We start from the raw sequence: 84299 nt of genomic DNA, 5'->3' as shown, positions 1-84299 counted from the left end.
TTTGTCCGAAGCTTCTTCAAGCTTCGCAAGTGCCTCATCAACTTCTTGCTGAGTGGCATCCGGTTTGTTCAGCACCGCTTGAGCTGCCGTAAGCTCCTCTTGCATCACTTGCCAGCTCTCCGAAGTGTATTCTTTCTCGGTGAGTGCTTGCGCTTCGGTTACTTTTGTTTCGAGTTTCGACTTATCTACTGGTGTCACTCGAACCAATTTGTCCAAAGCTTCTTCAAGCTTCGCAAGTGCCTCATCAACTTCTTGCTGAGTGGCATCCGGTTTGTTCAGCACCGCTTGAGCTGCCGTAAGCTCCTCTTGCATCACTTGCCAGCTCTCCGAAGTGTATTCTTTCTCGTTGTGAGCTTGGGCTTCTGAGACTTTCGCTTCAAGGACGGTTTTGTCGACCGGAGCGTTTACCTTTACAACCCTTTTCACCACTTCCGATGTCTTGCCGTCTTTTGTCGCTGTCGCTTCTACAGTGTAATCGCCATTCGGTAAATCTTGCTTCGGCGTTACACTCCAGTTGCCGTTCTCGTCCGCTAAAGTTGTCAATGTTACTCCATCAGTTACTTTGACCGTCACTGTTGATCCTGGTGTTGCTGTACCTGCAAACTTCGGTTTGCTCGTGTTCACTGTGCTCTCCGGCTCAGTCAAAGTTACGGTTGGAAGTGGGTGAATCTCATTGGCTGTCAATGTAATTAGCTTGAAGCCAACAATTTTCCCGCTTGGGTCAATCTCATAGACACCAACATATTTATTCGTGTCTACATCCACACCCGCAATGTTAGCTCCCGGAACATAGTCTTCGGCTCCCACTGGAACATCCTCTCCCCGAAGTGGAAATGAGAGCAATTGATCCGAAACAAAGACTTTGAAAGAATTCCCATTCGCCGGCTCGCCTGTTATTTTGGTCGTACCTGCTTCAGTTCCCTTTGCTGCTGTAACTGCCAGCACATCGGCAGGCGTGATGGGGCCGTCCCAAAATTTGATGGAATACACTTTGCCACCTGTCGTTTTCTCGTCTCCTCCGGAAGCATAATCATCATGGAAGAAACCGAAACGAATCTTCTCATCAACCACATCAGGTATTGCATCTCCCGTAGGATCAGAAACTTCAAGTTCTTTATAAAACTCTCCGTCGACGATCATGTAAGCTTTAAATGTATTCGTGCTGGCATCTCTCGTCGCAAAAATGTCCACAATTTGCCCTACTCCAACTGGTGTGCTTCCAGAAGGACCAATATTATAAAACTTCAACTTCTTGTTGCCATCAAAATAAAACCCTTGATCAGCCGTCTTATTCTTATAATCAATAATTTTCGTCCATCTGCTATTAAACGAATCGTAAGAAAAACGCACACCTATAGAATAGCTTTTACTAATCTCTTTCCCAGCGACTGGATCTATGTCGAGAGTAAAACCTCCACCCCTTTGGGCGGTAGTGGTCCATCTCCAATAATTCCCTGCGCTATCGTTATCATATTGAGTGGAATCATTGCCATACGTTTTCCCACCATATGTACCGGAGACTTTTTTTAATACAGAACTACCCTTTTTATCCAGCGGCAACCCACTGTCTGGATTCCCCGGTTCGGGATCCTTAAATTCATAATCCACGATAAGATTAGCTATAGATTCCGCTTTCACTACCTGTGGTGCGAACACACCAGGAAAAGCCCCTGCTATAATAACGAACGAGAGCAAAATCATAAGCTGTTTCTTCCAATAATACTTGCTGCTTCGTTTAGACACGCTTCTTATCCTCCTATTCGTTTCGTACCACCTGACCTTTGTAGAACCAGTTGGAGATCATATGGACAGGTTTCATTGTGCAGAAATCCACCCGCCGGTTTCTTACATTTGCAGGAGTATTCGAATTCTTGCATACACATATCGGGTGTCTTGTCCTATGGCTCAACCGTTTTGTTCCTGAACGTAATGTTCCGGCAATGCATCTCAATTAACGGTTTGCTCAGGCTAGGTTTACGCATACCCTCCTCTCTCCATGAAACATATAATTTCAACGAAAATGACATCATACAACTAATTTCAACACCCTAATACATCAGATTAGCAGCCCTATCTATACAAAAACTATACATGCTGGACTGGGGCCTTGATGGCGGTTTTATGACGGGCCCCGACGATATGGACAATCAAAAAAAGAGCGTTCCCCACTTAAGGGAAACGCTCTTTCCAGTCATCCAAATTATTTCAGGCCCAGCACTTCAAAATCATAAATCCGCGTTGCCGTATCCCCGCCTTGTGTCGCCTTCTCTACTTGAAGACGCACGTACTGTGCGGAGGTAAGTTCGATGGCATGGTTGCTGACCGCTTTCGTATTGTCTTTGACCGATACCGCATCCTTCCATTCCTTGCCGTCCGAGCTTACCTGAATGGAGAATGCCCGCGTATTGAACGCGGCCGGCTCGCCTCCGGCTTCCGCATGCTTGATCACAAATTCGCTGATCTTATGCTCGGCTCCCAAGTCCACCGTCATCGAATGAGGCCCGTCTCCGACAGCACACCATTTGGTAGCCGTATTACCGTCCACCGCAAATTGAGGTGCTTCCTTCTCATTCACGAAGCTGGATGCTGACGTTTTCTTGCCAAGGGCAAGGTTACCAACGCCATTCTCCGCTTCCCGTGTAACCGTAATGAGCTTCTTCCGTACCAAGTCCTCGCCAACGCTATTTTTAGCGGTCAGCGTCACTTCGTACGTACCTTCCTCCGGATATGTCACTTTAGGATTCTGCTCCGTGCTGGACGCTGGCTGTCCACCCGGGAAGCTCCAGCTCCAGGACTCCGTCACTTCCGAGGAAAGATCCGTGAATTGTACCGTTTCTCCCGGTGCGATCAGTGTTTTATCCGCCTCGAAGGCTGCAACCGGCTTCGGATATTCCGGCCAGTCAAAGCTTATCGACGATGCTTTTCCTTGTTCGTAATGACGGTTTACCGGAATCACGACCATTTTGGTTGACTGCTCTTTCAGCTTCCGCTTCATTTCCGGCACGTAATACACGGTATTCCCCGTCATGCCCATCAACTCGTACTTGCCGTCCGGATGAACACGGTATACCTGGTAGTACATCACGTCCTCAGCCTGTTTCGGTGCCTTCCAAGACAACCGCGCATCCCCATATATTCCGTCGCGGAAGTCGTTCTCGATCACCAGAAGATCGGTCACCTGGTGCGGTTTCTTCGCCTTATCATTCACCTGGGCAACGGCCAGTTTGCCGATATTGGCCCGATAATCCGCTATGTCCGCGGCAGATTCGAATTGAAGCGAGATTCCCACGATCGTGCGGTCTTTATACTTGTTCAGCTTGACGCTTCCCTGCTTCCAATCCTGATCCGCGCCCGTGGCGGTCCACTTGCCAGGCTCGAAAAATTCATACTTATCCGGCGCATCGGAGAATGCCAATCCGATCTTCACCTTGGCGTCCTTCGCATTGTCCGCATAGACGAGTGATACTTCCGTCGTCGCTTCAACCGGGATATTTGCCTTATACAGCTTGACATGGGTGGAGGAGCCTTTGCTTACGGCACCCGTCACCTGAAGCGAGCTGCCTCCGTAGTAAGATTTGCTGAAATCAAATCCAGGCTTGAGGGCCTCGCCTGTGCCGCTTAGCTCGGTGATCCAGCGCCAGGTCGGCAAAATATCCTGCAGGCTCCGATTGCTCCAGTCGCGGTTTCGCATCACTTTGCCGTCCACCGCAAACAAATGGCCGTTACCCGTATTGAAATGGGTGACAAATTCGGAGTCAGTGAGCACGGTTTGGGCAACCACATCATTCGCAATCCCTCTCCAGGCAAGCGGATCGGTCCCTTCAGGCTGCGAGGTCTTGGCCGGATTCATTCCAGGTCCCACCCAGAAAACCTGTTCCTTTTTCATATACTCCTCATGGGTTTCAGAGCTGTTGAACGCCCAATCGGGACGGTAAATGCCGAGGGAGGTCGTTGCTTTCTTGCCGTCCGGGAACACAACTGGCCAATTGAACTTGCCTTCGTAGCCGTTCGCCTCGACATCGATGCCAGCGTAAAGATCATACGGGCTGCGGCCAAGCTCCGCCGCTTTGGCCGGGGAATTTAAGAACGGCGTGATGTAATCGTATTTGCCGTTCTTCTCATCCTTGTACTGCCAGCGGAAATCGATAAACATATTGTCGGAAATCCGCTGATTTCCCGCCTGGAAGAACATCTCGTTCTTATCCGTCAAGGCTCCCTGCCACTTCACCGGTCCCTCCTTGATCATGGAATCGTACCAGATCACTTCCATGCCTGGCGCTTTTTTCTGCTGAAGGTACGTTAAAAACTCAGCCATCTTGGCGGCATCCTCAGGCGTTCCGCCCTGAGTTTCCTGATTGATAAACCAGCCGTCAAATCCGTAATACGTAGCAACCTCAATCAGTCTGTCTGCCACCGGGAAGGATCCGTCCTCCCGCTGCTTAAACAGATCATGCAGCCATTGGATCTTGCCTCCATGCTCGGTTTGCGGTAAGAAAACGGTTCCAAAAACAGGTACGCCATTCTTGTGAGCCGCATCGATCACATCGGCGCTTGGCGGAACGATCAATCCTTCGCCTGCCGAGCCGCCCCACATCACCAGCTTGTCGATATACTGCCAATTACTGAATGTATAGGTATGGAACTTCTCCGAGCCTTGGGAAGGAGCTCCGCTTGTGCTTGGATACATGGAAGCAATCGATAAAACCTTCACTTCCTCCTTGGCATTGCGGTTTACCTTATTGCCCTGGATACGCTGATCCTCCAGCTTAACCATTCCCCGGTTAAAAAGCGCATCCTTATCCGTGGACGGCGACCACTCCAGCAGCGTGTTCGGATACCAATATGACGAGTGAGGCTGTGCTGCTTCGGCTTCTCCAGCAAAACCCGTCAGGGACGCAGCCAGCACCGCCGTGCTCATCCATACGGTCATTCTGCGCTTCCACTGGGCTTTCGTTAAATAATCCGGTTTGATTCGTTTCAATGGAACAACCTCCTATATGTTTATAATTTCAAGGAATGACAGAGAGAAACGGCCGTTAATCAGCCGTTTCTACCCTTCATACACTTTTTACGAATTACTTGTTTTGAGCCTTCCACTCATCAAACTGCTTTTGAGCTTCAACGATAACTTTGTCAATGCCAGCATCCTGGAACTTTTGTTTTGCTTTTGGCAGGTATTCGTCAGGATCGATGGAGCCGGTATACAATGCAGGAATAAATTCCTTCGCTACGTTCGTGATGGCCGCAACCTCCGTTTTCACCGGAGCCGTGTCAAAGTTAAAGCCGAACGTAGGAGCTACCACAGCGGAGCTGTTAAATTTCTCGAATGCTTCCCACTTGTCCTTAGGCTCGCCCTCATGAAGGTAAGTTAAGAACATATTGCCGAGCGCAAATCCAGGCATGGCATAGCTCTCTTGCATAGCAGGCATATCCTCGATGTACGGCTCTTCAAGCTTCTTGTAGTGCGTTCCTTCCAAACCGTATTGAATCATATTCCGGAGTTTCACATCTGTGTTAAGCAGGTTCAAGAACATCATCGCCCGCTCCGGATTTTTGGAGTAAGAAGAAATCGCCATCATTGAGCCTGCTGCGGAGCTGGTGTAAATGACAGGGTCATGCATCGGTCTTGTCACAATGTCATATTTTGCGTTTCTGGACCAGCCGAGCTCTGCGTATGGCTGGGTAATCTCGCGGTCCACGAGCCATTTGCCGGTTTTGATGTTATCAATGCCATCCAACGTCGCTACGTCCTCGCGCACATAACCCGCTTTATAGTATTTGCGCATCGTGGTCAGAGCCGATTTCAGTTCAGGTGAATCCAGCAAATTCTCAAATTTAAAGTCTTTGGTGTCAAGGTACATACCGATCGGAATTTCATCGCCAAGCGGGAAATCAACCGGCAAGTACGGCTTAAAGCCTTTCGGCACGGCAAGCGGTGTAATATCCGCAGGCTCGCTCTCTTTAATCGTTTTCAGAAGCGGCTCGAGATCCTCAAGCGTCGTTACATTGGAAATGTCCAGGTTGTACTTATCCAGATACTTCTTATTGAAGCGCCATACAAACTGTTGTGCCAATTCCTTGTTGGCCGGGATGCCATAGTTCACGCCGTTGACCTTCGTTCCTTCCAAGAAACGAGGATCCAGCGTTTCCTTAATGCCTTTTCCATATTGATCAAGCAGGTCATTCAGCGGTTTAAACGCGCCCTTCGCTGCATTTGGAAGATAATCGAACGCCCATGAGCTAGTGAAGGCAATGTCATAATTCTCGCCGGAGCTTGTAATAACCTGCATCCGCTGGCTGTAATCGCCCCAGTCGATCATACTGATCTCGATCGTTGCATTGATTTTTTCTGTCAAATATTTATTGATTTCCTCTTGAACCACGGGAAGATCCTTCTGGTTAGGCCCGATCATGTACATTTTTAGTTTGACCGGATCCAGCTTGGATACATCGACCGTGCCGTCGCTTTGAACGGCTGACCCTTCTTTCGAAGGTTCGCCAGGCTTAGCGCCTTCCTTACTGCCGCAAGCCGACAATACGACCGTCAGCAGAAGCACGAGAGCAAGGGACAGTATAGAGACCTTTTTCTTAAACATGTGTTTTTCCCCCTGTATCACTTAATGGTTAATGCTATATTGACACCGCTTACACACTTGAGACATCAAAGCCGGATTTCTCCGGCAGTGTGCGATGCGGGTACAACCTTATGAAATTATGCTTGAAATTATCCTTTGACCGAGCCTACGGTCAGGCCCTGGACAAAATATCGTTGGAAGAACGGATACGCCATCACAATCGGCAATGTCGCCAATACGACCATCGCCATCCTCACCGTCTCTGTCGGCAGGCCAGCTGCTGCATCGAATGAACCGATATTTTGCGCATTCTGCGTCAGAAAGTCCATGTTCTTCTCGATCTTCATGAGCATGAACTGCAGCGGAGGCGTTGCCTGCGGATTGTTATAATACAGCAAGGCGTTAAACCAGTCGTTCCAGTACCCTAAAGAGCTGAACAAACCAATTGTGGCAATCCCCGGTAGCGAGACCGGCATCACAATTCGGATAAAGGTCAGAAATTCGCCGGCGCCATCGATTTTGGCGGACTCAATAATTTCATCCGGAATCGTCGTTTGGAAAAAGGTCCTCATGACAATGATGGAGAACGCGCTCAAGGATAAAGGAAATATCAACGCCCAGATTGTGTTTTGCAGATGCAGAAACTGGGTCATCACGATATAACCAGGTACCATACCGCCTGAGAACAGCATGGTAAAGAATGCAAGGAAGCTGAAAAAGCCTCTGAATTCAAAGTTTCGACGGGACAATGCATAGGCATAAGTCGTAACCAGAGCCAGACTCACCAGCGTCCCCAGTACCGTGACCAGGAGCGTTAAGCTGAATGAGGATAGCAATTCGCCTCCCGTTTCGAAAATATATTCATACGCTGCCGTACTGAACTGACTCGGCAGCAGCCTGAAGCCTTCCAAGACCAGGGTCTGTTCATCCGTCAAGGAAATAATAATAACAAATAGAAACGGAAAGATACAGGAGAACGAGAAGATGCCGATCACGATATTGAAAATCGTATTCCACAAAGGGGAGATGGCGTTATAGTCTCTCTTCTTTGAACGCTTTGCCGGCTGACTGGCGGTTTGTGTTGATAGCTGCGGCATTATAGGTACACCTCCCTCGGATTAGAAGATCGCATGATCTTTTTCAATTTTACGAACGATATAGTTAGCGACCAGGATCAGAATCAATCCTACAAGCGATTGGTACAAGCCCGCCGCCGTACTCATTCCGATATCTCCCATATTGATGAGTCCACGGTAAACGAAGGTATCGATAACATTCGTGACCGGATACAAGGCGCCCGAATCCTTCGGAAGCTGATAGAACAATCCGAAATCGGAACGGAAGATGCCCCCGATTGCCAATATGGTCAGTATGATCATCAGCGGTTTCAACAGCGGAATCGTTATGTATCGTACCTGCTTCCACTTGGTGGCTCCGTCGATGACAGCCGCTTCATAATAAGACTTGTCGATCCCTGTAATAGCGGCCAGGTAAATCACGCTGTTGTAGCCCACGCCTTTCCAGATGCCGACAAAAACGAGAATGTAGGGCCAATACTTCGCTTCCGAATACCAACTGATCGGATCTCCTCCGAAATAGGTAATGATTTGATTCAGCGTCCCTTTGTCCACACTCAGGAAGGTGAACGCAAAATAACTGATAATAACCCACGACAAAAAATGCGGCAAAAACATGCCGGTCTGATATACCTTGGCCGTCCGCTTGTTGACAAGCTCGCTTAGCATGATCGCAAAGCCCACTGCAAAGACCAGACCCAGGATGATAAAAGCCAGGTTGTATAGGATTGTATTCCTCGTAATGATATAGGCATCATTGGTTGTAAACAGATACTCGAAGTTTTTGAACCCTACCCATTCGCTGTTGAACACGCTGGCGAAAAAGCCGTCCGGACTTATACGGAAGTCCTTAAAAGCGAGAACGGTGCCGAACATAGGCAAGTAAGCAAAGATAAGAAACCAGATGGTTCCGGGCAGTATCATCAGCAGCATAAACCGGTTGCGTATTACCTTTTTGATGAACCCCGACATGAGCACTCCTCCTCTTCCCTGTTAAATACAAGTGATGCGACTGTTGTAGAAGATCCCCCATGATCTTTGTCGATGCGGCTATTCTATCACTCGCCCTTTAACTACTATTATTGTGCCAAGTAAGCGCTATCGCGCTCAAGTTGAAAAATACTAGAACGGGATGGATAAATTAAAGAATCCCCAAAAAACAGCAAAGAACAGGCCAAAAGGTTATCCACCCTGAGCCTGTCGCAAATGGTTTACTGTTAATTCAGATCCGATACATGGACCTCATTTCGGTTGGAGATACGCCTGTATATTTTTTGAACTGCCTGTAAAAGTACGAGCTGTCCGTATAACCTACGCTAAACGCAATATCCGCCGTCTTCTGATCCGTATGTAATAGAAGCTGCGTTGCTTTCTCGATGCGGTACTGGTTCAAATAATCCGAGAAGCTTGCGCCGACCTCCTGTTGAAAAAGCTGCCCCAAATAATTCGGATGCATCTGCAGCCGCTGACTCAGCGTCTTCAGAGAAAGCTCTTCCGGATAATGATGCTGCACCTGTTCCACAAGGAACGAGACATGCAGGCTATAGCCCTGATCCGCTTCCTGCAGGCGCGCGAGACTGCGCTCGACGATACGCCATACATGATTTCGGAGCCCATGGAGCGTATTAATCTGGTGCATTGGTGTAAATACCTCGCTGTAATCGGGGTTTTTCTCCATATCCTTCGCCGTGATCATCAGTTGGACTGCCGCATTTAAGCAGGTTCCCCGGGGTACCGTCTGCTCCCCGCTGCCACCGCCGAGAACGGACTCGATATAAGCCTGCAAGGAGGGAACGTCTCCCTCGATCAACAGCTTTGCGAATGTGTCGGGACGAGCGGACGGCGAGGTAGCCTGAACGGACTTCGGTTCCGCAGGCGGACTGTAAAGGGTCATGTCATCTCCGGCAATCAGACAGGCGTTGAAATAGCCCTTCGCCTTCCTGTAGCTCTCCTGAATATCTTTGAAATCATTGAGTCCCGCATTGCCTTCAGAGCACCACATGCGCAAGCCAGTCAGCTCTCGCAGCTTGGCCATGACATTTTTCATGCCTTCCCGCGCGGCATCCCTCCGCTCATTCATCGTGACCGACATCACAACGATGTCGTCATCCGCATCGGGGAAGCAGATCACCTCATGATCTCCCCCCAGCTCTTCCGAAAAAGCCCGGCAATATTCATCGGCTAGGCTGGTTAAGCGATAAAGCTGGGATACCGGGCGTTCGTCGGATATAAGCCGCAAAACATAAACCTGGTAAGACACATAATTCAGCGGAATGCCGAGAAGTTCGGCTCTTTGTTTTAATTCCGAGCTTTTGATTTCGCCGTTGACCCATCGCTGCAAAATATTGCTGCGGAGGATCTTCCAATCCTCCTCGGAGCGAAACCGTTTCAATTCCTCGCGCTCCCAATCCCCTCGGATATGCTTAATGGTCGCTTCCAACTCCTCGATGTTGATCGGCTTCAAAATGTAATTCTGAATACCGAGCGTGATCCCCACCTTCACATACTCAAACTCTTCGTACCCGCTCAGCACAATAAATTTGGTACGGGGGTGCATTTCTTTAACCTTCTTGATAAGCTCGAGCCCATTCATTCTTGGCATCATAATATCCGTAATCAGCAGATCCACCGGCTCTTCCCTCAACCGCTCAAGTGCCTGTAACCCATCGTTGGCCGAACCTGTTACGTGCAAGTCGTAGTTCTGCCAATCCACAATGGTGGCTAAGCCCTGAGCAATCAAAGGCTCGTCATCAACAAAAAATACCTTCCTCATGTCGTCTCCCCCTTGCGAAGCATCGGTATTTCCATACGGACCTCGGTTCCCTGTCCCTCCGTGCTGTTTATGGACACCCCATAATCATTTCCGTAATTCAGCACGATTCGTTCATGCACGTTCATCAGCCCGATCGAACGGTAACCCTTGTCGGGAGGCTGGAGGACCTTGTCCAGCATGCCGCGGATTTGGGTCAGCTTTTCCTCCGGTATGCCCGTTCCATTGTCCGATACGATGATCACAACCCGGTCATCTGCCCGACGGGCACGGACTGAAATTTTATTGTTGTCTTCCAGCGGGCGAAATCCGTGAACGATATAGTTCTCCACGATCGGCTGGACCAGCAGCTTGATAATGCTGACATTTTGGATTTCCGGATCCACCTCGATTTCCGTCTCCAGCCGTCCGTCATAGCGAATGCGGAACAAGTCGAGATAAACGGAACACATGTCCATTTCCTCTTCAACGGTAACCACCGTGCTTTTTTTCACCATGTTCTTGAACATGACCGACAAGCTGTATATCATTTGACCCACTTCCTTCGCCCCCACGAAATACGCCTTCATGCGAATGGATTCGAGCGTATTGTATAGAAAATGGGGGTTGATCTGGGATTGCAGGGCAACCAGCTCCGCGTTTTTTTGCTTGATTTCCGAGGTATACATTTTATCGATATATTGCTCCAAACGGTCGCCCATGTCGTTAAACCGGCGGGAAATCTGCTGAAGTTCGTCTTCGCCGGACATCTGAATGCGCGTCGACAGATCCCCTTCGCCGATCCGGTTCATCGAGCGGATAATCCACTGAACTTTTTTGGAGAACTTGCGGACGATCGTAAACGTAATCGCAAAACTGGCCGCCATAAACACAAGGGTGACCAGGATCAGTCCGGTTCTTAAACTCTCCGTGCTCTCTTCGATCAGGGATTGCGACACAATCCCTACCACCGATAGGCCCGCATTGCCGACATTCAAGATGTTCACCTTGGAGGGTTCATCCAACTCCACCCAGTCCCCGGCTTTTTCCTGCTCCAGGTGGTAGGGATAGGTTTGGCCGTAGTACTCATCCTCCGAATCGTAAATCACGGTTCCCTGTGCGTTCAATACCAAAATCCGGCCTTTTACCGAAGCACGGCTCTCCAGCCAGGAAGAAATTTGCCGAGCGTCGAACTCCACATTCATCATTCCCACCCGATGCAGCGTCCACGGATCCTTCAGCTCTCTCGAATAGGAATACGATCTTGGACTGGAGCCTCCTGAACGCGAGGACTCGTTTTGAGGCATGGTATCCCAGCTGTGCTGCTCCCGGCGGGCGAACCAGGTCTCCCACTTGTTCTTGGAACCCGCTTCATTATTCAACTGCTGGTTGGTCCGGCTGATATGCATGTAAAAATTGTTCGGATAGCTGTAGATCGACACACTTCTGGCGCTTGTTTCCTGCTCCAGATAATTTTTCAGCAGGGTATTGAAAGACCGTAAACGCTGCTCCCCTGTCTTGGTGTACAAATCCAGTCGGTATTTCAGGTAACTCTCATATTCATGGTTCAAAAAATAGATCAACTCATCGCTCAGCGTGGCATCTCCGTAAATCTGCTGAAATATATTCTGTATGCCCTCATACTGCCGACTCAAATAAATATTAAGAACATGCGCGGATTTGAGATTCGCATCGGTCTGCTCGCGGAGTATGCGCTGCGTTTGGTATTGATAAACCAGAGTTGCCGCAATCGCAAACAGCACGATCATGACGGTCGAGTACAGCACGACGATTTTGTTGAACATTTTTCGCTTTAGATGATTTAAATAGAATTGGCGCAGTCTAAAAATATGAAACACACCCTGTTCTATAATGGTCACTTCGGCACCCAGTGTACACCCTTTCCGTAAACCCGGCAATTGAAATTTGCATCGTTATGAAGCTCAAAGAAATACATCGCCCCCTTTTCGAAGCCCTCCAATCCTGAACTCCGTCCATACAACCGGACGGTGCATCATCGTTTTCCTAGCGCGGCATGTCAGACGGTCCAGGGAACGGGAAATGGCATCCGTTCGTCCTAACCGAACGCATAAACGGAAATGCTAAACTACAATTTGAAATGGAATGGGACAAGTCAGCACAATGCATTTATGACATCGAAGAGCAAGGAAGCTGGATTGGAGATTGGAGATGAATGCCTGAAAGATCGAGCCACTGGACTCGATCTTTCTAAGCCAATAGGATATAAATCCGAAATAATGGGGCACAACCAAAAAAATGGTACCTATCCTTCTGATTATGAAATTCGATAGAATTAAGATGTTCCTCGCTGTAAGCGGTTTCCTTTATACGCATATGCTGGGGAATCCATTTATCTTAAGGGAGGGTATTTATGAAGCGATCACAAACTTCGGAAAGGCGGTATAGGCAAAAGGTATTGAGCTTATTCTTAGCGGTCCTGATGCTGGCTAGCATCGGCCTATTGCCGACTTCGAAGGTTCAGGCTGCTGGAACCACCATTACCTCGATGTCTTACTTTTCAGCTGCAGACGGGCCTGTCATCACCAAATCAGGGGTTGGCCAGGCCAGCTACGGCTTTGTCATGCCGATATTCAACGGAGGCTCTGCCACCTGGAATGATGTTGCCCAGGACCTGGGAGTAAAGGTAAAAGTAAATGGCAGCTGGGTCGATATCGACAGTGTCAGCAGCTTTGTCTATAACCAGAACTGGGGTCACTGGAACGACGGCGGCTTTACCGGCTATTGGTTCACGCTCTCCACAACGACAGATATTCAGCTGTACTCCAAAGCCAATGAGGTCAAGCTTGAATATTCACTAGTCTTTCAAAACATCAACAAAACAACCATCACCGCGATGACCCCGACCCAAGGACCGCAAATTACAGCAGGGTTTACGGGCGGTGCCGGCTTTACCTATCCTATTTTCAACCATGATCCGGCCATAACCTATGCGGCCGTAGCAGATGATTTGAAAGTGTATGTGAAGCCTGTAAACAGCAGCCAGTGGATCGATATCGACAACAATGCAGCCAGCGGCTGGATCTATGATCAAAATTTTGGCCAATTCACTGACGGAGGCGGCGGCTACTGGTTTAACGTAACGGAATCGATTAACGTCAAATTAGAATCAAAGACCTCTTCGGCTAACATCGTCTATACCATCACCTTTAATGAGCCCGTAAGAAACTCTTATGTCCTTACGCCTTATGAAGGAACGACCTTTACAGCCGATGCGAGCGGCGCTATCGGCATCCCGCTGCCTAAGATTGATGGGGGTGCGCCAATCGGCACGGAGCTTGGTAATTTCGTATACCAGATTAACATCAACGGGCAATGGGTGGATCTGGATAACTCAAGTCAGAGTGGATTCGTTTATTCCGCTAATGGCTACAATAACATGTCCGCTGCCAACCAGTGGGGATATTGGGCGGACCATATCTATGGCCTGTGGTTCCAGCCGATCCAGGTGGATATGCAGATCCGTATCGGCTATCCACTAAATGGACAGGCAGGTGGAAGTGTGGGCAGCAATTTCGTCAACTATACTCTGATTGGAAACCCGGATGCTCCTCGTCCGGATGTAACCGATCAGGAGGATATTCCGATCGGAACGCCAAACGACTCAGCCATCGAGGGCATGAATCTCATCTGGCAGGATGAATTTAACGGAGCCGCGCTCGATCAGAGCAAATGGAATTATGAAACAGGTTATTATCTCAATGACGATCCTAATACCTGGGGTTGGGGCAATTCGGAGCTGCAGCATTATACCGATCATGCACAAAATGTTTTTGTACAGGACGGAAAACTTAATATCAAGGCTTTGAACGAGCCAAAATCCTTCCCGCAGGATCCAAGTCGGTATGCACAATACTCTTCTGGCAAGATTAACACCAAAGATCATTTTTCCCTCAAGTACGGCCGAGTGGACCTCCGTGCAAAGCTGCCTACAGGCAACGGCATCTGGCCTGCGCTCTGGATGCTTCCCCAGGATAATGTGTATGGAACATGGGCATCATCCGGTGAAATCGATGTGATGGAAGCAAGAGGACGCTTGCCAGGCTCGACGAGCGGCGCCGTACACTTTGGGGGACAATGGCCGACGAACCGGTATCTTTCCGGTGAATATCACTTCCCTGAAGGGCAAACCTTTGCCAATGACTATCATGTTTATTCCGTAGTCTGGGAAGAGGACAACATTAAATGGTATGTGGATGGCAAGTTCTTCTTTAAAGTGACCCGGGATCAATGGTATTCCGCAGCGGCGCCAAACAATCCGAATGCTCCTTTCGATGAGCCGTTCTACCTCATTATGAATCTGGCGATCGGCGGGACCTTTGATGGCGGCCGGACCCCGGATCCGTCCGATATCCCTGCAACGATGCAGGTAGACTATGTGCGTGTGTATAAAGAAGGGGAAGGCGGCGGCCAGAATCCAGGAAACGTGCCAGTTACCGGCGTAACGGTGAATCCAACCACGGCACAGGTGGAAGTCGGGCAGCGTGTTCAATTAAATGCCAGCGTGGCACCGTCCAATGCAACGAATAAGCAGGTCACCTGGTCCGTTTCCGGTTCCAGCATCGCTTCCGTGAGTCCGAACGGTCTTGTGACCGGACTCGCTCAGGGTACAACAACCGTCACAGCGACGACCGCTGACGGCAATAAAGCAGCCAGCGCCACCATCACCGTTGTGCCGGCACCATCCACCGTGATCGTCATCGGCGATGAGGTGAAGGGCCTGAAGAAAATCGGCGATGACTTGCTGTTCTATGTCAATGGCGCAACCTTTGCCGATTTACACTATAAGATCAATAATGGCGGGCAACTGAATGTAGCCATGGCCCCAACAGGGAACGGTAACTATACCTACCCTGTCCGTAACCTGAAGCATGGGGATACCGTCGAGTACTTCTTTACCTATAACCCGGGGCAAGGAGCACTAGACACGCCTTGGCAGACGTATGTTCATGGGGTAACGCAAGGAACACCGGAGTAAACCGCCCGGACGATCATGAACGTGGTTGAACAACCGGTGCCTACTCCGGGCTGCGAGAACGCAATGGGAAATAAATCAAGGCAAACAGAAGGCCGTCGACATCATCGACGGCCTTGCTTCAGTGGATCAGCTATCGTTGATTCTCCGTTAGCTGAATCAATGGTCTTAATATTTTTTGCATGTCGCTTCAATATTACGACTGTACACTCGCCGCTTTACTCGCCTGTCTGGAATGCAAGATTTTCATGGCGTATCTTGCTATTGGCTGTGCGACCAACATTTCAATCCAGAACGCTACGCCAAAGTTCCGAGGCCAGGTATGGAGGAAATTTTTTAACGGATCCAGACTTATGTGTTTGGTGCCAACCATAGGGCCAATAATGGAGAGTAACAGAGATAATACCGTTACATTTAGAACGATATTTAATAATACTCTTGCATTGAATCCATCGGTCTGTCCCACAAATTTGGGCATCACCTTACCAACGAGCGGGCTTGCGATCAGCTTTACGCATAACACGACGATGACCCACATCACAGGGATCACTTTTAGACTATCCATGTAAACTTCTTTACTGAAACCGCGTTCCAATCCTATAATAATCGGCGCGATCGTGTTTACTGAAATAATCGATATGATCAACAAAAATAATATACCCTCTTTTCCGTTTCTAGGCAGTCTTGTCTCTACGTACTTCTGGGTTGCCATTCCCTATCATCGCCCCTTCATATAAATGGTTCACCGTGTTATTTTAGCGATTTCGGGGCTTCTTCATAAGTGAACGTTTTGTGAACATTCTCGCCTCACTGATCATTCGGTCATCAAGCGTTTTACACCAACACGTCGTTAAATTTTCTGATATACCAATTGATTAAAACCCAAAAGCCCATTACGATTACTTATAAGATACTTGTCCTGAGAGTCATAGCTATCCTCAAAATAGAAAGAGCACATGGACTATATGCCGCGTAAAACGGGAAGCCTTCTGAACGTTTGACGCGGCTGTTTATAAATACGTACATTACGTCCCATACTTAGGTCTATCAACGGGTGAGAGGATTGACATCTAACCGACTCGTTCAGCAAGGGAGAGAACAGACGCATGGAAAAGGAATTCATACTGACACACAAGCTGTTGACCCTGCTCGATTCCGAATATCGCTGGTTCACCCTTGCCGAGATTGAAGAGCAGCTTGGCGTATCGGACAAAACGATCCGTAAAATTATCGATGAAACCAAGCAGGAGCTTCCTCCTTCGATTCATTTTGAAATTTCACGGGGAAAAGGCGTCATTCTCCATTACGATAAACGAAATGTCGCGATTGGCGAGGTCATCTCTTCCATGTACAGGCAGAGAACCTTCTACCAGCTGCTCGATGTGCTTTTTGCCGAGGGAGGGCGCTACTCGCTGGATGAGCTGGCCGACAAGCTGTATATGAGCTCTTCCTCGCTGAAAAAGCTGATCATCCGGCTGAACAACCATGAATTGAAGCGATACCATTTGCGCATTGCGTATTCCATGCCAGAGGTCAAAGGCAGTGAAATCAGCATCCGTTATTTTTATTGGAAACTGTTTTACGATGCCTATGAATTCTCCGGCTGGCCATTTGGCGACATAGACCAAGCCCAGATCCATGAGTACATTACGGCAATCGAGTCGGAGAATGACATCGTGTATTTCCTCAACGCCAAGCGGAGCTTGTCGTTTCTGGCGGCGATCATGATTACCCGAGTGCTGCAGGGCAAATATGCGGATGTTCCCAACGGGCCATATGACTGGGAGAACCGCAAGCTTCACGCCTCTGTTGCCGCATTGGCCAGAGCGCTGGAGCAGCGATACGCCATTCATTTGCCGCTGGACGAAATCCGGTTTCTGCAGGCCATGTTCAGCTTGGGCCAATACAATTATTATGATGAAGCGAAAGTCAGCGCGATGATATCGAGGGAGAAAGCGAATCTCGTGCAAATTGGGGAGGAAAAATATCAAATTATCAATCATTTTCTCATGCTGGCGCTTGCCGCGTTCCCTGCGATTGATATGAACGACCGGTTTATCTGGGAAATCGGGGATTTCTTCGAGAAGCTCCGACTGGAAAATGCGCTTCCCGATCTGATCGCCATCTGGGCAAGCAGCCTGACGGAATACGTCCAAAGTGATTGCCGGCCCATGTACCAGAGCGTAAAGAGCTGCATGCTCGAATGGAGCCAGCGCTACCCGGGCATTCAGTATAACGATTATCATCTGACGAAGCTGACGCTGTTGATCAGCTCCAGCTTGCGCTATAACAGCAAAAAAGCTTTCCTGCTGATCGGAGAGGAATTCTCCATCCGCCATTACGTCGCCAAGCTCATTAAGAATGAAATCGGTGATGAGCTAATCATCAACACCTCCATTATGGAGGGGCTTACCGATGAAATGATTCAGAAGCACGGCATCGATTTCGTGATCAGCACGTTTCCCGTCGAGCTGCATACGGTGCCCGTGGTCATAATTTCAACGATACCGACCAAACGGGATTTGGAAAATATTCGCAAGGAATTAATGCAACCATGAGGCTCATGGTTGCATTTTTCCGTTAAGCTCCGTAACTTTCTGGTCTTGGTTATGCCTCCGATTCTGGCTATGATGAAGGCAGATCAAGAATAAAGCGCTTTCTTAAGAGGGAGGCCAGTAAGCAGGAGGAGCAAGATGAGCATACATTTAGGAGCAAATCAGGGAGACATCGCAGAACGCGTGCTGCTGCCCGGCGATCCGCTGCGGGCCAAGTTTGTGGCAGAGCACTTTTTGGAGGAGGTATATTGTTACAACGAAGTGAGAGGCATGTACGGATACACCGGCCTTTATCAAGGGGTTCCCGTTTCTGTCCAAGGTACGGGAATGGGCAACCCGACCATGAGCATATATGCGACGGAGCTGATTCAGGATTACGGGGTCAAAAAGCTGATCCGCATCGGTACTTGCGGCGCCATGCAAAAAGAGCTTCAGGTCCGCGACATCGTACTGGCCCAGGCCGTATCCTCAGACAGCAATCTGATGGAAAAAATATTTTATGGCTGCAACTTCGCTCCAACTGCCGATTACGGCATGTTAAGCAAAGCGCATCAACTGGCTCAGGAGAAGCAGGTGAATGTTTTTGTCGGCAACATCTATAATTCAGATGAATTCTATAGGGAAACTTTGGACCGTCTTCATAAATTCATGGACTTTGGTGTGCTCGCGGTCGAGATGGAAAGTGCCGCCCTGTACACGCTGGCTGCGAAATACGGCGTCAGGGCCCTGTCCATATTGACGGTAGGCAGTCATCTGCTGACCAATGAACGCTTGTCTCATCAAGACAGCGAGAAGTCCTTCCACGACATGGTAGAGGTCGCGCTCCATACCATCTTAGCGGACGAATAGTCTTCCGTATCTGATATCTTTACAAACTATGCTCTAGGGGGAAAAATCAATGGGAATCAAACGCGGATTTAAATATGATTTTTCGTTGTTGGCCATTTTGTTGATCCCGATCGGGATCGCAATCAACTTTGTCGGTGCACAAATCATACTGCTGCTCAAGCTGCCGATTTACCTGAACACCATCGGGACGATTCTGACGGCCATGATCGCCGGTCCTTGGGTCGGTATGATTACGGGGGCCAGCACCAATCTTGTTGTCGGCATAACGAATCCGGTCTCGTTCGCATTTACGCCTGTTCAAATGGCCGTCGGTCTGGTGGTCGGCCTGCTCTCTATGAGAGGCATGTATACGAAGCTGTGGAAAGTGATCTTGTCTTCATTCGCTGTCGTACTGGCCGTTCTTATCGTGGCCTCTCCGATCCAGGTGCTGATGTTTGGCGGAGCCACTGGCAACTCTTCGGATGCTGTGGTTGCTACATTCCTGGCCTCCGGTCAACAGATCTGGACAGCGGTATTCTCAACCAAAATCCTGGTAGAAAGCGTCGACAAAATCATCAGCAACGTCATTGCCTTTGTCATTGTGATGAAGATGTCCCCAAGATACTTGTCCAAGCTCAATTACGGTGCAGCTTTTATCAAAAAGAAATGACGTGTAGTCCATAATGGATACGCTTTCATAAAGGAGGGGTTCTTGTGAATAACGAACGGTCCTTGTTGAGCCGTCTTTATCCAACAACCAAGTTTATGGTTACCATCGCTTTATGTTTGGCCGCATTTATCGTGCCCGGCTACGGGTTCAGCTACGCCGTTCTACCGATTTGCATGCTGCTGGCCTACTTTGCCGGCAGCTTTAAGGAGTTTTCCAATCTGGCGATCAAGGCTCTGCTGATGATAGTTGTGTTCATCTTTATTCTGCAGAGCTTCTTCTATCCAGGCAACGACATTCTGTGGAGCTGGAGCATCTTCTCCATCAAGCGGGAAGGACTTGAGTTCGCCCTGTTCCTAACATCCAAAATCGTGGCGGTGGCATCGGCCTTCATTCTGTTCTTCCGCATCACCAAGGTCAAGGATTTGGTCCATTCCCTGGAACAGATCGGCCTGCCATCCAAAGTAACCTATGTCATCTTGTCCACCTTACAGCTCATTCCGGAGATGAAAAAACTGACTCACGTCATCATGGATGCCCAAAAAACAAGAGGCGTTGAAACCGAAGGCAAGCTGCTTGTCCGCATGAAGGCCTTCCTGCCGACCCTTAGTCCGCTAATTCTCGGATCCGTGGCAAGCACGGAAGAACGGGTACTGACGCTGGAATCTAGAGCCTTCTCGGCCAATGTCAAAAAAAGCAGCATCTACAAACTGGAGAAAACAAAGCATGACCGGCTGGTTCAAATTCTGCTGGTCGTACTGCTTGCTATCTTAATCGTCTGGAGAGTTGTGCTATGAGTATCATTACGATCAAGAATCTATCCTACCAATATCCGATCAGTGAGTCCAATGCACTCAAGAACGTAAATATAACGATCGAAAGAGGCAAGCTATATGCGCTGATCGGGGCCAACGGAGGCGGAAAAACGACCCTGTGCAACGTCATTCGCGGGTTTATCCCCCACTTCTATAAGGGAGATCTGCACGGCGAGGTGCTGATCGAAGGCAAGGATATCCGCGAATGGGAAATGGGCGAGCTCTCCCAAAAAATCGGCTATGTGTTCCAGAATCCTTTTACACAGATCAGCGGCGTGAAGGATAACGTGTTTGAAGAGATTGCATTTGGCCTTGAAAATCTGGGCATGGAGCCCGCACTTATCCGGGAGAAGGTGGATCAGGTCATCAACATGCTGGAGATCGATTATTTGCGGGACAAAAACCCGTTCGAGCTCTCCGGCGGCCAGAAGCAGCGGGTTGCGCTCGCCTCCATCATCGTCATGGAGCCGGATGTGCTGGTCATTGACGAGCCGACCTCGCAGCTTGATCCGAAGGGAACGGAAGAAGTGTTCAAGATTATCGAGCTGATGAAGAAAAAGGGGAAAACCATCATACTCGTCGAACATAAAATTGAGCTGATTGCCGAATATGCCGACGATGTCATCCTGCTGAGCGAGGGTGAAGTAGCTATGCAAGGCAGCTCGCAGGAGATTCTTACCGATGAGCGTGCCCTGGCATTCGGAGCCGCGCTTCCCCAATATTCGCTGTTCGGCCTGGACATGCGCAAACGGGGGATGGATCTCGGGAGCATACCCTTAACGGAAAAAGAAGCCCTCGAGGCCGTGAAGACATGGATGAAGAAGGGGGTTAACGCATGAGCTTTCTGACTTTGACGAATGTTTCCTATGCCTATCCGAACGGCTACAAAGCGGTGGATGGCGTCAACATGTCCTTTCAAAAGGGGGAATCCGTTGCCATTGTCGGCCAGAACGGGGCAGGTAAAACGACCACCGTCAAGATGATGAACGGGCTGCTCAAGCCTTCCGAGGGGGATGTCGTCATTGACGGCTGGAATACGCGGGATTATACCACCGCGCAAATATCGCGGAAGGTCGGCTATGTGTTCCAGAACCCGGACGACCAGATCTTTCATAACGATGTGTACAGCGAGATTGAATTCGGCCCCCGCAAGCTCGGCCTTCCGGAGGAACAGGTCAAAGCGAATGTCATGAAAGCGGCGGAGCTGGCAGGCGTCGTTCCGTTTCTTAAGGACAATCCGTACAATTTGCCCTATTCCATGCGTAAATTCGTAACCATTGCCTCCGTCATTGCGATGGATTCCAGCGTCATCATTCTGGATGAGCCGACGGCAGGTCAGGATCTTCCGGCCATGGCGCGGCTCGCCCATCTGATCGAGGCTTTAAACCAGGAAGGAAAAACCATCATCACCATCACGCATGATATGGAATTTGTCGTGAACAACTTCGAGCGGGTTATCGTCATGGCGAACCGTCAGGTCATTGCGGATGATGATAAGCGGGCCATCTTCTGGAATCTGGATGTGCTGGAGCAGGCGATGCTGAAGCAGCCGCATATCAGCAGGCTCAGCCACTCCCTGGATATCGGCCATAACATCCTGGCGATACCGGAGCTTGCGGACGAGCTTGCCAAGCATAAGTGAGGGAACAAGGGAGTGACAACGATATGGAGCAAGAGCAGGTTAAACACATCCTCTTGGATGTGGATACCGGCGTGGATGATGCCCTGGCGCTCATCTTTGCCGTAAAGTCCAATAAGCTGCATATAGAAGGCATTACAACGGTATTCGGCAATGTGGACGTGAAGCAGGCGACGAAGAATACGCTCCGGGTGCTGGAATTGGCGCAGCCCCGGTACGAAATTCCCGTTGCCATGGGAGCGGATGCCCCTTTATTTCGCCCTCGCCGGGAGAACGTAACCGCCATTCATGGAGTAAACGGCCTGGCCGGATATGAACTGCCGGAGGCGCGCCAATCGCCGGTGAACGAGAGGGCATCCGATTTCATCGTGCGGAAGGTGCGGGAACAGGCGCATGACATTACGCTGGTCTTCACCGGCAGGCTGACCAATTTGGCGGTGGCGCTCGCCAAGGACCCGTCGATCGCGCAGAAAGCCAAGCTTGTGCTGATGGGAGGCGCCATCAAGGTGCCGGGCAATATAACGCCCGTATCCGAAGCCAACATTCACGGCGATCCCGAAGCGGCGCACCGGGTGTTCGAGTCCGGGATTCCGATTACGATGGTGGGCCTGGACGTGACCGGAAAGGCCAAGTTCGGCGAGGCTCATTATCAACAGCTTATGAGCGGCTTCACGGATGAACAGGCAGAGTTAAAAGCTTTCATGCAGCATATATTCACCTTCAGCTTTGAGGCAAGCGACCGTTTGAACGAGGGCAGATACCGGCTGATGCATGATCCGCTGGCACTGGCTGTCGTTGAGGATGCTTCCCTTGTGGAGACGGAGGATTATTACATCTATATTGAGACAAAAGGACAGCTATCTTCCGGCGCAACGCTGGTCGACTTCAGACGTCCACAATCACGGACCAATGCCACTGTCTGCATGCAGGTCCGTGAAGAGGCATTCCTGGAGCATTATATCCGAACGGTGCTGTCATAACCGTCAGAGAAAGGAGGAACATGATTGATGCATCGAATCGTATTGGATGTGGATACGGGCGTTGACGACGCGTTGGCGATTGCCTACGCTGTCCGGTCTTCGGCTCTCGATATCCTAGGAATAACGACCTGCTTCGGAAACGTTCCGGTAGAGTACGCCACTCGCAATACGCTCCATGTGCTGGATCGACTTGGTGCAGCCGGAATCCCTGTCGCCATGGGGGAAGCCGCCCCCTTGTTCCATCCCTCGATGAAGTCGTATCCCGTCCAGTTTCATGGCGAGAATGGACTCGGCAACCTGGCATTCCCCGATCCGGCAGGCAAGCCGGTCTCAACGTCTGCGGCTGCCTTTATGGTGGATCAGATCCGGCGATATCCGAAGCAGGTAACGCTGATCTGCGTCGGTCCGTTGACCAATCTGGCTGCGGCCATTCTGCAGGCGCCGGAGATATCGTCGTTGGTCCGTCAGATTATCGTGATGGGCGGAGCCGTGGGCGTGGCGGGTAACCGCCGGATGCATGCGGAAGCGAATGTATACTCCGACCCGGAAGCGGCCCAGCTCGTCTTCCAATCCGGAGCTCCGATTACGCTGGTCGGACTGGATGTGACCATGCAGACCGAGCTCAGTCTAAAGGATATTCAGCGCTGGAGAGACCTGGATTCGGACCTGACCCGTTTCTTGGCCGACATGACTTCCTACTATATCGGAGGCTACCGGGAAGCCTATGGCGACCGGACAGGCTGTGCCCTGCATGATCCGCTGGCGGTAGCTGTCGCGATCGACCCAAGCCTGGTCGAAGTTCAGCCGATGGTGCTCCAGGTGGATCTGGAAGGCATCCACTCCTATGGCAGAACCATTGCCGATCTGCGGCCGCGTTGTACCGACCGGCCGAACGTTAACGTCTGCATCGGTGTCGACGCCAAGCGGTTCCAAGAGCATTTTATGGAGACATTGATGAGATAAGCTGCAGCATTAGGAGTGAACGCCGGGTGCGTTCGCTCCTCTTTATGTTCCCCTCGCTGCTCTTTCCTCCCACTTCTCCTTCAATCCTTTCAAATCCTCGACAAAGAACCTTAGCAAATTGGGTCTTCTTCTTACTGCCAGCGGGTGATAGGTGAAGCCGATCGGGATACCCTCAAACTCGTGCCAGCTCCCTCGCAACTCCTTGACGGCGGCGTTCTCCCTCTGCGGGAACAATCCTTCAGCCACGACATTGCCAAATCCGAATAGTACAAGCGGCTTCTTCTGAAGGAGCTGCCCCTGCAGATGCGGCAGGCATGCTGCTCGGGTTGCAGGCTTATCGTAAGCACGGGTTGGCCTTCGTTTCAACAAATAGGTGACGTAAACCGAGTGGATATCGATACCCGCTTCCCTCATACCGAGTTGGAGGGTTTCTCGGGTCCCGCACAAGAACGGATTACCCTCCCGGTCTTCCCGGGCTCCCGGATTATCCAGAATCATCATCAGCGAGCCTTGCGGATTGCCTTCCCCCCAGATGACACGATTCCGCTGTTTGCACAATTCGCAGCGTTCACAATGCTGCATATCTTCGGGCGCTTGCTCTTCTGGCAAGATGACGCAGGGGTGATCCAATTCCAAAGACATGCCACTCCTTCCTTTCCGTTATAAGCAATGGTTCCATTATGCCCACCTACCACCTAATGTAAAAACTTCCCTCGCGTATATCCGGTCACCCGTATTGTTGTTTGGGCCATCCCCCACCCATCACATTTATTTCCTTCACCGACGGATGGCCCAGTTATGTTCCGGCCTATCGGCAAAAAAAGCGAAAGGAGCTAGCGGTAACCAGCCCATTTCGCTTTTTGCACTTATGTATGAAATGCTTATACCCTACACTTGACCCATTCTCGCCCAATCCCTGCGGTCTTTTCGATCAATCGTTGTTGACTGAATGATACAAGGGACGATTATCCGAGAACAAATCCGGATTGTCCTTAAGCATTTCAGTTATGATGTTCGCCACCTTAGCGGCATCACAGACTCTTACAACGGCATCGCCAAGCCGCCCTTTATGCATCGCACCTTGACCTTCAAGCACCTCATCGACTTTCCAAAAATGCTCTGACCACGACAACCCGCAATGTCTGCGGGAAGGTACAGAAATTTCTCTTCCGTCAGGTAACACCGTGTACAGCATCTCGTGGTCATCCGTTAACCTGCCCGGTATGTCCACCCACTCTTCGACTCCATGAATAAAGGTGTTGCGCTTTAAATCGACCCCAACTAACAAGATAGTCGTCCTTCGGTCAAGCAGCTTCCCCCAGGCAGAACCTCTAGCGCATGGTGTATCGAAACGATGATCGTCATTTGTAAACGCTATGGCATCTTGGCCTAATGCCGCCACCGAATGAGTAGGGTGCAGCGAACGCACCACGCCAGGCCGTTTTCGAAAAAGTTCGGGCAATATCCCGACACAGGAAGATGACTGTTCCACGTAAAATTTCGGATTATCCGCATTGATGTAAGACCACGTATGAGTGGGTAACACCAGCAGCCCATCTTTCATATAGGCTGTCAATGCATCCAGAACTGTGTCCGCACCACCCTCGACCGGTCCCATACTCTTCATCGAAGAATGGACCAACAACGTCCCTTTGCTGTCAATACCCCGCTGCTCTAATTGCTTCATTAAGCTTTCCATTGTGTGCATGTTCCTTCCCCTCCTCCGGCCCATTATATCAAAACTTGCTTTACTTATGGTAAGGTTCACCGCGCTGTCTGTATCGGCAAGTTTTTAATTACTTTCATGGCGTTAGACCATACACACTTCCCCCTCAATGAATAACCTAGCGAATAGATCTACTCTCGATATTCTACTTTCTCTCATCTTGAATGAATCGAGGTTGCCATGGTAAATTCCTATACTAAAACCCAAATCCGCAAAATTACCCGCCGCTTTGGCCTGATCCCGTTGAGTTCAGACTCAATTGGGTCCCTTTACCGAAAAAACGCTGTCATCCAGGTACAAACGGAAAGTGGAACCTATGCTCTAAAGCCCTTTTTTCGAAGTTTACTCCTCCGTTCGAATACAATTCAGCAAATAAAAACAACTGCAGACTATATGCAACTCTTGATAAATAGCGGCTTTAGCTATATGCCTAAGTGGCTGACGAGCAATTCCGGAACGTTATGGACTTTAAACCAAGGAAGGTCCTTTTATATGTCCCCATGGATAAAAGGAAGGAAATTGGAAAATAAGAAGATTTTGAAGAACTTGACCGGGCCCTTGCCACCCTGCATCAAATATCCAGTCATTTCCCTCACGCTAAAGGGCCTTTCACTTTTAAACAAATCCAACTATGGCAAAGCCAAGACCGCCTCTTTCGTAAGCGAATGGCAAAAGCAATACAAACGAATGAACCGAACCGCAAATGGTACAAAAAATACGGAAAATCCTGTATCCGACTTTCGGAGCGGGTCTGGACCGACTTAAGGAGTCCGGAGATTGTAGACCTCTTGGAGAAGGAACGGGCCCGTACCGCTTTGATACACAACGATATTACTTCGCCTAATGTCATTATTTCTGATGACGGCCAGCTTTTCATCACGATTGGGACCACATGAAGGTTGGCTCCATCTATGTTGATGTAGCCAAATCCCTCATGAACACGACTCAATATCATCCCGATTTCATACTATCGTTGTTAAAAGGGTATGAAGAAATCTATCCTTTAGATGGGATCGAGCGCAAATTGATTTCTTCCTTGTATGGATTGCCTTATGAAGCTTGGCACGCCACTCGATTCCCTAATCGCCCGAGAAGCCGTGAAATGTTAGACATTATGGAACAAACATGGCTTCTCCGATTGAAAGCAATGGATTTATTAGCTGAACGGACAAATCAATAAAGGGAAGGAGGATTAGAACGTCCAACAGCACTGACTCGATCCCACGGTACCTTCGCTGATGCTCTTCCCAACCCGGAACGATTCCCTTATCCAAATCGCTGCGTTTTGTACCACTTGGCTTTTCTCCCTGTCACTTTGTCTATGACGAAAGAATAGACCGCGCGCAGGGAAATCAGCAGAAATAGCTGGGCATACGTGAAATACGATAGGCAGGACAGAATAAAGTTTTGGACCGTGCTCTGCCCGACATCGGTTGCCAGCGCCAGATTGATCTGCAGCACAAATAGGTAATACATCAATCCCCAGGCCACCATCAGATAGACGTATACATCATCGGTAAACTGGAACGGTGACACCACATCCGGCTTGAACAGCGCAATCACCCAGTAAGCCAAGTTGACAACGATGATGATATCCGACACGATAATGGATAGCAAAAACCAAAAATAACTCGCCGCATAATACAGCACTTGCAGCTTAATCCGCCAGCTTGACCGATTAAACAAATGATGGATGTTCTCAATCACGACCGAAAAATTCCCCTTGGCCCATCGTTCCCGCTGCTTCAAGTACACACTGAGCTGCTCCGGCTCCTGCTGATAAGCTTCCGCTTGGGGAGCCAGAGCGATCAACTGTCCTCTTGTCATAATCTCGAACGAGATCGCCGTATCCTCCGTAATGGCCTCCGTATCCCAGCCGCCGATCTCGCGCATCAGTTCCGTTTTCACAATAAAATTCGTTCCCGGAATCGTCCCCAGCTTAAACAGCTCCCACAATCCGGTATGATAGATCCGCTGCGCGGTAACCAACTCGAGATTAATGCATTGGGAGAGGAAATTCTGCCCGCGGTTTCGGGCCTTATTCCGTCCAAATACCGCTCCATAGGTTTCAGGGTCTTCCATTGCTTTTTCGATCAAGAAGTACAATGCGTTCCGCTCCGGTGCCGCATCCGCGTCAAAAATACAAATCCACTCGTTCTTCGCATACTCCAGCGCATCATTAAGCGCTCCAGACTTGCCACCCGTTCCCGCGCGTTCAAAGATCATAAAATCCCGGTCGCGATACGCCTCCTTGCTCTTTAAAGCTTTCAATTTCCGGGCGGTATCATCACTACAATTGTCGGCAATGACAATGAGCTGCACCTTATCCTTCGGGTAATTCAGCCGTAATATATTTTCCGCCGTTGCCGCGATAACCAATTCTTCATTGTGCGCGGGCACCATGACGGTTACCTTGGGGAAATGTTCCATCTCATCCACCCCGGGAATGTTCCATTCCCTGCGGCTCTGCCTGAAAATAAACCGAACGGCTCCCCCCATAATCAGGATCGACTCGAACACGGCAGCCCAAATGCTAATAATACAAAATATTAATAATAAGTCAGCCACGGATCTTCCTCCGGTCGTATTTTCGCTGTACACGAACTCGAAGGGCCATCGTTGCAATAAACAGACCCAGCGCCGCAAGGGTAAACATCAGGCTGACGATTTTGCATAGCGGGACAAACCATTCCGTATAAGACATCTCTTCCTCCTCCTGCCGCTAACTAAATAAATTGGCAATGATTTATATATATTCTCCGATCAAATCGGTCTCCGTATTGCGTTCGAGTGCGGCAATGACCGCATCCGCATCTTCATATTTACTGAACTGCTCCTTAGCAAACACCAGCGCTCCTGCACGGATCACCAGCTTCAGCTCCCCGCCTTTCCGGTCCAGAAACGGCATGTCCATCAGTGCGTGCTTGATCCGGTCCGACAATGCTTTTAAATACTCCTGGTTCGTCATGGGGAGCAGCACGATAAAACGCCCCTCGTCAAGGCCGAACTTGTAATCCTCGTACCGAATATGATTCCGTATCCCTTCCGATAAGGAAGCGAGCAGCTGAGCGTAGCCTTGGGAACCAAGGGATTCCCTCACCATCGGCAGAAATTCAATTTTAAACATGGCCAGACAAAAGGTATACGCATCCGCATAACGATTGGCCAGATTCGACTGCTTGACCAGCGTTTCCTTAAAGGCTTCTTTATTACCCAGCGAGGTAGCAAAATCTACTTCCGGATTCCTTTGCAGCATCTCATCCAGCCGCTCCATCAGCCGTTTATTGCGAATCAGCCCGGATTTGATAAATGTGGCCACGGCCACATTGGCTGGCAGCAGCCAGAGCCATGAGATGGACAGCACATCGACCTCAGCATACGTTGTAAGCCATACAAAATAAGCAACGATATAAACGAAAATACAAACAACCGAGACCCCGGGAGGGACCAAGAAACCTAGCAGCAGAGCCGCAAGGCATCCGATGCTGAATCCCAGTTCAAGCAGCGTAAATGATGAGTCTCTAAAAACATTAATATAGACCAACAACTCCTGCAGGACCGCTATACCGATCAGCAGTACGTACCCCCAGACCATGCGCTGGATCAATCTTTTATTTTCCATGTCCACCTCGATCAAAAGCATATTCCCCTAATAAAGGAAGCAAGTTATCAAAAATATGCGTGTTTTTTCCGAATACATACCCTCCGGGATAACGGGCATCTTTTCCCTTGAAAGTCTGCATGCGTTTGTACAGCTTTGCTGCAAATGGCCTGTCATCCCTTTGAAGAGCAAACATAATCGCAAGCCCATAAACCGAAGAAGACTCGTAATTCACCACGGCCGTTCGATCGGCGCGTCGATACTGTCCGGCTACCTTCCCCGTCCGCTTAAACTCTTGTTTCAGAAATTTCAGCAGCGGCTCTTGGTCCCTTTCCGTTTCCCCGGCATGCAAAGCGACTAGCAGCTGATCAATTAAATTCGCAGTTGCATCATATGTATATTCCCCGGTCACTACATTAAAGGACTTGGGGTAGAACACACCGTCATCCGGCATTTCCTGCAGAAGGGAATGATATCGATTGTACGTTTCCACATCCAGTAGCCCTTCTTCCAGGAGCGCTTTTAGTGCCGGGAGATCCACATAAGCAAGACTCAATGTATCGGGTAAATCCTGACTGTAGAAATCGAAGAAATCCACCAGATACCCGTTTTTCTGTGACCGGCTTAACAAGGTTTCCGCGAGATCCCTGGCCGTCGTCTTCCATTCGGAGTGGCCCTTCCATATCCGGGCACCCTCGAGCAGAGCCCCGATAATCCGCAAATCGTCGCCAAGCGCGTTCGTGCTAACGTCCGCCCCTCCCTCGGGATTTAGTATCCACACAATATAATGGCCATCCGCTGTAAAATAACGGGTTAATATGTCATAACTCTTCTCAAATGCAACAAGGTCACGACTGTCCAGCGCCGCCTGCATCCAAAACCCGAGGGACTCGGAGAGTGCCTCTCGTCCTGCTGCCAATTCAGGATGGATCGACGGGGCTTCCTGCAAATAGGTAGCCAGTGTGCCATTCGGGTTGGTCATATTCATCGTAATAAAACGTTTCGTTGAAATATCCCCCTTGGCTTGGATCAAACACCCCCCGATCCCCAAAGCTGCGCTTAACAATATACTGAGGCCTATCCACAAGACTTTACGTCCGCTTCGCCATTCCAAACCGCCCATCCTCCATTCACTCAGGAGTAACAACTTTATGCCAAAAAGCATCTGCACCCGAGGGGTCTCACCCCCTTGCGAATTGTATCATTCCATTCTGTACAAAAACTGTACAGGTCGGGGCTTGAAGATGAAACAGTGTAATTGGAAAAAAATAAGAAAGGAGCATGCCGCAGCAGCTCCTTTCTTACTCATCACATTTTATTTTTCAACTTGATGCTTAGTTTGATTAATATACAAGCCCGTCCCTAACCCAAATTTAATTGTGCTGATGATTCTCCCGTTCAATTCAACTGATCGTCCAACATAGCGTCAATGACTTTCAATATCCTCTTTTGCTCGCTTTCACTTCTGTTTCGGAGTCTGTTCACAATTTCTTCGAGTGTGGACTCGCTCACTTCCCCTCTAACAGGCTGGATATAACTAAAAAACTCCACCATCGAAAGGTTGAATATACGTTTCGTGTACCTCAGCCTTACTTGCAAGTTCCTCCTGGCTTAGCCCACGTAGTTTTCGGAAGTGCCGAATGCCTTTCCCTACCATCTTCATCAAATCACTCACAACGATCACCCTAAGCAAACCATAGACCAGCCATATCATTACTCCAAGATACTATAGGATTTAATTTAACAAAATACACCCTAAAGAGATTTATGTTTGATATAATAAGATTTCCCTATTTTCCCAAAAATAAAACTCAATGGCTCGACAAGGGGGCCTCATGGAGCTTTAAGAAATAATAACAATGGAAGGTACCAATTACAGTGTGGCCCATACAGAACTTATTGTTGAAAAAGAACTTTCTATATTTCAATGTTATTGAAGCATAGGCCTGTGAAATAAACCGTGATTTTAGAAAACCTATGCTAAGCAGCAAAAAGGAGAAAGCCATAGTGGCCCGCTCTATAAACCAAAAAAAGCTCTTCGAAGCCCGCCTGCATGCGAGAATCGAAGAGCTTTTCTTAGTGGCTTCTCAAGGCGTGCTCGATTCGCTTATCCGGCATGAACCAGATCACAGCAACAAGTACGAAAAAGAAGCCGGATATCCAAACACTCACATAGGCGGTCAAGGCCGCAGTCAAGTAGAGTAAAGGAGACAGTTTTCCCTTCCAATCTTTACTCATCGCTCCCACGAATGAGGAATCGCCGGAATGCTGGTTCATAATCATGCGCTGAAGCAGCCAATACGAGAACGCTGCTAGCAATAGTATAATCCCGTACAGCGCCGTTGGAGTAGGTGCAAAATGGCTTTCCCCCATCCAAGCTGTCGTGAACGGCACAAGGGATAGCCAGAATAAGAGCAGCAAGTTGAGCCACATCAACCGTCCATTCATCGTTCGAACCATATGCAGCAGATGATGATGATTGTTCCAGTAGATGCCGACATATACGAAACTGAAAATATAACTAATAATTTTTGGTCCAAGTTCAACTAGCGCATGCCAGTCATGGCCTTCCGGCACTTTGAATTCCAGCACCATGATCGTAATAATAATGGCCAACACGCCATCGCTGAATGCTTCCATCCGATTCGCTTTCAAAGCACCTTTTCCCCTCGCTTCATATTATCCCAGGCGTCCTCTGCCATTCCTGGTTCGCTACCACTCTTTATAATTTCCATCTAAAGCGGGGAGCCATACCTATACAGTTCTTGTGTTTTCAAAATGAAATTCAAATCATCATGAACCCGCTCTTCTTGGAGTCCGTATTCACTTCTCGTCCACGGTTCACAAAAGATTCTTTCGGCTTGAATGTCTCCCTCCTCGAAAATCGACAGCTCGAATATTTCATCATTGATAAATCCAGCCGTCATCACTGGCTCTTCAATAAGCCCGGACAACGCTTTCGAAGTTTTTCGACTTGATATTCAAATTTGCGAAATTTCTCCCCACAGGTTGGCCTCCCCGAATTATTACTTACTAAGGCTTATCCCCTGCTTCCTCCATAGCTTTAAAAATTCCATCATCTACGTTCATCTTGGAAAGATGCTCGGACATCTCAATGTACGTCTCTTATTTCCATTATAGAGATCGTTTGTCCAGAGTCTACCTACTTTTCACCTGAATTTCGGAAATGACCTTGAACGACTCCACATCCCTCTGCAACACGCTCCAACTTTCCACAACATTATTTTTCGCCGTCACTTATGATAAGGTCCCAGATTCATTCCCTGAACGATCTACTCCGTATAGCGCATTCATGTGCTCAATATGGGCCGCACCCCAATCGTTCAATGCCTGTAACACCGTATTTAAACCTTTGCCGTAATCCGAAATCGAGTATTCTACTTTCGGAGGGATTTGATTATAAACCTCACGATGTACGATATCGTTATACTCAAGTTCTCTTAATTGTTGAGTAAGCATCTTTTTATTTATATCTGGTATTGCTTTTTGAAGTTCGCTGAATCTCATGGTGCCGTTCGAAATAAGCTGAAGCAGAATGACTGATTTCCATTTTCCCACTAAGATATCCAAGGCTGATTCAAATTTACAATACTCTTTCATTGAACTTCCCCATTTCCCTTTGCCTGGTTAGGTAACTTTTTGTTTACTATGTTTAGATAAAGTGCCTACTTCCTTAAATCGAATACCAAAGTCTATTATACCTTTAGAGGATGTTGATAAAATAGTCAGGAGGTTGGCACCATTCATGAATATCGCAATATGGATCATTCAAGGGCTTGCAGCACTAGGTTTTGTCTACTCAGGGTGGTTGAAGGCATTTCAGTATGAAAAAGCCAAAGCGTCTTGGGTTTGGGTAAAAGACGTTTCAAAAGAGTTCGTCGTCTTTATCGGCCTAGCAGAATTGTTCGGGGCACTTGGCATCATTCTGCCCCAAGCGTTGAATATTGCACCTGTATTGACGCCAATTGCTGCAACCGGACTTGCCGCAGTCGTTCTTTTCGGCGCCCTATACCATGTTTCACGTAAAGAATATAAAGAAATCGGCGTGAACATTGTCTTCTTCGCGTTAACTGTATTTGTTGCGATCAGTCGTTTTTAAGCGGAAACAACATGTATAGAAGGCCATCGATGTTTCAAAATAACTAAACGCTTCTACCAATTGGCAGGTTTAAAGGTATTTCAGCAGGTTGTTTAAAATGACGGCATATCCGTTAGCAAACATATGGATCCCATCGATGGTGTATTCCTTTTTTAAGTTACCCTCGCTATCCGTCAGTCCTTCGTTTAGGTCAATAAATGTATATCCGTGCTTCACCGCAAGCTGCTCAACCGCTTGGTTGGCTTTCCGGATGGCCTCATTTATCCGATTCTGGAACACCTCATCCATCGAAGCTCTGGGCACGAAAGGAAATTCAGCCTCGGCATTTACGGGATAATACGCCATGACGTACACCTTGCAATCCGGCAGCCCTTCGGCAATTCGAGTCAAAATTTCGTCATAGTTTGCCATTGTTTTATAAAAAAGTCTGCCACGGTTAAGGATACATGTTCTTGTCCCTCGACAACTAATGACACAAATCTGCCTACATAAATGACACAACCCCCCTGGAGAAGTGAAAAATAAAAAAGGAAGGGCGCTAATGGCCCTTCTCTTCAACAGTCAGCGATGTGTATCTGATAAGCAGAATATATCTTAAGTGAAATCCAACAGCTCCAAACATCGTTCTGAGATGTTAAAAATGGTGCTTACTTTATAATATACGTTCTAGAAAATGCTTTAAAAATCGATCTGATTGTACTTGCGTACAGACTTGAATTTTTGGCTCGCCACTATGCTCACCTATGGTTCTACCAGTTTCTTCCCCTTCTGTACCAACCCTAACATTCAATTTTTTTGTCTTTACAAAACTAGAATCAATGGCAACTCCTACAGCAAGCGGATCATGAAGCGCACAACCACCAATATCAGGATGTGATGATGCATATGCACTCATGTAAAATTCAGTCATATCAGCAAAAAATGGGGCAACTTCCTTGCCTGACGCACGCCAGTCAGCAAGTTTTTCTTCTGGCAGTAACGTTTCAAGCGTTACATCAAGTCCGACAAGAGTTACAGGTAATCCTGATTGGAACACACAATCTGCTGCCTCTGGATCGCTTACTATATTCGCTTCACCATATGGAGTCACATTACCGGGTACATAAACGGCACCCCCCATTATCACAACCTCTTTTACAAGAGAAACAATTTCAGGGAACTTATTTACAGCGAGAGCCAAATTCGTGAGTGGCCCAACAGCAATAATCGTAATCTCATTTGGAAGTTTTTTCACCTGATCGATGATAAAATCGGTTGCAGATTCAGCTTCAACAGTTCTCATCGGGTCCTCGTCTAATGTGTTACCCAATCCATCTTCACCATGGATATGCTTTGGATAGTGTTCTTTCATACCACGTGTTAATGGTTTTTCTGCTCCCAAAAATACAGGTACATGTTTACCCAATTTCTCTACAACTGCTAAAGTATTGCGAGCTGCTTCTTCAACTGGCACATTCCCAAAACACGTTGTGAAACCAAGTATCTCTAACTCTGGAGAATTTAATGCGTAAGCCATTGCCAATGCATCATCAATACCGGTATCAACGTCAAATATAATTGGCTTCAATATACCCACTCCATTCCTAACAACGCCCTTTTAGATTCCCATTCAGAATAGACGTTACGAATTCATTCGATTTATTCTAGCCTTTCTCAACTAATCGCTCCATTAATAACTGTATAAACCTTTCCTGATCAACATCTAAGCACACCTCTACATTTCCATCATCTGCAAGCATGGCCAATGTTTGTCCTGTTTGTGGTCTATTGTCATACTCTACATAAACCTTCATTTTCCTTGTTTTTACTAAGCTTCTATCAATTAGTAGGGCAACTGTTAGCGGATCGTGCATGTACGTATGCTGTTCGTTATTATATTCAAACCATCTTTTCATCATAGTAGACAAGGCTATATTAAGTAAGTTACCTGTGTCATGAAGTTTTCTTCTTTCTTCTTCTGTGATGATAACTTTTAGTGTAACATCCAAGCCAACCATCACAATAGGAGCATTGCTTCTAAACACAACAGATGCCGCTTCAGGGTCGCAAACAATATTATGCTCTACAAGTCTCATTTCAGGTCCACTTTCTCCAAAACGTGTGACCCCACCCATCAACACAATTTCCTTTACATTTTCAACGATTCTGGGTTCACGAATGATGCTAGCTGCTATATTCGTTAAGGGACCAATCGGTACTAAGGTAATCTCACCGGGATTATTCATAACGGTTTCAATGATAAAATCAACCGCATGTTTACTATCATATTCTAGAGCATCTTCCTCAGTTAATAGACCTTCTCCCTCATGTCCGGCCATCCAAATTTCGCGATTATTCAGCAACGGATTGTTAATACCTGCGTAGACATGTACATCTTCTCTATTTCCAAATTGAAGCAATTTCTTTACCATCTTTGCCCGAAGATCAACATCACCGTACACAGTAGTAACACCCTCCACGATGATCTCCGGTGATCTCATTGCCAATGCCAAAGCCATGGCATCATCGATATCGCTTCCTATATCTGTATCAATAATAACTCGCTTTAAAGTCATGAAGAAATTCCCCTTTCAATTTACAAAAAGCCATTATGCATTATATTCATTTATCCAATATAAGGAATTCAAATCCTTTGCATTTGCTGAACCATTTCCTTAATATTTAGTATTCTCCCATTCATGCCCAGATCATGGCTTAAAGAACTTATAGCTGGTTGCTTTAAACTACTTCTTTCTAGAACATCAAAATCCCAGAATATATCCCTTTTGTCAGAATCCTCAATTTTTTTCTTATTTGCCATAACTATTACCCGTTGAAAATTATCCACTACAAACTCCATATCATGAGTAATGGTTATAATAATCTTATTTTCTTTTTGCAAAGTCGAAATAATCGACGATAGTCTCTTCAATGATGGTAAATCTTGTCCAGCTGTTGGTTCGTCAAGAATAATAACATCAGGATTCATTGAAATAATCGATGCAATTGTAACAAACTTTCTCATCGAGTAAGCCAAATTATATGGGTGTTCCTTCAAAAAGGGCTCTAGGCCGGTTAGTTCTATTGCTTTTTGAGTGTTTTCTTTCACAACTTTTGCAGGTAATTTTAAATTTTTGGGTCCAAACTCTATTTCACTGTATACATCACTATGAAAAATTTGATCGTCTGGATTTTGAAACACATATCCTACCCTTTTAGAAAGTTGTGCAGTAGTATAATCTTTTGTATTCCACTCTCCTACATATATCTCTCCCTCTGTTGGTCGCAACAAACCATTAATTAGCTTTACCGTTGTCGTTTTTCCCGCCCCGTTCTGCCCGACAATAGCTACTGCCTCTCCTTGTTTGAAAGACATAGAGATATTTTCCACAGCAGTGTGCCCATTAGGATATCTATAAGTTATATTTTCTAACCTAACACCATTCATTTTTTATCCTCCCTTAACTTATTCCATTCGCGAATTGTTGAAATTGCATTTTTTCTTGTATATGGAATTTGATCTATAGAGAGTCCTTGCTTTTCCATCTCAATTCCCAATAGAGCATATTGTGGCAGAGCTCCTTTATGAGAGAGAACACGTTCATCCGTGAAAATTTCATGGGTCTCTCCTTGCATAACAATCTCCCCATCCTTTAACAAAACAACCACATCCGCATATTCTGCTAATAAATCTATCTTATGTTCTACTAAAATAATTGTTTTTCCCTTTTTCTTCATTATCTCGATAATTTTAAAGACTTCCTCTGTACCTTGCGGGTCTAATTGTGATGTTGGTTCATCAATTACAAGAATTTCAGGTTCCATGACAATAATGGACGCAAGGGCAACCCTTTGTTTTTGTCCTCCTGACAGTTCAAATGGGTTTTTATCTACTAGTCCCTCAATATGAAATAAAGATAACACCTCATCAACTTTTTTGTGAATTTCCTTTGTTGGTAACCCAAGGTTTTCCAAACCGTAGGCAATTTCTTCGTATACTGTATCTTTTGTGCCACTAATTTGAGTAAATGGATTTTGAAACACATATCCCACTTTTTGTGATAATTCACTAAGTGTCCATTCGCGAATATCTTTGCCCTCAAGAATGACATCACCACGAAGATGTCCTTGATAAAAATGTGGTATAAATCCACGAATAGTATTGCATAAGGTTGTTTTTCCAGCACCATTATGTCCAATTAGTGCGTAAAGCTTGCCCTTTTCAATATTCAAACTTATATCACGTAAAACTTCCTTGTTTTCAATGGGATATTTATATGATAGATTCTTAATCTCTACTACGTTCATAATAAAAATCTCCTCATAATTAAAATAATAAACAACAGCATAATAGCTATTCTGACGATCATATCTTTTGATGTTTTTTCAATACGATACACATGTGTCTTTTTTACTTTAGAGGAAAAAGCTCTTGATTCTAATGTTAGTACCCTTTCCTCGGTTCCTTGTATTGATGAAAGAATAAGGGGGCCAATTAAGGGAACAAACGCCTTTACACGAACTAAGAACTTTCCTTCAGTCTCAATTCCTCTTGATCGCTGTGCATCGGCAATCGTATTAGACAGAGCCTTCATTTGTGGAATTATCTGTAAAGTCGATAGTATTACAAAACTTACTTTTTTCGATACGCCCATTTTTTCAAGAGAGTACATGAAATCCTTGATCTGTGTAATTTGAAAAAACAAAATGAGGGATGCACTTATGGCTATAAGTTTAGAGGTAAGCAGTAAGCTATTCATAATGCCTTCTTTACTAATAGACAAGAAACGCCACTCATATAAAACCGTTTCCCCAGGTATTAAAAACACTTGGAAAATGAAAATAAACAGTACGATAACGATGATTGTTTTGCAAAATACACTTATAAATAACTTGAATCTCCCAGCAAGTAAAGCGATGATTATAATTATTGGTAATATAGAATACTGGTATATATAACCTGGCAACATTAATGCTGAAATAATAACAAAGAAAACAGCTAACATTTTTGTGGTAGGGTACAGATCTAAAATAAACCTATTAATAGTATTCATCTATTACACTCCCCCAATCATTTACGATAATCTCTTTTTGAAATATGGGTATCCATAATTCATTTTCGACAAATATCTTTGTGGAATTTTCTTTACAGTCAACAAACTAACTCCAACGGTAACACTTGATGTAAGGATTCCACTTATAATAGAAGATGAAAATACAGAATAAAAAACGGTTTGTCCCGAAGCTATTATGGCACCCGTGAGAAGGTCGAGACCTGAACCAGTAACACCACCAAATACAAAAATGGAAGTAAGCGTTCCAACAAATGAAGATGAAATAACATGTATAAAAATAGCAACAATGACACCGAAAATATTTGTTAAAAATCCCCATCTGGATAAATATCCCGTTACTAAACCTATTACCATGGACACAGTTGCAAATGGAATGGCAACCGGATTTAACATGCCACTAACCAAATTACTTAATCCTCCAGTAACAAGCCCAACCCAAGGACCGGCTATGATTGCAACTAAAGTAGTACCAATCTGATCCAGAAAAAGAGGTAATTTAAGAATGGTAGATAATTGATAGCCTACAACATTAATTGCAACTCCTACTGGAATTAATAAAATCGCTAGCAACGAAAAATCATACTTAACTCCTCGTTTCATTAAAATTCCTCGTTTCTTTTAAATTTTCTTTAATAATCTGTTCATTGTTAGCTCATCGTATACTTTGCAGTAATTTCTACATCCATGTCTTTAGTAGATCAATCATAGATCCGCCCCCTTCAGTTTTTAGATAAGTTTTAAATAAGAAACCACATATTGGATCCGCTTTCAAAACCAAACTAAATGTTTCTATTTCAATTTACGATTTGGGTATTAAGATGTTATGATTATAACAATTACTAGCTCAATAGTTTATCTTTATTCGGTCGTATTATTATACGATTCGGCTAAGTAGGAATGGGGTATTACCATGAACCATTTAGATTTCTTGTTTTTTTCAAAAAGGAATCAAGACCAATATATACCGCTTCACATTCATCAATGCTACGAACTCGTCTATTATTTTGGTACTGGGGAAACAACAATAGGTTCAACTACTTATTCCTTCAAACCGAGTACATTTGCACTCATATCGCCACATGTTGAGCATGATGAAAGGCAAGATACGGAAGCAGACGTTTTGTATATAGGATTTTTTTGTGATAATAAGAGTATTGAAGGATTAAACGGAATATTTGAGGATCATAAAAACCAAATCATTTATCAGCATATTCTACGCATGAAACATGAATTTCTCCAGCAGCAAGATCTTTTTTCAAAGATGCTCGATTTACTTGTTGAGGAATTAGCCATTCATCTTGAACGATTAATCGGAAGTAAGAAGAGTCAAAAACCGATGGAAGATCGACTGCACTATATACTCAGATATATGGACGAGCATTTCCGCCAAAAAATCACAATAGAGTCATTAGCCAATATGGCTGGTTATAGCTATGACCGCTTCCGCCATTTATTCAAAGAGAAATATGGAATAGCCCCTTTGCAGTACCTTTATACAAATAGAATAGAATATGCAAAAACATGTCTTCTAAAAAATCGGAAAGCACTGATCTCTGAAATTGCCCTAGACTCTGGGTTTGTCAACGATGCACAATTTTGCAGTATGTTCAAGCGGGCAACTGGTATGACCCCGACAAAATATCGTGAACAGGTTAGCGCTAATACCTCGTATAATAATAAGATTAAGAAGACCCCAACCTAAACTGGTTGGGGTCTTCTTTCACCTTAATGTAACTATGTGGAGCAAGAAATAAGGAGGCGTGCTCAGCGGCTGGATAAGGAAAGGATCGGCTGAAAAATAAGGACGTTAAGAGCAACTCGCCGCCGATCACGAATAGCCCCCTTGGGCCTTCCAAAAGGGCTGTTCCTTTCTTCTTCGGTTACGGTGATTCGCCTTCTGCCGCAGCAGCTCCGGGTGGCCTCATCAAGCCTTGAACGGCGCCGAGAAACGGGCGTATGGACTTGATCATGCCGTATCCCATCCTCACGACCGGGACAAATCTTTGGATCATGCCGAACAGGCGCATGCCGCCGCCCAACGCACCGCCGAGCGATCCCGCAGCAGCGCCGCCAAGCCCACCGATGCCGCCTAATCCCCCGAACAGCGAGCCTATCATCGGCAGAAAGGCCGATACCTGGACGTCGGGCTTGCGGGAGCGGGAACGGACGGAAGGCTTGCGTGCGCCGCTTCGCCGGTTCCCGGAACGGCTGCCCGAAGCATGGGAGCCCGCTCTGCGCTGCTTAGGCCGGGAGCCTTGCTTCCCGAATGAGGTGCGCGGCTGAGCTCCGGTGCTGGCCAGCGTCAAGCCACTGCTGTTGGCGTCGGTAATGTAGCCGACGTAGGTCTTTCCGCTGTGCAGGGTGATACATACCGGCCGACCCTGCAGCCGCTTGACCCGTGCGAGCACCTCTTTGGATTGTTCCATGGAAGTTCACCTCGCTCACTGGTTATGGTTCATTGTACGCTAGGGGCGGACTGCCTGCTTGTGCGAATGCAGCATGCACATAAGCCCTCCTCGCTGCGCCAACGCCTTTTTCCCCTTGTCGCCTTCATTCTCACCCAAGGATGGGTTGCTTTTATTAATTGATATATTGATGAATCATAAGTAATATTGAGATTATGCTTAAATCAATGATGAAGGAGTTAACCATCACTTACGGTACAACTTCATGGCTGGTTACTGTTTAGTAATTTCATTGCAGCAAAGTACACACTTAACCGGAGGTATACATGTATGAGTAAACATGATGCAGAGTATTATATATCCAGGCTTGGGCTTGAACCCCATCCAGAGGGCGGATATTACAAAAGAACGTTTGAATCTGAGGAAAAAACTTCAGATCAAGAATTGTCCGTTTCCTTTGAGGGAACAAGATTGCTTTATACAAGCATCTACTTTTTATTGGGCTCAAATGACCTCTCCCATTTCCATCGTTTGAAATCCGATGAACTATGGTATTATCACGCTGGAGGTCCATTAACAGTACATGTTATTGATGAGAATGGAGAATATAAGGAGTTTAAATTAGGAATAAACTTGGATAAAGGAGAAGTCCCGCAAGTGTTAGTCCCAAAAAATTGTATCTTTGGTTCATCTGTTAAGGATCAAGATACCTTCTCATTAGTAGGGTGCATGGTTTCACCTGGTTTTGAGTTTCGGGACTTTGAGTTATTTACACAGGACGAGCTCTTTGCTAAATACCCACAGCATAAAGATGTCATCAAGAAGTTAGCCTATGAAGTGATTCCAGTTTAGTTTTAAATAGCCAGTCGGTGATATTCTATCGGCGACTGGCTATTTAGTTTCGCATGAATATATAGAATCCGTCCTACAATATTTAATCCTACATCAACTATTTATATAGATCATCATCGTTATTTGTACGATTGTCTGACAATTATACGAGAGTGTTAGTATTGTCCTAGAAGACCTTTCTTCATGGCAGTTTTTTCGCAGCGATAAAATACAACGAGCCCAGCAATTAGATATACCAGCGAATTTAGTCCCCACCCCACGCCCAACAAAACGTCTTTTCAAGCCTGCTGAGGGATCTTCTGAAAAAACCTGCCGCTACTTGTGGTACGGTTCATCTTAACGGCACTATCGGCTAAAATTGCGAGAGGAGCTGCCGCGGCAGCTCCTTCGTTATTTTCATTGAAATATTGAGCTAACCTATCTGGTAATGGCTTCCTTATGCCAACATGTTAAATTCGCTTGCAGTTTAACTTAATGCGTTGGCTTCAGCCCATTTACTACCCCCATCGCTCTAATGGATTTCAGCAGCAAGAGCCCGATCTATCGCAAAGTATCCGACATTCCCCCTACATCAACGAGCATTACGTGTTGCCGGGTCGACACCGCCAGTCAGGCCTTTACTTGGACTCAATACGACCCAGCGGGATGGCGCTATTTTCCAGAGCCGCACGAGCTGCCGGCCAGCTGGAATCGTCGAGGTCGAGCGCATTTCGAAGGTAGGCCAACGTGAGCTGCTGAATGAGGGCGACTCGTTCGGGGCTCTCGTCCGTCGTCTCCGCGACGCTGTAACCGGGAATCCCGCCGAGCGAGTGCTCTGCCCCGAAGAGAGTGAGCAGGCTCTTGCTGCCCGAGCTAAGGAAGTATGGGTCGGTGAACCAGTCCGGCCCCCGAGTGGACAGTTGAGACTGGTCATGGTCCCCCGCTACCACGAGGGTCGGCGTGCTCATGTCCGCGAAGCTCGGGTTCATAAAGGGGAAGTGCTCCGCCGCGAACGGACTCAAGTCAGCTCCACCCTTACCAGTCGTAGCCAGCAACACGCCCGCCTTGATTCGCGAGTCGGACATGTCCTCTCCCGGTTCGCCATGCGCATCGAGGACTCGTGCCCCTAGCAGCATGCTCACCGTCTGGCCTCCCCAGGAGTGCCCGGCTGCGCCGATGCGGCTTCGATCGAGGCGCCCGTTGAGGCCGGGAACGGAAGCCTCAATACGATCAAGCTGGTCGAGGATGCGCTTCATGTCCTCGACTCGGAAACGCCAGATCCGTGGTGTACGGGGATCATCAGGAGGAAGGTTCAGTGTCCTCGAGTCGAGATGGGTGGGTTGAATGACGACGAAGCCGTGAGCAGCCCAGAAGTCGGCCAACGGGCTGTAGCCGTCCAACGACCAGCCATAGCCGTGCGAGAAAACAATAATAGGCAATTCACTCCCAATCGTGGGCGCAGACACTCGTACTTGCAGATCCTCACCACGGCCCGGGGCTGGTAGCACTACCGGCTTCACCGAGACAACTGGAGTAGGCGCACTAACGTTGATTTTCATAATAAATGTTCCTTTCTTGGAAAAAGATTAGCCCAACCGTTTCTGGGAGGAAGCGGTCAAGCAGGTTCCTGAAATACGGGTACTCTTCGATAACACGTTCGAGATAAATCACCAGGGGAGCGGGCCGTCCTCTTTCGAGAACTTGCACATCGGACCGTTCGCTTCGAGGAGCACGAGGCGCACGGGCGGCTAGTAACACTCTCCCTTTTTACTTCGATGTGCGGTCTTTGCAATATAGTCTTAGGTTGATGTGTCAACCTTTATTGACGATAACACATTGTGGTTGATACGTCAACCATGCTATTATGTTCCTATGGATAAGAACGAACTAAACAAAGAGGAAATGCGAATATGGCATATGTGGAAAGGCTCCTTTCAGAGCATCTTCGGTCGCGTAATAAAAGAGATGTCGGAGCACACGGGACTATCAGAGGGTGATTATGGGGTATTGGATCGGTTAGACCTTTTGGGGAACGGTAGCCTTCGCCAACAGGAATTGGCCGATTCGATGGACTGGGATAAGAGTCGATTATCACATCATCTGACGCGGATGGAAAAACGCAGACTTGTAATGAGGAAACCATTAGACACTGATCGGGGTGTTCAAGTCGTCATCACTTCCGCTGGAAAATCAGCATTGGATGATGCCCGTCCCATAGTCTCGATGGCAATACGCAAACATTTCCTTGATCAATTAACGGATCAAGACATTGAGTCGATTACTAGGCTGGCGGAAAGGACAAAAACAGGGTCTTCAGCGTCTTGTGAAGCCCCGCCAACGTGACTGCGTTTTTTGATGTTATTCATGAAGAGAATGTGGACCGGTACTCCATGAAAAGAACTCTCCAGATTCGGAGGGTTCTTTTTTTATCCATATATTTCGCCCTTATCGACAGTTATTTTTTTACTTATTTGTTCATTTTATTTATATTAAATGTATATGTTTTAAGGCCATCCTTTGCGGGATGGCCCTATCTTTTAGTCACGTTTACTTAAACTATTCCTTTGCTTAGCTCTTCGGAATCAGATTGGATAATTGCTTGCGTAGCTTCTTTTTGTCCACCTTATCCACGACCGTTCGAGGCAAAGTATCTAGGATGAACAGTTGAGTTGGCCATTTATGCCTTGCGAGACTCGGTTCGCAAAACGCCTGCAGCTGTGCCAGGTCCAAGCTACCACCGTCCCGCAGAACAACGCAAGCGACGAGCTTCTCACCTTCGCAAGGAAGTGAGAGTCCGATCACCGCCGAATCACTAACCATCTCATGAGTTGAGATCACCTGCTCCACTTCCGCACAGTACACGTTGGAACCACCAACGATAACCATGTCCTTTAGTCGATCCAATACATAAAGATAACCATCTGCATCCAAGCGGCCGATGTCTCCGGTCCGGACCCAGCCCTCGGGCATCACTTCGTAAGACGTCTCAGGTTGGCGCCAATACCCAATCATAGTCTGGGAACCACGAACAACGATTTCACCGGGCTCGTTTATTTCAACCTCCCGACCGTCCCCGCCGATAATCTGAACCTGAAAGGCCTGTTCCCCCTGGGCGGCGAGATCGGCTGGACGACCTACGGATCGAAGACGAATCGGATCGTTTAGATGATGGATGGGAAATGATCGGCTGATCGACATTCCGCACTCTGCTTGCGAATAGTTGTTGACAATCATCGCTCCGGGGAATTGAGCTACCGCTTCCCGCAGCGTTTCCGGTGCAATGATGGACCCTCCACAACCGATCCCCTTCAGGCTTCGCGTCTCTATACCGGTTGCGGACGCCTCGAGGGTAAGGTCACGAAGCAGTTGGCCGACCGTGCTGAGATGCGTAATTCGGTCGCGTTCCACTGCCTCAAGTATGCGGTGCACGTTTGCCGGATACTCGTCCAGAAACACCAAACATCCTCCAGCAGCCATGGTCGCCCACAGCTGGAATTGCCCAACAAGATGCGATATGTTGAGTACCAGCACACGACGTCCGATATCATAACCGAAACCGGCGGAAGGAGTAAATTGATTCCAGGCTGCCATGCCACGATGCGAATGCATGACCCCCTTCGGTCTGCCCGTTGTTCCTCCTGTATAGATCAGAACGGCTGTATCATCTGCATTTCGGTTGCAAGCACCGGCTGAAGGTAATGTAAGATCCTTCTCCAGAAGAGAACTGAGTGATGACGAAGTCGTAGAACCTTCTTCAATTGTGAACAGGCTCGGAGGATTCGAGAGAAGCTGTACCGTGGAGTTAGCGGTATCGGCATAACGTTTGTCATGGATCAAGATGTGCGGTTCTGCATCCTCAAGAATGGCTGCGATCTCACTTGCAGTTAGCAAAGGGGACGGAACTAGCGGGATGACACCGATTTCAACCGCGGCATAGAGCACTAGAACAAGTTGGGGATCAGGATCCCCGAGAAGAGCAAGTCGATCACCGGGCCGGAGACCCTCAGAATACAGGGCATGACTAAGCTGTTTAGCAAGGCGATAAAGTTCCCCATAATTCATAATCTGACCATGACGCAAAAGCGCTGGCGTCTCAGGGTACAAACTTGCTGCCAATGGCAATCGTTCAGATAAAAGCATGTAATCGCCCCCAATATATGAATTTATATTATTCAGGTGTTAAAACTTGGATTAATAAGAGAATACCACTTATTATGAATGATTGGCACTAATATTCCCAATAAAATACACCAATCCTACTAATCTACCAGGAAATCAATTGCCACCTATGGTGAGCTAATTCAGCAAGTCCGGCAGGCTCTATTCGTGTTGAATGCCTTGAATACGGTGCCTCATTTTGTTTTCAACGCCGCGAAAAATGCGTTTGTTTTAAAATTTTCCTTGTTCAATAATCCTTATCCTGATATTATGAAATAGCGTGATTTTTGGAAAGCGAATATTCAATATTTTTTTAGGATCTTTCCAAGCAGATAATCTTTGACCACTTCCATTTAAGAAGTTAAGGCCATACGGACAGCCGGGTCAAATGCCGATTGGCAACTTTCGTTGCCTTATTGATTGAGTTAAAAGCTCAAATTTTATAAGTTGGTTACTTTACAACCAGTGCATATGCACACAACTTGTGAAACGGTCAATAAGAGTGGTAAAAGTAATTATTTGCTATATAGACTCTGATCCTAACATGATATATTCGAATATTAAGCGCCTTTCCATGAAACGGTGAGTTTTCCGGCTGACTGACGAGCAACGCAAGAGGTTTGTCAGGTCATGCTTATTGGGACTATCTTATTATTTGACTATATCAAAGCAAGTGTGATGCGCATGGTGCGTGTTTCGCTTGCTTTTTTTGTTGCCGTTTTACATTAAAAAAATTTATTTGGGATAGGAGATCGAAAAATGGGAAAAGCACTAATCATTGGCGCCGGCGGCGTAGCATCTGTAGCCATTCATAAATGCGTTCAAAACAGCGAGGTTTTCGAAGAAATCTGTATCGCCAGCCGTACGAAATCCAAATGCGATGAGCTGAAAGCAAAATTGGAGGGTGGCAAAACCAAAATTACGACCGCACAGGTCGATGCAAACAACGTAGATGAGCTGATCGCTCTGATTAACGAAGTCAAACCGGATATCGTCATGAACCTGGCTCTGCCTTACCAAGATTTGACGATCATGGATGCTTGCCTGGCCACCAAAACGCACTATATGGATACGGCAAACTATGAGCCGGAAGATACGGCGAAATTCGAATACAAATGGCAATGGGATTACCGCGAACGCTTTGAAAAAGCAGGAATCACAGCTCTTTTAGGCAGCGGATTCGATCCAGGCGTAACCGGCGTATTCTCCGCTTATGCGCTGAAACATTATTTTGACGAAATCGAGTATATCGACATTCTGGATTGCAACGGCGGGGATCACGGCTATCCTTTCGCAACCAACTTCAACCCTGAAATCAACATCCGTGAAGTGTCCGCTAACGGACGCTACTGGGAAAACGGGAAATGGATCGAAACGAAGCCGATGGAAATTAAGCGTGAATATAACTTCGCTGAAGTCGGCCAAAAGGATATGTATCTGCTCTACCATGAAGAGCTTGAATCCCTTGCGCAAAACATGCCTGGACTGAAACGCATCCGTTTCTTCATGACTTTCGGTCAAAGCTATCTCATGCACTTAAAGGCGCTTGAGAACGTAGGAATGACTTCCATTGAACCGATCGAATACGAAGGAAAACAAATCATTCCGCTTCAATTCCTGAAAGCCGTACTCCCGGACCCAGCTTCCCTGGGACCTCGGACAGTGGGCAAGACGAACATCGGCTGTATCTTTAAAGGAAAAAAAGACGGCCAAGACAAGACTTACTATGTCTACAATGTTTGCGACCATCAAGAGTGCTATAAAGAAGTGGGCTCCCAAGCCATCTCCTATACAACTGGCGTGCCTGCCATGATCGGCGCGGCTATGGTCATGACGGGCAAATGGAATAAACCGGGCGTATTCAATATCGAAGAGTTCGATCCGGATCCATTCATGGAAGAGCTGAACAAATGGGGACTTCCATGGGTCGAAGACTTCAATCCGGTGCTTGTTGACGCATTGCCTGAGGAAGCGAAACAGCCGGAGCTCGTTCGCTAATATGCGATTCGGGGAATTACCGACACCCTGTTTCGTCGTCGATGAAGCACTCATCGAAAAAAACCTGAATATTTTGAACGGCGTTATGCAGCGTACGGGAGCCAAGATTGTGCTGGCGCAAAAAGCTTTTTCCATGACCGCCATGTATCCCCTCATCGGACAATACTTAAGCGGCACGACTGCGAGCGGTTTATTCGAAGCGCGGCTGGGTCACGAGGAAATGGGTAAAGAAAATCACGTCTTTGCGCCTGCCTATCGTGAAGATGAAATCGAGGAAATCATTTCCATTTGCGATCATATTATCTTCAATTCCTTCTCCCAGTTGGAAAAGTATAAAACGAAAGCTCTTGCTGCGGGTAGAAAAGTAGGCCTTCGCATCAATCCGGAATGCTCGACGCAAGAGGGACATGAAATCTATGACCCCTGTTCGCCGGGGTCCAGATTTGGCGTGAAACAGGAGGATTTCCGGCCGGAACTGCTCGAAGGCGTTTCAGGACTGCACTTCCATACCCTGTGCCAACAGAACTCGGATGATTTGGAGACCACGCTGAATGCGGTCGAAGAAAAGTTTGGGCCCTGGCTGCCGCAGATGGAATGGATCAATTTCGGTGGCGGTCACCATATCACGAGAGACGACTATGATATCCCGAGACTCGAAGCTTGCATTTCACGCATGCAGAATAAATACGGCTTGGAAGTCTATCTTGAGCCCGGAGAAGCCATCGCACTCAATGCGGGCTACATGGTCACCTCCGTGCTGGATATCCATCGAAACGGCATTGAAATCGCGATCGTGGACACGTCGGCTACTTGTCATATGCCCGATGTTCTGGAAATGCCTTATCGTCCGCCGCTTGTCGGTTCGGGCGTAGCCGGGGAGAAGCCATACACCTATCGGCTTGGCGGTCCGACCTGCCTGACGGGCGATGTCATCGGAGACTATTCCTTCGATCAGCCCCTAAAGAACGGTGACAGATTAGTGTTTGAAGATATGGCGATCTACTCCATGGTCAAAACCAACACCTTCAACGGCATGCCGCTGCCGGCCATCGCCGTGCAGGAGAAAGACGGCAACTGCCGCATCGTTCGCGAGTTCGGCTATCAGGATTTTAAGATGAGACTAGCGTAATGAATAACCAAAGCCTTAGGCCCTGCAATAAGGGTTAAGGCTTTTTGGTCTAACGTCTAGTTCGGTTTAACGGGGCTTCGGCGAAAAATCCGTTAAGATATTCCTCATAGGACTTCTTGGGTCGAAAGCAAGATTGGCAATCACGACAAAAAAAGCAGCAAGCCAACGGGCAAGGATACGAGCAACTTATGGTACGGTTTACCTTTCTTCCTCATCGGTAAAGTACCCAAAGGTGATATCAATTTGCAAAGCTAGTCGGCTAATTCCGCCAGCACCTTGCCAAGTCGGTCAAGCTGCTGTTCATTAGCTTCTATGCAGATGGGCTTAGCTTGTTCAAACTCCTCTTTTTTCTTGAAAAGTTGACGGAAGGTGACCCTGGTGCGGCCATCGAAGCCCTCGAAGGTAGCCGTTACCCGAAATTCATGAACGTTTAGATGATCAATCACGACCAGTTCCGTCGGCACAATCTCAACAAAGACGTTATGGTTAGGATAATCCACGCCATCCGGTCCGTGCATGGTGAACTTCCACGTACCTCCCGTCCTCATATCGCACTCGTGAAACGTATTCGTGAAGCCTTGCGGTCCCCACCACTTGGCCAATAAACCAGGGGTTGTCCATGCCTGAAACACAAGCTCCCGCGGGACATCGTACTCGCGCGAAGCAATAAGTTCATTCTCACCTATAGTCATGTTCCTACCTCACCTTCTACTACCTTGCCGAGTGTGTCCAACATGATGTTTGTACCGTGTTCTCGTATTTCTGGCGTATCATGTCCGTCAAAGAATGCACCTTGCTCTGTGAAAATCAACTTCGTACCACCCTCCACCTTGATAAGCTCAACCGTTGTGATCGAGACGGAGATGCGTACGCCGCCCGAATCCAGTGTGTACGTATAGACAATGCGCTGCTCTGGAACAAGCTCCTGGTAGCTGGCGTCGAAGGTAAAGATCGGCCCTTCGGGCGGCCCGCCGCTGCTGTACTCGCGCCCTCCAACCTGGAAATCAAAGATGTCTGGCTTCGAAAACCACTTGGCTTTGGCAATCGGATCAGCCCATGCGTGATAAACCCTCTCCGGCGAAGCGGCATACGTCCGCTCCACGACAAAGGTTCCATGCTTGACGAATCGTTCGTTCATTGATTTTCCTCCTTATGTTCCGGATTTCTGCTCTCTTCGGCAAGAAAGTCTCCCAAAAGGTCCAAATGTCGCCCCCAACTGGTTTGCCGCTCAATGACCGGTTTCTCAAATCCGATCTTCATCGCTTGCAGAAGGCTCGTGAAATCTTCAACCGTTAATTCAGACTTGCCCTGCATAAGCTTGGATACATGTCTGAGCTGCTCCAGTAGTTTCTGCTGCATCTTGATCTGTTCTTTGATTTGGTTTATCTGCAGGCCCACGATCTCAAGCGGACTGATCTGCCCGCCAGTTAAGGCCGACTTAATCTCCACGAGAGATAACCCCAGCTCCTTAAGCGATAATATCTGGTGTAATCGTGACAGGTCCAATTCATTGTAAAGCCTGTGGCCGGATTCCGTTTGTCCTGACGGAGAGAACAACCCGATTTGATCATAAAACCGCAAGGTTCGTACGGTAAGCCCCGTCAGCTTGGCAAGATCGCCAACCTTCCAATGTCTCTTCATGAACCATCTCCACTCTTTGGCGCTAGCTATGTACCGGTAGCTCTATTGTAAAACATTACGTTACGTAAGGTGCAAGCGAAATCGTGACGCTCTGCCGGGATTTTTTTGCTCCTTAATTTTGAATACAAATGAAAAACACACCGATGGCTAAAAATGACCCGTGGTTATGGTTTGGCCGCAACCTGTCAATAATGATAAGGACCACTAAAGCGGAAATCCAACATATAAAAGGAGGGCAAAGAAATTGCAGGAATACATGGAGATTATCATACGAACTGCTTCGGCTTTCCTTCTCCTTCTAATCATATCGAGGATACTCGGGAAACAGACGATTTCCAATATGACCTTTCACGATTTTGTTAGCGGTATTACGCTGGGAGGCATTACCGCAAATCTGGCATTTAACAAAAATATCTCTCACTGGGCCTTGATTGTTTCCTTATTGGTTTTCTTCGGCATTGCCTACCTTATGTCTGTACTTGCTTTAAAAAACAGAGCACTAAGCAGGTTGATTTCCGGTACTCCCACCGTGATTATTGAGAATGGAAAAATTCTTGAGAATAACATGAGAAAGATTCGATACACGTTGGATTCCTTAAACCAATCCTTACGGGAGAAAAATATTTTTAATATCGAGGAAATCGAATACGCCATCATGGAGGATCACGGGAAACTCACCATCAAGAAGAAAAGCGAGTACGAATGGGTAACCCGAAAAGATTTAAAACTGCATCCGGCTGCCGTCAATTCGTTTCCGGTTGAACTGATTATAGACGGGAAAATAATCGAAGACAATCTCACGGAAAATGGGTTGACTCCCCAATGGCTGGAGAGCGAACTAAAAAAGAGAAATAAGGCTGTCTCGGATGTTTTTTATGCAGTAAAGGGTACCCAGAACAAACTATTTTTTGATTACTATCAAGATAACATCCAAAAACCGATAGACTAATGATAAAAATCTATAAATCCCGAGTCACCCTACTTATGATACGGCTCAGCTTAATAGGTCTATCGGCGAAAAATGCGAAAGGAGCTGCCGCGGCATAGGATTGCCTACATTCTTTGCATGAAGGCAGGAGGGTGCGGCACCTAGTTCGCGATCCACCACCCCCCCCGTTCCGACAAAGGCCGAAGAAGTGAACTGAAGCGTGACTTCAGAATCCATGCCCAGGTTGACTCTCTCCATATCTAACTGGCTCTTCTTCGTTGCCTTCTGATACCGATTGTAAAACAGGTCGTTTAGCAATACCGTCCCATCTCCAAACAGCGTTAAAGTCCCACCCTAACCTGTCTGTATAGGTGGATGGAGTCTCTATTTCAGTTTCAGATAGACCTAATCCTTTAAGGGTTGTTAATGCCCCTTCATCAAACGCATAATTATTCTCAAGCGTTGCGGTATGCCCGGCAAGAACTCGCCCCACCACACGGTTCGCCATCGTCGGCGTCACGACGGAAGGGTTAAGAGCAATAACGTTTCTGACAACCGTTTCATTATAGCCGTATCCAGTCACTCCGCCTGCATTGCTTCTAAGCGCCTGGACGGCTCCAGAAGCATACACGTTTTCCGTTAAACTGCCTGAGTTTGTAATTCCGATCAGGCCGCCAGCTTGGTTCAGCTGGGCCGTTACATCTGCAGTAGAATAGCTGTTTCTCACAATGCCATTGGAATAGCCCGCTAGACCGCCCACTGTGCTGGAGCCTTCGATTGTGCCCGTTACATAGCTATTCTCTACCGTTCCGTTGTTCGTGTTAACGAGTATGCCTATATTACTCCCGCCAGTGACGCTCGCATCTACCATAGCTATGTTTTTAATCGTTCCACCATTAAGATGGAATAAGCCGCCGTTTTCTGATTTAAAATGCTTTAACGATTTATGATTTCCATCAAATGTGCCGAGGAAAGGCGTCCCCTTAAATAAAGGATCAAAAAGCTTCCCTTCAAAATCAAGATCGTTTTCCAATATATAATTTTCATTTGGAAATTCTGAAATGGTCTTTAATTCGCTAATCGAACGGATGATGTAGTATCCATTTTTGTTCTGATCAAGCTTCGGCTTTGGAATATGATCTTCGTTAATTTGCTCCAAATTACTTTGCAGTAATGGACGTTTGGCATCTTCATTCCAGATCCAGATCGAATCAAGATCCCAACCGAGGGTCTCAATGAAAAAAGATGGCTTCGTGAATGCTTCTGCACCGACCCCCTGTCCTTTTTCATTGTTTGGATCAGCAACCGTAACGTTCTCACTGCTAACAAACATATTTTCATCGGCATAATTATTTATTAAAGTTGCCGTCTCCCCAGCTAAGACTCTGCCAACAATTCTATTCGATGCAGTACCTGTAATAATAGATGGGTTTAATGCCATACTATTTTGAATGACCGTATTGTTATATCCGTATCCGCTGATGCCGCCAGCATTTGATTCTTCTGCTATTACGGCTCCCATGGCATAGACCTGTTCTGTTATACTCCCCCGATTCGTAATCCCGATCATACCGCCGGCTTGCTTGCCTCGTGCATGGACTCGAGCTGTTGAATAACTGTTTCTAACGATACCGTTCGAGTAGCCCACAAGTCCGCCAACGGTAGAATTGCCTCTAATAGATCCGGTACTGTAGGCATATTCCACGATTCCATCATTCTGATCAACCAGGATCCCAATATTACTTCGGCGTACATCAATGTCAGCATGGATTATTCCTACATTTCGAATCGTCCCTTCATTAATGGCAAAGAGACCCGCGCCGCCTGAGGAGACAATAACGCCTGATATCGTATGTCCTTGCCCATCAAACGTACCCGTAAATGGAGTGCCATTCGCGCCAATGGCTTCAAAAAACACGCCATTACCATCAATGTCCCGGGTTAAAATAAAATGTTTATCCGGGAATTCATGCATTTTATAAAGTCCACTGGCACTTTTGATTTGATATGGGTTGCCTTCCGAACCATCGCCCAGCATTCCTTCTTTAGCTATTAACGGGTCTGTTAACGGCTCTTGATCGATTGGATTATTAACCAATCTTACGACGATCGTATGTTCATCGCCAAATGCAAGAGGGTTATCAAATGAGATGATTTGTTCACGTCCGAGATGTTCTAGCGTTGCTTCTTGAATCACCGTTTCCAACAGCTGTTCACCTGTATGATCACGCTTTTCCCCGATAACGGTGACACGTTCAAGTGAGCTCGGGTAATTCAAAACCCCAACGCCCTTCAAGACGTTATTTTCTACAATTGCGCTCGTTAAGTTCATATAATTTTCAGGTTGGTTAATCGTAAATGAATCCATTTCAACACCGTCGCTGTTGTAAGCTTTCAACGTGAGAGATTGATCGTTTGATTCTAAAATAACACCCGTCTGCTTATTTTCATCATACACGATATGATCCCAGTCAAATGATTTGTTATCAAAGAACGTTGGACCTGATGACCCAACTGTCACAAAAGTTGTTCCTAAATTCATCGCTGCTTCCGATATATCTTTTACACCGTTTCGTATGGTTGTCCGTTTATACACATGATCATGACCGCCAATATACAAACTAACGCCAAGTCGTTCAAATGCTTGAGACAATTTTACTCTCATCATGTCCATACCGGTCTCATCGCCAGATTGACCGCCATAATAAGGATAATGCCCCATAACGATTTTCCACTTCTTGTCGGTTGCCCGCAAATCTTTTTCCAGCCATGACAGCTGCTTGTCGAAATCCAGCACAGAATTCAGAACAGCAATGTGCATATCGCCATAATCAAACGAATAATTCGTTTCCCGGTAACTGCCTTCACCGTTCTTCGGCAGGTTGAAAAACCCGGAGAATGGCCCGATTTTCCGCTCCGTCGCACGTTCACGGTCCCCGACAATGTGAGCAGAAACGAGACCCATATCATTGTTGTAAATGTTGCTAAACACATCATCCCATGCATACATATTGCCGCCATTCTCGACCAAGTCTCCGACTTGAATCACAATCTGTCCGTTTGAATTTTTCTCCTGCAGAACGTCCAGCATATTTTTAAACAGTCGGAAGTTTTCCGGATTTCGATCTGGAACTTCAAGATCTCCCATCACATACAATACGTCTTCCTCTGAAGCTGGCGCGGTCCTAAAGCTATAACTGTCGCTCCAAGGTCCAGTCGGTGACATTCCATACCGATAGTCATACTTAGTCCCTAAGCCGAGATCTGTTAAATTCGCTTCATGAGTTGCAAGCACCCGATAGTTACTCTTGGCAAATGTATCGCCATACGCGACTTGAAAATAAGAGACTCCCGCCTGTACTACTTCAGCATTGTCCCACAACGCCTCTGATTCAGGTTTATACTGAATATACGTTGTTTCTAATGCCTTATCGGTCACTACATTTATTCCTACTTCATGTTCGCTTGCACCTACATTAACAATGGGTTGAAATTCATTTAAAATTTTATCGGCATCTAGCTTTTGTTGATCAACAAGTAATCGAATAAGTTCAACACGCGTATTTCCTTGAGCGTCGGTTGCTACATACTTAATGAAGTATTCTCCATACATGTCGACCTTGAAATGCTGATTTGCTACGGCTACTTCTCCTTTATCATTTAAAACGATGGCTTCCACCGATAAAGATTGACCGCGATTATCCGTCGCCGAAGCGCCCAGCACCTCCACTTGATCCCCAAGCTTAATAGTGTCCGGATATTGTCCACGTACCGTAATTTCAGGCGCGTGCACCGTGCCCCTCGTTTCATCACCAATCCAAATTGGAGCACTTATAGCTTCTTCACCGTCTGCTTGGAAAGCTCTAACGATGAAATAATCCCCATCTTTACTTGCTAAGCTTACTTCCTTTTTAAATTGATTACTGGCAATATTGCGGTACTCCTTGGCGATTTCACCGCTGTTTTTGTAAACAACGACTTTATCCAAATCATCGTTAGCATCAGGATCATTTATCCGTACTTTAAGTTCAATTTCTTTTGTTTTGGCTGGAAGGATCGCCCCCATCATCTGACCTTTTGCTGAAACCGCCATTTCTAAGTCACGATCAAATGATACATAGGTGCGGTGGTTTCGCATCGCCTCGTAAAGACCTTCTCTTGTTAGATTATCCCCCCACATACCAGTCACATGGGGTTGAACCATTCCCCAATTTCCTTTGTGCTCGTCTCCGCCAAACACAGGTGAAACATGCCAGCCTTGATCTAACGCCTTGGTATAGATTGCAAAATCATTGGAGGATTTGTATTCCATCAGATTAAGGTTTCTGTCAACATCCCGGTTATAATGTTTAAATTCATTGAAACTCCAATTTCCTGACGAGCGTGGATGATTAAATTGAGCAATCGCATTAGGATCTTGGGCAAGTCTTGCGTAAAAGGTTGGCAAATCATATTTGATGTCGCTCCAGCCCCAAGTGCCATCCGCACCTACTCCATGTGTTCTTGTAAACCATGGGGCATTAAATAAGTTGATATGGCCCGCTTCATCATACCAAGTCACTTCCGTACCAGGCAGCGTAATAAATTCGTGATCACGATTGTGAGCATCTGATTGCTCATGCAGCAACTTGTATTCTTCTGAATAAGAGTCTTGAACATCCGTAATAAAATCACTGCCCGTACTGATGTCATAAGTCACGTCGTGTTCAGTCACTGCATAAAAATCAAAGTCTGTATTAGCTTTCACAAAATTGTAAGCATCATTAGGCAACAATATCCCATCACTGAGAGATGTGTGGGTATGCATGTGACCTTTGAACAGTGAAGCTCCTAAGTACTTAGCTCTATCTTTTTTAGAAACACCATCTTCTGAAGACGCCGCGAATACATTAATGCCGTAACAAAGACTAACAACCCCCGCAATGAAACAAGCCATCACAATAAAAGGCAGATTTCTTCTTTGGGACTTCAATTAAAATCCTCTCCTTTTTCAGCTAAAAGTACGTGTTCAAAAAGTCGGATTTTCAGCACCGAGAAGGTTGGATGAAGCTAGGGACTGAGGAGCGGAGCGTACGTTTGAGTACGTGAGCACCCGAAAGCCCTGCTGAATTCAAGATTCGATGCCGAGTTACTTCTTGACTCACTTCGTGATCAAAAGACGACTTTTTGAACAACCTCTTAAATGGTAATACAGGTGTCTGATAAACAAACAGCCCTTAAACCAAAAAAGCAGTCTGAAGGCTGTTCATATCATCTATCTTGTTAATCACAGTCGCAACAATCGCTTTATGATAGGTGCTAGCGATTTTGCCATGCGCAAAAATCCGAGGTCCGTTGGATGTGTCCCGTCAACCGTACAATCATTGACGAAATCATCGCCTAGCAGCTTAAAGCCGTCAACGAAATGGATATTACGGTCTCCTTCTGTCCGCCTCTGTTCAACGTTCTCTATCTGAATCAGCCTGCGGCGATCATTAAGCTCCCTTCTCTCCATATAGAACTGGTCTTCGGCAGTACTAATCCTAGAGACTACTAATATAGGAACTTCGGGATGTCGCTCTCTCAAAATTTCGATGAAGGCAGGCAGCGTTCGTGCGATGTTTCCGGCCTCGCCCGTATTCCCTTCATAATCAAGAATGAATAGCCTCGGATCATCGATTTCCGACATGATATGCGCGAGCTCCGGCTCGCCCTTTCCATTCCCTGAGAAGCCAAGATTTACGAACTCCACCGGAATCATACGGCTGAGAATATTAGAATAAGCCATACCCGGCCGGGAGGCGCATCCCCCTTGCGTAATCGAAGTTCCATATATAATGACGGGTCTACTGCTTGCATAGGCAGGTGCCTCGCTTATGACAGCATCCTTATCTACACCGATCCACACCTCCTCTACCCCTTGGTAGAGAGGCATGTTTAAGGTGACGGCCACATCTTTTTTTGTATCCCACTGATAAAGCTGTGATTCATATTCACTTTCCGTTGGCTTGAATTTAGCCGTGGTGATAAAGCTCTGCTCTCCCGGCTCTCCAAGATAGCAGTCAACCCCGCACTGCCCGGTAGGCGGCATATGATACATATTGGCCGGTCCGGCAAGACGCATCCTTATGACAAGCCTTGAGGAATTGGTGCGAAAGCGAATTTGCCCGCCTGCCGTACAATAAGCAAGCGTATCAACTGCGGGCGGCAAGACAGCCCCGGAAGCCAAGGGCAGGCGTCTGTAAATTCCATCCTGCGCAAGCCAAGGGAAGCCCGCGATGTGAAAGGGCGCCTCAAGCGGAGAATGCCATCTCAACTGTTCGCCATTTGTTGTCTCCGGGTATATAGTTCCGCCCAGTTGATCTAAGTTTATCTCTTTCGATTGAACGGCCATCTATTTCCACTCCCTCACTATATTTACTAGAATACGTTTACTGCGTTTACTCCATTTGGAATACATATTTCCGAATCGCCTGAGCAACGCCGTCCTCGTTGTTGGTAGCCGTGATTACGTCCGCTATGGATTTGATATGCTCTTCGCCGTTGGCCATCGCCACACCGAGACCTGCTGCCTTCAGCAGCTTCGCGTCATTATCACTGTCTCCCATAGCAATTACATCGGACATAGACAAGCCCAGCATCTGGCAAATCTCGCGCACTCCGCTTTCCTTTGTAATGCCTTTAACTGAAATCTCCATATTAATAGGGGCCGAACGGGTAACTTCGAGCGTACCCCAACTGAGCAGCTCTTCCTTAATTTCCGCGAGCCTCTGTTGATCATTGCTGCCGATCCCGAATTTCATCCAATCCCGTTCAAGCATCTCAGGCGTCCAATCCTTGTCGCCCGTCAGGCTTTCCACGCTGTAGCCCCAATACCACTCGCCCTGTTCAGCAGCAATGGCGTGAATGCGGCGGATCGTGTCCCGAGGAATAAAGACGCGTTTACTAAGCCTGCCCGGTCCCTCCCAAACTTCTGCACCATTGAGCAGCACCATCGGGGAATTGAGCCCAAGCTCGTCCCAGAAGCCCTTTGCAGTTTGCAAGCCTCTTCCGGTGGAAAACATCACCTTAACACCGTGATCTATTGCATATTGAAGCCACTTTTTGGTCTCTTCCGTAATGTGCTTTTCATCCGTCAGAAGAGTTCCGTCGAGATCCAATGCAATCAGCTTATATTTCGACTTCACTTGCTGCACAGTATTCATCCCTTCACCGCTCCCATTGTCGCGCCTTCCATAAGAAGTTTTTGGAATAAGATATAAATAATAATGGACGGTACCATCGCAATGGTTACACCGGCAAACAAAGTTACCCAATCCGCAGTATACTCCATTTGCTTATTTGCAGAATACATTTGCACCGCAATGGGGTATTTCTTTGGGTCGCTCAAATAGATGAACGGCGCTAAGAAATTGTTATAGAACCCTAGGAACTTGAATACGCCAACGGTTACAATTCCCGGTGTAGACAAAGGGACAATAACTCGCCAAAACTTTTGGAATAATGTAGCCCCATCCATCGTTGCGCTCTCCTCAAGCTCCATCGGCAGAGAGCTCATAAACCCTCCGAGCAGCATAAGGTAGAACACGCTTTCACCCAAACTAGACAGGAGAATTAATCCCGTCAAGCTATTCGTCAAACTCAGTTCCCGCATAATGACATACTGGGGAACAAGCGCATTGATGCCAGGCAGGAACAGGGACAACATAATCAAACCCCAAATCAATTTTCTTCCTTTGAACTGCATTCGAGTAAGCGCATAGGCGTTAAGTGTCGTGAAGAACAGTCCAAGCACCAGACTTCCGCCAACATAATAAAGGGTATTCAAGAGTGATTGCCCAAAACCATATTGATTCCAAGCCTTCGAATAATTCTGCAACCTTAGTTCAGAAGGCAGCGCCCATATATCTTTAAAAAACTCAGGATTGCTTTTTAACGATTCATAGATAACCCAGATTAAAGGAAATATTATAGTCAGCGACCAGGCATACAGCACCAGACGCCACACAATGTCCATTAACGTTCGTTTTTCCTTCAAACATATCCCTCCGAACCTTCATATGGAAACTAATACTCGTAGCCTTTGTTCGGCACAAATTTATCGATTAACAGCTTTGCCGTTACTAATATGACGAATAGAATCATACCGACTGCGGAAGCGTAGCCGTAATTCCGATATTCTACGCCAAAAGCTAAGTTAAACATGTAGAGGCCAACGACGTCCGTCGACCCGAATGGCCCCCCATTCGTCATAATGAGGATGATTTCGAAGCCCTTCATTGTGCCGACGACAAGGAACAAAGCGCTAACGCGGATAATTGGCGTAACGAGCGGCATTGTAATTCTAAACAAGCGTGTCATATGTCCGGCGCCTTCAAGAATCGCCGCCTCGTACAATGACTTTGGAATCCCCAGCATCGCATTGGCAAAGATAATGACGTACAAGCCGACGCCGCCCCAAACCCATGCCGGGATAATGGATGCAAGCGCCGTGCTTTCATTGCCCAGCCAATAGAAATTTCCGGTATCAATTCCAACAAACTTTAGAATCCCATTCAGCAAACCGTAAGATCCGTCATAAATGAAAGCCCAGAGGAGAGCAACTACGACCGTAGATAAAACGTTCGGGAAGAAAAACAATACCTTCAAAAATTTATTTTCTTTATACGTTTTATTGGTAATTAAATAGGCAAGCATCAAAGAGATGATAATAACAAAGAAAGGCACTGTTATCATAAGAATCAAGTTGTGGGTAAGCGCACGCCACACATATTTATCTTGGAATGCGGTGACGAAATTGGACAGCCCGACAAACGTTGCATCCGTAAACCCGTCCCAATTGAGCAGCGCATAATAAACGGATAGAATGTTCGGAAACAACGTAAACAGCAAATAGCCGCCAAAGGGAGGCACGATGGCTATGAACAGAAATATCCACTTCTGCGTATTCGCTTTATCTAGACCCATAAGCTTGCGCATAGGGGTCTTTAGTGTCGTCACAACGGTTGAATCAGACACAAGAGGTCAACTCCTATCTTACTGGACGTTTATAAGTCGCTTTCAGTGTGAAGCCTATAGGATCTCAGAAGTTAAAACGGAAGAGCGGAGATGAATCTTCCCCGCTCCAACACGTCTTATTATTTCTTTTCAGCCTCTAGAGCTTTCTTCAGCAGCTCTTCAGCTTGCTCCAGAATCGGTTTCGGATCCTGCATACCCATAGCAAATTTCACAATATTCTCATTCATTAATTTTTCTGCTTGAGCAAGATTCGGATCGGAAATGTTGATAGACCGGCTTGCTTTAAAAGTCTGAGCATTATTATCTGCAATGTACTTCAGAACAGATTGAGCAGAGCTGGAAAGGTTAGCCGCTCTGGCAGAATCTTCTGTCAAATCCTTGCGCATTGGCAAAGCGCCTGCTTTTTCGGCAGCAAATTGTTGATTTTCAAGCGTAACCAGCCATGCGATCAATTCTTTGGCCCACTTTTTGTTCAGTTCCGGCTTAGCTGCCCAGATATAGTTGAAGTTTGAAGTTCCGCTTCGAATCCAAAGCGTTTGCTTGGTGTTATCTCTGAAAGGAACAGCCATGAAGCCCCAATCGAAATCCTCAGGCGTTGCTTCCTTCATCTCATTCTCAACATGTGTCCCAGTCGATACCATAGCAGCTTGCCCCTGAATAACCTGCATTTGCGATTGCGTATGGTTCAATGCCGGAAGTCCTTCTGCAAAATATCCTAGCTTGCCAAGCTCATAGAAGCGCATCCAGGTTTCAACCGTCTCTGGATTTGTGTATTGCGGCAGACCATAAGTTCTGTAATTGTCGATAAATTCATCGACATGGCCATTGATATCAGCCAGTTCAAAATTTTTGGCTGTTCCGAAAGCCCAGTTATGGTAGCTTGGATGAATGCCCGGGAACGTAATTGGAGCAATGCCGTCCGCTTTAATGTCTGCTAGAAGTGCTTTAAATTCGTCCCATGTGTTCGGGTTTTGGTTCCAGCCATGCTCTTCGAATAGCTTTTTGTTAAAAAACAACCCGCCAAAGCTGCTCGCCGTAGTAAATTCATACCTTTTCCCATTGATCAGCGGCGTTGACTCGTACATACCAGGCATCATAAGATCCTTGACCTTTTTATCCGGTACGTCTGGAAGAGGGAATTCCCAAATGTCATCCATGGGTTCAAGCTTACCGGCTTCAGCGAGCCCAATAATACCTCCAGACGGCTCTGTATTGAATAGATCAAACATGTCATTATCATTGCCTGCCGAGATTTTTGTAGAAAGAATCGTCTTCATATCAGCTGAAGCCGTGATGTCTATTTTGACATTGGGATACTTGGCTGTGAACGATTCAACTGCATAATCGAACCACTCCCGGCCATATCCTCCTACAAAGAAGCCTACCTTTAGCGTTACTTCCTCATTCTTCGGCAATCCATTCTCATAAACATCTACTTCAGCAGATACACCCGCCTTATCCGAACCAGCAGGAGTTGTACTTGGGCTAGCCTCGTTCTTTCCGCTGTTTCCACCGCAACCAGCCAGCATTGTTAAAGATAATAGCGCTGCAACACCCGTGCTCATGAATCGTTTCATTTTTCCATTAAACATTATTTCGCTCCCCCGTTAATTAATAAATAAATTGGATTAACTATTTAAGGATAACTATGTTTTGTTAATCAGCAATCAAATCAGGGTAAATAATTTGTAAATAGATACTGGCTATATCCTCTGGAGCCTCACCTCCTATATGCACTGTAAACGCTTACATATTAATTACTAATTGGCCCGTTGTCAACCCTTTTATCAATTGTTTTGATCATTAATCACTCTCTTAATAATGGGAAGAGTTAATCGAAATGCCCGAATTTCCAAAAATGATAATTTCATCTGAAATCCCACAATGCTTCTAAGGCTTCGATTAGCGCAGAAACCGCCTTTTATGCCAAGACGATGCATAATATACTTCGTGCGGCGGATATGAAATAAATTTGTTATGATAATAAAAGATTTTAGCTGGTATTGCTCCATCAATTGCTTACTAAAGATTAAATTTTGAACGGTGTTGTATGACTTGTCTTCTTTTAATAGTCTTTTTGCCGGAACACCCTTCTCAACCAGGTACTTCTTCATCAGCTCCGCTTCCGAGTGACGTGAACCAACCGCTCCCCCCGATACAATGATATATTTGTACCCATACTGCCGAAATAGTTTGTAAGCCTCATCCAGTCTTTCCTTAAGCAAAGGGTGTATTCGACCGTCTTTAGATACATAGCCAAGTACAATAAGTGCATCTGCCTTACCAGGTTTCAACATAACTGCATGCAACCAGCATATGTAAGTCAGCACCGCCATCGTCGCTATTGCAATTATCCATCCAATCCATGCCATTATTTGCTCCTCTAGGCGTCAATTTGTTATGTTTAATCAAATCAGTTTACAAATATAATATCTTTTTTTATCATAATGTCAATACAATCGGTTTTGTTTTTTTAGTATTTTTGGATTAAGAGTTTTCGTATGGACTGCATCATACTGCATAAAACCGCCATTTATCGTCGTTTTTTTGAAAATTCATAAGGAATGTTAGTTGAATTTAACTAACTTGCAACTTTTATTCGCCTTGTATTAATGCTACACTTGAAGCAAAGTATGTTCCTAATTTATCAAATGTTTTGAATCTATATTATATAAAAACGTTGTTGGAAAGAGGATGCATATCGTGAGTGATTCGGTCAAACCAACTAGTCATATGTTATTAAAATCAATTAATCAGCAGAAGGTTCTTTTTCTCATTTATTCAGAAGGGCCGATCTCTCGCGTAGAGCTTGCGGAAAAGACTGGACTAAGCAGACAAACGGTAACCAATATCGTTAATCGCCTGTTGAAGGAAAAAATAATCGTGACAGGGGAGCTTATCGACCTGGAGGCAGGCAGCGGAAGGAAACGAGTCGGCCTTCATATCAACAGCGGCCACTTTTATGCCATCGGGCTTGAGCTCGCCAGCAAATACATTCGCGGAAAAGTGTACAACCTGCGTCAAGAGGCTGTCGCATCAGCAGAACGCACGAGCAACAAATATGGTTCTATAGATGTGCTGATGCAGCTGTTACATGAAGTTATTGATGAGCTGCTCACCCAGGTGCCCAACACCTCCAAAGTAAAAGGGATCGGAATCAGTATGCAGGGCCTGGTAGATTCTCCGCATGGCATCGTTCTGCGAACACCCGGCATAGGCGTTCATCGCCTGCCACTCAAGCAGCTGCTTGAAGACAAATATAACATCCCCGTGTATATCGAGAACGATGTCAATCTTCTCTCTGTCAACGAGAATATGAACGGCTCCTTGAAGGAATCCAATAACAATATCACCATTAAGTTTGATTATGGTACAGGCGGCGCAATCGTCCATAATAAACAAATTATAGCAGGATCAAGCTTTGTTGCAGGTGAATTCGGGCATTATAAAGGCTTCTATGGAGAAGATGCCTATCCATGCCATTGCGGCAGATCCGGATGCTTAACGACGCTGGCTTCCAGCAGCGGACTTAGTGTTTCCATCAAATGCACACTAGAGGAGTTCGCAGAAGGCATAAGAACTGGAGATCCTAAGTTCCTTAGTTTATACGAAAAAATTGTTGATGGCATCGCGACCGCCGTTACCAATATCATTACATTTATAAATCCAGACAGTCTGCTTATGACTGGCCGAGTCATTCCTACCATCAGTCCCGAAATGTTCAACGAGATTAAAGCTAGAGTGATGCACCAGTTGCCTGTGACAGTTAACAACGTACAATTGATCCACCTTCATAACAAACCGGATGAAACAAAGCTTGCTGCCGGGTTAGTTATTAAACGTGCATTTGAAATACCTCTGGATACTTTATCTCTTTAATACGACGGATTAAACCATACTGGAACGGTTCATCTCTGACTTAGAATGAGCCGTTTTACTTTTTACAATCGGCATAACTTTAGACGTACATTTCGCATGAAAGTGAAATGACCAATGTCAGTGGGAAATGGGAGGCTCGTTGAATCTTAATTTGTACGGTTCAGTTTAACAGGGATATCGGCGAAAAAAGAAGGAGCATGCCGCGGCAGCTCCTTCTTTCTCAATTACGTTCGCTATGCATCAAATTCCACTCCGTATTTATCGAAGATGGCCTTGTATTTATTTTTGAATATGGTCCATCGATTTTCTGCTCCGTACTTTTCCTGCAAAGCTTTCAAATAATGTCTGGCGGCTGCTATATCATTAGAACGTAATAGCAAATGAAAGCTCTCTTCGCCCAGATGTAAAAATGGACCTGAAATGTAATAATCAACGATGAATCTGGCACTGGTCATCGTATCATAGAAATGAATAACCTCTTCTAATCCTCTTAGCAACGTCTCTCTTAAATCATCCATATTCGTATCGGGAGTGATTGAAAATCGATCTGGAACAGACTCAACAATTTGCTCCATTCTTGCTCTGAAGTGACATTCCGTTTCTTTGGGCGCCGTCAGAATCTCTCTCGATTGGATCCGTACCAACTCCGCTGCATAAATACCGCAGTTCACGTAAAACATGACATTATCCGCTGAACTACCAGAGGATTTTTGGAAATTGAACATGTAAATGAGGCTATCTGCTATTTTATTGAAATTCAAACTCTTCTTTGCGAAGCCATGTTTGGAAAGTAACGACTTTACATCCTGCTTAATTAGAGCATTAAAGAGTTGCTGCAACATGATCCCTCCTAAAAGATTGCAAATTCATGATGCTTTTGTCAAAGGCGCTTATTTTACTCCGCCGCTTCCGCCAGCCATGCTTGCATAGCCGGGGATTCCGCCCGATTCAGGCGCAGGGCGATATCGGTATTGATCTCATCCGGCGGCATGACTTCGACAAGGACGCATACAGACTCTCGCGGTTGATTCAGGGCAAACACGCCTTCATTGTCGAGCATTTTCATCGCCAGTTCCATGGCCATCAGTCTAGCATCAAACTTCCAATCGCTTTCGTCATCCCCTAGTTCCGCAATGGAAGGGCGCTCGAAAAACCGTTGTTTCACGCGATCAAAATTCTCGTCTCCGTAACAACTATAGGGCGAATCGGCATAGGACCATTTGATGAGTTCCGCCATCGTCGATCCCGGCGTGCCGCTTTCTTCTCCTTGCCTGGCCACTTCCGCCTCCAAAGCCTCCCACGACCAGGCCGAGATGCTTGGCGCATGTCCCTCGCCGGTCGTATATAGCGTGCAGTAATAGTAACGTTCGCCATTTTCAAAAAGAGCGCGAAAAGACGCTCTGGCCGCATCGGCGATCTCTGTCGCCAGTGCCTCTATTTCTTTCGTCGGTTTCATGACCACGGCCCTCCGTTTTCGTTCGTTGATCAGCCCATAAACAAAGTAGAGATCCTCAAACGCAATAACGCCGTCATCCAATTAAAATCGGTTGGCTTGGAACCTCTGTAATATTTCATTTGAGAACTCTTCGAATGAGTCCGCAATAACCTCTTGATAACTCATGCCGGAGTGATATTTAAAGATTTGTCCCGAAATGCCGTTTCTCCCCGGATTTAAATCCAGAATTAAATGCGAGGATGCTTCGATCGGGATATCCGGGAATCGACAAAAAGGAATTGTAACCGAGAAACGGCACACGCTCCTGTTGTCCATTCCATGTAGACAGATAATCGCGAAAATGACTCGGTAGCTGTACGTTTAATGTGCTTTCCAAGAGGTTGATGTCTTCCTCTGTGGCAGGAGGGTTCACCGTAGAAAAAATCGGTTGCGATATCGTAAACACCTGAATGTGCCTGTTGTCAGCATTTCACGTGAAGAGGCAGACGCCTACTTCGGCTTCCTCAGCACACTTACAGCACTCGATATCCCGAGATCAAGCGTTACAACTCAGGAACTTCTGGGGTGGCAGCCTGTGTAACCTGCACTGATCCCCGACCTCAAACATTCTCACTACTTCAATAACTGATTCGAATGCTCCCGTAAATCCTAGTCAAAGGTACGGGAGCATGTTTCATAAGGGGCAAAAGACAGGCGTAAGATTTAAACTCACTAAAAATTTTAGTGTAAACTGTAAGCCTCATTTAAACCGCCATTCGATAACCGGATGAGCGTTTTTTACATACTATTTCTCCTGCTCCTTTATCACCTGCTCAATCCCCAACAGAATCAGCTTCAAGCCGAACTCAAACGCCCCGTCGGTCCCCATCAGCTCAAACAGACGGCTTTTGTACATCCGCCGGAAAAGTCCCGCTTCTGTCTCGCTCATAGAGTCTAGAAGACGGATCATTTCTTCGCTACGAAGCATTCCCTGGTCCTTAAGGATAGCGGAGATATTGCGCTCATGCTGATAATCGTCCAGAACGAAGTAGTAGACATAGTTAACAAACGTAGTAATGACTTGCATTTTCTGCTCTTGCTCAAGCGGCGTCGATTCCACGCAGAGCATCATCCGGTTGGTAAACCGGATGATGTCCGGTTCATGGGGTAGCGTCATCATCATGAGCTGTGTAGAGCAGGGATACCGGCTGAGCACGCTCCGTACCGTTCCCGCAAGCCCCGTCAGCTGCTCCTTCCAGTCTCCCTCGGAGTGAAACTCCTCCAGAATGATTTTCGATACCTGATTGGCCAGACGCTGGTAGAGATTCTGCTTGCTCTGGAAGTACCAGTACAGAGAGGGAGCCTGAATTCCCAGCCGGTTGGCCAGTCGTCTCATGCTGAATTTCTCGATCCCCCCCTCCCCCAGAAGCTCCCAAGAAGCTTCCAAAATCTTATCCTCCGAAATCTGTGACTGCTGTTTTTGTTTTTTCATAAATATCCGCCCTTTTATCTAACAGTGTAAGTTTATGCTTTACAGGTTCATAGGTCCATGTTATCATCTAACACTGTAAGGTACAACCTAACACTGTTAGATTGTTATAAGGGAAGGATTCTTCATGAAGCAACCAACAAGATTTTGATCTTTATTACCCCTCATGATCGGTGATCTTTTCGGCAATGAGACGGTGATTTCGACAACAATGCCTACTATTATCAGGTAGCTGCCTGAAAAGATGCTGTACAGCTGGGTACCGGCCCCTGTGATGGAAAGAAGGGTTGAATGTTTAGTTCGTGTTCTAGGTAATTTTGAAGACCAAAATAAATGAAGAAAGTGGTGACCCGCATGGATACAGAAAACCTCCATTACTTTGAAAAAGCACCGGTCGCAAAAGCCGTAGCTCACTTCGCTGTACCGATGATGCTAGGCACGTCAATGAGTGTCATATATTCCATCTTGAATGCCTATTTCCTTGGTACACTCCACAATACTGCCATGTTAACCGCACTCGCACTAACCTTGCCGTTATTCGCGGTCATTATGGCGCTAGGCAACTTGATTGGCATGGGTAGCGGTACATTCATCTCCCGGCTGCTAGGAGAGAAAAAAAATGACGATGTTAAGCATGTGTCTTCATTCGCCTTTTACAGCAGTTTAGTTCTCGGTTTAATCGTGATGGCCATCGGCCTCCCGTTGATCGATCCAATCGTGCATGGCCTGGGGGCAACGCCAGACTCTTTCGGATTCACGAAGGACTATGTCACGATTATGCTTATTGGTTCACCTATCGTCGTATTATTTTTCTCGCTGGAGAATATCGTGCGCTCAGAAGGCGCAGCAATCACGTCGATGATTGGTATGATTCTCAGTGTTGTCGTAAATATTATTCTTGATGCACTAGCCATCTTCGTCTTCCATTTGGGCGTGATCGGCGTTGCGTCTGCCACGGTCATCTCTAACCTGGTTGCAAGTGCATTTTATGCCTTCCATATGGGATATAAGAGCCAATTCCTAACTGTCTCCGTAAAATGGTTCAAGGCTACCAAGGACATTCTGAGCAATGTATTTAAAATCGGAGTTCCCGTCTTTGTTATGAGTATCTTCTTGGGTGCAATGTCCCTCATCGTGAACCATTTTCTTGTCGAATATGGGGAGCAGGCTATAGCGGGGTACGGAATTTCATCACGTTTATTGCAATTTCCTGAGTTTATTCTGATGGGCTTATGTGAGGGAGTCGTACCGTTGATTGCCTTCTCTTTTACAGCGAATAAATTACGCATGAAGCAAACTATTGGGTTTACGATTAAAGCGATTGTGGCGTTAGCAGTCGTGTTCGGCGTCATCGTCTATCTGATTTCCGACCATTTAATTGGTTTATTTACGAAGGACCCGCAATTAATTCAAATGGGAAGCTACATTCTACATGTGACATTCGTATCCCTGTTCATTTCAGGAATGACCACGTTGTTTACGGGGATCTTTCAAGCAACAGCGCAAGGAACCGCCGCGTTTATTATGTCAGTAATTCAAGGAATTACTCTAATTCCTGTGCTATTTATCGCCAATCGAATGAACGGCTTCCACGGGGTGGTCTGGTCGCTCGTCATTGCGGATGTCGTCGCGTTCCTTGTTGGAGCCATCATGTTGTACGTTCTGCGGAATAAATTGCAACCGGATTTGGGAGAAGTTAGTACAGTAGAAAACATATAACACGCAAAAAGGCAGGATAAGGGCACTCCCCGATCCTGCCTTCTTTAGGTACATGGACTGGGAATAGGCAATTCATGTGATTTTCCATATAGGATTCATTATAGAAATCGGTGTGGATTTTACAGTTTTGTGCCGGATGACTACATTCGACAAAATAGCGCCCAAAATGTCCGTTAATTCCTTGCCTGGTGAGTGTTCACGGGGGTTTGCGGATGCATGGCGAGGGCTTGGTGAATGCTTGCGCATGATATTGACCGGCTGGAGAGAAGTAACGTGGAAAAACCGCAGAAAAGGGAATGCATAGGGGGCAGAGCTCCTCCCATATGCATTCCCTTCATCGTCATACATTAAGATTTACCTCGTCAAAAGACTTCGCAAGGCGTTTTTCTTGTTTACCACATACTCCTACTTCTACTCATCTGCGCCGATGTTCACAGCGGCCCCTTGCACTCTTGGCTGCCCGTCAATGTCCTGGGTTCCGATGATGGCGGTATCCGTCGATCCGGCATCGATGCGAATTGGTGGTTATCTTCTTTTAAAAATATGCTCTCTATGTGTTTGCTCCAACATTTTCTTTATTTTTTCATCGACAAGTTTAGCAATAGATTTGGAATCCATTCTGCATATTCGATAAAAGTCTACAATATAGCTCCCTAGACCTTATAACCGTCAGCCCTCTTTCTCTACAAAATGCCGCCCCACGGAGTAATATTCATCCTTATTCACGGCATCGTCCAGCCACTTCATCAGCTTTACCCCGTCCTGTTCGGCTGTGTAAAAATGATTTAATGGGGAGAGTGTATGTGGTGTCCTGCCCGTCTTCTCGTTAAGACCGTAATCCGTGATGTAATAATAGTAGCCTGGCAATCCTTCAGTTAGCTCTCCGGCAGATTGCAGCATGCGGGCCGACCAGCGATGCACATATTCGCCATCATCCAAAACGTCACCATTCGCCTGGGGAGCCATGCCGATTAAATAAACTTGTTGAACCGGCCCCGTCGACCAAGCGAAAAAGGACCATAACATAAGCAGAGGTAACACAATCATGGACGAATGGGAGAACGCCGTCAGTAAAAACAATACTCCGGAATGAAAGAGCAAGCCTCCAATCATCGTTCGAGGGATACCCCATCTATCTGCACCGTAGCCGCCAACTTGGGAGCCTATGAGACTGGCCAGCCCAAACGCAAACAACCCGACGTTTACCATCCCTTCGCTCATCCCCGTAATGTCCAAAAGAAACGGCGTTATATAGGTGTACAGCATCGTATAGCCCAATATCCAGAAAAAACTGATGGAAAGCGCGACAGTGATTCGGGGGCTCTTTAATAAGGCGAGCTGTTCCCGAATAGGAACGGGAGCCTCTCCTTCCGATTTCGGAATTGTCACCAAAAGGACCAACATCGCGACCAAACTCAGGGCTCCGACTCCCGTGAAGATGATTTTCCAATCATGTGAGCCCGCAATGATCCTCCCAAGCGGGACCCCTAGAATAAGTGCGAGGTTAAAGCCCACTAGAACCGTGGCGATAGCGCTACCCTGTTTTCCAGGATGAGATATTTTGGCGGCAACCGTCAGGGCGACGACCATAAATACCCCCGTGCTGATCGCCAAAATAATTCTTGCTCCGAGCAGCATGCCGTAGCCTGTAGTTGTGACAGTGATCAAATTCCCAACGAAAAATAATCCCAAAGCCGACAGCATAAGCTTTCTTCGATCCATTTTTGCCGTGAGTGCAATAAGAATAGGGGTGCCGATGGCATAAGCAAGCGAGTAGACCGTAATCAACTGCCCGGCCGCCGCTACCGACACTCCAATATCACTTGCAAGCATAACCAAAATGCCAGCAATCACAAACTCCGAAGTTCCGACTAAAAAGCTGACAATGGCCAGAATATAAATTTTCCATGAATTCCCCATCTATTTCTCCTCTTCCCATTTCAACAGATCTAAATCTATAGAAGTCATATTTAAAAAATAATGCTCGATTCGCCGACTTCATTTCTCGGCTCAATCAAGCCTCCTCGTTCCAAGCGTTCGTACTCTGCTTTAAGCGTTATGGCCTTACGTCTGACGGGCGAGCTCCTTACGGACAATCGGCGCTACTTTGGTGCCGAGAAGCTCAATCGTCCGCAGCAAGTCGCGATGCGGTAATGAACTGAAATCGTTGTACATCATGAATTGAGTCAAGCCTAGGTTCTTATGCAGCAGCACGATCTTCTCTGCGACATATTCGGGATCTCCGACATAAAGAGCGCCGTTAAGGCTGCGGGCTGAATCGTACGAGTCACGTGTATAAGGAGACCCGCCTCGTTCCCGGCCAATTTGGTTCATTTGCTCGGCCATGACAGGATAATACCGCTTAGCTGCCTCTTTTGTCGTATCCAAAATAAAGCCATGCGAATGCGTAGCAATTTGCAGCTTATTCGGATCGTGACCGGCTTTCACGGCGGCCTCTTTATAAAGCTCCACCAAGGGTGCAAATCTTTGCGGCTCCCCTCCCAGGATAGAGAAGGCAATCGGAAATCCCAGCAAACCGGCCCGAACAGCTGATTCCGGGTTGCCGCCCGTACCGATCCAGACAGGCAAAGGCTTCTGCTGTGCACGAGGATAGATTCCCATGTTGTCAATCGCCGGGCGATGACCGCCGCGCCAGGTCACCTTTTCGGAGGCCCGAATCTTTAACAGCAGTTCCAGTTTATCTTCAAACAATTCCTCGTAATCTCTTAGGTCATAGCCGAATAGCGGAAACGATTCGATGAGCGATCCCCGTCCAGCCATGATCTCCGCTCGCCCGTTCGATAGACCGTCCAGCGTTGCAAAGTCCTGGTACACCCGCACCGGATCATCCGAAGATAGCACCGTCACTGCGCTCGAGAGCCGGATCCGCTTCGTTGTAGCGGCAGCGGCGGCCAGAATGACAGCTGGCGACGAGCTAGTATAGTCAATTCGATGGTGCTCGCCGACGGCATAGACGTCGAGGCCAACTTGATCTGCTAATTGCATCTCTTCGACCGCTTGGCGCAGCCTCTCGGCATGTGAGACACCGCCATTTCGGGGATTTGCATGGAGGAATGTACTCATTCCAATCTCCATCGTATTCGTTTGATCGCTCATAGTCATTCTCTCCTTCTTAATCGACTCGTTCGCTAAAACTTCATAAGTATAAGTCCTATCATTTCCATTGTTCTAAATATATCGAAGTGATTTTCAAAAAAATTACGCCAACAAAAAGGGCGCAAATTTTTCTGCTATTTCTCGATTGACGTTATAGTGAATATACGATCCATTCTTGCGAGAATCAATCAAGCCAGAGTCCGTCAATTGCTTCAAATGATGCGATAGCGTCGAGCCTGCAACCGACTCAAGCCTTTCACCGACAGCGGTGAAGCATAAATTGCTCTCTTTCGCGAGCAGTAGAGCGATTTTCAGCCGGGTTGGTTCCCCCAAAGCTTTATACACTTTAACCGCTTGCCCGATATCTTCTTGATTTTCTCCCATTATAATCACCTCCCCGTATCCCTTCATCAGTTCTATAACTATCGAAATCAATATTAGCACCAAGCCATTCAAAAGTAAAGGGGAGCATTACTTTAGTAGCACAGGTAAGAATGGCTATGACTACGCCTACGTGTACCCCGTGAACAAAGTACTGCAAGCAGGCGTGTTAATTTAAGATTTATATTGCACTAAAAAGCAAAAAGAGGATTTACGAATAATTTAACGATTTGAAGTGACCATAACTCCATTAACTTATCTCTTAGGGGGGATATTGTTCTATGCAATGGTTTTAATCATTTATATTATTATTTCACTACTTGACATGTGAATATGTTATCGGTATGATGTGAATGAATTCACACTTCACATTAAGGAGTAATCTATGCCAAAAAATTCGTTCTTTCGTTTAGATGAAGCAAGGCGCGAGGAAATATCTAATAGCGCTATGCATCTTTTTGTTGATAATCTTTACGAGGATATAACTATGAAGATGGTTTTGGATCGTTTGTCCATGCACCCCGGAACATTTTATCGGTATTTTGAAGACAAAGATGACCTTTATTGTCTCTTAGTACGTAATGTCACCCAGAAAAGAGCTGCGTATTTTAATAACAGTAATGAAGATTCCCTTTACCGGTTTTTTCTTGCAGGTTTATTTAGTAATGTTAATGGCACTGTGACCGAGCCGCTGAATGAGTTGGAAATCAAACTCACTAAAACATTTTTAAACATTCCTGAGAACACTTTGCTTAAAGTATATCTGAATGTGCTAAAGGGCGAGTCATTCCCCTTGATCAAGGACATTTTACGCCGAATGAGGGTTGATGGATATCTCCGACCTGATATTGACGACGACCTGATTTCTTTTATGTTTGAGTCAATGCAGTTTAATTTAGTCATGTTTTTTAGGGAATTCGATATTAAGGACTCTACGCTGCAACATAAGCTTAGCAAGTACTTTGCTGACTTTATGAGTCATGGGCTGCTTGAAGATCATAAATATTCTGAAATGGTTAGCGATCTCAAGAAAGCCAAGGAGTAGGTATGATTTCTGAAGATAGGATGTAATCGTTTCACCGTTTTGAAAAGCGCTCATAGCGCAATGTATGTATTTCACATTCGCCACTTTTAAGGGGGAACAAGAAAATGAAAACTTATGACGCATTTCCAGAACCAATTGGCGGCTATACTGTCGGTCGAACCCAGATGGATTTTGAGTACACGGCATCAGATCACTCAAAAAGAGAACTGACGGCGTTTGTGTACTATCCGTCCGACAGTAGCGAAGGTAAGACTACATCAACGTACATGTTTCCTGAGGTCTACGAAATGTTTAATGAGCAGCCACTTATCACTGCGTTGAAGGATGTTTTCTCTATAGATATCAAGACCCAGTGTTACGACGACCTTGCTCTCTCCGGGAAGGAAAAGCGCTATCCGGTGTTATTCTATGTTTGCGGCGGGGGCGGTTCTCCAGAATGGGGTACAGTGATCTGTACAGACTTGGCAAGCATGGGATATGTTGTGGTAAGCATCGGCCATCAGAATAGCACGATGTATAAGCGTAAAGATGGGCGCCTGTTTAATGTATCAAAGGATTTTTCGGATGTCATTATGGCGTTTTCTGAAGATCCGGAGATGCTGGCGTTGGCTGGTAAGATGGAGATGCGGCCTGACGATGAAACTGCCATTGAGATGTGCCGTAACGTGCTTACACTGCCGATACTTGCCAAGGTAACAGAGTATAGTGAATTACAGGCAGAAGATGTAAGGTATGTAGCCGATTATCTTTACAAACTGGACTCTGGAGAACTGAATTCCATCTTTAAGGGCAGGTTGTTGCTTGACATCGGCATGGGCATAGTCGGACATTCTTATGGAGGGCTTACGACGGCGATTGTTTGCCGGGACGACGACCGGTTCGCCTGCGGGATTGGCTTGGATAGCGGTGCGTTCGGCCTTCTCGACAGCGACCTTAAGAAACCCTTCTTGCTACTGTTTTGTGAACCTAACTATAACATGAATGCGATAATTGGCGCTAACAATAGCATGGAAACCTATTATTTCTCTGTTGATCGTGTTGCGCATTTAGATTACTGCGACATCGTGTTTACCAGTGTGAATGAGGAACTCAGAGGCGAACGGGATGCTATGGAGATGCGAAATCTTGTTACAGACTATACGAAGAACTTTTTTGATCATTACTTACTGCAGAAGGCTGCAAGTGTGGAAAGTCTGGCATACGATGGCGTGGACTTGATCAAGAAGACCAGCAACAAGTGACATAACCGAGTTTGCTGATAAACGCATATCAAAGAGCTAGCCGTACAGACATTAAGCCGATAACCCTATTACGAGGTTATCGGCTCTCTCATATTTCAGGCATTGTTTTCTATTTGAAGTATCTATTTCTGTCTTAGCTTGACATCATCCCACCTAAAAAATTGAAAATGCTATTTTTAAAAATATTCATATTGAAACCTGCCATGACTATGTCCTTTCATACTTCGCTACCTGATTGCCGTCAGCCGAAATATTATGAAAATTTCTGTTCGATAAAAGTTTTAAAATACCACTGCTCACGGTACAGATGTCCTTGCAGTGCTGTTCAATATAGTACACTACTCGGCGCAGGGATAGGTTGTAATCGTTGACAGAATAAATGTCGCTTATGACTGTTTCCCCTTTATTTTGCTGAATGAGGCACTCCAACAAAAAAACACCGCTTATCATCTCTTTGCAGTTTGCAATAAGTTCTTCCTGCGATTCGCCCAAGGTAGGTGCGTCTATTTTAAATGGCGCAATGCCCTCCTTTGATGCAGGCTGTGAAAGTATTTGTGAATAAGGTTCCCTCTGCTTGTTTGAAAACTCCATATAAATGGAGCCGCATCTGTAGATAATGGAAAGGCATTAAGCGAGGGAAGAGAAAATGTATTCGTACGAAGGAGTAGGACTAGCAGATGCGTCATTGGTATTATTTTACCAGCCCTCTATACATAATCTGCCACATTATCCGATAATTATTGGTATCTCATTAGAGACAGCAATTAATTTAAAGGAGCGAGACGATGATTAGCAAAAAGTTTAAGCGGTTAAACCGAAATGGAGAGGTAAGGAATAATTCTTGGAGGAAAAAGGTGCTGCAAGTAGCACCGCTGCTCGTATGTGGAGTCATTGGATCAATTATATTTTCGGATCAAGTATCTGCTCATGGTTATATTCACTCTAGTCGTGCTGCTCTGTGCAAGGATCTAACGAACAAAAACTGCGGTCCCGTGCAATACGAGCCGCAAAGCGTGGAAGGATTAGGGACTTTCCCGGCTAAAGGGCCTGCTGATGGCCAAATTGCTGGTGCTGGTGTATTCCCACAGCTTGACGAGCAGACAGCTAGTCGCTGGAGTAAAGTAACGATGAATGGCGGCAAGAATACCATTAAGTGGACATTAACTGCACCACACGCTACGAGAGAATGGAAATATTACATCACCAAGAAAGATTGGAACCCCGACAAGCCGTTAGCTCGTGCTGATTTGGAGCTTATCGAGACGTTTAACGATGGTGGAGCCAAGCCGTCAACAACGGTTGTACACCAAATTAACGTGCCGACAGATCGCAGCGGCTATCATGTGATTCTGGGTGTATGGGAAATTGCAGATACGGTGAATGCTTTTTATCAGGTAATGGATGTGAATTTGATTAACGATGATAACGGGAATCCAAACCCAGAGGACACAACGGCACCAACGGCTCCTACTGCTGTGACATCTCCTGTACAAACGACGAACACTGTTGAATTGCGCTGGAATGCTGCTTCCGATAACGTAGGGGTTAGTCATTATGACTTATATCGTAATGGTGTGAAGGTACAGACGGTAACAGGCACATCGGTTGTCGATACAGGTTTGGAAGCAAATACATCCTACACCTATACAGTAATGGCTGTGGATGCGGCAGGCAATGTTTCCAAGGAAAGTGCTGCGATTACAGTGACAACGAAGCCAGTTCCGGTTGATGATACAACTGCTCCAACGGCACCGACATCTTTGCACACTATGGGACAGACGACCTCGACGATCAATCTAATGTGGGGCGCATCTACAGATAACGTAGGGGTGAAGCATTATGAAGTCTATCGTAATGGCGTTAAAGTACAGACGGTAACAGGTACAATGGCAACAGACAGCGGCTTGAAGCCAAACACAGAGTACACGTACTTTGTGAAGGCGGTTGATGCAGCAGGCAATGTATCGGATGGAAGCAACTCTATTACAGTGAAAACAAAAGAACAGCCAACCGGACAATTACCAGAGTGGGATTCAGCCACGGTGTATACAAGCGGAAACCGCGTTCTGTTCCAAGGCATAGAATATGAAGCGAAGTGGTGGACGCAAGGCGATCAGCCGGATACTTCTGATGCATGGAAGCTATTGAGCAGCAGCAAAACGCCAGTATGGAATGCGAACAAAGCTTACAATGGCGGAGATCGCGTCTTATATGAAGGAGTTACGTACCAAGCCAAGTGGTGGACGCAAGGCAATGTGCCTAGTAAATTAGATGTTTGGCAGGTTGTACAATAAAGAATGAAGTCCACTTTTGCAGCATAAAGAAAACGGCTTTGCCGTCCTATTGGGACAGTGAAGCCGTTTTTGTTTATTTGGACCATCCCCCTACAGAACGTCCTGATACTTCATGAGATGCGCTTCACGGAAACGATAATAGCCGCCATGACAATGATGATCCCATACAAAAATCTTGGATAATAAAGCCATCCCTTTCTTTGATACGTCTAATTAGATATATGAACTAATAAGTAGGTGAGGAGAATCGAAAATCTCGTACATAAAGCACGATCAGGTGATCACCATGCGTACATCACGCTATTTCAGCAATATGAGCAGCAATTGTATCGAACAGCCTTCGTGTACGTGAACAATCAACAGGACGCTTTGGATGTCATCCAGGAAACTGCCTATCGCTCATTCAAGCTAATTGCGACCCTGAGGGAACCAAAATATTTTAAAACGTGGTTAATCCGAATTTGTATAACTTGTGCAATCGATCTGCTTCGTAAGCGGAAAAAAGTCGTTCATCTAAAGCCCGAACACATGGATTTCGCTGTCAGTAATGAGGATTACGATGTGCCGCTCTCGATTTCATTGAAGCAATTAATTGAACAATTAGATGAGGATGAACGGAGCGTAGTCCTGCTGAGATTTTATCATGACTTCACGATCAAGGAGATCGCCGAAGTCTTGCAAATCCCTCTCGGTACCAGCAAAACGATACTATACCGCGCCTTGCATAAACTAAGGAAGGTAGTTAAGGAGGAGTCTGTATATGAGCAATAATATAAAACAAGCCATTGAGGAAATCCCTATTCCTGCAATGCTTCATGAACGAAGTTTAATGGGCATTCACCAAGCGAAAGAAGAATGGGATGCGGCATTAGCTGCTCCAAAAAAGAGGAAGCGCGTTATGAATCGAGTTGTTGCTGCTTCCTTGATCGGCGTACTCTCCATTAGCGCAGCAGTTACATTCAATCCGCATCTTTCAGCGGCAATTCAAAGGGCTCTGCAATTCATTCCAGGAATCAGTGTGGTTCGAGAGAGTAGCACAGATTCTTATATGCTGACAGAACCAGTTGATATTAAACTTAGCAATCATGACGTTACCATAACTTCTATGTTGGTTCAAAAGGATATGACGACAATTGAATTGAACGCATATACAGAGAGTTCTTTTAAGATTAATATCATAAGCGAGTCTGGTGAGGTGTACGAAAGCTCATCTGTTTCAACATATGGTAGCGGTGGCTTTTCAAAAATCACACATAAGTTCTATGGTCATGTTGATATTAAAGATTATGCACAGTTGTCTTTTGATGATTACAAGAAGGAGTTATTTACCATTCCACTTAGCAAGGTGGATAGCATTGACAGCCTAAACGCTATCGGTGATTCCATGGAAATCCATGATCTCGAGATTACGGCTATTCCAACTCCTGCAGGTCATAAGGGCAGGATATTTTTAAGTACGGAACACTCGAATGCATTCAGATATTTTAATCATTTTCCCGAGAAAGGCGATCTTATACTGAATGATAATATCAGCATTACAGATGAATTTAGTAATGACTATCCAATTGATAACAAGGGTATACAGACGCCTTTTAAAGACATTTATTTCAACTTGGGAAGCTCAGATGTTAAGAAATACACGTTAACCATCCCGCAATTGATGAGTGTCGGTCATGAGGAAGCCAATTTCTCGATCAACGTTCCGGACGGACAAGAAGGTCAATTAAACCAATCCTTCGACATAGCTGGTTACTCAGTAGAACTGACTAAATTCAAAAAATTCAAGTCACCAGATAACAGAGACCTGATAGAGATATATGTAGAGATGCCAAACACGCAACAGCTGAATCGTTCTTTAAAGGATTTCGATGTTTCCATAGATACTACACTTGGATCGTACAAGGCACGTGATGCAACAACTGGCGTGTTGAAATCTTTCTCGGTTAGTTATGATCCTAACGACTCGGGAAAACTGGATGTTACTGTATCCAAATCGATTATTGATATGAAGGGGCCATGGAAAATTGAAATAGCAGCAGATAAATTTAAGAGCAAACAGGTCGTCGAACACGAATAAGAGCAGAGATCTCTGGTCTAAATGATCATGGCGACTGCATGTACTAAAATGGAAGTTTGAATTCCCGTCGTTAAGAAGCCTAGTATTTAGAAAAGAGAGCAACACGAGTGACTGCCACTCCCGGGCGGCAGCATATCCGGGGAAATAAAAGCATTAAAAATGAGCTGGCGGGGACATACCGCCAGCTTATTTTCGTGCCGTATCATATTGCAGGCATGTTAGTATAAAGATGCCGGTTCCGTCGGCTGGATCGGGACACCTCACGCGACTCCCGGCGCGAGGTGCTCGGTCATACGTCGGCCGGATTTATTCTCGTTCTCCTGCCGCATATTCACCTGGACTGACGTCCATCACTTCTCTGGAAGGCTGGATCAGCGACATTTCGAACCTGCAAGGCCAATGCACGTCCGGCGCCATCTCCCCATTCAGCAAGCCGGCGATCGTTTCGCCGTCGCTCACCGGTACATCCGCTTCAAACAAGTAGGCTGCGACATTGAATGCATGCCGTGACACGTCATTCGGATCCAATGTATGAAAGTGGTACTGGACATCCGGAAGGCCGAGTGCAAAGAGACCGAGTGAATCGATCAAGCTGTCTTCGGTCCCATGAATGGTAAAATAGCGGATATTCATGCCGAACTGCAAGAACCGCGCAGCTCCTTCGTACGGATTATCCACAATTTCGGCCGTATGCAGCAATTTCCCGCTTGATGGAATCCAGATCGCTTTGCAGGTCGGGAACAGGCTTACGGCAGCCTCCAGCCAATCCGCCAATAAGGCGCTGCGCGATTTATAGTCCAGCCCCGCCGCCATAAAGTCGCTGATCAGCAGCTTATAGCGGCATTTTTCCAGAACGTCCTCGGCATCCGGCATCGTCCAAAACTGGGTGCGCTCCAAGTCGGTAATCGTCTCCGGTTGAAAAGGAGTAACGTCTGCCATCATCACCTGAGCTGGCAAGTTCCCTTCCTGGTAAGCTACTTTATAAGCCTCTACGGCAAACGACGACAATGCGCCATCTGCCGACACGGTTTCCGTTTTCCCGCATCGGGTTTCTAACGCGTTCCGAACGGCTTCCGCATTCGGCCGTTCCACTTTCTCCTCAAACAGCAGATACATTTGAAATAACCGCTGAAACTCACTTTGTTCATCCAAATCTTGCTGAAGCACGCGTCCGCTCTCCATTCTACCCTACCACTCCGTTCGTATGTCGTTCCCTTCTACTATAGAGATTGCCGCACGGTTCACGCAAGTCCGACCAGGAAATTGATTCCAAAGTCGGATCTATGGGGGTTACAGCCTTTCCCAAATCCGAAATCCCATCTCCGCCTTACGCCTATCAAAGCAGTCGGGTGAAACTGGACCTTCTGTAGCCCCGTCAACAAATAGCGAAAAACATGGGAGAGGACGAACACCATTTTTTACAATGCGGAATATACAAATGAATAGGCACTTATCCCAACCATGCTTATTCAGTAAACTTTGCGAATCTGAATAGGCACAAAGGAGTGTTTCAAGTTGGTAGTAAAATCATCTCACTATTTTGCCCATGGCAACACTGCGCACGGAGCTCATTTCTTGTATACGTCCGCATTTGATGGGCTGAACAAGATATTTGTCCTTACGGGGCCCCAAGGTACGGGGAAATCGACGGTCATTCAAAGCTTGGCGGATAGCCTGCTGGATAAAGGCTTGCATGTGCAATGCTTCCACTCTCCTCTCCGTCCCGACCAACTGGATGGCATCATTTTAACGGAATTGAAGGTTGGTATTGTTGACGGGCGAGTCTGTAGGGGGACTTCGGATAGCGGGGCCGGTGAAATCGTCTTTATTCATTTCGAGGAAGCGTTTGATAACAGCCTTATTTTACCGGAACACTTCATAACGATAGAAGATCTTAGAGGAAAGCTTGAGAGCGCCTATTCAAAAGCGTATGAAACGTTCGCAATGGCATTGCAGATTCATGACGAGTGGGAAAAATATTATATCGAAAATATGGATTTCTCGAAGGCCGACCAGGTTTCGCAGGATTTGATTCAAGAATTATATGCCGGTCATGAAAGCGATACGCCAACCGCTTCGCGCCACTTATTTTTCGGAGCTGCGACTCCGAGGGGGGCATTCGATTTTATTCAAAGCTTGACCGCTCAGCTGGAAAGACGGATTTTCATCAAAGGAAGGGCGGGATCTGGTAAATCGACTCTGCTGAAAAAGCTTGCCTCCGTTGCCGAAAAGAAAGGAATCGATGTGCAAGTGTTTCATTGCGGCTTTGATCCGAACAGTTTGGATATGTTGATATTCCCGAAGCTTCAAACAGCTATCTTCGACAGCACCGCTCCACATGAATACTTTCCAGATCGGGACGGGGATGAGATCCTGGATATGTATACACGGACTATAGCTCCTGGAACAGATGAAGCTCACGCTGCTGAAATAGCCGGTATCAAAGCACGCTATTCGGCAAAAATGAAAGAGGCCACCTCCCATCTGGCGGAAGCCGAAGCCATCGATTCTCATATGAAGGCCTACTATGTTGCAGCCACAGATTTTTCGATCGTAGAGAAACTCCATCTGCAATTACAGTCCGAATTGAATGAACTGATCAGCTCAATTCAGCTTTCAAAATAAAGATACAACCCAAAAGCGTTCTATTTCTGACGGGGCTCAGCAGTCTAATGCAAACTGATCCCCGTTTGAAATTGAATCTGCTTCCACTTCTCCTATGGCCTTCTCCAAAACGACTGCGCGTGCGGGACTGCAACGGAGTGCTCTCCCTTTATTCATGAATACATCTCTATTATATGCGTGTACATTCGCCGTTTTCTCGTAGATGCGAGACACACTTTAACGTGTGTCGTATGTAGAGATATTTTTATTATGGTTACCGATTTGCATCCAAATTTCGCCTTTACTTATGATAAGACTCTCCCCGATTAATCTTCACCGCACGTACACCTGCTCCACCAACACCAGTCGCCGTTTCAGGGAAATTTCGGTACATATATCATATGCTAATGGGATGGACTGCAAGCATCTCGGCAACGGCGTCGTCCAACTGTGTTATGCGACCGAAAGAATATTTATGGGAAAATATCCCTATTTACTAAGCGGTAGAATAGAAGTACTATAAATCTAGATGTTTCCATAATTAAACAAATTAAAGTTTTTTTGGATGAATATCAAAATAAATAGAAAAGAGGATCGAACAAATGAATCTATTCAGAGTCATATCAGGAATGGCATTATCCTCCGTAATTTTACTAGCTCTTTCTTCCAGTGCATTTGCTCAACCAGTGAGTCAGGGAACGGAGGGAACGTCCGATGTCTCAGTAACATTGGACGGAAAGACAACTCGATTTACCAGTTCAGAAATTACAAAACTGGCGGAATTGAACAATGTCGATCCTAATGAACTGAGGAAGGCGATTGAAAGTGGACCGGATGCAGAAGGAAGATTTTCTCCATTTTCACAGCTTGCTATCAAAAACGTAATTACGACAGAACAGGCAAATAAATCTGATGCGAGTAAGCTATCCTCTACGGGGGTACCTCTCGTTGAGCCTATAACTGCAAGTGAAACGTCAATGGTGAGTCCTCTAGCCACCTCATATTCCAAGACGAACCAAGACTCCACGGCATACAATTGGACAGGTAACAATACAGCGAATGGTAACGTGCCGGTGCTAGGGATTTGTGCCGTCCATAGGAATAAAGATCTCGGTGGCAGCGACTACAAACCCGTTATTCCTTTTGGTACACAGTTAACTACAAACAAGAGCATTTGGTTGCCTGACGGTGTCAGCTACACAAGCACATTTAAAGTAGATGATACAGGCTCTGGTCCGAAAAGGACAGATTATTGGATCGATATCTACTATCATAAGGATACCGCCTCCGCAATTAAATATGGCATCATCAAACTTGATTATACTTATTCGTTGTAAAACTAAAATTACTTGAGCCTTGCAGAAATATCGCCGTCCACTAATGGACGGTTAACGCGGAAATTTAGAAATTTCATCGAGAAATTAAAAGGGAGAAGGGACATCGCCTTTGGAGTGAGAACTTGTCGGTTACCACGCCCACAATTCCCTACAAAAGGAGATGACCCGCTCCCTTTTCCGAGTTTCTTAAACCGCGCTCCATAAAATACAACCTAGGAGAAGAAACCTTGTTAAAGAATAAGTACATCGGCATAGGCCTTACTATATTGATCGCGAGTATGGTCTTCCTATTATACGCTCTCAAGATCGGTCCGCTTAACGGTCCTGCCCAAAAACCAGTGGAGCGGGCACTGTCAACAACCAGTGAGAAGACCGATGAAAAGAAATACTTAACCGCAATGGAAGCGTGGCGCCTTGGATACGAGGAGGCAAAGAAGCATACGGAAGAAGAACCATTGCTTATTGACTTGACAAGCACGGATAGTGTTGTTGTACCCCAAGAGAGAAACGATGGTATGGACGGAAAAAGGAATGCGTGGAACGTTCTTTTTGGCAGCAGAAATGGAAGTATTAGTATTCTGATATCGATCCGAAATGGAAAAGCCACTGCTGATAATGTAAAAAAGAACAAGACCAATTTACTTATGAAAGGGCAGTATGCTATTTCTGATGTGAAAATTGATTCTCCCGAGGTAGTCAAAAAAGCTATTGAAGTACTGGGTATGCAGCCAGGGAATCCTCAAATAGAGGATGACTGGATTAAGGGTTATCATTTTAATATCGCCGGATTTATTACTGACCCCAAATCCTCCAAATCGCGTTTACTTCTAAGAGTTACGGGCATCTCACCGAATTCTCCCAACAATGAGAATGACAGCTTAAGGATGAACGTATTCTTTGATGTCATCACAGGCAAGATATTGAGCGCCAGCGAAATGACTGGCTACGACAAGGATGGCCGTACTAACTGGAGGGATATTAAGCTAAAACATTGAGGACTTCTGGCGATCGACAAGGACAACTATCCTAATTGATCCGGCATCAAGACCCCTTTCAAGGGGTCTTTTTTGAATCACAAAGGGGTAAGTGATCCACTCCCCCAATCCAGCTAAAAAAGCGTCAAGGACATTGAAATGTTCTTTGACGCTTCCCTTAGTGAAGATTTCGCCCTACTTATGATAAGGTTCACCATATCATCTATAAAGCGAACTTTGGACTGTCAACAGTAAATC

76 protein-coding genes are annotated in these 84299 nt (G+C 46.3%); 30 read left to right on the top strand and 46 right to left on the bottom strand.

From position 1 onward, the window contains the following. The 7 genes from J7E85_RS12610 to J7E85_RS12580 all read right to left on the bottom strand — a co-directional run. The coding region (locus J7E85_RS12610; RefSeq protein WP_215158253.1) for an Ig-like domain-containing protein at window positions 1-1743 on the bottom strand (1743 nt) is incomplete at its 3' end. A gap of 457 nt (window positions 1744-2200) precedes the next feature. Then, on the bottom strand, window positions 2201-4981 hold the full coding sequence (locus J7E85_RS12605; RefSeq protein WP_215158251.1) for an endo-beta-N-acetylglucosaminidase: 2781 nt from the start codon (window positions 4979-4981) through the stop codon (window positions 2201-2203). A gap of 94 nt (window positions 4982-5075) precedes the next feature. After that, window positions 5076-6596, bottom strand: coding sequence for an ABC transporter substrate-binding protein (locus J7E85_RS12600; RefSeq protein ID WP_215158249.1), 1521 nt, complete (start codon window positions 6594-6596; stop codon window positions 5076-5078). Between the two features lie 128 nt (window positions 6597-6724). Then, entirely contained in the window at window positions 6725-7672 is a 948-nt protein-coding gene (locus J7E85_RS12595; RefSeq protein ID WP_098749517.1) for a carbohydrate ABC transporter permease, read from the bottom strand. A gap of 21 nt (window positions 7673-7693) precedes the next feature. Next, window positions 7694-8623, bottom strand: coding sequence for an ABC transporter permease (locus J7E85_RS12590; RefSeq protein ID WP_215158247.1), 930 nt, complete (start codon window positions 8621-8623; stop codon window positions 7694-7696). 250 nt (window positions 8624-8873) lie between these two features. Then, the gene (locus J7E85_RS12585) at window positions 8874-10424 is read right to left on the bottom strand and encodes a response regulator (protein ID WP_215158245.1); all 1551 of its coding nucleotides are present in this window, start codon (window positions 10422-10424) and stop codon (window positions 8874-8876) included. Beyond that, window positions 10421-12205, bottom strand: a complete 1785-nt coding sequence (locus tag J7E85_RS12580) for a sensor histidine kinase (RefSeq protein WP_251035673.1) — start codon at window positions 12203-12205, stop codon at window positions 10421-10423. The genes J7E85_RS12585 and J7E85_RS12580 overlap by 4 nt, the downstream gene beginning before the upstream one ends. A gap of 294 nt (window positions 12206-12499) precedes the next feature. Between J7E85_RS12580 and J7E85_RS12575 the strand changes: the two genes are divergently transcribed. Further along, window positions 12500-12712, top strand: coding sequence for a hypothetical protein (locus J7E85_RS12575; protein ID WP_215158241.1), 213 nt, complete (start codon window positions 12500-12502; stop codon window positions 12710-12712). A gap of 80 nt (window positions 12713-12792) precedes the next feature. Beyond that, the gene (locus J7E85_RS12570; RefSeq protein WP_215158239.1) at window positions 12793-15417 is read left to right on the top strand and encodes a family 16 glycosylhydrolase; all 2625 of its coding nucleotides are present in this window, start codon (window positions 12793-12795) and stop codon (window positions 15415-15417) included. 193 nt (window positions 15418-15610) lie between these two features. On the opposite strand, the gene J7E85_RS12565 is transcribed toward J7E85_RS12570, so the two are convergent. Continuing rightward, window positions 15611-16126 (bottom strand): hypothetical protein, encoded by a 516-nt coding sequence (locus tag J7E85_RS12565; RefSeq protein WP_215158237.1) that lies wholly within the window; start codon window positions 16124-16126, stop codon window positions 15611-15613. Between the two features lie 394 nt (window positions 16127-16520). Between J7E85_RS12565 and J7E85_RS12560 the strand changes: the two genes are divergently transcribed. The 8 genes from J7E85_RS12560 (at window position 16521) to J7E85_RS12525 (ending at window position 23861) form a co-directional block, all read left to right on the top strand. After that, a complete protein-coding gene (locus J7E85_RS12560) occupies window positions 16521-17972 on the top strand; it encodes an AcpB/EbpR/MafR family transcriptional regulator (protein ID WP_215158235.1) in 1452 nt (483 codons plus the stop codon). Window positions 17973-18107: 135 nt separating this feature from the next. Next, window positions 18108-18818 (top strand): purine-nucleoside phosphorylase, encoded by a 711-nt coding sequence (gene deoD, locus J7E85_RS12555; protein ID WP_215158233.1) that lies wholly within the window; start codon window positions 18108-18110, stop codon window positions 18816-18818. A gap of 49 nt (window positions 18819-18867) precedes the next feature. Continuing rightward, complete coding sequence (locus tag J7E85_RS12550; RefSeq protein WP_215158231.1) at window positions 18868-19467, top strand: ECF transporter S component; 600 nt, start codon at window positions 18868-18870, stop codon at window positions 19465-19467. A gap of 44 nt (window positions 19468-19511) precedes the next feature. Then, window positions 19512-20261 carry an energy-coupling factor transporter transmembrane component T gene (locus J7E85_RS12545; protein ID WP_215158229.1) on the top strand — a complete coding sequence of 250 codons (750 nt, stop codon included), beginning with the start codon at window positions 19512-19514 and terminating at the stop codon, window positions 20259-20261. After that, window positions 20258-21118, top strand: a complete 861-nt coding sequence (locus J7E85_RS12540; RefSeq protein WP_215158227.1) for an energy-coupling factor ABC transporter ATP-binding protein — start codon at window positions 20258-20260, stop codon at window positions 21116-21118. The genes J7E85_RS12545 and J7E85_RS12540 overlap by 4 nt, the downstream gene beginning before the upstream one ends. Next, a complete protein-coding gene (locus tag J7E85_RS12535) occupies window positions 21115-21921 on the top strand; it encodes an energy-coupling factor ABC transporter ATP-binding protein (RefSeq protein ID WP_215158225.1) in 807 nt (268 codons plus the stop codon). Before J7E85_RS12540 ends, J7E85_RS12535 begins: the two co-directional genes overlap by 4 nt. Window positions 21922-21944: 23 nt before the next feature. Next, the gene (locus tag J7E85_RS12530; RefSeq protein WP_215158223.1) at window positions 21945-22898 is read left to right on the top strand and encodes a nucleoside hydrolase; all 954 of its coding nucleotides are present in this window, start codon (window positions 21945-21947) and stop codon (window positions 22896-22898) included. 27 nt (window positions 22899-22925) lie between these two features. Beyond that, window positions 22926-23861 carry a nucleoside hydrolase gene (locus J7E85_RS12525; RefSeq protein WP_215158221.1) on the top strand — a complete coding sequence of 312 codons (936 nt, stop codon included), beginning with the start codon at window positions 22926-22928 and terminating at the stop codon, window positions 23859-23861. Between the two features lie 42 nt (window positions 23862-23903). Here the strand turns inward: J7E85_RS12525 and J7E85_RS12520 are convergent, their stop codons facing one another. Both J7E85_RS12520 and J7E85_RS12515 read right to left on the bottom strand, forming a co-directional pair. Further along, window positions 23904-24503: a uracil-DNA glycosylase gene (locus J7E85_RS12520; RefSeq protein WP_215158220.1), complete on the bottom strand. Its 600-nt coding sequence runs from the start codon at window positions 24501-24503 to the stop codon at window positions 23904-23906. 289 nt (window positions 24504-24792) lie between these two features. After that, window positions 24793-25569, bottom strand: coding sequence for an AAC(3) family N-acetyltransferase (locus tag J7E85_RS12515; RefSeq protein WP_215158217.1), 777 nt, complete (start codon window positions 25567-25569; stop codon window positions 24793-24795). 683 nt (window positions 25570-26252) lie between these two features. Between J7E85_RS12515 and J7E85_RS34030 the strand changes: the two genes are divergently transcribed. Beyond that, the gene (locus tag J7E85_RS34030; RefSeq protein WP_353049491.1) at window positions 26253-26483 is read left to right on the top strand and encodes a hypothetical protein; all 231 of its coding nucleotides are present in this window, start codon (window positions 26253-26255) and stop codon (window positions 26481-26483) included. Between the two features lie 38 nt (window positions 26484-26521). After that, window positions 26522-26767 carry a hypothetical protein gene (locus J7E85_RS34025; protein ID WP_251035672.1) on the top strand — a complete coding sequence of 82 codons (246 nt, stop codon included), beginning with the start codon at window positions 26522-26524 and terminating at the stop codon, window positions 26765-26767. 86 nt (window positions 26768-26853) lie between these two features. Here the strand turns inward: J7E85_RS34025 and J7E85_RS12505 are convergent, their stop codons facing one another. From J7E85_RS12505 to J7E85_RS12480, 7 genes are all read right to left on the bottom strand, one after another. After that, the gene (locus J7E85_RS12505; RefSeq protein ID WP_215158215.1) at window positions 26854-28155 is read right to left on the bottom strand and encodes a glycosyltransferase family 2 protein; all 1302 of its coding nucleotides are present in this window, start codon (window positions 28153-28155) and stop codon (window positions 26854-26856) included. Next, on the bottom strand, window positions 28148-28291 hold the full coding sequence (locus J7E85_RS12500; RefSeq protein ID WP_179090659.1) for a hypothetical protein: 144 nt from the start codon (window positions 28289-28291) through the stop codon (window positions 28148-28150). Before J7E85_RS12500 ends, J7E85_RS12505 begins: the two co-directional genes overlap by 8 nt. Window positions 28292-28333: 42 nt before the next feature. Beyond that, window positions 28334-29209, bottom strand: coding sequence for a GGDEF domain-containing protein (locus tag J7E85_RS12495; protein ID WP_215158263.1), 876 nt, complete (start codon window positions 29207-29209; stop codon window positions 28334-28336). Continuing rightward, a complete protein-coding gene (locus J7E85_RS12490; RefSeq protein WP_251035669.1) occupies window positions 29199-30311 on the bottom strand; it encodes a glycosyl hydrolase in 1113 nt (370 codons plus the stop codon). Before J7E85_RS12490 ends, J7E85_RS12495 begins: the two co-directional genes overlap by 11 nt. 414 nt (window positions 30312-30725) lie before the next feature. Then, on the bottom strand, window positions 30726-30845 hold the full coding sequence (locus tag J7E85_RS34830; RefSeq protein WP_353049493.1) for a helix-turn-helix domain-containing protein: 120 nt from the start codon (window positions 30843-30845) through the stop codon (window positions 30726-30728). A gap of 419 nt (window positions 30846-31264) precedes the next feature. After that, window positions 31265-31843 (bottom strand): TMEM175 family protein, encoded by a 579-nt coding sequence (locus J7E85_RS12485; protein WP_215158211.1) that lies wholly within the window; start codon window positions 31841-31843, stop codon window positions 31265-31267. A gap of 603 nt (window positions 31844-32446) precedes the next feature. Beyond that, window positions 32447-32809, bottom strand: a complete 363-nt coding sequence (locus tag J7E85_RS12480) for a winged helix-turn-helix transcriptional regulator (protein WP_215158209.1) — start codon at window positions 32807-32809, stop codon at window positions 32447-32449. Between the two features lie 145 nt (window positions 32810-32954). On the opposite strand from J7E85_RS12480, the gene J7E85_RS12475 reads away from it, so the two are divergent. After that, window positions 32955-33308, top strand: coding sequence for a DoxX family protein (locus tag J7E85_RS12475; protein WP_215158207.1), 354 nt, complete (start codon window positions 32955-32957; stop codon window positions 33306-33308). Between the two features lie 69 nt (window positions 33309-33377). On the opposite strand, the gene J7E85_RS12470 is transcribed toward J7E85_RS12475, so the two are convergent. From J7E85_RS12470 to J7E85_RS12440, 7 genes are all read right to left on the bottom strand, one after another. Beyond that, window positions 33378-33719, bottom strand: coding sequence for a GDSL-type esterase/lipase family protein (locus J7E85_RS12470; protein ID WP_215158205.1), 342 nt, complete (start codon window positions 33717-33719; stop codon window positions 33378-33380). Window positions 33720-33960: 241 nt separating this feature from the next. Then, window positions 33961-34875, bottom strand: coding sequence for a nucleoside hydrolase (locus tag J7E85_RS12465; RefSeq protein ID WP_215158203.1), 915 nt, complete (start codon window positions 34873-34875; stop codon window positions 33961-33963). Between the two features lie 76 nt (window positions 34876-34951). Next, the gene (locus J7E85_RS12460) at window positions 34952-35863 is read right to left on the bottom strand and encodes a nucleoside hydrolase (protein WP_215158201.1); all 912 of its coding nucleotides are present in this window, start codon (window positions 35861-35863) and stop codon (window positions 34952-34954) included. Between the two features lie 68 nt (window positions 35864-35931). Further along, a complete protein-coding gene (locus J7E85_RS12455) occupies window positions 35932-36735 on the bottom strand; it encodes an energy-coupling factor ABC transporter ATP-binding protein (protein ID WP_215158199.1) in 804 nt (267 codons plus the stop codon). After that, a complete protein-coding gene (locus tag J7E85_RS12450; RefSeq protein WP_076323656.1) occupies window positions 36732-37595 on the bottom strand; it encodes an energy-coupling factor ABC transporter ATP-binding protein in 864 nt (287 codons plus the stop codon). The genes J7E85_RS12455 and J7E85_RS12450 overlap by 4 nt, the downstream gene beginning before the upstream one ends. Then, window positions 37592-38341, bottom strand: a complete 750-nt coding sequence (locus J7E85_RS12445; protein ID WP_251035668.1) for an energy-coupling factor transporter transmembrane component T — start codon at window positions 38339-38341, stop codon at window positions 37592-37594. The genes J7E85_RS12450 and J7E85_RS12445 overlap by 4 nt, the downstream gene beginning before the upstream one ends. 21 nt (window positions 38342-38362) lie before the next feature. Further along, window positions 38363-38962 carry an ECF transporter S component gene (locus tag J7E85_RS12440; protein WP_213647569.1) on the bottom strand — a complete coding sequence of 200 codons (600 nt, stop codon included), beginning with the start codon at window positions 38960-38962 and terminating at the stop codon, window positions 38363-38365. A gap of 310 nt (window positions 38963-39272) precedes the next feature. On the opposite strand from J7E85_RS12440, the gene J7E85_RS12435 reads away from it, so the two are divergent. Beyond that, window positions 39273-40064 (top strand): helix-turn-helix domain-containing protein, encoded by a 792-nt coding sequence (locus J7E85_RS12435; protein ID WP_215158197.1) that lies wholly within the window; start codon window positions 39273-39275, stop codon window positions 40062-40064. Between the two features lie 178 nt (window positions 40065-40242). On the opposite strand, the gene J7E85_RS12430 is transcribed toward J7E85_RS12435, so the two are convergent. After that, window positions 40243-40788 (bottom strand): hypothetical protein, encoded by a 546-nt coding sequence (locus tag J7E85_RS12430; RefSeq protein WP_215158195.1) that lies wholly within the window; start codon window positions 40786-40788, stop codon window positions 40243-40245. Window positions 40789-41097: 309 nt separating this feature from the next. Between J7E85_RS12430 and J7E85_RS12425 the strand changes: the two genes are divergently transcribed. Then, window positions 41098-41619 (top strand): cupin domain-containing protein, encoded by a 522-nt coding sequence (locus J7E85_RS12425; protein WP_215158192.1) that lies wholly within the window; start codon window positions 41098-41100, stop codon window positions 41617-41619. 617 nt (window positions 41620-42236) lie between these two features. On the opposite strand, the gene J7E85_RS12420 is transcribed toward J7E85_RS12425, so the two are convergent. Further along, window positions 42237-43157: an alpha/beta hydrolase family protein gene (locus J7E85_RS12420; protein ID WP_215158190.1), complete on the bottom strand. Its 921-nt coding sequence runs from the start codon at window positions 43155-43157 to the stop codon at window positions 42237-42239. 313 nt (window positions 43158-43470) lie between these two features. Here J7E85_RS12420 and J7E85_RS12415 point away from each other — a divergent pair, with 313 nt between their 5' ends. Beyond that, the gene (locus J7E85_RS12415) at window positions 43471-43941 is read left to right on the top strand and encodes a MarR family winged helix-turn-helix transcriptional regulator (RefSeq protein ID WP_076323651.1); all 471 of its coding nucleotides are present in this window, start codon (window positions 43471-43473) and stop codon (window positions 43939-43941) included. Between the two features lie 225 nt (window positions 43942-44166). Here J7E85_RS12415 and J7E85_RS12410 read toward each other — a convergent pair whose 3' ends face one another. Then, window positions 44167-45738 carry a class I adenylate-forming enzyme family protein gene (locus J7E85_RS12410; protein ID WP_215158187.1) on the bottom strand — a complete coding sequence of 524 codons (1572 nt, stop codon included), beginning with the start codon at window positions 45736-45738 and terminating at the stop codon, window positions 44167-44169. Between the two features lie 777 nt (window positions 45739-46515). Between J7E85_RS12410 and J7E85_RS12405 the strand changes: the two genes are divergently transcribed. Both J7E85_RS12405 and nspC read left to right on the top strand, forming a co-directional pair. Further along, window positions 46516-47754: a saccharopine dehydrogenase family protein gene (locus J7E85_RS12405; RefSeq protein ID WP_076323649.1), complete on the top strand. Its 1239-nt coding sequence runs from the start codon at window positions 46516-46518 to the stop codon at window positions 47752-47754. Window position 47755: 1 nt separating this feature from the next. Next, window positions 47756-48883: a carboxynorspermidine decarboxylase gene (nspC, locus tag J7E85_RS12400; RefSeq protein WP_215158185.1), complete on the top strand. Its 1128-nt coding sequence runs from the start codon at window positions 47756-47758 to the stop codon at window positions 48881-48883. A gap of 251 nt (window positions 48884-49134) precedes the next feature. On the opposite strand, the gene J7E85_RS12395 is transcribed toward nspC, so the two are convergent. From J7E85_RS12395 to J7E85_RS12385, 3 genes are read right to left on the bottom strand one after another with little or no spacing between them, the layout of a single operon-like run. After that, window positions 49135-49575, bottom strand: a complete 441-nt coding sequence (locus J7E85_RS12395) for an SRPBCC family protein (RefSeq protein WP_215158182.1) — start codon at window positions 49573-49575, stop codon at window positions 49135-49137. After that, window positions 49572-50021 (bottom strand): SRPBCC family protein, encoded by a 450-nt coding sequence (locus J7E85_RS12390; protein WP_215158180.1) that lies wholly within the window; start codon window positions 50019-50021, stop codon window positions 49572-49574. The genes J7E85_RS12395 and J7E85_RS12390 overlap by 4 nt, the downstream gene beginning before the upstream one ends. Further along, on the bottom strand, window positions 50018-50524 hold the full coding sequence (locus tag J7E85_RS12385; RefSeq protein WP_215158178.1) for a MerR family transcriptional regulator: 507 nt from the start codon (window positions 50522-50524) through the stop codon (window positions 50018-50020). Before J7E85_RS12385 ends, J7E85_RS12390 begins: the two co-directional genes overlap by 4 nt. Window positions 50525-50780: 256 nt before the next feature. Between J7E85_RS12385 and J7E85_RS12380 the strand changes: the two genes are divergently transcribed. Next, entirely contained in the window at window positions 50781-51473 is a 693-nt protein-coding gene (locus tag J7E85_RS12380; protein WP_215158259.1) for a DUF421 domain-containing protein, read from the top strand. Between the two features lie 205 nt (window positions 51474-51678). Here J7E85_RS12380 and J7E85_RS12375 read toward each other — a convergent pair whose 3' ends face one another. From J7E85_RS12375 to J7E85_RS12345, 7 genes are all read right to left on the bottom strand, one after another. Continuing rightward, window positions 51679-56424, bottom strand: coding sequence for a CehA/McbA family metallohydrolase (locus J7E85_RS12375; RefSeq protein WP_251035666.1), 4746 nt, complete (start codon window positions 56422-56424; stop codon window positions 51679-51681). A gap of 294 nt (window positions 56425-56718) precedes the next feature. Next, window positions 56719-57825 (bottom strand): SGNH/GDSL hydrolase family protein, encoded by a 1107-nt coding sequence (locus J7E85_RS12370; RefSeq protein WP_215158176.1) that lies wholly within the window; start codon window positions 57823-57825, stop codon window positions 56719-56721. A gap of 46 nt (window positions 57826-57871) precedes the next feature. Then, window positions 57872-58636 (bottom strand): Cof-type HAD-IIB family hydrolase, encoded by a 765-nt coding sequence (locus J7E85_RS12365; protein ID WP_215158174.1) that lies wholly within the window; start codon window positions 58634-58636, stop codon window positions 57872-57874. Next, window positions 58633-59469 (bottom strand): carbohydrate ABC transporter permease, encoded by an 837-nt coding sequence (locus tag J7E85_RS12360; protein WP_215158172.1) that lies wholly within the window; start codon window positions 59467-59469, stop codon window positions 58633-58635. The genes J7E85_RS12365 and J7E85_RS12360 overlap by 4 nt, the downstream gene beginning before the upstream one ends. A 29-nt stretch (window positions 59470-59498) precedes the next feature. Next, window positions 59499-60449 (bottom strand): carbohydrate ABC transporter permease, encoded by a 951-nt coding sequence (locus J7E85_RS12355; protein ID WP_215158170.1) that lies wholly within the window; start codon window positions 60447-60449, stop codon window positions 59499-59501. Window positions 60450-60568: 119 nt separating this feature from the next. Continuing rightward, window positions 60569-62041 carry an ABC transporter substrate-binding protein gene (locus tag J7E85_RS12350; RefSeq protein ID WP_215158168.1) on the bottom strand — a complete coding sequence of 491 codons (1473 nt, stop codon included), beginning with the start codon at window positions 62039-62041 and terminating at the stop codon, window positions 60569-60571. 195 nt (window positions 62042-62236) lie between these two features. Then, window positions 62237-62821, bottom strand: a complete 585-nt coding sequence (locus J7E85_RS12345; protein WP_215158166.1) for a YdcF family protein — start codon at window positions 62819-62821, stop codon at window positions 62237-62239. A gap of 361 nt (window positions 62822-63182) precedes the next feature. Between J7E85_RS12345 and J7E85_RS12340 the strand changes: the two genes are divergently transcribed. After that, window positions 63183-64328 carry an ROK family transcriptional regulator gene (locus J7E85_RS12340; protein ID WP_251035665.1) on the top strand — a complete coding sequence of 382 codons (1146 nt, stop codon included), beginning with the start codon at window positions 63183-63185 and terminating at the stop codon, window positions 64326-64328. A 233-nt stretch (window positions 64329-64561) separates the two neighbouring features. On the opposite strand, the gene J7E85_RS12335 is transcribed toward J7E85_RS12340, so the two are convergent. From J7E85_RS12335 to J7E85_RS34825, 3 genes are all read right to left on the bottom strand, one after another. Further along, complete coding sequence (locus J7E85_RS12335; RefSeq protein ID WP_215158162.1) at window positions 64562-65170, bottom strand: DUF4304 domain-containing protein; 609 nt, start codon at window positions 65168-65170, stop codon at window positions 64562-64564. A 53-nt stretch (window positions 65171-65223) separates the two neighbouring features. After that, window positions 65224-65784: a DUF4303 domain-containing protein gene (locus tag J7E85_RS12330; RefSeq protein ID WP_215158160.1), complete on the bottom strand. Its 561-nt coding sequence runs from the start codon at window positions 65782-65784 to the stop codon at window positions 65224-65226. Window positions 65785-65962: 178 nt separating this feature from the next. Beyond that, the gene (locus tag J7E85_RS34825; protein WP_353049492.1) at window positions 65963-66196 is read right to left on the bottom strand and encodes an SMI1/KNR4 family protein; all 234 of its coding nucleotides are present in this window, start codon (window positions 66194-66196) and stop codon (window positions 65963-65965) included. 15 nt (window positions 66197-66211) lie between these two features. On the opposite strand from J7E85_RS34825, the gene J7E85_RS12320 reads away from it, so the two are divergent. Continuing rightward, the gene (locus J7E85_RS12320) at window positions 66212-66364 is read left to right on the top strand and encodes a hypothetical protein (protein ID WP_215158156.1); all 153 of its coding nucleotides are present in this window, start codon (window positions 66212-66214) and stop codon (window positions 66362-66364) included. A 204-nt stretch (window positions 66365-66568) separates the two neighbouring features. On the opposite strand, the gene J7E85_RS12315 is transcribed toward J7E85_RS12320, so the two are convergent. Further along, window positions 66569-67255 carry a TetR/AcrR family transcriptional regulator gene (locus J7E85_RS12315; protein WP_215158154.1) on the bottom strand — a complete coding sequence of 229 codons (687 nt, stop codon included), beginning with the start codon at window positions 67253-67255 and terminating at the stop codon, window positions 66569-66571. Window positions 67256-67606: 351 nt separating this feature from the next. Between J7E85_RS12315 and J7E85_RS12310 the strand changes: the two genes are divergently transcribed. Next, the gene (locus J7E85_RS12310) at window positions 67607-68971 is read left to right on the top strand and encodes an MATE family efflux transporter (protein ID WP_215158152.1); all 1365 of its coding nucleotides are present in this window, start codon (window positions 67607-67609) and stop codon (window positions 68969-68971) included. A gap of 669 nt (window positions 68972-69640) precedes the next feature. Here the strand turns inward: J7E85_RS12310 and J7E85_RS12305 are convergent. The 3 genes from J7E85_RS12305 to J7E85_RS12295 all read right to left on the bottom strand — a co-directional run bounded on the left by J7E85_RS12305 (window position 69641) and on the right by J7E85_RS12295 (window position 72472). Then, complete coding sequence (locus tag J7E85_RS12305; RefSeq protein WP_251035664.1) at window positions 69641-70891, bottom strand: MFS transporter; 1251 nt, start codon at window positions 70889-70891, stop codon at window positions 69641-69643. Window positions 70892-71035: 144 nt separating this feature from the next. Further along, window positions 71036-72088, bottom strand: coding sequence for an LLM class flavin-dependent oxidoreductase (locus tag J7E85_RS12300; RefSeq protein ID WP_215158150.1), 1053 nt, complete (start codon window positions 72086-72088; stop codon window positions 71036-71038). A gap of 102 nt (window positions 72089-72190) precedes the next feature. After that, the gene (locus J7E85_RS12295) at window positions 72191-72472 is read right to left on the bottom strand and encodes an ArsR/SmtB family transcription factor (RefSeq protein ID WP_098749556.1); all 282 of its coding nucleotides are present in this window, start codon (window positions 72470-72472) and stop codon (window positions 72191-72193) included. 382 nt (window positions 72473-72854) lie between these two features. Here J7E85_RS12295 and J7E85_RS12290 point away from each other — a divergent pair, with 382 nt between their 5' ends. Next, a complete protein-coding gene (locus tag J7E85_RS12290) occupies window positions 72855-73514 on the top strand; it encodes a TetR/AcrR family transcriptional regulator (RefSeq protein WP_215158148.1) in 660 nt (219 codons plus the stop codon). 104 nt (window positions 73515-73618) lie between these two features. Beyond that, complete coding sequence (locus J7E85_RS12285) at window positions 73619-74755, top strand: alpha/beta hydrolase (protein ID WP_215158146.1); 1137 nt, start codon at window positions 73619-73621, stop codon at window positions 74753-74755. A 207-nt stretch (window positions 74756-74962) separates the two neighbouring features. On the opposite strand, the gene J7E85_RS12280 is transcribed toward J7E85_RS12285, so the two are convergent. After that, complete coding sequence (locus tag J7E85_RS12280; protein WP_215158144.1) at window positions 74963-75346, bottom strand: hypothetical protein; 384 nt, start codon at window positions 75344-75346, stop codon at window positions 74963-74965. 194 nt (window positions 75347-75540) lie between these two features. Between J7E85_RS12280 and J7E85_RS12275 the strand changes: the two genes are divergently transcribed. The 3 genes from J7E85_RS12275 to J7E85_RS12265 all read left to right on the top strand — a co-directional run bounded on the left by J7E85_RS12275 (window position 75541) and on the right by J7E85_RS12265 (window position 79126). Further along, window positions 75541-77049 carry a lytic polysaccharide monooxygenase gene (locus J7E85_RS12275; RefSeq protein ID WP_215158142.1) on the top strand — a complete coding sequence of 503 codons (1509 nt, stop codon included), beginning with the start codon at window positions 75541-75543 and terminating at the stop codon, window positions 77047-77049. A gap of 237 nt (window positions 77050-77286) precedes the next feature. Continuing rightward, window positions 77287-77820, top strand: coding sequence for a sigma-70 family RNA polymerase sigma factor (locus tag J7E85_RS12270; RefSeq protein WP_353049489.1), 534 nt, complete (start codon window positions 77287-77289; stop codon window positions 77818-77820). Further along, complete coding sequence (locus J7E85_RS12265) at window positions 77810-79126, top strand: hypothetical protein (protein ID WP_215158139.1); 1317 nt, start codon at window positions 77810-77812, stop codon at window positions 79124-79126. Before J7E85_RS12270 ends, J7E85_RS12265 begins: the two co-directional genes overlap by 11 nt. A 306-nt stretch (window positions 79127-79432) precedes the next feature. Here the strand turns inward: J7E85_RS12265 and J7E85_RS12260 are convergent, their stop codons facing one another. Further along, window positions 79433-80308, bottom strand: a complete 876-nt coding sequence (locus J7E85_RS12260) for a DUF4261 domain-containing protein (RefSeq protein WP_251035663.1) — start codon at window positions 80306-80308, stop codon at window positions 79433-79435. Between the two features lie 333 nt (window positions 80309-80641). On the opposite strand from J7E85_RS12260, the gene J7E85_RS12255 reads away from it, so the two are divergent. The 3 genes from J7E85_RS12255 to J7E85_RS12245 all read left to right on the top strand — a co-directional run bounded on the left by J7E85_RS12255 (window position 80642) and on the right by J7E85_RS12245 (window position 84062). Then, entirely contained in the window at window positions 80642-81751 is a 1110-nt protein-coding gene (locus tag J7E85_RS12255) for a PRK06851 family protein (protein ID WP_215158137.1), read from the top strand. A 581-nt stretch (window positions 81752-82332) separates the two neighbouring features. After that, window positions 82333-83067, top strand: a complete 735-nt coding sequence (locus tag J7E85_RS12250; RefSeq protein WP_215158135.1) for a hypothetical protein — start codon at window positions 82333-82335, stop codon at window positions 83065-83067. Between the two features lie 227 nt (window positions 83068-83294). Beyond that, window positions 83295-84062, top strand: coding sequence for a hypothetical protein (locus J7E85_RS12245; RefSeq protein ID WP_215158133.1), 768 nt, complete (start codon window positions 83295-83297; stop codon window positions 84060-84062). Window positions 84063-84299: the final 237 nt, after the last annotated feature.

The sequence above is a fragment of the Paenibacillus sp. ISL-20 genome (assembly GCF_018613005.1).
Taxonomy (GTDB): Bacteria; Bacillota; Bacilli; order Paenibacillales; family Paenibacillaceae; genus Paenibacillus_AQ.
This window is presented reverse-complemented; position numbering and strand designations above follow the sequence as displayed.

Bases quoted from the DNA above. Each gene is read 5' to 3' on its own strand.
- J7E85_RS34030 (WP_353049491.1), top strand. From the start codon at position 26,253: ATGGCAAAAGCAATACAAACGAATGAACCGAACCGCAAATGGTACAAA.
- J7E85_RS12425 (WP_215158192.1), top strand. From the start codon at position 41,098: ATGAGTAAACATGATGCAGAGTATTATATATCCAGGCTTGGGCTTGAA.
- J7E85_RS12370 (WP_215158176.1), bottom strand. From the start codon at position 57,825: ATGGCCGTTCAATCGAAAGAGATAAACTTAGATCAACTGGGCGGAACT.
- J7E85_RS12540 (WP_215158227.1), top strand. From the start codon at position 20,258: ATGAGTATCATTACGATCAAGAATCTATCCTACCAATATCCGATCAGT.
- J7E85_RS12380 (WP_215158259.1), top strand. From the start codon at position 50,781: ATGGAGATTATCATACGAACTGCTTCGGCTTTCCTTCTCCTTCTAATC.
- J7E85_RS12295 (WP_098749556.1), bottom strand. From the start codon at position 72,472: ATGGGAGAAAATCAAGAAGATATCGGGCAAGCGGTTAAAGTGTATAAA.
- J7E85_RS12250 (WP_215158135.1), top strand. From the start codon at position 82,333: ATGAATCTATTCAGAGTCATATCAGGAATGGCATTATCCTCCGTAATT.
- J7E85_RS12330 (WP_215158160.1), bottom strand. From the start codon at position 65,784: ATGAAACCGACGAAAGAAATAGAGGCACTGGCGACAGAGATCGCCGAT.
- J7E85_RS12470 (WP_215158205.1), bottom strand. From the start codon at position 33,719: ATGGCAAACTATGACGAAATTTTGACTCGAATTGCCGAAGGGCTGCCG.
- J7E85_RS12335 (WP_215158162.1), bottom strand. From the start codon at position 65,170: ATGTTGCAGCAACTCTTTAATGCTCTAATTAAGCAGGATGTAAAGTCG.
- J7E85_RS12495 (WP_215158263.1), bottom strand. From the start codon at position 29,209: ATGGAAAATAAAAGATTGATCCAGCGCATGGTCTGGGGGTACGTACTG.
- J7E85_RS12460 (WP_215158201.1), bottom strand. From the start codon at position 35,863: ATGACTTTAAAGCGAGTTATTATTGATACAGATATAGGAAGCGATATC.
- J7E85_RS12565 (WP_215158237.1), bottom strand. From the start codon at position 16,126: ATGGCAACCCAGAAGTACGTAGAGACAAGACTGCCTAGAAACGGAAAA.
- J7E85_RS12390 (WP_215158180.1), bottom strand. From the start codon at position 50,021: ATGAACGAACGATTCGTCAAGCATGGAACCTTTGTCGTGGAGCGGACG.
- J7E85_RS12560 (WP_215158235.1), top strand. From the start codon at position 16,521: ATGGAAAAGGAATTCATACTGACACACAAGCTGTTGACCCTGCTCGAT.
- J7E85_RS12490 (WP_251035669.1), bottom strand. From the start codon at position 30,311: ATGGGCGGTTTGGAATGGCGAAGCGGACGTAAAGTCTTGTGGATAGGC.
- J7E85_RS12345 (WP_215158166.1), bottom strand. From the start codon at position 62,821: ATGGCATGGATTGGATGGATAATTGCAATAGCGACGATGGCGGTGCTG.
- J7E85_RS12595 (WP_098749517.1), bottom strand. From the start codon at position 7,672: ATGCCGCAGCTATCAACACAAACCGCCAGTCAGCCGGCAAAGCGTTCA.
- J7E85_RS12265 (WP_215158139.1), top strand. From the start codon at position 77,810: ATGAGCAATAATATAAAACAAGCCATTGAGGAAATCCCTATTCCTGCA.
- J7E85_RS12340 (WP_251035665.1), top strand. From the start codon at position 63,183: ATGTTATTAAAATCAATTAATCAGCAGAAGGTTCTTTTTCTCATTTAT.
- J7E85_RS12280 (WP_215158144.1), bottom strand. From the start codon at position 75,346: ATGGAGTTTTCAAACAAGCAGAGGGAACCTTATTCACAAATACTTTCA.
- J7E85_RS12430 (WP_215158195.1), bottom strand. From the start codon at position 40,788: ATGGAACAATCCAAAGAGGTGCTCGCACGGGTCAAGCGGCTGCAGGGT.
- J7E85_RS12580 (WP_251035673.1), bottom strand. From the start codon at position 12,205: ATGTTCAACAAAATCGTCGTGCTGTACTCGACCGTCATGATCGTGCTG.
- J7E85_RS12515 (WP_215158217.1), bottom strand. From the start codon at position 25,569: ATGCACACAATGGAAAGCTTAATGAAGCAATTAGAGCAGCGGGGTATT.
- J7E85_RS12600 (WP_215158249.1), bottom strand. From the start codon at position 6,596: ATGTTTAAGAAAAAGGTCTCTATACTGTCCCTTGCTCTCGTGCTTCTG.
- J7E85_RS12385 (WP_215158178.1), bottom strand. From the start codon at position 50,524: ATGAAGAGACATTGGAAGGTTGGCGATCTTGCCAAGCTGACGGGGCTT.
- J7E85_RS12445 (WP_251035668.1), bottom strand. From the start codon at position 38,341: ATGAATACTATTAATAGGTTTATTTTAGATCTGTACCCTACCACAAAA.
- J7E85_RS12420 (WP_215158190.1), bottom strand. From the start codon at position 43,157: ATGAAAATCAACGTTAGTGCGCCTACTCCAGTTGTCTCGGTGAAGCCG.
- J7E85_RS12405 (WP_076323649.1), top strand. From the start codon at position 46,516: ATGGGAAAAGCACTAATCATTGGCGCCGGCGGCGTAGCATCTGTAGCC.
- J7E85_RS12415 (WP_076323651.1), top strand. From the start codon at position 43,471: ATGGATAAGAACGAACTAAACAAAGAGGAAATGCGAATATGGCATATG.
- J7E85_RS12570 (WP_215158239.1), top strand. From the start codon at position 12,793: ATGAAGCGATCACAAACTTCGGAAAGGCGGTATAGGCAAAAGGTATTG.
- J7E85_RS12575 (WP_215158241.1), top strand. From the start codon at position 12,500: ATGCTAAACTACAATTTGAAATGGAATGGGACAAGTCAGCACAATGCA.
- J7E85_RS12500 (WP_179090659.1), bottom strand. From the start codon at position 28,291: ATGTCTTATACGGAATGGTTTGTCCCGCTATGCAAAATCGTCAGCCTG.
- J7E85_RS12350 (WP_215158168.1), bottom strand. From the start codon at position 62,041: ATGTTTAATGGAAAAATGAAACGATTCATGAGCACGGGTGTTGCAGCG.
- J7E85_RS12480 (WP_215158209.1), bottom strand. From the start codon at position 32,809: ATGAAAGAGTATTGTAAATTTGAATCAGCCTTGGATATCTTAGTGGGA.
- J7E85_RS12290 (WP_215158148.1), top strand. From the start codon at position 72,855: ATGCCAAAAAATTCGTTCTTTCGTTTAGATGAAGCAAGGCGCGAGGAA.
- J7E85_RS12395 (WP_215158182.1), bottom strand. From the start codon at position 49,575: ATGACTATAGGTGAGAATGAACTTATTGCTTCGCGCGAGTACGATGTC.
- J7E85_RS12285 (WP_215158146.1), top strand. From the start codon at position 73,619: ATGAAAACTTATGACGCATTTCCAGAACCAATTGGCGGCTATACTGTC.
- J7E85_RS12535 (WP_215158225.1), top strand. From the start codon at position 21,115: ATGAGCTTTCTGACTTTGACGAATGTTTCCTATGCCTATCCGAACGGC.
- deoD (WP_215158233.1), top strand. From the start codon at position 18,108: ATGAGCATACATTTAGGAGCAAATCAGGGAGACATCGCAGAACGCGTG.
- J7E85_RS12585 (WP_215158245.1), bottom strand. From the start codon at position 10,424: ATGAGGAAGGTATTTTTTGTTGATGACGAGCCTTTGATTGCTCAGGGC.
- J7E85_RS12530 (WP_215158223.1), top strand. From the start codon at position 21,945: ATGGAGCAAGAGCAGGTTAAACACATCCTCTTGGATGTGGATACCGGC.
- J7E85_RS34025 (WP_251035672.1), top strand. From the start codon at position 26,522: ATGAACACGACTCAATATCATCCCGATTTCATACTATCGTTGTTAAAA.
- nspC (WP_215158185.1), top strand. From the start codon at position 47,756: ATGCGATTCGGGGAATTACCGACACCCTGTTTCGTCGTCGATGAAGCA.
- J7E85_RS12300 (WP_215158150.1), bottom strand. From the start codon at position 72,088: ATGAGCGATCAAACGAATACGATGGAGATTGGAATGAGTACATTCCTC.
- J7E85_RS12435 (WP_215158197.1), top strand. From the start codon at position 39,273: ATGAACCATTTAGATTTCTTGTTTTTTTCAAAAAGGAATCAAGACCAA.
- J7E85_RS12410 (WP_215158187.1), bottom strand. From the start codon at position 45,738: ATGCTTTTATCTGAACGATTGCCATTGGCAGCAAGTTTGTACCCTGAG.
- J7E85_RS12550 (WP_215158231.1), top strand. From the start codon at position 18,868: ATGGGAATCAAACGCGGATTTAAATATGATTTTTCGTTGTTGGCCATT.
- J7E85_RS12475 (WP_215158207.1), top strand. From the start codon at position 32,955: ATGAATATCGCAATATGGATCATTCAAGGGCTTGCAGCACTAGGTTTT.
- J7E85_RS12260 (WP_251035663.1), bottom strand. From the start codon at position 80,308: ATGGAGAGCGGACGCGTGCTTCAGCAAGATTTGGATGAACAAAGTGAG.
- J7E85_RS12450 (WP_076323656.1), bottom strand. From the start codon at position 37,595: ATGAACGTAGTAGAGATTAAGAATCTATCATATAAATATCCCATTGAA.
- J7E85_RS12275 (WP_215158142.1), top strand. From the start codon at position 75,541: ATGATTAGCAAAAAGTTTAAGCGGTTAAACCGAAATGGAGAGGTAAGG.
- J7E85_RS12440 (WP_213647569.1), bottom strand. From the start codon at position 38,962: ATGAAACGAGGAGTTAAGTATGATTTTTCGTTGCTAGCGATTTTATTA.
- J7E85_RS12590 (WP_215158247.1), bottom strand. From the start codon at position 8,623: ATGTCGGGGTTCATCAAAAAGGTAATACGCAACCGGTTTATGCTGCTG.
- J7E85_RS12310 (WP_215158152.1), top strand. From the start codon at position 67,607: ATGGATACAGAAAACCTCCATTACTTTGAAAAAGCACCGGTCGCAAAA.
- J7E85_RS12455 (WP_215158199.1), bottom strand. From the start codon at position 36,735: ATGAATGGTGTTAGGTTAGAAAATATAACTTATAGATATCCTAATGGG.
- J7E85_RS12305 (WP_251035664.1), bottom strand. From the start codon at position 70,891: ATGGGGAATTCATGGAAAATTTATATTCTGGCCATTGTCAGCTTTTTA.
- J7E85_RS12520 (WP_215158220.1), bottom strand. From the start codon at position 24,503: ATGTCTTTGGAATTGGATCACCCCTGCGTCATCTTGCCAGAAGAGCAA.
- J7E85_RS12525 (WP_215158221.1), top strand. From the start codon at position 22,926: ATGCATCGAATCGTATTGGATGTGGATACGGGCGTTGACGACGCGTTG.
- J7E85_RS34830 (WP_353049493.1), bottom strand. From the start codon at position 30,845: ATGGTAGGGAAAGGCATTCGGCACTTCCGAAAACTACGTGGGCTAAGC.
- J7E85_RS12315 (WP_215158154.1), bottom strand. From the start codon at position 67,255: ATGAAAAAACAAAAACAGCAGTCACAGATTTCGGAGGATAAGATTTTG.
- J7E85_RS12365 (WP_215158174.1), bottom strand. From the start codon at position 58,636: ATGAATACTGTGCAGCAAGTGAAGTCGAAATATAAGCTGATTGCATTG.